This window comes from Pseudarthrobacter sp. RHLT1-30-1 (assembly GCF_059383415.1).
Genome location: NZ_JBWZCG010000020.1, coordinates 1 through 84,739, shown reverse-complemented (window position 1 = coordinate 84,739; position 84,739 = coordinate 1). Strand labels below are relative to the sequence as shown.

Sequence of the window (84,739 nt, the reverse complement as noted above, 5' to 3'; positions counted from 1 at the left end):
GCTACATCGAGAACTACAACCAGGACGCCAAACCATTCACCTGGACCAAGTCAGCGGAGTACCTCCTGGGCAAGATGAAACGCAAACAAACCATTAACACGGAGCACTAGGCGCGGCTGGCCGGCGTGCGGTATCCCAGAAATCTGGTGGTGGCAGCCGGCGCAGCGGGGCAACGCGGCCGGCATCGCACGCTGCAACGCGGCCGGCTGCAGCAGCGTGTTCCACGGGCGGATTCAGTCGGTGCGGACTCGGGGGCATACTGGATTTATGACCACCAGCTGGGCGCTGAGCCGGAGCCTGGAACGCATCGGGGAACTCTGCCGGGACGTGCTTGACGACAAGGAGCTGCGCCGGGGAGTGCTAGCTGAACTTGCCCGGATGGTGCCGTTCAGCGCCTATGCCTGGCCGCTCTCGGACCCCGAGTCCGCCACCGGCATCGCGCCAATGGCCAGAATCCCCTGCCCGGACGAACTGCCGGAGCTGATCCGGCTCAAATACCTGACGCCCGACTGCCGCTGGACCGCGCTCATCGGCCTGCGCCGGCCGGCCACAACCCTGCTGATGGAGACCGGCGGACACCCGGCGCGCAGTCCGCTGTGGAACGGGCTGCTGGTCCGCTATCGGGTGACAGATGTGCTCTCGACTGTCTTTGCCGACAAGCATGGCTGCTGGGGCTGGCTGGACCTGTGGCGTGCCGGGGATGAAGGCACATTCTCCGAGCCGGAGACCGATTACCTCGCCACGGCCGCGCCGCTGGTGGCTGCCGGCCTGCGGCGCAGCCGGGCGTCCCAGTGCCGGCGGGACGCGGAAGGGCGCGGCGCCGCGTGGCCTGCCGCCCGGAAACCGCTGCCGCCGCAGGCGGTGCTGACCCTGGACGAGCGGCTGGCCGTAGTGGGACAGACGGCCTCGGCCGGTGACTGGCTGGGACTGCTGCAGCGCGGGCCCCGGCCGTATGAGGGTATTCCCGCAGAGGTTGAATGTTGCCGCCCAGCTGCTGGCCCGCGAAGCCGGGGTGGACCCCCACCCGGCCCTATCCCGCGTCCCCGTTGGCCTCGGGGCCTGGGCGCTGCTGCGCTCTACCCGGATGGACGCCGCTCACCCGGGGGCCACGCCGCCGCTCGCCGTGACCATCCAGGAATGTCCGGCGGCGGAACGGCTCGAGGTCTTCGCCCGCTGTTTCGCCCTTACCCCGCAGCAGCACCGGCTGCTGGGACTCACCGCCGGCGGACTCAACACGGCGGAGCTGGCAGCGGCGCTGCGGATCAGCCCCTACACCGTGCAGGACCAGTTCAAGGCTGTCTTCGCTGCCTGCGGCGTTCGAAGCCGGAGTGCGTTGCTGGGGTTGGCGCTTGGCACCGCGACGGGGCCGGCCGGGGCTGGCCCGGGAACTGCCCGGCGCCGGACCCGCCATGAGGAGCCCGGCAACCGTTTTGACTAGTCCGAAGCCCGGAAACCCCTTGGTCTAGTCCACGGTTGTCTAGCCGCCGGCGAAGGGCGGCAGGACGTCCACGACGTCGTCCGGCTGCAGCACCGCGGCACGGTTCCGGACCGCGATCTCGTTGAGCAGGAAGCTGCTGCGTGCGAGGAGTCGGGGCAGCGGCGGGGTTCCGGTGGGGGGTTCGGGGCGTTCGATGGCGAGGATGGCCGCGAGCAGCGTGGCGACGGTGGCGTCCTCGGGGAGGTCATAGCGTTCCTCGTCGACGCCGGCCGCGGCGCGCGCGGCAGCGAAGTAGCGTACGTTCACAGGGTGTTCAGCCTCCGATGGCGCTCATGCTGCGGTCCGGCTGGACGAAGTCCGGGGCGTCCAGTCCGGTGTGGTCCATGCCGTGGGCCTTCGGCTTGATCCACATGGCGTCCTGCCAGCGTTCGGCGAGTTGTTCGTCGCTGGCGCCCTCCCGGAGCAGCCCGAGCAGGTCCACTTCCTGCCGGGAGAACAGGCAGCTCATGATCTTGCCCTCCGCGGTGATGCGGGTGCGGCGGCAGTCGGCGCAGAACGGCTCGGTCACCGAGGCGATGATGCCCACGGTTCCCAGCACGTCGCCGGTGGCCTCGCCGGTGCCGGGCACCCGGGCCCGGACCTCGAAGCGTTCGGCCGGGGCGCCGTCGCGGTCCCGCGGATCAGCGCTGAGCACGTAGTCGACGGAGAGCAGCTCACGGATCTCCGCGGCGGTGATCATGTTCCGGCGGGTCCAGCCGTGGTCGGCGTCGAGCGGCATCTGCTCGATGAAGCGCAGTTCGTAGCCGCGGTCCAGGGCCCAGGCCAGCAGTGCGGGGGATTCGGCGTCGTTAATGCCGCGCATCAGGACGGCGTTGAGTTTGACGGGGCCAAGCCCTGCGGCCCAGGCGGCGTCCACACCGGCCAGCACCTTGGTCAGGAAGGGCCGGCGGGTCAGCTGGGTGAAGGTTTCCTCATGGAGGGAGTCCAGCGAGACGTTGATCCGGGACAGTCCGGCGGCCTTGAGTCCGGCGGCTTTTTTGTCCAGTCCGACGGCGTTGGTGGTCATGGAGATCGGCAGGTCGGGGTGGGCCTTCCGGAGCGCGGCGATGATGTCCAGCAGGTCGGCCCGGACCAGGGGTTCGCCGCCGGTGAGCCGCAGTTCGCGCACGCCGAGGGTGTCGACGCCGATCCGCACGATCCGGACGATTTCCTCTGCTGACATCACGGCCTGCTTCGACAGCCACTCCAGGCCCTCGGCCGGCATGCAGTAGGTGCAGCGCAGGTTGCATTTGTCCGTCAGCGAGAGCCGCATGTCGGTCGCGCGGCGGCCGTAGCGGTCGAGGAGCCCGGCGGGCATTCCGGCCGGGCGTCCGGGCAGCTGCGCACCGGAAGCGCCCGCGCCGGAGCCGTCCTCCGCGCGGGGCTGGGGCATACCAAGCTGAACACTCATACCGTCAGGCTACGCCACCCCGGCCCCGGGATCACAGCCGTCAAGGCCCGGCTCTCCGATGACGGAAGCACACCGGGGACTTGCCCGTTCGGTTATCGGGGGCTTGCCCGCTCGGTTATGTTGCCGGGGCGGGCGCAAACCTATGCTGGAGGAGTGAACACCACCCCGAGTCCCCGAGGTCCGGAGCGGCAGGCGACCCGTTGGGCAGCTGCGGCCGGCGTAGTGGCCGTCGGAACCGGGCTTGCGCTCGGGGAGCTCGCGGCGGGACTCGTGAGCCCCTCGCTTTCCCCGGTGACCGCAGTCGGGGGCGCCGTGATCGATGTGGTCCCGCCGGGCGTCAAGGACTGGGCCGTCGCGCTGTTCGGCACGGCGGACAAGATTGCCCTGCTCGGTGGCATGGGGCTCCTGATCGCCGCCCTGGCGGCCCTGTCCGGAAGCGTGGAGCTGCGGCGCCGTTTTGCCGGAGCCGCCATCATCGCCGTCTTCGGCGTGGTGGGGCTGGTGGCCGTGCTGGGCCGGACCGAACTGACCATGAACGCGGTGCCGATCCCGCTGCTCGCCGCCGTCGTGGGCATGATCCTGCTGCGCTGGCTGATCCGCCGGCTGCAGGAGTGGCGGACCGCCGCCGGAGCGCCGCCCGCAGCTGCGGGCCAGGATGAGGGTGCCCCCGCAAGCCCCGGACCGGGAAGCGCTGCGCCAGGAGGTAGTGCCCAGCCGGGTTCTGCCCCGCGGTCGCCGCCGACTTCCCGGCGCCGCTTCGTCCAGGCGCTCGGCGGAACGGCCGCCGCCGGAGTGGTTGCAGGCGTGCTCGCCGCGACGATCCGCGGGGCCGCCGCCGTCGTGAGTGAGCTGCGCAGCAAGCTGGCGCTCCCCGCGCCGGAGTCACCGGCTCCGCCGATCCCGGCCGGAGCCGAGGTCCGGCTGGAGGGCGTGGGCCCGCTGCTGACTCCCAACAAGGACTTTTACCGGATCGACACCGCGCTGCGCGTCCCGGTGGTGGATCCGGAGCAGTGGTCCCTGAAAGTCACTGGCCTGGTGGAGCGCGAGATCTCGCTGGACTTCGCCGCGCTGCTGGCCAAACCCCTGATCGAACGGCACATCACGATAGCCTGCGTCTCCAACGAGGTGGGCGGGGATCTGATCGGCAACGCGCGCTGGCTCGGCTGGCCGGTCCGGGACCTGCTGGCCCTGGCCGGCCCGAAGGGCGGGGCGGACATGGTCCTGTCCCGCAGCACGGACGGCTGGACCGCGGGCACCCCGTTGGAGGTGCTGACCGACAGCCGGGACGCGCTCCTGGCCGTCGGGATGAACGGTGAACCGTTGCCGCTGGAGCACGGCTTCCCGGTGCGGCTGGTCGTCCCCGGACTCTACGGTTACGTCTCGGCGACCAAGTGGGTCACCGGGCTCAAGCTGACGCGCTTCGCGGACGACGTCGGATACTGGACGCCCCGCGGCTGGAGCGAGCGGGGACCGATCAAAACCTCCTCCCGCATCGACGTGCCCCGGAACGGCCGCTCCGTGGACGCCGGAACGGTCGCCTTCGGCGGCGTCGCCTGGGCCCAGCACACCGGAATCGGGCGGGTGGAACTCAGGGTCAACCGCGGGGCGTGGCAGCAGGCCGAACTGGCACCCGGGATCTCGAAGGACACCTGGTACCAGTGGAAACTGGAACTGCCGCTGACCCCCGGCAGCTATGAGGTCCAGGTCCGCGCCACGGATCTCAACGGCGTCGCGCAGGTGGAGGACCGCGCGCCGGTGGCGCCCAGCGGGGCCACCGGGTTCCACACGGTTAGAGTTGACGTGAAATCCTAACGGGCCGGCCACCACGCCGGGCCCGGCAGCCGGGCCAGCGAGCCGTGCCGGCGAATCCAGCCCATGGCTCACGACGAGGGGTCACTAACGCATGCACCGCAGCCAGGCACGGCACGTCACCGTCGAAGCGCACCGCGAGTCGGTCCGGCAGTTGCTGGCCCCGCTCCGCAGCCCCGACCGGATTGAACGGCTCCCGCTCCTCGCCGCGCTGGGCCGCGGACTCGCGTCGGACATCGTGGCGCCGCTGGACCTGCCCCCGTTCGCGAATTCGCAGATGGACGGCTTCGCCATCCGCAGCGCCGAGGTGCCCGACGGCGGCGCCGACCTTCGCGTGGCGGCCCCGGTTCCGGCCGGCGCCGCCCCGGCCGGGCTGGCCGCCGGGACTGCCACCCCGATCATGACCGGCGCCATGATGCCGCCGGGGGCGGACGCCGTCGTGCCGATCGAACAGGCCCTACCCGCAGTCTTCCCCGCGCCCGGTGTGCCGGCCACGGTCCGGCTGCCCGCCGCTCCGGCCGGAACCTTTGTCCGCGACGCGGGCAGCGATATCCGCACCGGCGAGCTGGCCCTCGCGGCCGGAACCTGCCTGGGTCCCGGCCAGCTGGGACTGCTGGCCGCGCTGGGACTCACCGAAGTCCCCGTCTACCGGGCACTGCGGATCCTGCTGGTCACCACCGGGGACGAGGTCGTGGAGCCCGGCGCCAGCCTGGCCCCCGGCAGGATTTATGACTCCAACGCCACCCTGCTGGAGTCCTCGATGCGCCAGGCCGGTCTCGACGTCACCCGGAGCGGAATCTCCACGGACCGCCCGGAGGAACTCGCCGGTCTGCTGCGCGGACACACCGCGGACGTGGACCTGATCGTCACGACGGGAGGAGTCAGCCAGGGCGCCTACGAGGTGGTCCGGCAGGCGATGGTTGGCCACGACGTCGACTTCTTCGGCGTCGCCATGCAGCCCGGCGGCCCGCAGGGCATCGGAACGTTCGACGGCGTCCCGGTCGTCTGCTTCCCGGGCAACCCGGTGAGCTGCCTCGTCTCGTTCGAAATGTTCCTCCGGCCCGCGCTCGGCGACCTCTTCGGCTCGCCCGCCCCGCGTCCGGTGGGCAGGGCACGGCTGGCCGGGGCGCTGGCCTCCCCGGCCGGCAAGCACCAGGTCCGGCGCGGCACGGTCCTCCCGGACGGCACAGTCCGGCTGGAAGGCGGTCCCGGCTCGCACCTGGTCAGCGCCCTGGCACACTCCAACGCCCTGATCCAGGTGCCGGAAGGAATTTCCGCGCTCGCCTGCGGCGCGGAGGTGGAAGTATGGATGCTGTGAAAGAAGAAGACCCCACAACGGGAAACCACCGCCTGACCCACCTCCGGCAGGACGGCACGGCCCAGATGGTGGACGTGTCGAACAAAGCCGAAAGCACCCGCGAGGCCACGGCCACCGCCACCGTCCGCAGCACGGCCGAGGTCCTGGCCCTGCTCGGTGCCGGAGACCTGCCCAAGGGCGACGCCCTGGCCGTCGCCCGGGTCGCCGGCATTATGGCCGCCAAGAAGACCGCGGACCTGATCCCGCTCTGCCACCCGCTGCCGATCGCCAAAGTCACCGTGGACTTCGAACTCGACACCGAATCGGTCACCGTGTTCGCAACGGTCAAGACCCTCGGCGTCACCGGCGTCGAAATGGAAGCGCTGACCGCAGCCGCGGTGGCTGCGCTCAGCGTGTACGACATGATCAAGGCCGTGGACAAACACGCGGTGCTGACCGATATCAAAGTGCTGGCCAAAAGCGGCGGCAAGAGCGGGGACTGGACACTATGACCCTTTCAGGAATGAACCAGCCCGAACCACACCGGCACGGTGAAGCCACCGGGCGGAAGGCCGGCGTCGTGATTGCCTCGACCCGGGCCGCGTCGGGAGTCTACGAGGACCTGACCGGACCCGTCATTATCGATTGGCTCACCGAACACGGGTTCGAGCCCTATCCGGCCCTCGTGGTCCCGGACGGCGAAGCCGTGGGAGCGGCCCTGCGCGCGCTCCTGACCCAGGCTCCGGCCGTCATCATCACCAGCGGCGGCACCGGCCTCAGCCCCACCGACGTCACGCCGGAACAGACCCGTCCGCTGTTGGACCGCGAGATCCCCGGCATCATGGAGGGCATCCGCGGCGCCGGCATCGCCAAGACCCCGACGGCGATGCTCAGCCGGGGCCATGCCGGTGCTGCGGGCCAGACCTTCATCGTTAATCTCCCCGGATCCCCGAAAGGTGTGATGGACGGGCTCAGCGTGCTGGACCCCATTCTCGGACATCTCTGCGACCAACTGGAGGGCACCCATGGCCACTGACTCAGCCTTCGACGTGGTGACCGCGGTGCTGAGCGCCGAGCCCATCTCGGTGCAGCAGGCCATCGCCGCGGTCGATTCGGACACCGCGGGAGCGGTGGTCAGCTTTAGCGGCGTGGTCCGGAACCACGACGCCGGCAAAGCCGTGCAGCGGCTCAGCTACAGCGTGCACCCGTCGGCGCACCAGGTAATGGCCGACGTCGTCGCGCAGCTCGTCGCCGAACAGGCTGACGCGGGAGCTGCGCGCGGGACCGCCAGTGGAACCGCCGGCGGGGCAGTTGGCGAAGCCCCTGGGGAATTCGGCACAGCGGGCCAGCCGGTGCGGATCTGGGTGGCACACCGGATCGGAATGCTGGAGATCGGCGACCCGGCGCTGGTCTGCGCCGTCTCCGCCGCGCACCGGGGCCAGGCCTTCGAGGTCTGCTCGGAGCTCGTCGACCGGATCAAGGCCCAGGTTCCGATCTGGAAAGAACAGTTCTTCACCGACGGCACCGTCGAATGGGTCGGCGCGGGGGCGTAGTCCGGGCCGGCGCCTCCGGGGGGATCGCCGGTTAGCTGTCCCGTCATGCGGGGCCGCCGGTTCAGGCGCGCGGCAGCCCCGACGGTAGGGTTGATCGCATGACCGAACAACTCGCAGTCGCCGTGCTGGGCGCGAACGGGCGCATGGGCGCCGAGGCGGTGAAGGCCGTTGAGGCTGCCGCCGACCTGAAACTTGTCGCCGCGCTGGGCCGGAACAATTCCCTGGACGCCCTCGTCGACGCCGGAGCCCGGATCGTGGTCGATCTGACCGTCCCCGAGAGCACCGAAGCGAACGTCCGCTTCGCCGTCGAACACGGCATGCACGCCGTCGTCGGCACGACCGGCTGGGACGCGGAACGGCTGGGCCGGCTGCAGGAGCTCCTCGCCGGCCGGTCCGGCGTCGGCGTCCTGATCGCGCCGAACTTCGCCCTCGGATCGGTCCTCGCCTCCGCCTTCGCCGCGAAGGCCTCGCGCTACTTCGAATCGGTCGAAATCGTCGAACTTCACCACCCGGAAAAGGTGGATGCCCCGTCCGGAACCGCCGTTCGCACCGCGCAGCTGGTCTCCGCCGCGCGCGAAGCCGCGGGCCTGCCCGCCAGCCCCGACGCCACCACGAGTGAGCTTCCCGGCGCACGCGGCTGCGACGTCGACGGCGTCCGCATCCACAGCGTCAGGCTCCGCGGCCTGGTGGCGCACCAGGAAGTCCTGCTGGGCGGACCGGGGGAGCAGCTGACGATCCGGCACGACTCCTTTGACCGGGCCTCGTTTATGCCCGGGGTACTGCTGGGCGTGCGCAACATCGCGTCGCACCCGGGCCTCACCGTGGGCCTGGACGGCTACCTGGACCTGGGGCTCTGAGCGGCGTGGCTAACGTCCTGACCGCCTTCAAAGCCAACCGCACGAAGATCTGGGTCGGCGCCGTCACGCTGCTGCTGGTCTTTTATCTGGTGGTGTCGTTCCAGCGCTCGGTGCTGCTGATGATGGACGCCAACCCGGTGGCCAAAGCCATCGGCGTGGCCTACCTCCTGCTGCCCGTGATCGGCGCCTGGGCACTCGTCCGCGAGCTGCTGTTCGGCGCCCGGACCGAGCGGCTGGCGAAAATCCTCGAAGCCGAAGGCGGCTTGCCGGAGGACAATCTGCCGCGCACCCCCGCCGGCCGCATCATCCGCGAGGCCGCGGACCGTGAATTTGAGAAGTACCGTGCCGAGACGGAAGCCGCGCCGGAAGACTGGCGCTCCTGGTTCCGCCTCAGCTGTGCCTACGACGCCGCGGGCGACCGCAAGCGGGCGCGCGCCTCGATGCGCGACGCCGTTCGGCTCTACCGGACGGGATCCCGCGAAGCCTGAGGTGCGCCCGGCTGCGGCGCGGGTCAGCAGACGCTTGCTCCGCTGAGGTGCCCTCAGCTGACGCGGGCGGGCCGGTAGCGGCCCAGTTGGTTTGCGGCATGCCCCAGCAACTCCAGCGGCCCCCGCCACGCCAGGGCCGCGATCATGGCTCCCAGGACCAGGATCGTCACCGCCTGCACCCAATAGACGCCCTCCACCGTCCACCCGGACGGCAACGGCTGGCCATACAACGAAGCCATCACGCACAGATGGGCCGTGTAGAAACTGAGCGTCATGGCACCGGCACCGCGCAGCGGCAGCAGCAGGTCCCGCCCGGTCCGCTGGACCAGCCGGCCCAGCAGCAGGCAGACACCGACGACGGCGGCCGCCACCCCCGACGTGTGCAGCAGATCCAGCGTGCTGCCCGAATGCGGGGCGCTGGTGGCGAGCCACCAGGCGGAGCCGGTCTGGTCGATGCCGGCCAGGTTGACCTGCAGGAGGCTCTCCAGCGGATAGGACGGATCGAGCAGGGACGCCTGCAGTGCCGCCCGGCCGCCCAGGTCCTCCATCAGCACCACGCTGAGCCATTTGGCCAGCACCGCCACCACCGTGCCCACGGCCAGCAGCAGGACCGGGACGGCCGCCTTCGTGAGGGCCAGCCTGCCGATCGCGAGCCCGATCAGCAGGTAGGCGATCCACTGAAAAACCGGGTAGTAACCGGTCAGGAAGAGATCCCCGAGCAGCACGCCGGGGGCCGACAGGTCCTCCCACTTTGGATTGTGGCCCAGTTGCAGGGTCGGCTCGGCGGCGAGGAGCCAGGGCCGCAGCAGGAACGCCAGTGCCGGGGTCACCAGCACCCAGCCGACGGCCAGGACCAGCAGGCGTTTGATGTCCAGTCCGAGGAACGGCAGCACGCACAGGAACAGCACGGCGTAGTGGACCAGGATGATGGCGATGTTCACTTCCAGCCCGCCGATGGAGAGCCCGACGGCGCCCACCACCAGGGCCCGGAGGGCGATTCCCCGTCGGGCGGCCGACAGCTGCGGTCCCTGGAGCGGCTGCTGTTTGCCGGTTGAGAGTGCCAGCCCGATTCCGGCAAGAACAGCGAACAGGGCCGAGGCGCGTCCCGAAAAAACCAGCCCCACCCAGGTGGGGGTGAGCTGGGCATCGGACTCGAAAGTGGGGAAGATATGGGTAGCCATCATGCCAAGGAGCGCCAGGCCGCGGGCGGCATCAATGCCGGACAGCCGAGCCCCGGCCACCTTGCCGCCGGCGGTCCGGGAGGGGGAGGCGGTTCCGCGCGGCGTCATCTTTCGATCGTCTCATGACCGGCACCGGTGATTCCGGGCCAACGGGTGTTTCGGGCAAGTTCACAGAAGCTGCACAGGCCCTTGTATTCGAATATATGTTCGAATACGATGGGGGCATGAACAATCCATCAGATCCCAATATCCGGTTGGGCGCCGCCCGGCGGAACTCGGCTCGGCGTCACTCGGCGCGGCAGGAGACTGTTCGCCCGGACGCGGTGCCCGGTGTGCTGAAGGCCATGAGTCCCGGCGTTGTGGACTTCCTGTTCCGGCAACTCGTTGCCGGCGAACCGGCGGAGGACGTCCAGTGGCAGCGGGAGGGTGCCGCGCTGTCGGCGCAGCCGCCCGGTGCCGAACTTGCCCGCCGGCTCGCCGAGACCGATCTTGAAGCGCTCACGCCCGGCGAATTGTTCCATTACGTGCGGGCGGCCCAGCGGCTCGCGGCGTGGGCGGAGGGCATCCGGGAGGCCGCCGTCAGCCGCTACTGCGCCACACCGTCCGGCGGGGCTGCCCCGGCCGGGTGAGCGGTGCCTAGGATGGCAGGGTGACCACCGCACTGACGCTGTCCGCCATTCAGTACACGGCGCTCGACGGCGGACTCGCCGCCAATGTCCCGGAGCACATCCGGCTGATCGAAGACGCGGACAGCCACGGAGCCCGGCTGGTTATCTTCCCCGTGGTGTCCCTCACCGGTTACGGGCCGGGGAGGCTGGCTGATCCGGAGAGCTGGGTGACCGCCGGCGACGTTCGTCTGGACGGCCTGCGCGAAATCTGCCGGCGGACCGGAATCACTGCGGTCGTCGGTGCCCCGGTCAGGGAAGCGGACGGCACGCCGCGCCTGGCCACGCTCGCCGTCCACCCCAACGGCGGGCTGGATACCGGGTTCAGGGCGTGGCACGACGGCCCGGAGCCGCAGTTCCTCAGCGCCGGTGACCGGCCGGTCAGGCTGGACCTCGACGGCTGGACGATCGCCGTGGGTGGTTGCTCGGACAGCACCGACAGGCCGGCGAGGGCCCGCGGGGCGGCGGAGACCGGCGCTGACATCTATGCAGTCCCGGCGCTCTGCACCGCCGGTGCGGACCACGGGCCGGCCGCCGACCCGGCCAGGCGCCCGGCCGTGCATCCCGGCGCGCTGGCCAAGGACAACCGGATCTTCAGCCTGCTGGCCAACCTCGGCGGGACCACGGACCTTGGGCCCTCGGTGGGCGGCAGCGGCTTCTGGGGACCGGACGGTCTGGTGATCCGGCAGGCCGTCGGAACGGGCACTGAGGTGCTCACCGTGACCCTGCAGCATGCCGTTTTGGACCAACTCGACCGGGATCGCGCGGCCCCGGAAGCACCTCGCCGCGGAGTCCGTTCGGCCGGCCCGGCTGGGCCCCCGGACCGGGATTGATCTTCATCACGTCGCCGTCATTGTTCGATCACGCCGGGGACAGGGTAACGTTTTTCATATGGCTGCCTCTGTTACTCGCTCTTATACGTTCGGAACCCTTGTGACCGCCATGGTCACACCTTTCACAACCGACGGTGAGGTCGACTACCAGCAGAACGCCGAGCTGGCCAACAAGCTCGTCGACGACGGCAACGATGCCCTCGTTATTTCCGGTACCACGGGGGAGACCTCCACGCTGGAAGACGACGAGAAGGAAAAGCTCTTCCGGGTGATCGTGGAGGCCGTGGGGGACCGCGCCAAGGTTATCGCCGGGACCGGCACCAACCACACCTCGCACTCGATCGAGATGGCCAAGCGAGCCGCCAAAGCCGGCGCGCACGGCCAGCTGATCGTCACCCCGTACTACAACAAGCCCAGCCAGGCCGGTATCCAGGCCCACATTGAGGCCGTCGCCGACGCCGCGGATCTGCCCGTCATGGTCTACGACATCCCGGGCCGGTCCTGCGTGCCGATCCTGCCCGAAACCATGATCCGGCTGGCGGACCACCCGAACATCGTTGCGCTCAAGGACGCCAAGGCCGACTTCGCCGCCGTCACCCGCGTCCTCGCCAACACCGACCTCGACGTCTACTCGGGCGACGACGGCCTGACCCTGCCGTGGATGTCAGCCGGCGCCGTCGGGCTGGTCAGCGTCGCCGCCCACGTCGCAACACCACGATTCCGCGCGCTGATTGATGCCGCACTTGCGGGCGACTTCGCCACCGCCCGCTCCATACATTTCGAACTGGACCCCGTGGTCCGTGCAGTGATGACCCACATTCAGGGTGCTGTTGCTGCGAAGCAAGTTCTTAAGTGGCAGGGAGTCCTGCCCAACTCGGTTGTCCGTTTGCCCCTCGTGGAGCCGGACCAGGCCGAGATCGAAACCATCCGCGAGGACTTGGCGGAAGCCGGAATGGTCTTTTCCTGATCAGGTGTTCCAACTGACGAGAAAAGACCAGGCCGGTACCCGCCTGGAAAGTAGTGCATTATGACCCAGACCGCCCTTCCCGGCCTTGTCACGCCGCCGAAACTGCTCAAGGACACCCTGCGGATCGTTCCGCTTGGTGGACTGGGGGAGATCGGCCGCAACATGACCGTCTTCGAAATCGACGGCAAGCTGCTCATCGTCGACTGCGGCGTCCTCTTCCCCGAGGAAACCCAGCCCGGCGTCGACCTGATCCTGCCCGATTTCTCCTACATCAAGAACCGCCTCGATGACATCGTCGCCGTCGTATTGACCCACGGCCACGAGGACCACATCGGCGCCGTTCCGTACCTGCTGCGGCTGCGCGCCGACATCCCCCTGATCGGCTCCCGGCTGACGCTGGCCCTCATCGAGGCGAAGCTGCTGGAACACCGGATCAAGCCGGTCACCCAGACCGTCACCGAGGGACAGGTGCAGAAGTTCGGCCCGTTCGAGTGCGAATTCGTCGCGGTCAACCACTCCATCCCCGACGCCCTCGCCGTGTTCCTCCGCACCGCCGGCGGCTCCGTGCTGCACACCGGCGACTTCAAGATGGACCAGCTGCCCCTGGACGGCCGGATCACCGACCTCCGCCACTTCGCCAAGCTCGGCGAAGAAGGCGTGGACCTGTTTATGTCGGACTCCACGAACGCCGACGTGCCGGGCTTCACCACCGCCGAGAAGGAAATCGGCCCCACCCTGGACCGGCTCTTCGGCCAGGCCTCCAAGCGCCTGATCGTCGCGTCCTTCTCCTCACACGTGCACCGCGTCCAGCAGGTCCTCGACGCCGCCGCCAACCACAACCGCAAGGTTGCCTTTGTCGGCCGCTCGATGGTCCGCAACATGGCCATCGCCGAGAAGCTCGGCTACCTCGACGTGCCCCCGGGCATCCTGGTCGACATCAAGAACATCGACAACCTGCCGGACAACCGCGTGGTGCTGATGTCCACCGGTTCCCAGGGCGAGCCGATGGCCGCCCTGTCCCGGATGGCCAACGGCGACCACCGCGTCGTCGTCGGCCAGGGTGACACCGTCATCCTCGCCTCCAGCCTGATCCCGGGCAACGAGAACGCCGTCTTCCGCATCATCAACGGCCTGCTCAAGCTCGGCGCCGACGTCATCCACAAGGGCAACGCCAAGGTGCACGTCTCCGGCCACGCCGCCGCCGGCGAGCTGCTGTACTGCTACAACATCCTCGAGCCGCTCAACGCGATGCCGGTGCACGGTGAAACCCGCCACCTGATCGCCAACGGCAAAATCGCCCTGGACTCCGGGGTCCCCGAAGAAAGCATCCTCCTCGCGGACAACGGCACCGTCATCGACCTCCGCGACCACCAGGCCGACATCGTCGGCCAGGTCGAAGTCGGTTTCGTCTACGTCGACGGCTCCAGCGTTGGCGAAGTCACCGAAGCTGACCTGAAGGACCGCCAGACGCTCGGCGATGAAGGCTTCATTTCCATCATCACCGTGATCCACCGCGCCACCGGCAAGGTCGTCTCCGGCCCGGAGATCCACGCCCGCGGCGTGGCCGAGGACGACTCGGTCTTCGACGAGATCATCCCCAAGATCAACGCCGCACTGGAGGAAGCCGTGCTCAACCGCACGGACCACACCACGCACCAGCTGCAGCAGGTTGTCCGCCGCGTCGTCGGCACCTGGGTCAACCGCAAGCTGCGCCGCAAGCCCCTGATCATCCCGGTGGTGCTGGAGGCCTAAGCGCCTTTCCCCACCACGACGGCCTTCCCGGCCTGCCGCAGGCTCCCGCGTGCTGCGGACCGGGAGGGCCGTTTTTGCGTCCCGCGGCCGGCAACATGGTCCCCGCAGGGGCCCGGAAATCCGCGGTTTTCGGCCCGGCGTCGGGTACCGTTGCCGGTATGGCGACACGTACTTCCTCCGCGCCTAGAGGAAACCCCAGCGGTAAATCAGGCAGCCCTTCGACCCGCGGTTCCGGCCCGGCTGCGTCCAAAACCAGCAAGCCTTCCGGAACGACGGGCACCGCGCGCACCCGCCAACTGGCCGCCGTCGAACCCAAACAGCCCTGGCTGGTCCGGGTTGTCGCCGGGGCCTGGCTGGGCGTCGCCCACGTCGTCGGGGCGGGAATCCGCCGGATCGGCTCCGACGTCAGCGACCTCGCCCCCGAGGACCGCCGCGACGGCGCAGCCCTGTTCAACCTCGCCCTCGCAGTCTTTGTCGCCACCTTCGCCTGGTGGGGCTTCCAGGGCTGGTTCCCGGACACCGTCTACGGAATCGTCAACGGCACCTTCGGCTGGATGGCGCTGCTGCTGCCGCTGATGCTGTTTGTCTGCGCCTTCCGGCTGTTCCGCCAGCCCGACGACGGCCGCGGCAACAACCGGATCGGGATCGGCTTCCTGATCATGACCTTCGCCGGCTCCGGCCTGGCCCACATCATTGGCGGGGAACCGACCGTCGCCGACGGATTTGACGGCCTGCGCCACGCCGGCGGCATGCTCGGCTACCTCGCCGCAGCCCCGCTGGCCGCCCTGCACAGCGCTGTCCCGGTCGTGCTGTACAGCCTGCTCGCCTTCACCTCGCTGCTGATCGTCACCGCCACCCCGTTCGGCGCCATCCCCGGCCGGCTGCGCGGCGCCTACGAGCACCTGATGGGCATCGACCTGCAGGACGACGACGGCGACAGCCACGACCGCAGCTACCTCGACGAACGCAGCACCCCGGCCCCGGCAAAGAAAAAGCGCCGCCGCCTCTTCGGCAAGGACTCCGACGAGGACGCCGGACTCGACGGCTACGTCGGCGACGAGGCCTTCGAGCGGGCCCTGATCGCCGACGAGGAAGCAGAAGCCGCCCGCGCCGCCGGTGGCGCCAAAACCGGCTCCAAATCCGTCGCGCCCGGGGTCCGGCGTCCCACCCAGGCCGAGCTGGCCGTCGAAAAGATCAAGGCAGCCCAGGGCCTGGGCAGCACTGCGGGCAGTGCCGGCGCGCCGGCGGGGGAGAACGCCACGGAGGCGATCCCGCTCGTCACCCCGGGCATGATCGCCGCCGGTTCGCTGAACGCGGCCCCGCCGGCACCCGGAGCCGCAGCCGTGGCCGCCGCCGCGAAGGTCCCCGCCAATCCCGTCGCCGCGGCACCCCTGCCCACCCCGATCCCGCAGCGCACCGAACAGCTGTCCCTGGCCGGCGACGTGACGTACACGCTGCCGCCGTCGGACGTCCTGACCCCGGGATCCATCCCCAAGGAACGCACCGAAGCCAACGACGCGATTGTCGCCTCGCTGACCGAGACCCTGAACCAGTTCAACGTCGAGGCACAGGTCACCGGCTTCAGCCGCGGCCCCACCGTGACCCGCTACGAGATCGAACTCTCCCCGGGCACCAAGGTCGAACGCGTCACCGCGCTGTCCAAGAACATCTCCTACGCCGTCGCCAGCTCGGACGTGCGCATCCTCAGCCCCATCCCCGGCCGGTCCGCGATCGGCATCGAGATCCCCAACACGGACCGCGAGACCGTGTCCCTCGGCGATGTGCTCCGCAGCCAGAACGCCCGGCGGACGGAGCACCCCATGGTGATCGGCGTCGGCAAGGACGTCGAAGGCGGCTACGTCGTCGCGAACCTCGCCAAAATGCCGCACCTTCTCGTGGCGGGCGCCACCGGTGCCGGCAAGTCGGCCTTCGTGAACGCCATGATCACGTCCATCCTGATGCGCGCCACCCCCGACGAGGTCCGGATGGTCATGGTTGACCCCAAGCGGGTGGAACTTACCGCCTACGAAGGCGTCCCGCACCTCATCACGCCGATCATCACCAACCCCAAGAAGGCTGCCGAGGCCCTGCAGTGGGTGGTCCGCGAAATGGACGCCCGCTACGACGACCTCGCCAACTACGGCTTCAAGCACATCGACGACTTCAACAAGGCCGTCCGCGCGGGCAAGGTCATCCCGCCCGAGGGTTCCAAGCGGGTCATCCGGCCCTACCCGTACCTGCTGGTGATCGTCGATGAACTCGCCGACCTGATGATGGTCGCCCCGCGTGACGTCGAAGACTCGATCGTGCGGATCACCCAGCTGGCCCGTGCGGCCGGCATCCACCTCGTGCTCGCCACCCAGCGGCCCTCCGTCGACGTCGTCACCGGCCTGATCAAGGCCAACGTGCCCTCGAGGATGGCGTTCGCCACCTCCTCGGTCACCGACTCCCGCGTGGTCCTGGACCAGCCCGGTGCCGAGAAGCTGATCGGCCAGGGCGATGCGCTGTTCCTGCCGATGGGTGCCTCCAAGGCCATGCGCGTCCAGGGTGCCTGGGTCACCGAATCCGAAATCCACCGGGTGGTCGAGCACGTCAAGGGCCAGCTCAAGGCTGTGTACCGCGACGATGTCGCCCCCGAGGCGCCGAAGAAGCAGATCGACGACGACATCGGCGACGACCTCGAGGTGCTGCTGCAGGCCACCGAGCTCGTGGTCACGACCCAGTTCGGTTCCACCTCGATGCTGCAGCGCAAGCTGCGCGTCGGCTTCGCGAAGGCCGGACGGCTGATGGACCTGCTTGAATCCCGCGGCGTGGTGGGCCCCTCCGAAGGCTCCAAGGCCCGCGACGTGCTGGTTAAACCGGATGACCTGGCAACCGTCCTCGCCGCCATGAAGGGCATGGAGGTGCCCGCGATCGCTGATTCCCAGACCGCGGCGCTGAGCGATAACGCCAACGCCAACATCGCCCAGGGCGGTTACGCGGAGGATCTCGTCGCCTCCGATCTGGACCGGCGGGGTCAGAACACCCAGTATTACGACGGCGCTGATGGCGCCGACGGCGGCGCCGGCGGTGGCCCGGGCGAGGACGACGAGGGCTCCGAGGACGCCTGGTCGCTCACCGGACGGTAGCCTAGGAAGGTGACTAGCGCCGAAGCAAACAAGGCCGGATCCGCTCCCCGGATCTGGAACCTGCCGAACATCCTGACGATGGTGCGGATTGTGATGGTGCCGTTCTTCGTCTGGTTCCTCCTGCTCGACGCACCCGGCCTGACCGCCGAAAACGGGGTCTGGCGCTGGATCGCCGCGGTGACCTTCGCCGTCGCCATCTACACCGACAAGCTCGACGGCGACATCGCCCGCAGCCGCGGCCTGATCACCGACTTCGGCAAGATCGCCGACCCGATCGCGGACAAGCTGCTGATCGGCTCCGCCCTCGTGATGCTCTCACTGCTGCACGAGCTGCCCTGGTGGGTCACCGTCCTGATCCTGCTCCGCGAATGGGGCGTCACCGCCCTGCGCTTCTTCGTCATCCGCTACGGCGTGATCCCGGCCTCGCGCGGCGGGAAACTCAAGACCGTCATCCAGACCGTGGCCATCTTCCTGTACATCCTGCCGCTGGCCGCGATCGCGCCGTGGCTCGGCGTCGTCGCCTTCGCGGTGATGATGGTGGCCCTGGCAATCACGGTCTGGACCGGCGGCGAATACGTCATCGAGGCCCTCAAGCTGCGCGCCAGCGGCATTCGGGCACGGCAACAGCAGAACCAGGAGGGCAAGCCATGACCAATCCCCACCACCCGATCAACCTGCATCACCTGGCCGAACAGGCCGTCACGGGGGCGATCGGCCGGGGCCTGACCGTCGCCACCGCTGAATCCCTCACCGCCGGCATGGTCGCCGCCGTGCTGGCCGACACCCCCGGCGCGTCCGGGATGCTGCAGGGCGGCGTTGTCTCCTACCAGAACGCCGTCAAGGCTGAGGTGCTGGGCGTGCCGCGGGACCTGCTGGACAGCGCCGGAGCCGTCGACGGGCGCGTCGCCGAGGCCATGGCAGAGGGCACCCGCAGGCTCTGCCGCGCTGACATCGGCGTCTCCACCACCGGTGTCGCCGGGCCCGAGCCGCACGCCGGCAAGGACGTGGGATCCGTCTACATCGGCGTCGCCACCGCGGAGGGGTCGGCGTCGTACGCGTACAGCTTCGAGGGCAACCGGCCGGAAATCCGGGGCCAGGCCTGCGCCGCGGCGCTGGAGCGCCTGCTGGAAGCTCTGGCGCCCGCAAGCTACCGGGCGTAAAGTTGCCGGGAACAAAACTTGATTCCGAATAGTTGTTACATTGTGTCGCTTCCGAATAAGGGAGGCGCCTAGGATGAAAGCATCATCAGTGTCCGCCGTCACCGGCGGGCTCGACCTAAAGAGGGAGCAAGGCGATACAGATGGTAAAGCAGCCCGTATCCGTTAACGGCGTTGTCCGCTGGAAGGATGTGGGCCTCGCCGATCAGGCCAAGAGCGAACATAAGGAGCGCAAGATGGTTGTACTTCGTCACGAAATCGGTGATGTACTGCGCGATGTCCGCCAACGCCAAGGCCGTACCCTCCGCGAAGTCTCGCACAGTGCCCGCGTTTCGCTGGGCTACCTGAGTGAAGTGGAACGCGGCCAGAAGGAAGCCTCCTCGGAGCTGCTGTCCTCGATCTGCTCGGCCCTGGATGTTCCGCTCTCCATCATGCTCCGCGAGGTCAGCGACCGCGTCGCCGTCGCCGAGGGTGTTGCTGTTCCGGACACCGTCCCGCAGGAGTTTGCGCAGCGCTACGGCCGTGACCTGGACCGTGAGCTCAACTCCGACCTTAACGACGAGTTGGCCAAGGGCCTTCTTTCCGGGGCGCGCTAGCCCCGACACCCACTACTCGACAAAAGGCCCCGGCGGTGTGCCGGGGTCTTTTGCGTGCCCGGACGCACTGCAGTGCCGGGGAATCGTCCGCACTACTCCGGGTCGTCCCGGGGAAAGCCGTCGCGCTCGTAGGTGGCGTTGAGTTTGGCGATGTAGCGGGACAGGGTCTGCAGGTCCTCCGGCGGCCACTCGCCCAGCCGCTCGCGGAACACCTGGCGCCGGGCGTCCTGCACCTCGTGCATTTTCGCCTCGCCCGCGGGGGTCAGCCGGATCATCTGCGCGCGTCCATCGAGCGGATCGGCTTCCTTGGCCACCAGGCCAAGACGTTCCAGGAAGGCGATCTGCCGGCTCACCGAGGGTTTCCCGACCCCGACGCTGGAGGCCAGCTCGGTCAGCCGCATCGAGCCCTCCTTGCGGATCACCGAAAGCAGGCCGTAGGCGGCCGGTTCCATGTCCGGGTGGACCTGGCGGGAGAGGCGGTGGGAGATGGAGCGCGCGCGGCGCCAGAGCAGGCTTAACTGGTGTTCGACGGCGGCCAGCGCGGCGTCGGAGGAATCGTCAGTGCCGCCGGGGATGCCAGGGCCAACGGCGGAGTTGCTCATGGCAACCATTCTAGAGTCCTCCTGCGCCGTGAGAGACTCGATGGGTGAGAATCAGTGACTTTTGGCGCCTTATGGACGACGAATTCGGGGCCGGGTACTCCCGGGTCCTCAGCAGCACGCTGGTCCTGGCCGGAGTCGGCGGCCGGACCGCCGACGAGGCCTTGGGCGCCGGTGTAACGCCCCGGCAGGTGTGGCTGGCCATGTGCGAGGTCCAGGACGTGCCGCCGGAACGGCGGCTGGGCCGCGACGTCAAACCGCGCTGACGCCGGCGGCTGCCGCTGACACGCCGCAGCGATTGTTCGAATATCTGTTCGGGTAGGACTATGCTTTTTTTCAGAGTGTTTTCCACATACGCGGGGCCGGCAGGCAACTCTGTCGGTGGGTGCCAGTAGCTTCAGTAATGAACTGATCACCAACCTGATCAAGAACACTAAACACAGGGCCGGAACGGCCCTTCCACAGCGAAAGTAACAGAGGTGTGAACCATGGCCGCAGCCCCGGATCGCCAGAAAGCGCTCGACGCAGCGCTTGCCCAGATTGACAAGCAGTTCGGCAAAGGCTCCGTCATGCGCCTTGGCGACGAAGTCCGTGCGCCTATCGAGGTTATTCCGACCGGTTCCATCGCCTTGGACATTGCTTTGGGAATTGGCGGCCTGCCCCGTGGCCGGGTTGTGGAAATCTACGGTCCGGAATCCTCCGGTAAAACCACGGTGGCCCTGCACGCGGTCGCGAGTGCCCAGCGCCTGGGCGGCATCGCTGCGTTCATCGACGCCGAGCACGCCCTTGATCCGGAATACGCCGCCAGGCTCGGCGTCGACACGGATGCCCTCCTGGTCTCCCAGCCCGACACCGGCGAGCAGGCCCTGGAGATCATGGACATGCTGATTGGCTCGGGCTCCCTCGACGTCATTGTCATCGACTCCGTTGCCGCCCTGGTTCCCCGCGCGGAAATCGAAGGCGACATGGGTGACAGCCACGTTGGCCTGCAGGCGCGCCTGATGAGCCAGGCCCTCCGTAAGATCACCGGGCGCCTGAGCCAGACGAAGACCACGGCAATTTTCATCAACCAGCTGCGCGAGAAGATCGGTGTCTTCTTCGGCTCCCCGGAAACCACCACCGGTGGCAAGGCCCTGAAGTTCTACGCCTCGATCCGCATCGACGTCCGCAGGATCCAGACCCTCAAGGAGGGCGCGGACTCCGTCGGCAACCGCACCAAGGCCAAAATCGTCAAGAACAAGATGGCGCCGCCCTTCAAGATCGCCGAGTTCGACATCATTTACGGCCAGGGCATCTCCCGCGAGGGCGGCATCATCGACATGGGTGTCGAGCACGGCATCATCAAGAAGTCCGGCTCCTGGTTCACGTACGACGGTGACCAGCTGGGCCAGGGCATGGAAAACTCCCGCCGCTTCCTGCGCGACAACCCGGAACTGGCAGCCGAGCTGGAGCGCCTCATCAAGGAAAAGCTCGGCGTCGGTGTGAAGGCCCCGGCCGAGACCGAGGCGGAACCGAAGCTGAAGGCCGTTGACGGGTTCTAACGCCCGACGGCGCCACGGGGCAGGATTCCCGGCCGGGAATCCTGCCCCTGGCATGGACGACATTGACGAGGGGGACCGGTCGGGAACTTGGTCCCCGGATCGGCCCGGGGCCCGGCCCGGGGAACCATCCGGAGACCGGCCCGCGGGCCGGTCCCGCCGGGCGGGGGCTGCCGCCGAACTTGACCCGAACGCCGACCCGGCGGCGGTCGCGCGTGCCATTGTCCTGCGGCAGCTGACGAACTCGCCCAAAAGCCGGCTGCAGCTCGCCCGCAAACTGGCCGAGCGCAACGTCCCGGACGACGTCGCGGAAGCCGTGCTGGACCGCTTCGAGGAAGTGAAGCTCGTTGACGACGCGGACTTCGCCGACATGTGGGTGCGGTCCCGCGCCCAGAGCCGCAAACTCGCCAAGGGCGCGCTCCGGCGGGAACTCGCGGAGAAGGGCATCGACGCCGAAACCGCTGCCGGCGCCCTGGAACAGCTCAGCGACGAGGACGAGGAATCCGCGGCCCGCGAACTCGTCCAGCGCAAACTCAGGGGCGCCACCGGTTTCGGGGACCGCGCCGAGCGGGACAAGACCACCCGCCGGCTGGCCTCCATGCTCGCCCGCAAGGGATACCAGCCCTCGCAGGCCTTCCGGATCGTGGGCGAAGTCCTCGACGCCGCGGCGGCCGGTGCCGACCCCGGGGACGGACCGGATCTCGGGTAACCCCGCGATCCACCCGAGCCGGTACCCTTAGCAGGTGAGTTTGACCATTCCCTCCCCAGCAGCCGGCACCACCCCTTCCACTGGCGTCCCGCCGATCTCCGGCGTCTCGCCGACGTCTGGCGGGTCGCAGACGGCCGCGGCGCAGCCCCGCACCTACCAGGTGCGGACCTTCGGCTGCCAGATGAATGTGCACGACTCCGAGCGGATGTCCGGGATGCTCGAAGCCGCGGGTTACGTCCCCGCCGCCGGGGAACAGGCCGACGTCGTGGTCTTCAACACCTGCGCGGTACGGGAAAACGCCGACAACAAGCTCTACGGGAATCTCGGCATGCTGGCGCCGGTCAAGGCCGCCAACCCGGGAATGCAGATCGCTGTCGGCGGCTGCCTGGCGCAGAAGGACCGCGACACCATCCTGAAGAAGGCCCCCTGGGTGGACGCCGTCTTCGGCACACACAACGTCGGAGCCCTGCCTGCCCTGCTGGAACGGGCCCGCCACAACAACGAGGCACAGCTTGAAATCCTCGAGTCGCTCGATGTCTTCCCCTCCACCCTGCCCACCAAGCGGGACTCGGTCTACGCCGGCTGGGTGTCGATCTCCGTCGGCTGCAACAACACTTGCACCTTCTGCATCGTCCCGGCCCTGCGTGGCAAGGAAAAGGACCGCCGTCCCGGCGACATCCTGGCCGAGATCCAGGCCCTCGTCGACGACGGCGCAATCGAAGTAACCCTGCTGGGCCAGAACGTAAACTCCTACGGCGTGGAGTTCGGCGACCGCCAGGCCTTCTCCAAGCTGCTGCGCGCCTGCGGTGACATCCCCGGGCTGGAACGTGTCCGCTTCACCAGCCCGCACCCCGCAGCGTTCACCGATGACGTCATCGACGCCATGGCAGAGACCCCCAACGTGATGCCGCAGCTGCACATGCCCCTGCAGTCCGGCTCCGACAAGGTCCTGCGGGACATGAAACGGTCCTACCGCTCGACCAAATTCCTGGGCATCCTGGACAAGGTCCGCGAAAAAATCCCGCACGCCGCGATCTCCACGGACATCATCGTGGGGTTCCCCGGTGAGACCGAGGAGGACTTCCAGGCCACGCTCGACATCGTGGAAAAATCCCGCTTCGCCACCGCCTTCACCTTCCAGTACTCCAAGCGGCCCGGCACGCCCGCCGCCGAGCTCCCGGACCAGCTCCCCAAGGCAGTAGTCCAGGAGCGCTTCGAACGCCTCACCGCCCTGCAGGACCGGATCGCCGCCGAGGAGAACGCCCGCCAGCTCGGCCGGCGCGTGGAACTGATGGTCACGGCCCAGTCCGGGCGCAAGTCCGAGGAAACCCACCGGCTGTCCGGGCGGGCCCGGGACCAGCGCCTGGTGCACTTCTCCGTGCCCGCCGGCGCCGGAACGCCCCGCCCCGGCGACCTCGTCACCGTGACCATCACCGGGGCTGCGGCGTTCCACCTCGTCGCCGACCCGGCAACGGCGGACGACTACATCCTCCGCCGCTCCCGCGCCGGCGACGCCTGGGACAGGTCCCAGGCCGACTCCTGCGGGGCCCCCGCGCCGGGGTCTGCGTCCGGCGGAACCGGTGTGTCCCTGGGCATGCCCTCCCTTCCCGTCCGCGGACGCTAGCCCGTGGCAGGTCCGCAGGCCGCGGCGGGTGCCACCGCGGGTGACGGCCCGGCCGGCACACCGCCGGAGGATGCCAGTCCCGCCCTGCCCGTGATCGCCGTCGTCGGGCCGACCGGGTCCGGAAAGTCCGATCTCGCTGTTTCACTGGCACTGGAGCTCGACGGCGAAGTCATCAACGCCGATTCCATGCAGTTTTACCGCGGCATGGACATCGGCACCGCCAAAATCACCGAGGACGAACGCAGGGGAGTGCCACACCACCTCCTGGACATCCTGGACGTGACCGAGGAAGCGAGCGTCTCGGACTTCCAGCAGCAGGCCCGTGCGCTTATTGCCGACATCCACGGCCGCGGCAAACGCGCCGTCCTGGCCGGCGGCTCCGGGCTCTATGTCCGTGCCGCCCTGGACGTGCTGGAATTCCCGGGCACGGATCCTGCCATCCGGCGCCGGCTTGAGGCGGAACTGGAAACCGCCGGTCCGGCGCCACTGCGGGCACGGCTGGAACGCGTGGACCCGGTCTCAGCGGGCCGTCTCGGGGACGCACGCAGGATTGTCCGCGCCCTCGAAGTGTTCGAACTCACCGGACGGCCCTTCAGCTCGTTTATGCCCACCCGAGAGTACGTCCGGCCCGCCGTGCAGATCGGGCTGGAAGTGGACCGCGAACAGCTCCGGGAACGGCTGGCCCGCCGGGTCCACACCATGGTCGAGCGCGGCCTGCTCGACGAGGTACGGGAGCTCGACGCCGCCGGACTCCGACTGGGGCGGACCGCGCCGCGCGCCCTCGGCTACGCCCAGTTCCTCCGGGTCCTCGACGGCGAATCGGACGTGGCGCAGGCGACGGAGGAAACCATCGTCGCGACCCGGCAGTTCGCCCGCCGCCAGCTCACCTGGTTCCGGGCCGACCCCCGAATCAACTGGCTCGACTGGCAGGACCCGGACCTCGTTGCCAAGGCCGCCGCGCTTTGCGGACCCGGCCTTCCAGGCCCGGCCGCGGAATAGGCCCGGTGCGCCGGCCCGCGGCCCGCGGGCCGGTGGCCCGGTGCGCTGGCCCGCGGGCCGGTGGCCCGGTGCGCTGGCCCGCGCCGCGGACACGGAATTGGCCCGGGGCACTGGAACGGTAACCTTGAAACATGGATGAAACCCTTGCCGTGGCCGCTGACCGCAACCCCGCCGGTAACACGGCAGCCCTGAGCGGACTCAACTTTTCCAAAGGCCACGGCACCGGCAACGACTTTGTGCTCCTCGCCGACCCCAACGGCACTCTCGCAGTGACCCCTGAGCAGGTCGCAGCACTCTGTGACCGGCACCGCGGAATCGGCGGCGACGGACTGATCCGCGCCGTCCCGTCGCGGCTGCTCGCCGAGGGCCAGGAACTGCTGACACGGAATCCGGACGCCGAGTGGTTCATGGACTACCGCAACGGCGACGGCTCGCTGTCCGAGATGTGCGGCAACGGCGTCCGCGTCTTTGTGCACTTCCTGATCACCGAAGGCCTGGTCGAGCTCCCTGCCGGCGAGTCCCTGACCATCGGCACCCGGGCCGGCGCGAAAACGATCGTCCGCACCGCCGCCGGCTACGCCGTCGATATGGGCCCCTGGGAGTTCATCTTTCCGGGCGAGGCCACCGCGCGGGCCATGGATTCCCTGGTCAGCGCGGCGGGGCTGGAGGTCGCCAGGCCTGCCCTGTCCGTGAGCATGGGCAATCCGCATACGGTGGTGGCGCTGGCCGAACTGGCTGAACTGGATGCGACCCAGCTTCATACCGCACCCCACGTGGATCCGGCGCCGCCGCACGGCACCAACGTCGAATTTGTGGTGCCCTCCGAGCCGTTGGTCCATGACGGCGTCGGTACCATCACGATGCGCGTCCATGAGCGGGGTGTCGGGGAAACCCAGTCCTGCGGCACCGGTGCCTGTGCCGCAGCCGTCGCGATCCGCCACTGGGCCGGCCAGGGGGCGCCGGACGTCTGGAATGTCCACGTCCCGGGCGGCGTCGTCGGCGTGAAGTTCTTCGTCGGCGCGGAGGGCCACGAGCACGTCGAGCTCAGCGGCCCCGCGGTGATTGTGGCTAGCGGGACGCTTTCCTGACCCGCAGGATGCGGAACGACTTTGAGGTGCTCTCCCGGGTTACCGTGAAGCTGCTGTCGAGCTCGTCCGCCAGCCAGCGCTGCAGGGAATCAGACCCCAGGTTCTTCTGCACCACGAGCCAGGCCGAGCCGCCCGGAGCCAGCCGGGGCAGCCACAGCAGCAGCAGGGCGTGGAGTTCGTCCTTGCCGACCCGGATGGGCGGGTTGGACCAGATGGTGTCGAAGCGAAGCCCGGGGTCGACGGCGTCGGGCGTGCTGGCCGTGACATTGCCCAGTCCCAGCAGCGCCGCGTTTTCGTTGGTGAGGGTCACGCAGCGTTCGTTGACGTCCACGGCGTAGACCTGCGAGTGCGGTGCCCGCAGGGCCATGGTCAGCGCGATCGGACCCCAGCCGCAGCCGATATCCAGCAGCGTCCCCTGCGGTGCCGGGGCGGGAGCCTCCGCAAGCAGGACAGCTGTGCCCTTGTCGATCCCGTCGGGGCTGAAGATGCCCGACGACGTTTGCAGGCGCCGGGTCTCACCGGCAAGCTCCACAGTCAGGGGCTTGCGGGTGAACGGCCCGGCCGGCTGGGGGCTGAAATAGTGTGCGGACTCCATAACTGGCCAGATTAGTTGTCCGTCGGCAGGTATGGGAAACCGGGGAGGCCTGCCCCGCGTCCCGGCTCCACCTGCCGCGGCGCGCGGCCATGGCCCCGGGCCGGAGGCAACCGCGCGGTCTGTTAGGCTTAAAAGCATGTTCTCGAACTTCAAGTAGCCGGCACGGGTTAACTCCCGTCCCCGCAGCGACGCAGGTAGTTACCTTCCGCTCAGTGCGCCACCCCCACGAATGATCCCGGCACGGGATACCGATGGGCGGCGCCCGATCACCTTGGAGTCTGGCAGCGCTCACTGGAGCCTGGCCGAGCGGACAGCTTCTTCCTCTTCCTGGCTATACCTTGCCAGTCCCTCCCTCATCCCACCGCTCCTTGTGGAGCCCGCCCGCCCCCGGCACCGTTGCCGCAGGCATTCCTGGAGGCCCCGTTTTGACCAATAGTCGTCAGCCCAGCGCGAATACCGCCCCACCCAGCACCGATCCGCACTATTCTGAAACTGCCAAACCTCTAAAGGAGACCATGACCAGTCAGCCCAACCCCGGACCCGATTCAGCAGCCCAGGACATGAGTCCTGCGGAAATCCAGGCTGTCATCGACCGGATCCTCTCCAAGGACACCCCGGCCCGGAAAGCCGTCCCCGCTGCCGGTGAGCCCACGTCCGTGCTCGGCAAGGCGCAGGCGATCTCCCGGCAGGACGAGGAACACAGCAGCTACGACGGCGACCAGCAGGACCTCGAGGAACGCCACGCCCTGCGTCGTACCGCCGGGCTGTCCACCGAGCTCGAAGACGTCACCGAAGTCGAATACCGGCAGCTGCGCCTCGAGCGTGTTGTGCTGGCCGGCCTCTGGACCGAAGGCACCCTCGCCGACGCCGAGAACTCGCTCCGCGAACTCGCCGCCCTCGCCGAGACCGCCGGCTCGGAGGTCCTCGACGGGATCGTCCAGCGCCGCCAGAAACCCGATCCGGGCACGTTCCTCGGCTCCGGCAAGGCCCAGGAGCTCAAGGACATCGTGATGTCCACCGGTGCGGACACCGTCGTTGTCGACGCCGAACTGGCCCCCTCCCAGCGCCGCAGCCTGGAGGACATCGTCAAGGTCAAGGTGATCGACCGTACGGCCCTGATCCTGGACATCTTTGCCCAGCACGCCAAGAGCCGTGAAGGCAAGGCGCAGGTGGAGCTGGCCCAGCTCGAATACCTGCTCCCGCGCCTGCGCGGCTGGGGTGATTCGATGTCCCGCCAGGCCGGTGGCCAGGTCGGCGGTGCCGGTGCCGGCATGGGTTCGCGTGGTCCCGGTGAAACCAAGATTGAACTTGACCGCCGCAGGATCCGCACCCGGATGGCAAAGCTGCGCCGCGAAATCGCCGCGATGAAGCCGGCCCGGGAAACGAAACGGGCCAACCGCCGTCGTAATGCCGTGCCGTCCGTCGCGATCGCGGGGTACACCAACGCCGGCAAGTCCTCGCTGCTGAACCGGCTGACCGATGCCGGTGTCCTGGTGGAGAACGCCCTGTTCGCCACCCTGGACCCGACCGTCCGGAAAGCCGAAACCGCTGACGGGCTGGGCTACACCCTCGCCGACACCGTGGGATTTGTCCGTTCGCTGCCCACCCAGCTCGTGGAGGCGTTCCGCTCCACCCTGGAAGAGGTTGCCGACGCAGACCTGATCCTGCACGTCGTGGACGTCTCGCACCCGGATCCCGAAGGCCAGATCGCCGCCGTCCGCCAGGTGTTCAGCGAGGTCGATGCACGCAAGGTGCCGGAAATCATCGTCCTGAACAAGGCCGACGCCGCGGACCCCTTCGTGATCGAACGGCTCAAGCAGCGTGAACCGCGCCATGTGGTGGTCTCGGCCCGCACCGGCGAAGGCATCCCGGAACTGCTCAAGGCGATCAGTGAGGGCATCCCGCGGCCCAGCGTGAAGCTGGAACTGATGATCCCGTACAACCGCGGGGACCTGCTCAGCAAGCTGCACGAAACCGACGCCGAGATCCTCAGCCTCGACCACGAGGAAGCGGGCACCCGTGCCGTCGTGATGGTGCGCGAAGGATTCGCCGCTGAACTGGATTCGTTCATCAGCAATGACTGACGCAGCGGGGACCGGGGCGGACACCGGCGGCCCGGCAGGGGAGGATCCGGGAGCGGTAGACATGGCAGCGGAGGGCCCGGCAGCGGTGGACATTGCAGCCGCTGAACCCGCCGGCACCGGTCGGGCCGGGACCGACAACGCGGGATCCAATGACGCAGGATCCAAGGACGCGGGGACAAAACCCGCCGTCAGGCGTTCAGCAAAGAAAGGCGGCCCGGCCGGCGAGGAGTTCGTCATTGAACTCCTCGACCGCGCCGTGTCCGGCATGGGCGGCCAGAGCCGCGACGGCCAGCACGAGATGGCCCGGCAGGTGGCGCACGCGATCGACAGCGGCGACCACCTGCTGGTCCAGGCCGGCACCGGAACCGGCAAGTCCCTTGCCTACCTGATCCCGCTGATCGCCCATTCACTCGTCAGTGACAAGCCCACCCTGGTCTCCACCGCCACCCTGGCCCTGCAGACCCAGATCGTCGGCCGTGACCTGCCCCGGCTGCTGAAGACCATCACCCCGGCGCTTGACCGGCCGGTCAAGGTCGCCCTCGTCAAGGGCCGCTCCAACTACGTGTGCCGCCACAAGCTCGACGGCGGTTTCCCCTCCGAAGAACCGTCCGAAGGCCAGCTCTTCTCGCTCGGCGAGGACACCTCCGTGCCGCATTTCGCCGCGGCCATGGGCGGCCCGTCGTCGCAGCTCGGCAAGGAAGTCGTCCGGTTGCGTGAATGGGCCGAGGACACCCGGACGGGGGACCGGGACGAGCTCCTTCCCGGGGTCACGGACCGTGCCTGGCGGCAGGTCTCGGTGACCTCGATGGAGTGCCTGGGCGCGCAGAAGTGCCCGCTGGCGGCCGAATGCTTCAGCGAACTGGCCCGGGCGAACGCCGCGGACGCCGACGTCGTTGTCACCAACCACGCGATGCTGGCCGTCAGCGCCTTCGAGGGCCTCGCCGTGCTGCCGGACTACGACGTTGTGGTGGTCGATGAAGCCCATGAACTGCAGGACCGGGTGACCGGTGCCGTGTCCGGCCAGCTCTCCGTCGCGATGGTCCACGCCGCCGCGTCCGGGGCCCGGAAGAACACCGGCATCACCGTGGACGCCCTGAACAACGCCGCCTCCCACCTCGAACTTGCCATTGAGGGGGTACCCAGCGGCCTCATGCCCAACGGCCTCAACACCGAACAACTGGACTGTGTGGACCAGCTGCGGGACGCCTGCCGCGCCGCGCTCTCGGATTCCAAGGGGGACAGTGCCAATACCGCCGACGGCGGCCGCCAGCTCGCGCGCTCCCGCCTCATGGTGATCCTGGAACTCTGCGAACGGCTGCTCGCCGCCCGCGAGAACCGCGAAGTGGTCTGGTTTTCCCGCAACAGCACGTTTGACCCGCAGCAGGGCTACGCCCAGCCCGACGAGTCCGCGCCGGCACTGATCAACATCGCCCCGCTCAGCGTCGCAGGCCGGCTCCGCGAAGGACTGTTCGCGGACCACACCGTCATCCTGACCTCGGCGACCCTGGCGATCGGGTCCGCTTTCGAACCGGCCGCGGGCGGCCTTGGCCTGGTCGGGCCGGGTGCACCCAGCTGGACCGGTGTCGACGTCGGCTCGCCCTTCGAATACCCGAAACAGGGCATTCTGTATGTTGCCAGGCACCTGCCCAAGCCCGGGCGCGGTGTGTCCCCGGAAGCCCTCGACGAGCTGGAGAAGCTGATCCGGGCCTCCGACGGGGGAGCCCTGTGTCTGTTCTCCTCGCGGCGCGCGGCCGAGGAGGCCGCCGAGGCCATGCGGCCCCGGCTGGACATGAGCATCCTCTGCCAGGGCGATTCGACCATGACGGCGCTGGTGAAGCAGTTCGCCGACGAACCCGACACCTGCCTGTTCGGCACCATGTCCCTGTGGCAGGGTGTCGACGTGCCCGGGGACTCCTGCCGCCTCGTGGTAATCGACCGGATTCCCTTCCCGCGGCCAGATGATCCCCTCATGACCGCCCGGTCCCGCGCGGTGGCCCAGGCCGGCGGCAACGGCTTCATGAGCGTTTCGGCGACCCATGCAGCCATCCGCCTGGCGCAGGGCGCCGGCCGGCTGATCCGCACGACGACGGACCGGGGAGTGGTGGCCGTGCTGGACTCGCGGCTTTCCACCGAGCGCTACGGGGGATTCCTCCGCGCAGCCCTGCCGCCGTTCTGGCCGACGACAGATCCGGCGGTCGCCGTCGCGGCCCTGGAGCGGCTTGCCAAGGAAGCAGGACAGCCGGCCGCCTAGCCACCGCCGGGAAGGAACGCGAAGGGCCCCGTCCGATGCCGGCGGGGCCCATTTTTCTGGCGCCGACGCGCGGTTCCGTGCTGCCGCGGACCCGCCAGTCGTTCCAGCCGCGGACGAGCAGGTCCGTGCCGCCTAAAGGGAGCGCAGGACCGAGACGACCTTGCCCATGATGACGGCGTGATCGCCGAGGATGGGCTCGTACTGCGTGTTCTGGGGCAGCAGCCAGGTATGGCCGTCGCGCTGGCGGAACGTCTTGACGGTTGCCTCGTCGTCCAGCAGTGCTGCAACAATGTCACCGTTGAGGGCGTCGCCCTGCCGGCGGACAACGACCCAGTCGCCGTCGCAGATGGCCGCATCGATCATCGAGTCACCCGCGACTTTGAGCATAAAGAGCTCGCCGTGGCCCACGAGCTGGCGCGGCAGCGGCATGATGTCCTCGACGACCTGGTCGGCCAGGATCGGACCGCCGGCGGCGATCCGGCCGACCAGCGGCACCATGGCCGTGTCGGTGGCACTGGCCAGCTCGGAAACCGACAAGCCGCCGACCGTGCGCAGGCCACTGGACTTCTCGATCCCGGAAACCTTGGAGGTGCCCTCATCGAGCGTCAGGGGCATCAGGACTTCCATGGCCCGGGGACGCTTGGGATCCCGGCGCAGGTAACCGAGCTTCTCCAGCTGTGAGAGCTGGTGGGTGACGCTGGACAGGCTGGCGAGGCCGACGGTGTCACCGATCTCCCGCATGGACGGCGGGTATCCGTTGTCCGTTACGGACCGCTGGATGGTCTCCAGGATCTTCTTCTGCCGGACGGTGAGGCTCTTGGGTGGCCGGGCTGCCTGCGGGCTCCGCTGGGTGGCCCTGCCGCCTGTGGCTTGTGCTGCCATGTTCGCCAACGCCTTTCCGTTCCGCCCGGCCGCCGTGGCTGCGGCTGCCGGGAACTTCCGGCCTGAGATGAAATGTCAGACCCTGCTGATCAACTGCAGAAGTGGTTGTTCTTTGACTCAAACGTAGGCCAGCCACACAGCTTTTTCAAACATTTGTTCTAGCGAGTCTCGACAATGTTCGTTAATAAGTGCTAAAACAGAGCAGGCACGATTCGAATATGTGTTCTAGTTGGACACCGTTCGGACTCAGCACAACGTTCGGTTCTTTGTTCGAAGGTTAGGCCGGTTGGCGGCGCGTATGTGGAGTACGCCGGGCGGCACAGTATGGTCCAGGAGGGCTCAGTTCATGTCAGCATCAAGCGCATTTCACGACACTTTCGGCCGCGACGCGTTCGGCAACTACGGCCGCCCCGACGGCGGTGCATCGGAGGGCCAGCGGCGTTCCCTGGCCCAGCTCCCTTCCGCCGGCGGTCAGGCCTCCGACGGCCGGCCCGGCTTGGCCGGCCGCGGCGCGCGGGCCAAGCAGGCGCCGCTGCGCCTCACCCGGCGGGGACGCATCGTCTTCATCGGAGTGCCACTGATCATACTGGCCGCGCTCATCCTGTCCCTCAGTGGCTTCCTCAACGCCCCGGCCAAGGCCGCGGAGTCGGCCGCCGATCTGTCACTGACGCCCACCGTGTCCGTGACGGTTCAGCCCGGCGAGTCACTGTGGGCCATCGCCGAGGCCGTCGCGCCGGAGCGGGATCCGCGCGATGTGGTCGCCGACATCGTCCAGCTGAACAACCTGGACGCCGCCCGGGTCGTGCCGGGCCAGGCGCTTTTCATTCCGTCCAGCTAGCTCCGGGAATCCGTCACAGTTTCAGCGCCCGCAGCGATCTCACTTAAACTAGGAAAGTGACTGACCAGTTAGAGCGCCTGAACCGACTTCCCCTCCGGACGAATCTGCGGGGCCTGACGCCGTATGGCGCCCCGCAGCTGGACGTCCCCATTTTGCTCAACGTGAATGAGAACACCCATGGTGTCCCGGCCGATGTGCGTGCCGCCATTACCGAAGCCGTCACGATTGCCGCGGTCGGCCTGAACCGCTATCCGGACCGCGAGTTCACGGAACTCCGCACAGCCCTGGCCGAATACCTCGGGCACGGACTGGGCGCAGAGAATATCTGGGCCGCGAACGGCTCCAACGAGGTTCTCCAGCAGATCCTCCAGGCGTTCGGCGGACCGGGCCGGACCGTCATGGGCTTCCCTCCCACCTACTCGATGTACCCGCTGCTCGCGGCCGGCACGGACACCGGGTACCTCGCCGGGACCCGCACCGCGGACTACGGGCTGAGCGCGGCGTCTGCCGCCCGCCAGGTCCGCGACGCCGGACCGAACATCGTTTTCCTCTGCTCCCCGAACAACCCCACCGGCACCGGGCTTGGCCTGGACGTTGTGGAGGCTGTCTACGAGGCAGGCGAAGCCAGCCGGACCATCGTGATCGTCGACGAGGCGTACCACGAGTTCGCCCACGACGGCACGCCCAGCGCCCTGTCCCTGCTGCCCGGCCGGGAACGCCTGATCGTCTCGCGCACCATGAGCAAGGCCTTCGCCCTCGCCGGCGCCCGGGTGGGCTACATGGCGGCAGCGCCCGAAGTGACGGATGCCCTGCGCCTGGTCCGGCTCCCGTACCACCTCTCCGCCATCACCCAGGCGACCGCCCTGGCCGCCCTGCACCACCGGGTCGCGCTGATGGCCGACGTCGAGGACATCAAACGCCAGCGCGACAGGATTGTCTCCGAACTCCAGCGGATGGGCCTCAAACCGGCGGCGTCCGACTCCAACTACGTCTTCTTCGGCGGCCTGGACAATCCGCACGAGGTCTGGCAGGGCCTGCTCGACGCTGGCGTGCTGATCCGGGACGTCGGCATTCCGGGGCACTTGCGCGTTACCGCCGGGACTGAGACGGAAACCACAGCCTTCCTCGAAGCCCTCGAGCAGATCCTGGCCGGCCGCGCCGTACAGCCCGCCTAGACTTAACCCCAGGACATCCACCCTGCCTGCACGGCGGGCACCGTCGTCATCCAAAGGACACGCACATGAGCAACACCGGATCAACCGCTGCCGAGGGCCGGACCGCACGCATGGAACGGACCACCAGCGAGTCATCGGTGCTGGTTGAGATCAACCTGGACGGCACCGGCGTCTCGGACATCAGCACCTCGGTGCCCTTCTACGACCACATGCTGACCGCACTGAGCAAGCACTCCCTGATCGACATGACGGTCAAGGCCACCGGCGACACGCACATTGACGTCCACCACACGGTCGAGGACGTTGCCATCACCTTCGGCGAGGTTCTGCGCACCGCGCTCGGGAACAAGGCGGGTATCCGGCGGTTCGGCGAAGCCACCGTTCCGCTTGACGAGGCCCTCGCGCACGCCGTCGTCGACGTCTCCGGCCGCCCGTACCTCGTGCACGGCGGCGAGCCGGCCGGCCAGGAGTACCACCTGATCGGCGGACACTTCACCGGTTCGCTGACCCGCCACGTTTTCGAGGCGATCACGTTGCACGCCGGAATCTGCCTGCACATGAACGTGACCGCCGGCCGGGATCCGCACCACATCGTCGAGGCCCAGTTCAAGGCGTTCGCCCGCGCCCTGCGCGCCGCGGTCGAACCGGACCCCCGCGTCAAGGGCATTCCGTCGACCAAGGGTGCGCTGTGACCGGCAAGGTGCTGAAGGACGGCGCGATCATCGACCCCGACGCTGGCCGGAAGCTGGCATCGCCCGAAGGCAAACCCACCGTCACGGTCCTGGACTACGGCTCCGGCAACATCCGCTCCGCCGTCCGCGCCCTGGAACGCGCCGGCGCCGAAGTGATCCTCAGCTCCAAGCCGGAGGACGTGCTGAACGCCGACGGCCTGGTGGTCCCCGGGGTCGGTGCATTCGAAACCGTGATGCGTGAACTCAAAGCAGTCGACGCGGTCCGCATGATCGGCCGCCGCGTCGCCGGGGGCCGTCCCGTCCTGGCCATTTGCGTGGGACTGCAGGTCCTGTTCGAAGCCGGCGTCGAACACGGCACCGAATCCGAAGGGATGGGGGAGTGGCCCGGCAAGGTGGAACTCCTCCCGGCTGACGTCGTACCGCACATGGGCTGGAACACGGTGTCCGCTCCGGAAGGTTCCAGGCTCTTCGCCGGTGTCGAGGACGAGCGCTTCTACTTCGTCCACTCCTACGGTGTCCAGAAGTGGGACTTCGACGTGATCCAGCCGCGGATGACCGCACCGCTTGTCACCTGGTCGGAGCACGGCGCCCCGTTCATCGCGGCCGTGGAAAACGGCCCGTTGTCCGCCACGCAATTCCACCCCGAGAAGTCCGGCGACGCCGGCGCACGGCTGCTGCGAAACTGGGTCGACGGCCTGCGCAGCCGAGCCGGGACCGCCTGAATGTGGTCCATAGTGCTGATGGGCCTGGCCGGCCTGCTGGTCGGCGGCGGGCTGTCCTTCCGCCAGCAGAAGAGCCCGCGCTGGATCCAGGTTGTGTTCTACGTCCTCGCCGGCATGGCGCTGCTCGCGGCCTACCTCCTGACACTGCCCGCCGCCTGACGCATTGCACCGCCGCACTGCAGCGCCACCACCGCCGCAACCCCCTGCCGTCCCCAAAAGAGCCGTCCCTAAGAGCTGAGGATCCACGATGACCACCGAAACCCCGCTGCCCGTGCTGGAGCTGCTGCCCGCCGTCGACGTCGTCAACGGCCAGGCCGTCCGTCTCGTCCAGGGTGAGGCCGGCAGCGAGACCAGCTACGGCACTCCCCTCGAAGCGGCGCTCAACTGGCAGCAACAGGGGGCCGAATGGGTCCACCTCGTCGACCTCGACGCCGCCTTCGGCCGGGGCTCCAACGCTGACCTGCTCCGCGAAGTGGTCGGCCGGCTCGACATCAAGGTGGAGCTCTCCGGCGGCCTGCGTGACGACGAGTCGCTCGAGAAGGCCCTCGACCTGGGCGTGGCCCGCGTGAACCTGGGCACGGCAGCCCTGGAGAACCCGGAATGGACCGCACGAGTGATCGAGCGGTTCGGCGACAAAATCGCCGTCGGGCTGGACGTCCGCGGCACCACCCTCGCCGGCCGCGGCTGGACCAAGGAAGGCGGGGACCTCTGGGACGTCCTCGCACGCCTCGAAGAGGCCGGCTGCTCCCGCTATGTCGTCACGGACGTCACCAAGGACGGCACGCTCCAGGGACCCAACGTGGAACTGCTGCGCCAGATGGTGGAGAAGACCGGCAAGCCGGTCGTCGCCTCCGGCGGGATTTCCAGCCTCGACGACCTCAAGGTCCTGCGCTCCCTCGTGCCGCTCGGCGTCGAGGGCGCCATCGTCGGCAAGGCCCTCTACAACGGCAACTTCACCCTGCCCGAGGCCCTCGACGTCGCCGGCCGCCGCTAGCCGGTCCACAGCATGGAACCCCAGCCGGCCGGCAACAGCGCCGCCGACAGCCCAGCCCCGCAGCGCCAGCTGCCCGGCCATATCGCCGCTGCCCTCGCCGGCGCCGGGGGAGCAGCCGACTCGGCGGGCCAGCCCTGGGCCGGGCGCAGCCTCACCGGCGACGACGCCAGGATCCACAACTTCGAGGACGACGACGGCGCTGCCGACGGCGGCTACCTCGCCGCCCTGGCTGCCCTCGCGTCCGGGACCGGCGACGAGGCCGCGGTGGTGGCAGCGCTGGCCACGGCACGGGTTTTTGTGCCAATCCTCGCCACCCTCGCCGAGGAAGCCGAAGGCGCCGGCGGGCTGCAGGCCGACAAACAGGCCGACATGGCCCTGGTGACGCTCAAGGCCCCGGACGGCCGGACAGCCATGCCCGTGTTCACCTCGGCCGCCGCGCTCGAAGCCTGGCACCCCGCGGCCCGCCCGGTGGCTGTCTACGCTGCCCGAGCGGCCCTCTCCGCGGTCGCTGAGGGCGCGGAACTGCTCGTGCTCGACCCCGGCTCCCCGGTGACCTTTGTTGTGCGCCGCCCCGCGGTGTGGGCCCTGGCGCAGCAGCGGGACTGGACGCCGTCATATGCTGATCCCGAGCTCGCCGGGAGCCTCGGCGGGGCCGCCGCTGGCTTTCCCGCGGTCCGGCGTGTAGAAATTCATCCAGGCGGTGGAGTCGCCTCGCTGGCAGCCGATGGAACGCCGCTGCCGGGCGGAGGCGCCGGCCCGGAACTCCGGGTACTGCTCTACCTTGAAGACGGGCTCGACGCCGCCGGCGTCCAGTCCATCGTGTCCGGCCTCAACGATGCCTGGGCGCGGAATGAAGTATTTGCTGAGCGGGTTGACTCGATCGAGGTCAAATTGCAGCGCGCAGCACAGTAGCTGACGGCCCGCGGGGGGAGATCCCGGTGCTGCCGCCGGCAAGTACCAGAGGGATGTAGTCCGTGAACTTCGCGCTGTACCGGGAGCTGCTGGCCGTTCGGCCAATCAGGCGGCTCCTGCTCATCGGCATGGTTGCCCGCATACCGCACTCCGCGGCGGGGGTCCTGCTGACCCTGCACATAGTGCTGACGCTCGGCCAGGGCTACGCGGCCGCGGGTGCCGCTGCCGCCGTGATGACCATTGGCATTGCCGTCGGTGCGCCCTGGCGCGGCCGACGGGTCGATACGGTGGGCCTGCGGCGTGCCCTCATCCCGTCGGTCATCTCAGAGACGGTCATCTGGTCGGTTGTGCCGCATGTGTCCTACGAACTGCTGCTGCCGCTGGTGTTCGTCGGCGGACTGCTGACGCTGCCGATCTTCAGTGTGGTGCGCCAATCCCTCGGCATCCTCGCCACGCGGGAGCAGCGCCGGACAGCCTTTGCCCTTGACGCCATCTCCACGGAGCTGGTCTTTATGATGGGCCCCGCCGCCGGCGCCCTGGTCGCGACCGCCGGATACTCGGTCCTGGGGCTGACCGTCGTCGGCATCGCCACCTCGGTGTCAGGGCTCTTCCTGATGTGGTTCAACCCGCCGACCCGCAGCGCCGAGTCTGGCCTTGAGTCCGATGCAGTGTCCGAGGCAGAGTTTGAGGCAAGCCAGCAGGAAGCCGCCGAGGTCGCCGTCGTCGCCGCTGCGCCGGCGCACCTGCAGGAAGCCGCTGCCGAGTTCGCCCCGCTCGCTGCGTCGGGTGAACGCCGCCGTGTGGCGGCCGGGCTGCGGCACCGGGTGATCCACAACTTCAGATGGTTCACCCCGGCCGTGGCTGCCGTCTTCGCTGTCGCTGCCGGGGCCGGCATGATCCTCAGTGGCAGCGACGTCGGGATCGTCGCGTCGCTCGAAACCGGCGGCCACCAGGCCGAGATCGGACTGGTGTTCATTTTCTGGTGCGGGGCCTCGGTCGTCGGTGGACTGATCTACGGCGCCATGCACCGGCCGATTTCGCCGATCCTGCTGCTCCTGGGCATGTCGGCCCTGACCATTCCGATGGCTTTCGCGCAGGACACGTGGACTCTCAGCCTGCTCTCGCTGCTGCCGGGCCTGTTGTGTGCCCCGGTGCTGTCCGCGGCCTCCGAGAAGGTCGCCGAACTTGTGGACGAGAGACGCCGCGGTGAAGCGATTGGCTGGTATGGCTCGGCGCTCACCGGCGGCGTCGCCTTCGGCGCGCCGCTCGCCGGGGTCTTCATCGACAGCATCGGTGCCTCGTCCGGATTTGTGGCCGTGGGAGTGGGCGGGGTGCTGCTGTGCCTCGTCGGACTCCTGCTGCAGCACCGCCGCCGGCGGCGCCTCGCTGCTGCCTGACGGGCGCCGCAGCCCCAGCGGTTTGCGGGCGTTAACGACGGCGGCGGGCGGACCAATGTGGACCGCCCGCCGCAGCGTTGTTCGGAATACCCGGGGTGCTTTTAGTTGACCGCTCCGGTGTACTTCTCGCCCGGACCCTTGCCCGGCGCGTCCGGAATAATGGATTCCTCGCGGAAGGCCAGCTGCAGGGACCGCAGGCCGTCGCGCAACGGTCCGGCGTGCTGGGAACCAATTTCGGGCGCTGCGGCGGTGACCAGTCCGGCGAGGGCGGTGATCAGCTTGCGGGCTTCGTCGAGGTCCTTGAGTTCTTCGGCGTTGTCCTCGGCGGCGAGGCCAAGCTTCACGGCGGCGGCGCTCATGAGGTGCACGGCTGCGGTGGTGATGACCTCGATTGCGGGCACCTCGGAAATGTCGCGGATCTGCTGTGAGACGTCACCCTGGGCGCTGGCGGGCTCGTAAACGTGTGAATTACTATCTGAAGTGCTCATGCTGGTAAGCTTGACACAGACCGACTGAATGTCGTTATTTCACAGTAGTCACGTATTCACAGTTGTTATCCACCTGTTTTTATGTCACCGCAGATCTATCGCGGCGGAATAGCGGCCGGAACCCGTCAGCAACCAACATGCCCGACATGGAGGTGCGCCGGACGGGATTTCTTCTGTAGAATCGACTTTCAGTTAGCAAGCGGAGTTCTCTCCCACCCGCGTCAGCCGCTCTCCTTCGGGAAGCTTCGCAAGAAGCAAGGTTGCCGGGTACCTGGTCGGGCATTCCTCCCGGGCGTCAGCCTGGCGGGATGCATGCCGCCTCACATGAGGCAGGCAGCACCGATCTTCGAGGCCTTCGATTGCTCCGGCAATTGGGGGCCTTCTCTTTTTGCCGGTGGAATACCCCTCACGAACACAGGAGCCTTAACATTAGCGAGCCAAGAATCAATGAGCGTATCCGCGTCCCCGAGGTGCGGCTGGTCGGCCCTGCAGGCGAGCAAGTAGGGGTTGTCCGTATTGAGGATGCCCTGCGTTTGGCTGCCGAGTCCGATCTTGATCTCGTTGAGGTTGCACCGCAGGCCAAGCCTCCGGTGTGCAAACTGATGGACTTCGGCAAGTACAAGTACGAAGCCGCCGTCAAGGCACGCGAAGCCCGGAAGAACCAGACCAACACGGTTCTGAAGGAAATCCGCTTCCGCCTCAAGATCGACACCCACGACTACGAGACGAAGCGCGGCCACGCGCTCCGCTTCCTTGGCGCCGGTGACAAGGTCAAGGCCATGATCCAGTTCCGCGGCCGTGAGCAGCAGCGCCCCGAGATGGGCATCCGTCTGCTCCAGCGCTTCGCTGACGATGTCGCCGAAGTCGGCGTCGTTGAGTCCAGCCCGCGGATCGATGGCCGCAACATGGTCATGGTGGTCGGTCCCCTGAAGAACAAGGCAGAAGCCAAGGCAGAGGCCCGCCGCGCATCGCAGCGTGCGGACGCCAAAGCCGAGAACGAAGCCAAGGCTTCGGGCACGAGCCGCGTTGACACGTCCGGCGCGATGGATGCACCCCTGACCCAGTCGCTCGCCGATCTTCTCCCGGAGGGCTACCAGGTCCGCACCGAACCCGAGGCTGAAGTAACCGAAGCTGAAGTTACCGCAACGGAGACTCCGGCAACGGAGGCCCCCGCCGCGGAGGCTGCTCCCGAGGCCCCGGCCGAGAAGACCGCAGAAGCCGTGGTTGCGGCCCCGGCCGCCGAGGCCAAGGCCGAGGAAGCCCCGGCTGCCAAGGTTCCCGCCACGGAAACGCCGAAGCAGGAGGCCCCCAAGGCTGCCCCGAAGCGTGAAGCCCCGAAGACTGAGGCTCCGAAGGCCGCAGCCCGGCCGGCAGTAGCCAAGGCGCCCGCAGCGCCCAAGGCTGCCGCCAAGGCTCCGGAACCGGCGCCGGTTCCGGAGGGTGAAAAGTCCGCTCCGGCGGCTGCACCGAAGCCGGTTGCCGCACCGAAGCCGATCCCGCGGCCGTCGGCGCCGAAGCCTGCTGCACGGCCGGCGGCCCCGAAGGCCGCCGCCAAGCCGGCAAGCAAGAAGACCAACTAGTTCAGGCTGCCGGACAGCAATGTCCGGCAGTAAGCAACCAGCACGCCGCCCGCAGGGACGGCTGCACGAAAGACTGCAGACCTTGTCTGCGGATACGTAAGGAGATCGGTTCCCATGCCGAAGATGAAGACCCACAGTGGTGCTAAGAAGCGCTTCAAGCTGACCGGCAGCGGCAAGCTGCGCCGCCAGCAGGCCAACCGCCGCCACTACCTCGAGCACAAGTCCTCCAGGCTGACCCGCCGCCTTGCCGGCGACAAGATCGTCTTCAAGGGCGACGCTAAGGTCATCCGGAAGATGCTCGGCATCTAAGTTCCAAGTTCTCTGACTGTTGCCACCTGGCACCAGTCAACTACCAAAAAGGCTTCTCAGGCCAGCCGGTTGTTCCGGCAGTAGATGCTTGGGATCAGATTTTCTAAGGAGTACGCACGTGGCACGTGTGAAGAGGGCGGTCAACGCCCACAAGAAGCGCCGGGTTATTCTTGAGCGCGCCAAGGGCTACCGTGGACAGCGTTCACGCCTGTACCGCAAGGCCAAAGAGCAGCTGCTGCACTCGTTTGTGTACAGCTACGGTGACCGCAAGAAGAAGAAGGGCGACTTCCGCCGCCTGTGGATCCAGCGCATCAACGCTGCCTCCCGCGCCAACGGCCTGACCTACAACCGTCTGATCCAGGGCCTCAAGGCCGCTGAGGTCGAGGTTGACCGCCGGATGCTGGCCGAGCTTGCCGTTTCTGACGCCAACGCCTTCGCCGCGCTGGTCAAGATCGCCAAGGACTCGCTGCCCGCCGACACGTCCGCTCCGGCCGTCCAGGCCGAGGCTGCCCCGGCCGCCAAGAAGCCGGCTGCCAAGAAGGCTCCCGCCAAGAAGCCGGCTGCCAAGAAGCCTGCCGCTGCTGAGGCTGCTGAGTAGTACTCCCGTAGTTCGCACGAACTGCCTCGTTCAAGAACCGGCTGGAAAAGCCACTAAGGTTCTTATATGAACGAAACCGGGCGCCCGCAAGATGTAGAACTTTCCAATCCCCGAGCTGATCGGGTGAGGAAGGTGGCACAACTTGCCGGGCGCCCGGCCCGTTTAAAACGCCGCGAGTTCCTGGCGGAGGGACCGCAGGCGGTCCGGGAAGCACTGGCCCTGCACCAGAAGAGGATTGCCGCGGGGGAGCCCGGCATCGTCTATGAGGTCTACGCGAGCGAGTCCTGCCTGGACCGGCACCCGGACCTGGAGACACTCGCGGAGGGCACCACCGCCTACCTGGCCACCGACGAGGTGCTTGCCGCGATGGCGGACACCGTCACCCCGCAGGGCATTCTCGCCGTCTGCGGTTTCCTGGACGTCAGCCTGGAGCAGGTGCTCGACGCCGGTCCGCGGCTGCTTGCCGTGCTGTGCGAGGTCCGCGACCCCGGCAACGCCGGCACCGTGCTGCGTGCCGCCGACGCGGCCGGCGCGGACGCCATCGTCCTGACTGCGTCCAGCGTGGACATCTACAACCCCAAGGCCGTGCGCTCGACGGCGGGATCCCTCTTCCACCTGCCTGTTGTGCTCGGCGCCGAGGTCGAGGAACTGGTGGCCCGCTGCAAGGAACGCGGCATCGGAGTCCTCGCGGCGGACGGCCGCGGCCAGTTGGACCTGGACCGGCTGCAGGACCAGAACGCGGCCCGGCGGCTCGGCGCACCCGCCCTGGACTCCGAGTATGCGCTGGAAAACCCCACGGCGTGGCTCTTCGGCAACGAAGCGCAGGGCCTGTCGGAGGAAGAACTTGCCCTCGCGGACCACCGCGTGGCGGTTCCGGTCTACGGTGCCGCAGAGAGCCTTAATCTCGGCACCGCGGCCACCGTCTGCCTTTACGCCAGTGCCCGCTCGCAGCAGGACAGCGGAAGCCCGCGCCGATAATCGGTCCCGGTCCGCGGGGAGGGCCGGCAAGGGAGCCCGAAAGAGGGCCCGGCAAGGGAGCCCGAACGAGCGCCTGGCAAGAGGGCAAAGAAATCGGCGGGGGTCCACCAGATGGTGGGCTCCCGCCGTCGTTGCCCACCGTCCAGCACCCCGGGTGCCGGGCGGTGGCGTGTGCAGTTATGTGGTCTTGTTGCGTCCCGTGATGGCGCCGTAAATGCCGGCAACCACCAGGCCGCCGACAATGGCGAGGATCCAGGAACCGAGGTTCCAGAATTCCATCTTGCCGCCGCCGAACAGCAGGTCGCCGATCCACCCGCCGACAACCGCGCCGACAACGCCGAGCACGAGGCTGGTGACCCAGCCGCCGCCGACCCTGCCAGGCATGACTGCCTTGACGATTGCACCTACTATGAGTCCGAGAATGATCCAGCCTAGAAAGCCCATTACTCCTCCTACATATTCGTCGGCATCCAAAGAGTGAATCCCGATTATGGCTTCAAGCTAACATAGGCCGGTTTGCTTGTCAGCAGGATCACACCCAATCGTTATCTGCCCCGTGACCTGCGCCGTTCCGGGTCCACCGGGGCCTGCGTCCAAGGGTGAGCCGCTGGTCCGGGCGGTGCTGCGATCCGGCGATAACGGGTACGGTATTCCTTGTGGGTGCAGGCATCGGCCCGAGTCCACGACCTGGTCGAACCCCTAAGGAGAAGCTCTCTTGGCTGCAAATGGCGGTACCAAGGCGATTGTTGCGGCCCTTGCTGCGAACCTGACCATCGCCGTCCTTAAATTCGTCGCGTATTTCCTGACGTTTTCCTCGTCGATGCTGGCCGAAGCGATCCACTCACTCGCTGACTCCGGCAACCAGCTCCTGCTGCTGGTGGGCGGCAAAAAGGCCAAACGGGCCGCGAGCCCGGAGCATCCCTTCGGCTACGGGCGCGAACGTTACATTTACGCGTTCATTGTCTCGATCGTGCTGTTCAGCGTGGGTGGCCTCTTCGCCCTGTACGAAGCGTGGGGGAAGATCCAACACCCGCATGCCATCGAGGGCGCGTTCTGGTGGGTTCCGCTCGCCGTGCTCATCGGTGCCATCATCGCAGAATCCTTCTCCTTCCGGACCGCGATCATCGAATCCAACCACATCCGCGGCAAGCAGAGCTGGGTCAAATTCGTCCGCAGCGCCAAGCAGCCGGAACTGCCCGTCATCCTGCTCGAAGACCTCGGCGCACTTGTGGGACTGGTCTTCGCCCTCCTCGGCGTGGGCCTGACGCTGATCACCGGCAACGGCATCTGGGACGCCCTGGGCACGGCGATGATCGGCTTCCTGCTCGTGGCCATCGCCGCAGTGCTGGCCATCGAGACCAAGTCGCTCCTGCTCGGCGAATCGGCCACCAGGGACGACGTTGCCAAGATCAGGACGGCCATCGAGTCCGATGGCACTTCGATCATCCACCTCAAGACCCTGCACCTGGGCCCGGAGGAACTGCTGGTGGCCGCCAAGATCAGCATCGGCCACTCCGATTCGGGCCAGGACATCGCCCAGGCGATCGACGACGCCGAAATCCGGATCCGCGAGGCCGTGCCGATCGCCCGGGTCATCTACCTCGAACCGGACATCCAGCGGGTCACCACTCCCTAGCAGTAACAGGAGCGGGCGCGTGCCGGAGATCCGGCAGAGTCTGGGGCCGCTGGTCCGGTAGCCGCAGTGCGGGCTACCGGACCAGCGGCCTCTTGCGTTCCACCAGCCCGCTGATCAGGGCGACGCCGAGGCCCAGAACGGCCAGCCCGGCCCCGACGAGGGCCGGTGCAACATAGCCCCAGCCCCAGGCGATCACGAGGCCGCCGAGGAAGGCGCCCAGGGCGTTGGCGACGTTGAGCGCCGCGTGGTTGAGCGAGGACGCCAGCGAGGGCGCATCCGGGGACGCATCGAGCAGCCGGGTCTGCAGCGCCGGGACCAGCAGCGAACCGGCGCCGCCGACGACGAAGACCATCACGTAGGCGGACCACGGCCAGTGCACCGCCACGGCATAGACCACGAGGGCCACGGCTATGCCCGGCAGCACCCAGTAGATCGTCCCCATCACGGACTTGTCCGCGATCCGGCCGCCGACGATGTTGCCGGCCACCATGCCCAGCCCGTAGAGCGCGACCACCAGCGGCAGCCAGGCCGCGGGAATGCCCGCCACGGAGGTCATGGTGTGGGCGATGTAGGTGTAGGTGGCGAAGAAGCCGCCAAAACCGACGATGCCGATCAGGATCGCCAGCCAGACCTGGAGCCGCTTGAGTGCACCCAGTTCGCGGCGGAAGCTCGCGTCAGCGTGCGGCTTCTGGAACGGCAGGAACTTCCAGAGCATCGCCAGCGTGAGGATGCCGATGATGCCCACCAGCAGGAACAGCAGCCGCCAGCCATAGGTCTGGCCCAGCCAGGTGCCGAACGGAACGCCGATGACATTGGAGACGGTCAGGCCGGCCATGACCATCGAAATGGCCCAGCCGCGCTTGGTCGGCGCGACCAGTGACGCCGCGATCACGGCCGCGACGCCGAAGAAGGCCCCGTGCGGCAGGCCGGCGGCAAAGCGGGACACCAGCATGGTGCCGTAGTCGGGGGCGATAAAGGAGGTGAGGTTTGCGATGCTGAAGAACAGCATGAGTGCCAGGGCGAGGTATTTCCGCGGCATCTTGGCGCCGACGGCGGCCAGCAACGGGGCTCCGACCACCACGCCGAGGGCATAGGCAGAGATCAGGTGGCCTGCCTCCGGGGTGCTGATGCCGAGTCCCTGCTCCACCTCCTTGAGCAGGCCCATCATGGTGAACTCCGTGGTTCCGATGCCGAATCCGCCCATGGCCAGGGAAACGATGGCGAGGGCAACATGGCGGGTGCCGGTTTTGGGCGTCGCCGGGGCTTTTGTGGTGGTAGTCATTCGTCTGCTTTTCGGTGACGTCCCCGGCGCATGGCAGGAGAATGCGGCAAAATAAGTCTGATGTATGGGTTGGTATGTGTAACGGGGCCGGCCCGCCCGGTATTCCGGGTACTCGCCGCTGGCGGCCCTTCTATTCTCCCCTAAGCCGGCTGCGCACCTAGACTTGGGGCGTGACTGAACTGATCAGCGTCGTAGGCGGCGCGGTACTGGACTCCCTGGCCGCACCCGGGCGGCTGCTCGCGGCGCGGCGGACGGCGCCCCCGCAATTCGCCGGCATGTGGGAGTTTCCCGGCGGCAAGGTCGAGTCCGGCGAGTCAGCCGAGCAGGCCCTGCACCGTGAGCTGCTCGAAGAACTTGGCGTGACCATCCGGCTCGGCGCCGAGCTGGACGGCGGATCCGCCGACGGCTGGCCGCTCAACGAGCGCGCGGCGATGCGGGTGTGGTTCGCGGAACTGGTCGACGGCGTTCCCCACCCCCTCCAGGACCACGATGAGCTGCGCTGGATCGACCTCCGGGACCGCGACGAAGTGCTCGGCCTGGAGTGGATCCCGGCTGACCTGCCCATCGTCGAGGCGTTGCTGGACAAGCTGCGGGTTTCGGATCCGTCGGCCGTTTCCGCGAACTGAGCAAAGCCCGCAGGCCGCCGCGGCCCCACCTCTCGCCAAAGCGTGAAGCATGGAACTACGCTGAAGCGAATCGAGAGGAGCAACCCGTGCAGGTGGGTGTCAAACGGGAGCAGCGGGCAGGGGAGCGCAGGGTTGCTGCCACCCCGGAGACGGTGCAACAACTCAGGGCCCTCGGCCTTGACGTGGCTGTGGAGGCCGATGCGGGCGCCGGGGCCGGGTATGCGGACGCCGCGTTCGCCGCGGCCGGAGCATCGATCGTTCCTGAGCTGACCGCCGAATCCCTGGATGTCCTGCTGCACGTCCGGCCGCTCGAACCGGAGACCGCCGCGCGGCTCCGCCCCGGCACCATCACCATCGGCTTCGCCTCCCCGGGGTCGGAACTGCCCGGTGTGCGCTGCCTCGCCGCCGCAGGGGTCACCGCCTTTGCGCTGGAGCTCGTGCCGCGCATTTCCCGGGCCCAGTCAATGGACGCGCTCAGTTCCCAGGCGCTCGTCGCCGGCTACCGCGCCGTGCTGGAGGCAGCCCTGCGCTATCCCCGGTTCTTCCCGCTCTACATGACGGCCGCAGGAACGATCCCGCCCGCCCGGGTGCTCGTCCTGGGGGCCGGCGTCGCCGGACTGCAGGCGATCGGCACCGCGAAACGTTTGGGGGCGCGGGTCTCCGCCAACGACATCCGCGCCGCGTCCGCCGACGAGGTCGCTTCGATGGGCGGCACGTTTATTCACCTTGATCTCGACGCTGCCGCGGAGGGCAGCGGCGGTTACGCCCGTGAGCTGGGCGAGGACCGGGCAACACGCCAGCGGGCCCTGCTCGCCCCGCACGTGGCAGCGGCGGATGTCCTGATCACGACGGCGGCCATTCCCGGCCGCGCGGCCCCCCTGCTGGTGACAACGCAGATGGTCGCCGGCATGCGGGCCGGTTCGGTCGTCGTCGACCTGGCCGCGGAATCCGGCGGAAACGTCGAAGGAGTCATCGCGGGCCGGGACCTCCAGATCCCGGTGGATGGCGGTTCTGTGACCCTGGTGGGACTGCAGGACGCCGCCTCGGCAATGCCCTCCGACGCTTCCCGGCTGTTCGCCAAAAACATCGCAAACCTGCTGGCCCTGATGACCGACGACGGCAAGGTTGTACCGGACTTCGACGACGAGGTCATCGCCGGCGCCTGCCTCACCCACGGCGGCACGGTCAGGCACGCCGCCACCGCCGATGCACTGGAGGCCCTCAAATGATGGATCCGATCACGCTGTTGACCGTGGTGGTGCTCGCCGTTTTTGTGGGATTCGAGGTCGTCTCCAAGGTGACCAGCAAGCTGCACACTCCGCTGATGTCCGGCGCCAACGCCATCCACGGCATCATCCTGGTCGGCGCCATTATCGTGGCCGGACAGGCCAGTGACCCATGGCTGCTGACGGTGGCCCTGACCGCCGTCGTGCTGGCGACCGCCAACCTGGTCGGTGGATTCGTCGTCACGGACCGGATGCTGGAGATGTTCGGCAGCCGGAAGCCTTCCCGGCCCCGTGCCGGCACCGGGAAGGACGTCACATGAGCATCCTCGGCCCCGGATGGACCGCGCTGTTCTACCTGGCGGCCGCTGTCTGCTTCATCCTCGCGCTGAAAGGCCTGAGCTCGCCACGGACCGCGCGGAGGGGCAACGCCATCGGGGCGGCCGGCGCCCTCGTGGCCGTGGTCACGGTGTTCCTTTCCGCGAAACTGGAGAACATCCCGCTGATCATCGCCGCCATCGCAGTCGGTTCCGCCGTGGCCGTCCCGGTTGCCCGGCGGGTGCAGATGACCCAGATGCCGCAACTGGTAGCCCTGTTCAACGGGGTCGGCGGCGGCGCCGCAGCGCTGGTCGCGGTGCTGGAACTGGGCCACAGCGGGGACCCCTGGGTGCGGCTGGCCGTCGTGTTCACGATGCTGGTCGGCGCGGTCTCCTTTGCCGGCTCGGCCGTGACGGTGGGCAAGCTGCAGGAGCTGATCAGCACCCGCCCCCTGCTGTTCCCCGGAATGCCGGTGGTAATGGGCGTTGTGGTGCTGGGGGCCGTCGCCGCCGGAGGCCTCGTTGTCGGCACCGGTTCCGCCGGCTGGGCGGTGGCGCTGCTGGTGTTGGGCCTGGTGGCAGGACTTCTGCTGGTCCTTCCCGTCGGCGGGGCGGACGTGCCGATCGTGATTTCCCTGCTCAACGCCTTCACAGGCCTCGCGGTCGCCGCGTCCGGCATTGTGCTGGGCAATGTGCTCCTGCTGGTCGCCGGAACGCTGGTCGGGGCCAGCGGTACCATCCTGACCAAGGTGATGGCGTCCGCCATGGGCCGTGGAGTCACGGGAATTATGTTCGGCGCTTTCCGCGGCGGCTCGACGGCGGGATCCACCGTGCAGAGCGACCGGCCCGTACGCTCCTGCTCGCCGGAGGACGTCGCCGTCCAGCTCGGCTATGCGCAGCGCGTGGTGATCGTCCCCGGCTACGGGCTCGCCGTGGCCCAGGGCCAGCACACCATCGCGGAGCTCGCTATTGCCTTGGCGGCCCGCGGCGTCGAGGTGGTCTTTGCCATCCACCCGGTGGCCGGCCGGATGCCAGGCCACATGAACGTACTCCTCGCGGAAGCGAACGTTCCTTATGAGGCGTTGAAGGAGCTCGAGGAAGCCAACCCGGAGTTCCCCAACACCGACGTGGCGCTCATCGTGGGCGCCAATGACGTGGTTAATCCCGCCGCCAAGTCCACGCCGGGGGCGCCGATCTACGGGATGCCGATCCTTGAAGTGGCCCAGGCCGGGCAGGTGGTGTTCCTCAAACGCTCCATGCGGCCCGGTTTCGCCGGGATCGAGAACGAACTGCTGTTTGACCCGAAGACCACACTGCTCTTTGGCGACGCCAAGGATTCGCTCACCCGCGTCCTGGGCGCCGTGAAGGCGCTCTAGCTAGAACAGCATGGGCTGCGCCGTCTCGGTTATGGTCCGCGCGCCGGACGCGGGTGCCGCCGCGCCGGGGATGCTGCCGGCCGGGTACTGCGCTTCCTCATCCCGCGGATCAGTGCTGCCGGGATCGTCGTTGAGGTCGCGGTGGCTGAAGCCTTGGGATCCGGAGAAGCCGTGGCGGGCCTTGAAGTACCGGATGCGTCCGGAGAGCCAGGTCCGGTACTCCTCGGAGGCGTAGGAACCGGTGCCGTACAGCCGCCGGTACTTTCCGGCGAGCTGGGGATGCTCGCGGGCGATCCACTGCATGAACCATTCCCGGGTTCCAGGTTTGAGATAGAGGGCTCCGGCGGTGACGCCGGTGGCGCCCGCCGCAGCCAGGGAGCCGAACAGGGAATCCAGCGCCTCGTCGCTGTCCGAGAGCCAGGGAAGGATGGGCATGGCCATCACCCCGCACGGCAACCCCGCCTCCCGAAGCCGGGTGATCAACTTCAGGCGCGCCCGGGGACCGGGCGTCCCCGGCTCGACGGCCTCGGAGAGGTGCTCGTCCGTCATCGCCAGCGAGATGCCCACGCCCACGGGCACCTGGGCCGCGGCATGCTTCAGGAGCGGGATATCCCGGGCCAGCAGCGTGCCCTTGGTCAGGATCGACAGGGGAGTGCCGGAATCCGCCAGGGCCCCGATGATGCCAGGCATGAGCTGGTAGCGGCCCTCCGCCCGCTGGTAAGGATCCGTGTTGGTGCCCAGGGCCACGTGCTGCCGCGCCCAGGAGGGCTTGGCAAGCTCCCGGCGCAGGACCTCGGCGGCGTTGATCTTGACCACCACCTGGCTGTCAAAATCCAGCCCGGCGTCGAAATCGAGGTAGGTGTGGCTCTTCCGGGCGAAACAGTAGACGCACGCGTGGCTGCAGCCGCGATAGGGATTGATGGTCCATTCAAAAGGCATCCGCGAACCGGCGACCACTTTGTTGAGCACCGATTTGGCGGTGACCTCATGGAAAGTGACCCCGGCGAACTCGGGCGTGGTCACCGAACGCACCAGACCGATCAGGGGAAGCAGGGGATCGGTCGTCGGAACCGCCGGGAATGCGCTCCCCGCCCGGCCGGTACCAGTGGCAAGTGGTGTGCCACCCGAGGCGGCGTGCCCGCTGGCCGTGTCCCCAAGGGCCGTGTCTCCGGGCACCGGTTTCAGTGCTTGTGCGTCCCATCTCATAGGTCAATTCGAATATATGTTCTAGTTTAAGTCAAGAACCCTGAGGGCAAGTCGCTGGAAGTGCCTCCCCGGAAGGACGGTGCCCCAGAGGCAGGAGGAAGCCCCGGCATCACGCCCCGCTCAGGGTGACCAGCCACAGGCACCACATCCAGGTGCGCCAGCCGTGAACTGCCCGCACGCCCCTCAGGGCCGTCCTTTCACATCAATTTCAGCTAGATGCCCTTCGGCCGATGCCGGAAGAGGCTTTTTGGACTGCGCTGACGTGAACGGAACAGGGCGCCGGCCGAGACCCGTCCGTCTCTCCCCGGCTCAGCCGAAGTCATCCCTGATCGCGCACACGCTGACGGAGATACCGTGACTAATCACCCGCCAACTCCACGATGCCCAGGCACTGGATCAGTACATGTTCGGGCTGCCGTGGATCATCACCCCAAATCCGGACCGGTAGTTCCCCGGTGAGCGTCCTGATGCCGGTGATGCGGTCCCGGTACACGGAACGGATCTCAACGAGACGTCGCTCAGTGGCGAGCGTGCCCTCGAAGAGCAGCACAAAGTCCGGACCTGGGGCGTCGAAGGCGATCTTGATTTCAACGTCACCTTCGGCGTCGTGTTGAACGGCAAGGGCCAGGATGCTCGTGGACTGCCAAACATTGGCCACCCCGTCGAGGTCAGGGACTTCCGGGTTGTCTTCGGTTTCCAGGAGCATCAGGGCATTCGGAAACCAGGCGCTGGTTTTGAAGAGATGGCTCATGCGCAACTCGTTGGGAACATGGGGGCCGCGCCCGATTGCCGCGCTGACGCCAGTATCTCCGGGAGTCTTCCCCCAAGGCTGGATTCGGCCGCCGTTTTTGCAGTCTCAGTCACCGCCGGCCGGCCGTACGGCGGGCCGGCTTGTAGGCTGGGGCGATGATTCTCCTGACAGGTTTCGAGCCCTTCGGCGGCGAAAGCATCAACCCGTCGTGGTCGGCAGCGCGGGAAGCCGCGGCCCGGCTCCGGGCCGAGGGAATCGACGCACGGGCCGTGGAGCTGCCCTGCGTCTTCGGGGCAGCGATTCGCGTGCTGGAAGCGGCGCTGGAGCAGCACGGCCCGGAGCTGGTGGTCTGCGCCGGCCAGGCCGGCGGACGTTCCCGGGTATCGCTGGAACGGATCGCGATCAACTGCGACGACGCGCGGATCCCGGATAATGCCGGCAGCGCCCCCGTGGACCAGCCGGTGGTCACCGGGGGGCCAGCCGCATACTTCAGCACTCTTCCGGTGAAAGCCGCGCTCGCGGACCTCCTGGCGGCGGGGATCCCCGCCGAGGTATCCCAGACCGCAGGCACGTACGTCTGCAACCACGTCTTCTACGGTCTGATGCACGCCCTGCGGCTTAGGCCCGGAACGCGGGGCGGGTTTGTCCACGTTCCGTACGTGCCGGCCCAGCTGCCGCCGGGGAGTACGGATCCGGCGCTGCCGCCGGAACAGCTGGCGGAGGCGCTCGCCGTCGTCGTCCGGAGCGCCCTGGCGACGACGGCGGACCGGAAGATCGCCGCCGGCGCCACGCACTAGCCGGCGCCACATATGAGCCGGACCCGGATCCGGCCGGCCCGGCACCTGCCCGCGCCAATTCCTGGTGGCTACGGCGCCTCAGCCGAGCAGTTCCCACACCACGTTGACCGTGGCGCTGACGCTGGATTCGCCGGCCTCCACGGTGAGCGACTCCACCGCGGCGGCCCGCTGCATTTTCGCCACCGGGATCGGCGCCGGGTACCCGGTCTGCTGCGCGAGGGAAACAACCTTGCCCAGTGACGCACCGGCGAGGGACGCGAAGTGCCCGGCCGTTGTGAGGGCGTCCTGCCAGGCGGCCTCGCGGGCACCCGCCGTAACGGCAGCGGAATCGGCGAAACCCAGTTCCAGCCCGTTCAGCCGGACAGCGTTGCCGCCGGCTGCGACCGCGGCGGCGATGACCTCCGAGGATTTGCCCAGTTCCCTGAGCCGGACGCTCAGCACGCTCGACGCCAGGTAGCCCGAGACAACCTGGCCACGGCCCTCCTGCCAGTTCACCTCGGCGCGGACGTTGAGTCCCGACGTCGTGATGTCCGGATTCGCGACGCCGTAATGGCGGAGTTCCGACGTGATGGCCGCGGAGACACGGCCCGCCTCCCCGTAGGCAGCACCGACGTCCTCCTGGCGGCACTCGACGCCGATCGAGAGGGTCAACAGGTCCGGTGCAGCTTCCGCGCTGCCGGATCCGGTGACTGAAATTGTCCTGGGGCTGTCGGTCATTCTTACGCCTCGTTCCGTTCTTGGGTCGTCGGGGCCGTCCGGTGTCCGGATCCGGGCTTTCCGGATCCGGCAGGGAAATCCGCTGTTGGAATCCGGGGCTTGGGTGCCCGCTTCAGCTCCGGGTAGCCGCCCGCGCGCAGGCCGGCCTGACGTTCGAAGACATTGCGCGAGCCTGGGTTGCCGGTCCGGGCCAGCGACCAGCCTGCCGCGAGGAAATACAGCGGCAAGAACGGCAGGCCCAGGCACCAGGCGTACTGGGTGCTGTGGCGCTCCTCGTGCCGCAGCAGCACCGGGTTGGCCAGGGCTTCCTCGGGAGCGGCGCGGAACAGCACCACATTGCCGACCGTAAAAGCGCCGGCGAAAGGAAGCCGCCAGCGGTAGCCGGTGGCGATCAGCAGGCCCCGGGGCCCGCGGCGGACAGGCGTGCGGGCGCAACCGGCCAGCAACAACCCCAAAGGAGTGGTCGCATTCAGTACGTTGGCGAGCTGCCGCAGCCTTTGTCCCGGCGTCATAACGCCATGCTAGCCGGGCGCCCCGCCATCCGGGATAGGCAACCGGGGATACGTGGCAGGGCCCGTTGGGGCACCGTCACGTTCAGTCACCTGGGCGGGTTCAACTAGACTGAAGGGGAGTGCCCGCCGGAGCGTTATTTGGCGAGCCCTGCCCTTTGTCAACGCGCGGGTCCCTGCACCTGTTGGTCCTGTGCCCGTTGGCATAAACCGACTCGTAGCTAAGAACAGTAGATGACTGAAACTTTGCCGGGCGCCGGCGTCCCGAATCCCACGGATGAAGCCGCCATCACCGCCGCCGTAGACCAGGCCGTTGCCGCCATTGCCGCCGCCTCCACGCTAGATGAACTCAAAGCCGCACGCCTCGCGCACACCGGCGAGAAGTCCGCGCTGAGCCTCGCCAACCGTGAAATCGGCGGGCTGCCAAAGGACCAGAAGGCCGCCGCCGGCAAGCTCATGGGCTCCTCCCGCGGACGCGTCAACAAGGCGCTCGCGGACCGTACGGCCGAGCTTGAAGCCGAGAACGACGCCCGTATCCTGGTCGAGGAGACCGTCGACGTGACGGCCGCCCCGCGCCGCCGTCGCGCCGGTGCACGCCACCCCCTCTCCACGCTGCAGGACCGTGTCGCGGACATCTTCGTCGGCATGGGCTGGGAAATCGCCGAAGGCCCCGAGGTCGAATCCGAGTGGTTCAACTTCGACGCGCTGAACTTCAAGCCGGACCACCCGGCCCGCGAAATGCAGGACACCTTCTTCGTGGAGCCGCCCGAGGCCCACCTCGTGATGCGCACCCACACCTCGCCGGTGCAGGTCCGCTCCATGCTGGAACGCGAACTGCCCATCTACGTGCTGTGCCCCGGCAAGGTGTTCCGCACCGATGAACTGGATGCGACGCACACCCCGGTGTTCCACCAGTTCGAGGGCCTGGCCATCGACAGGAAGCTCAGCATGGCCGACCTCCTGGGCACCCTGGAGCACTTCACCCGGCAGATGTTCGGCGACGAGGCGTCCGTGCGGCTGCGTCCGAACTATTTCCCGTTCACCGAGCCCTCCGCGGAGCTGGACATCTGGCACCCGGGCGCCAAGGGCGGCCCGCGCTGGATCGAATGGGGCGGCTGCGGAATGATCAACCCGAACGTGCTCCGCGCCGCGGGCATCGATCCGGACATCTATTCAGGTTTTGCCTTCGGCATGGGCATCGAGCGTGCGCTCATGTTCCGCAACGAGGTCGGCGACATGCGCGACATGATCGAAGGCGATGTACGTTTCAGCGAGCACTTCGGGATGGAGATCTAACCGTGCGTATCCCACTTTCCTGGCTGCGTGAATTCGCGCAGGTACCGGCCGGAGCAACGGCCGAAGACGTGATGGCCGACCTGGTCAAGGTCGGTTTTGAAGAAGAAGCCGTGCACCGGCCGACCGACACCCTGCAGGGCCCCATCGTGGTGGGCCAGGTCCTGAGCATCGTCAAGGAACCCCAGACCAACGGCAAAACCATCAACTGGTGCCAGGTCCGGGTTGTCCCCGAAGGCCAGCAGCAGAGCCTCACCGGCGAGGGCATCGACCCCTCCGGAGTGCAGGGCATCATCTGCGGTGCCCACAACTTCGTGGCAGGCGACAAAGTGGTGGTCACCCTTCCGGGCGCCGTGCTGCCCGGCGACTTCCACATCTCCGCGCGGAAGACCTACGGCCACCTGTCCGCCGGGATGATCGCCTCCGTGCGTGAGCTCGGCATCGGCGAGGACCACGACGGCATCCTGGTGCTGTCCCGGATCGGGCTCGACCCGGAAATCGGCACCGACGCCATGGAACTGCTGGGCCTCTACGACCAGGCCGCCGAAATCAACGTCACCCCGGACCGCGGCTATGCCTTCTCGATCCGCGGTGTGGCCCGTGAATACGCCCACGCCACCGGCACGTCCTTCACCGACCCTGCCTCCAGGGTCCAGGCGCCCGCGGCACTGTCCGGCGGCCACGGCGTCAAACTCAACGACGACGCCCCGATCTACGGCAAACCCGGCTGCGACCGCTTCGTGGCCCGCACCGTCCGCGGCGTCGACGCCACGATGCCGGCACCGCAGTGGATGACCGCCCGGCTGCGGCTCGCCGGCATCCGCTCGATCTCGCTGCCGGTCGACATTTCGAACTACGTCATGCTTGAACTCGGCCAGCCCACGCACTGCTACGACCTGGACAGACTGTCCGGCGACATCGTGGTCCGCCGTGCGGTGGCCGGGGAAAAGATCACCACCTTGGACGCCAGGGAACGCGCGCTCGACGTCGAGGACCTTCTCATCACCGACGGGTCCGGCGCGATCGGCATCGCCGGCGTGATGGGCGGGGCCGCCACCGAGGTGTCCTCCTCCACCACGAACGTCCTCGTGGAGGCGGCGCACTTCGACGAGGTGTCCATCGGACGCTCCCGCCGGCGCCACAAGCTGCCGTCCGAGGCCTCCAAACGCTTTGAACGCGGCGTCGACTGGCAGGTGGCCGGCGTCGCCGCCCAGCGCGTCGTTGACCTCCTGGTCGAACTCGCCGGGGGCACCGCCGATGAGGCGGGCACCGACGTCGGGACCGCACCCGACGCCGTCACCGTCGAGCTGCCCGCGGCGTTTGCCGCGGCCCGGATCGGTATCGACTTCACCGAAGAACAGATCGTCACCTCGCTCGAGGACCTGGGCGCCGTTGTGGTGAAGCACGACGGCGGGTACACCGTGACCGCCCCGAGCTGGCGGAACGACCTGGAAACCAAAGAGGACCTCACCGAGGAAATCGCGCGGCTGGTCGGCTATGACAAGATCCCCGCGACCCTGCCGGTGGCGCCTCCGGGCCGCGGGCTGACCCGCGTGCAGCAGCAGCGCCGGCGCCTCGTCCAGGCGCTGGCCGCCTCCGGCCTGACGGAGGTCCTGGCCTATCCGTTCGTCTCCAAGGCCGCCAACGACACCTTCGGTGTGCCCGCAGAGGGATCGCCGCGCAAGGCCCTCAAGCTGGCCAACCCGATCAGCGAGGAACAGGGCTACCTGCGCACCTCGATCCTGCCGGGCCTGATCGAGGTCGCCAAGCGCAACCACTCCCGCGGCTTCCGCGACCTCGCCCTGTTCGAGGCCGGGCTCGTGTTCCTGCCGGGCGACACACTCGGCACCGCGTCGATCCCGCCGCTCGGCGCGAAGCCCAGCGAGGAGGTTCTCGACGGCCTGTATGACGGCGTCCCGGACCAGCCGCTGCACCTCGCCGCCGTGCTGACCGGGCATGACTCACCGACGGCCGCCGGCCACACGCCCCGGGCGTGGGACTGGGCCGACGCCCTGGACATCGCCCGGATCGCCGGTGACGTCCTCGGCGTCGACGTCGTGGTCAGCCAGGGTCGGCACCAGGCCTTCCACCCCGGCCGGACCGCGCAGTTGGCGCTCCGCACCGGCGAAGTCGTCGGATACGCCGGCGAGCTGCACCCGAAGCTGCTGGCCGCGCACGACATGCCGGCCCGGTCCGTGGCACTGGAATTCAACGCGGACGCCCTCTTCGAGGCCGCGGCGGACGTCATTGTGGCCCGGCACATCTCCACTTATCCGGTGGCCAGCCAGGACGTTGCCCTGGTGGTTCCGCAGGAGGTCCCGGCGGAGGATGTGCTGGCTGCCCTGCGCGAAGGAGCCGGCGGGCTGCTTGAGGACGTCGCACTCTTCGACGTCTACGCGGGCAAGGGCATCGAGGAGGGCAGGAAGTCGCTGGCCTTCAGCCTGCGCTTCCGTGCCGCCGACCGCACGCTCACCGCGGACGAAGCATCCGCGGCCCGCGAGTCTGCCGTCGCCGTCGCCCACGAGCGCTTCGGAGCAGTCCAACGCTAGAAATCGGCGGAACCCTCGCCGTTTCCGGCACCACCGTCCGGTCCGTCCGTCTTGCCGACGTCGGACCGGACGCTGAGGCGTTCCTCGATCCCGCCGAGCGGACGCGTGCCGCCGGCATCAAGGATCCGAAAACCCGGCGGGACTTTGTGGCCGGACGGATCGCGCTGCGCAGTTTCGCCGCGGAGCTCCTCGGCGTACGCTCCGGTGAGCTGACCACCTACTATTCCTGCCCGGACTGCGGCTCCGGTCCGGGGCTGGACCACGGCCGGCCGGGTTACCGGCTGCGCGGAGAGGTTGGTGGGCCGGGTACCGGCAGCAGACTCAGCATCAGCCCTTCCCGCGGCCGCAGCCCTTCCCGCGGCCGCCTCAGCCTGAGCCTTTCCCGCAGCCGCGGCTGGGCCCTGCTGGCCGCCGGCGCCCGTGGATCGGAGGTGACCGTTGGCATTGACCTGGAGCACAGGTCCGGTGTCGGGTTTCCCGGCTTCGACGACGTCGTTCTCACCCCAGCGGAACGGCAGCTACTCTCCGCGCTGCCACCGGACCGGGCGGATGGCTGGCGGACAGCCGTGTGGGCGCGCAAGGAGGCTCTGCTCAAGGCCCGGGGCACCGGACTGCGGGTGGATCCGAGCTCGATCGGGGCCTTCCCAGAGTCCGCCGATGGCACCGTCCTAATTGAACTGGACACCGCTGACCTCGGCCTGCCCGAAGGCTTCGCCGCGGCACTGGCCGTCCTGGACGGGAAGTAGCGGACGCAATCAGGCTGGGAGCGTTCGCTGCCGGGAGCTCCCCGTCACTGTCCCGGAGCCGCCTGCACGGAACCTCCCAAGGTGAACGCTGGAGCCGCGCCGGGCTGACCTTCCCGTTCCTGGTTTTCGACGTCCTGGACGGATCGGGACAGCAGGCAGAACTCGTTGCCCTCGGGATCAGCCAGTACCACCCAGCTGACGTCCGGCCCCTGCCCCACGTCGGTTCGCCGCGCGCCGAGGGCGAGCAGGCGCTCAAGCTCCACGGACGTGGATACGCCGTCGGCCCGGAGGTCAAAGTGCAGCCGGTTCTTGACGGTCTTGCCCTCGGGCACCGCGATCACGTCGATGGACGGCCAGGTCCGGTCCTGCGGCGCGATGCTGATGATCTCGTTGTCCTCTTCGATGACTTGCCAGCCGAGGACGGCGCACCAGAAACCGGCCACCACCTGTGGCCGGACCGCGTCGATGGCAATGACGGCTAATTTGCTGGGCATGGCACCACGATAGCCCGGGAGATGGAGCCGTGGGGCGGTTCTGGCTGCCCGGGACCCTAAGAAGGTCGTTCGGATGACCTGCTTAGCTGCCGGACGGCAGCGGCGGCAGGGCCTCCTCGTACAGCCACGGGTGCAGCAGAGCTTCGGAGTCGAGGCCTGTTGCGTGGTCTGCGGCGAGGATGAACTGCGGCGTGGACACGGAGCCGTGGCGGTTCTGGCCCGCCCATTCGTGCAGCAGTGAGAAGAACGCCAGGTCCCCGCAACGCAGGCGCAGGGCATGAAGTGCCAGTGCGCCGCGCTTGTAGACCCGGTCATCGAACATCAGTTCCGGCCCGGGGTCGCCGATCAGCAGATCCTGCTTGCCGGTATCGAGTTTCCGCCAGGCGGCGGCGGCCCGGCGGGCCACGGGCATCACACCGGCCTCTTCGGACCAGATCCATTCGGCGTAGCAGGCAAACCCCTCGTGCAGCCAGATGTCTTTCCAGGAGGCCGCCGTGAGCGAGTTCCCGAACCACTGGTGCGACAATTCGTGGGCGATCAGCCGCTGGGACTCCCAGTCCTGCTCCAAGTGGTTGGGGCCGAAGATCGACAGGCTCTGCGCCTCCAATGGAATCTCCAGTTCGTCCTCCGCCACGACGACGGTGTACTCGGCGAACGGATACGGGCCGAAGCAATCGATGAAGGTGCGCATCATCTCGGGCTGCCGCGCCAGTCCCTCGCGGGCCTTGTCCGCCAGCGCGGCCGGCACGGCTGCGTGCTGGGGGACCTGCGCGGCCGGGCGGACCGGGTTGAGGGCCAGGAGCTCGTAGCGGCCAATCTGGACCGTGGCCAGGTACGGAGCCATCGGCTCTGACTGCTCGTAGACCCAGGTCTCGCGGCTGGACCGGCTGGTGCGCCCGACCAGGATTCCGTTGCACACGGCCCGGTAATTGGCATCCGTGGTCACGGAGATCCGGTAGCTGGCCTTGTCCCGCGAGTGGTCGTTGCAGGGGAACCAGGACGGTGCGCCGTTTGGCTGGCCCGCGACGAGCACGCCGTCGGTGAGTTCCTCCCAGCCCACTTCGCCCCACAGCCCGCGGCGGGGAGAGGGGTTGCCCTCGTAGCGGATGTCCAGGGTGAATTCCTCCTCCGGCAGCAGCGCAGCGTCAGGGACGATGACGAGCTGGTCGGCCCGCTGGCTGAACTTGCGCACCCTTTTCCAGTTGAGCTGGACCTTGGTGGCCCGGAGTCCGGTCAAGTCCAGGACCAGGGCCGACGTCGGCCGTTGCGTGACGGCGTGCACCACGGCCCGCCCGGTCAGCCGGTTGCTGCTGAGTTTGTAATCCAGCTCGAGTTCATAGCGGGTGACCCGGTAGGCATCCGTGCCGTGACCCGGCAGGTACGGATCGGGGGAGCCGGCCGCTTCGTCCGCGGGCAGGCCGCTTCCGGGGCCGGATGCGGCGGTGGACGTGAGGGGGCTGGAACTCATCAACGGGGCCTTCGGGATTGCGGGTGCGGTCGGGCAGGGGCTACTTCAGTTTGGCGGCAGGCACCGCAGGCCCGCCCCAGGGGCTCACCGGATTGCCCATCCAGTAGGTCGCGGCCGGCACCGTTTCACCGCGCATCACCAGGGATGCCGGGCCGACCGTGCCGCCCGTGCCGATCCGGGCCTGCGGGAGGATGACTCCGTGCGGTCCCATCGTTGCCCCGTCATCGAGCGTAACAGTGTCGATGCTCATGACGCGGTCGTGGAAGAGATGGGTCTGCACCACGCAGCCGCGGTTGACCGTGGCATTCCGGCCCAGGGTCACGAGGTCCGCTTCGGGCAGCCAGTAGCTTTCGCACCAGGTGCCGGCCCCGATCGTGGCGCCCAGGGCCCGGAGCCACCAAACCAGGGCAGGGGTCCCGGTGGCCGCACGCGCGAACCAGGGGGCGCTGACCATTTCAATGAAGGTATCCACGACCTCGTTGCGCCAGATGAACGAGCTCCAGAGCGGATGCTCGCCCGGGCGGATGCGCCCCACCAAAAGCCATTTCGCCACGACGGCGCTGCCTGCTGCCACGGCGCCGGCGAGCAGGATCACCACTCCGCCGAGGACGGCGGCGATGCCGTAATTGAAGACACTGGCGAGCCAGTCGAAGGCGAGGAAGACACCGGCGGCGATGGCGACCGTCGCCACGACGGGGACAAAGCGGCACAGCTCCCACAGGGCGCGGGCGATCCTGAGCTTCAGCGGTGGCTCGTACGTCCTGGTGTCGTCGGAGGCGATGGCGGTGCGCCGGAGCCGGACCGGCGGGCTGCCGAGCCAGGACGTCCCGGCCTTCGCCTTCGCCGGAGTGGCCGAAAGCACCGCCACGAGGGAGTTCTTGGGCACGTTCCGGCCGGCCGCTGTCATCCCGGAGTTTCCCAGGAAGGAGCGTTTGCCGATCTTGGCGGGGGCGATCCGCAACCAGCCGCCGTCGAGTTCGTAGGATGCCACCATCGTGTCATCGGCGAGGAAAGCACCTTCCCCCACCGTGGTCATCTTGGGGATCAGCAGGACCGTCGAGGCCTCCACGTTCTTGCCGATCCTGGCTCCGAGCAGGCGTAGCCAGACGGGTGTGAAAAGGCTGGCGTAGATCGGGAAGAGCAGGTCGCGGGCCAGGTCCAGGATCCGTTCGGTGGCCCAGACCTGCCAGCCGATCCTGCTGCGCACCCGGTAATACCCTTCGGCCAGCCCCACGCCGAGGAGGCGGGTGGTCAGCAGGATCAGCACGAGGTTGGAGAGGAACCAGACCAGGGCGGCCGGCGGAAGGGACAGCAGAAGCTGCGGCAGCGCCGCGCCCAGCGATGAGTTGCCCCGGATGAAGCCAAAGACGACGAGGGCCGCGGCGACGGCGGAGAGATAGGGAATCAGGGCCAGGACGGCCGAGGCGGCGGCGAAGCCGGCAAACCAGAGCCGGCCGATCAGCGGATGCTCCGGGGGAGTGTCCGGCCAGGAGTGTTTGGCCTTGCCCCGCCGCTCAGCGGGGGACCCGGCGACGAGTTGCCCGGACTTGACCTTGCCCAGCACGGCCGAGCCCGGTTCCACCCGGGCTCCGGCGCCGATCGTGGCGCCGGGCATCAGGGTGCTGCGGGCACCGACCGTAGCGCCGGGCCCGATCCGGATGGCACCGATATGGACGATGTCGCCGTCGATCCACCAGCCGGACAGATCGACCTCGGGTTCGACGTTGCAGCCGCTGCCAAGCGAGAGCAGGCCGGTGACGGGCGGCAGCGAGTGGAGCTGGACGCCGGTGCCGATCTTGACCCCAAGGGCCCGCGCGTAATACGGGACCCAGGGGGCACTGGCCAGGCTGACGGCGCCGGCGAGGTCCTGGATCTGCTCCGCCAGCCACAGGCGCAGGTGCACCCGGCCGGACCGCGGGTACGTGCCCGGCGCCACCTTGCGGAGCAGGATCCTGGCCGCGGCAATGGAGATCAGCATCCGGCCCGCCGGACTGACGAAAACAAGCCAGGAGACACCAACCCACCACCAGGACACGGTGGGCGCCGCGGTGAAGCCGGCGAAGGAGGAGAGCAGATTGTTCGCCGCCATCAGGTACGTCAGCCAGCGCATGCCGACCAGGAGGTGCAGCGGAACGCCCATCAGGGTCTGGAAGACCTGCGATTTGCGTGCCGTGCGCCGGACCGTGCGCTCCGGCGCCGGCCCGGCGCCGCCCTCGGGCAGCGACTGGCGGGCAGTGTCGATGAGCGCGCCGATCCGGGGCGTGGCGTAGATGTCCGCCACCGTGATGGTGGGGTAGCGCACCCGCAGCGCGGAGACGAGCTGCGCAGCGGCGAGCGAGCCGCCCCCGTAGGCGAAGAAGTCGGCGTCGAGGCCGGACACTGCGCTGCCGAGCACCGCACTCCACTGCTCGACGATCCAGGCTGCGTCGTCCGGGAGGTTCAGCGGGGCCGCTTCGGTGTCGGCAGCCCCGGCCCCGGCCAGCGGCCAGGGCAGCGCGTGCCGGTCCACTTTGCCGCTGGTCTTGGTGGGCAGCGACTCGACCAGGGTCAGCAGCGGGATCAGCGGGGCCGGGAGGCTTGCGCCGAGCAGTTCCCGTGCGGCCGCCAGGTCGATCTCCCGGCCGCCGGCCGGGGCGAGATAGCCGACCAGGATCTGGTTGCCGGCCGCCGTCGTCTGCACCGTCGCGGCCGCGCCGGCGACATCCGGAAGGGCCTGCAGGGCGGCGTCGATCTCGCCGAGCTCAATCCGCCGGCCGCCGAGCTTGACCTGTTCGTCGGCGCGGCCCTGGAAGATCAGTCCCTCGGCTTCGTAGCGGACCAGGTCCCCGGAGCGGTAGGCGCGTGTCCAGCCCAGCGACGGCATGGGGGCATATTTCTCGGCGTCCTTGGCCGGGTCCAGGTAGCGGGCCAGGCCGACACCGCCGATGATCAGTTCGCCGACTTCCCCTTCCCCGACGGGCAGGGAGTTGGCGTCCACGACGGCGAGGTCCCAGCCGTCCAGCGGCAGGCCGATCCGGATCGGACCGGGACCGCCGAGTGGAGCCGCGCAGGCGACGACCGTGGCCTCGGTGGGCCCGTAGGTGTTCCAGACCTCGCGGCCTTCGACGGCGAGCCGTTCGGTGAGCTCCGGCGGACACGCTTCGCCGCCGAAGATCAGCAGGCGGACGCTCTCCAGGGATTCGACCGGCCAAAGCGCCGCAAGCGTGGGGACCGTGGACACGACCGTGATGCCGTGGCTGATCAGCCACGGGCCGAGGTCCATGCCGGTCCGGACCAGGGCCCGGGGCGCCGGGACGAGGCAGGCGCCGTGCCGCCAGGCCAGCCACATTTCCTCGCAGGAGGCATCGAAAGCCACCGAGAGACCGGCCAGCACGCGGTCCTGCGGACCGATCGGATCGCCCTGCAGGAAGATCCGGGCCTCGGCGTCGACGAAGGCGGCCGCGGAGCGGTGCTGCACCGCGACGCCTTTGGGGGTCCCGGTGGAGCCGGACGTGAAGATGACCCAGGCGTCGTCGTCGAGGCCGGCCGGCCGCGGGTCAGGGAATGGGCGGGCACGCCCGCGCTCGGTCACAATTTCCCCGGTTCCACTCAATATCCCGGCAACCCGGGCCTCGCCGAAGACGAGCCGGGCCCGCTCTTCCGGGTCGTCCGCGTCCACCGGGACGTACGCCGCGCCGACCATCAGGATGGCCAGGATCGAGACATAGAGCAGGTTGGTGCCGGAGGGTATCCGCACCCCGATGTTGTCCCCGGCTCCCATACCGGCCCGGTGCAGCTCCAGCGCGCGGGCCCGGACAGCGGTGATGAGCTGGGCGTAACTGAGTGACTCGTGGCCGTCGTCGAGGGCTGAGGCATCCGGAAAACGCTCCGCGGTTTCCTGCAGGATCTCAACCAGGGTCCGCTCCGGCGGTGCCGCCAGCGAACCCGGAAGCTGCGCCCCGAAAACAGGGCTGACGGTGGCGGTTCCCTGCGGGAGGTCGGCTTCTTGCGGTTGCTGCGGTTGCTCAGTCACTGTGGCATCTTCCCGGGCGTAGATGAACGGAAGGTGTCCGGGGTCGTCTGGCGTTCACTTTCAGCTGCCGTCCGGCCGCTCCCGTAGTGTATCCCCGGCGTGCCGGGAAGGTTATGGGACCAGGATCACCTTGCCGGTCGTGCGCCGCTGCTCCAGGTCATCGTGGGCCTGGGCCGCTTCCGCCAGGTCGTAGCGGGCGCCAATCCGGACCTTCAGGGTTCCAGCGGACACCGCGGCGAAGAGCTCGTCCGAGCGCCAGCGGCGTTCCCGGGCGTCGCGCAGGAAGTGGACGATCGTCGGGCGGGTCAGGTACAGCGAGCCGCCCGCGTTGAGCCGCTGCGGATCGACCGGCGGGACCGCTCCGGAGGCGGCGCCGAAGAGCACCAGCGTCCCGCGGATGCGCAGGGCAGCGAGCGAACCGTCGAAGGTGTCCTTCCCGACGCCGTCGTACACCACGTCCGCGCCGGTCCCGTCGGTCAGCTCCCGCACCTTGGCGGCGAAGCCGTCGTAGGGGAGCACGTGGTCGGCGCCGGCCTCGCGGGCCAGCTGCTCCTTGTCCCCGGTAGAGACGGTGGTGATGACGCGGGCGCCCTTTGCCTTGAGCAGCTGGATCAGCAGCAGGCCGACGCCGCCGGCCCCGGCGTGCAGCAGGACGGTGTGGCCGGACTCCACCTTGAACGAGGAATTGATCAGGTAGTGCGCCGTGATGCCCTGCAGCGGCAGGGCGGCGGCCGTGAAGTCGTCCACGCCGCGGGGGACCGGCAGTGCCTTGTCCTCATCGATCAGGGCGTAGCCGGCGTAGCAGTTGATGCCTTCGGCGGTGGCCACCCGGTCGCCCGGCGAGAACCCGGTCACGCCGTCGCCCAGTTCCTCCACGGTGCCGGAGGCCTCGGAGCCGGGTGTAAACGGGTAATGCACCTTGTAGCTGCCGCTGCGCTTGTAGGTGTCGATGAAGTTCACGCCGACGGCGGCGACCTTGACCAGCAGCTGGCCCGGCCCCGGCACCGGGCGTTCCACCTCAGCCAGGGTGAGGACTTCCGGGCCCCCGGACTCGCGGGCGACGATTGCATGCATCATGTGGCTCCTTGCGTGGTCTGACGTGCGTGGGTCTGAGTTGCGGCTTCTGAATTGCCTGGCCTGCCCGGGCTGAAACGTCCCGGCCCTGATCCTGCACCCATCCTAGGGACACCCGGCGGCGACGACGAAGTGACGGCCGGTATCCGGCCGTCACTTCGGGTCAAACAGCGATTTATCGAGCCGCCGCTCAGTAGCGGCGGGTCACCGTGGCCATCGGGCACTCGAAGTGGCGTCCGGCGGAGAGGCCGACGTCGTTGAGGTAGCGGACGATGATGCCGTAGGACTGCAGCAGCGTGGTCTCCGTGTAGGGGACCTGGTGCTTCGCGCAGAACTCGCGGACGATCACGGCGGCCTTGTCGAGCTGCGGGCGGGCCATGTCCGGGAACAGGTGGTGCTCGGCCTGGCGGTTGAGGCCACCGAGCAGGATGTCCATGAAGCGGCCGCCGGAGATGTTCCGGGACGTCAGGACCTGGCGGCTGAAGAAGTCCACGCGGCTGTCGGCCGGCAGGACCGGCATGCCCTTGTGGTTCGGGGCGAAGGAGGCTCCCATGTAGAAACCGAACACGGCGAGCTGGACGGCGATGAACGCCAGCGCCATGCCCCAGGGCAGGAAGGTGAAGGCGAGCACCGGGAGCACGCTGAGGCGGGCCACGAGGATCGGGATTTCAACCCAGCGGTGCGTGACCTTGGCGCGCTGGAAGATGAATTTGATCGAATCGATCTGCAGGCCCAGGCCCACAAGGAACAGCAGCGGGAAGAAGAGCCAGCCCTGTTTGCGGGTCAGGTAGGAAAAGCGTCCCTGCCGGGTGGCTGCCGCTTCGGGGTAGAACGCGATGGCGCCGGTGGCGATGTCGGGGTCCTTGGAAATGACGTTCGGGTGGTTGTGGTGCGCACCGTGCTTCTGCTCCCACCAGGAGTAGCTGATCCCGGCGACCGAGGTGGCAAGGAGCCGGGCCGCCCAGTCATTGGCACGGCGGGAGGCGAAGATCTGCCGGTGCCCGGCCTCGTGGGCCAGGAAGCTCAGCTGGGTGCACAGGATGCCGATGGCCGCCGCGATGAGAAGCTGGAACCAGCTGTCACCGATCAGCGCGAAACCGAACCAGGTGGCGGTCATCAGCAGGACCAGAACGGAAAACACGGTGACGTAGAAGCCCACGCGCCGTTCGAGCAGGCCCGCGGCCTTGACGGTCTTCAGGAGTTCCGAGTAGCTCAGGACGACGGCGTTGGGCTGGCGGACTCGCGATTTCGGTCGCTCCGGCGTGGCGGTGGTCAGGGTCATGGAGCGCGTGCCTCGAGACTGTTGTGGGCAACGCTGCACCCGACACTCGGACTGCACGGTCTGGATCACCCTCAACCAAGCATACGCCCCGCAGCATTCCGCCAGCCTCCCCACCGGGCCGCCCGGGTTCCTGACTGGGAGCGTGAAATCCGGCCCTCACCGGACGGTGCAAAAGTCAGTTGTTCCTGCCCAGCGGAACTATCTGACGTTGTTTAAGGGGCGCAGGTACAGTCTCAATTCCCAATTCTGTATTTTCACGATTCGGACAGTTGCCTTGTAGCCGCCAACCAGCCCCTCTGCCACACAGGACGGGTACTGTCCATTCTTAGGGTCGCGCAGGTCGCATTCGCCTGTTTGCACTTTTACCTCCGACCAGCCGCTGGCATCCAGTACGCCCTGCAGATTGGCCACAGTGAACCCGTTATCCGCCGGTGCATCCCAGGTGCGTCTGATATGCGGGCATCCGTCGCCCATGAAGTTGACACACGGCACGAATCCAGGGGCCGCCGAAAAACTGTCGCCGTTGGTGCCGACTTCGCGGGTCAGCCCCGGAGGCACTGTGAAGGTGCCGGCTGCGGCAACGATCGGCCTGGTGTTGCTGGTCTCGAAGGCTGCGGCCGTACCCACAAAAAGGACCAGCGCAGCCAAAGATAAACCCATCAAACGGGCCGCGACTTTCCGGGATCCGAACCATCGGAGAAACAGTGAAATAGTCACCACGGCAATGAGCGGGATGAAAGTTATCAGCGTGGCTTCGGTGCGCATGTAGAAGATGTCACGGTCCAGTCCCCAGCTGTAAACGAAGGCGCTGACCGCGGCAACCGCCGCAATCACTGCAATGGGCAGTGTCAGCACCGCCAGGACCCGCGATGTGACCAGCGCCCAGAGTGGCAATCTGTCGAAAAATGCCTTTATCATTACGTCCCCCCGGCCGTACGGTACCGCGGCCGTTGCCGCAGGGAGCGGGCACGCGGCAATGGATGCATAAATATCGGTATCTATGCATACTCTTGCTGTATAGTCCTAGCTATGACTATTTCTGTTGCCGTCTCCGGCGCGAGCGGTTATGCCGGCGGCGAGGTGCTGCGGCTCCTCGCCGGCCACCCCGACGTCACGATCGGCGCCATCACGGCGCACAGCAACGCCGGTTCCAGACTAGGGGAACTGCAGCCGCATCTCCATGGTCTGGCCAGCCGCATTCTCGAAGACACCACGGTGGAGAACCTGTCCGGGCACGACGTGGTGTTCCTTGCCCTGCCGCATGGTGCCTCCGCGGCGATCGCCGCGCAGCTGCCGGCCGGCACCCTGGTGATCGACGCCGGCGCCGACCACCGCCTGGCGGACGCCGCCGCCTGGGAGAAGTTCTACGGGTCCCCGCACGCCGGCACCTGGCCCTACGGACTCCCGGAGCTTCCCGGCCAGCGCGAGGCGCTCCGCGGCGCCAAACGGATTGCCGTCCCGGGCTGCTACCCGACGTCGGCCCTGCTGGCCCTCACTCCCGGCTTCAGCAACCACCTGCTGCAGGCGGACGACGTCGTCATCGTCTCCGCCTCCGGCACCTCCGGGGCCGGCAAGGCCGCCAAGGTCAACCTGATCGGCGCCGAGGTGATGGGATCGATGAGCCCGTACGGTGTGGGCGGCGGACACCGGCACACGCCGGAAATCGAACAGGGACTCTCCAAGGCCCTGAACGCTCCGGTCACCGTGTCCTTCACGCCCACGCTGGCCCCCATGAGCCGGGGCATCCTCACCACCGCCACGGCCAAGGTGCGGCCCGGAGTCACCGGGGAGGAGCTCCGCCACGCCTGGACCGAGGCCTACGACGACGAGCCCTTCGTGCACCTGCTGCCGGAAGGCCGCTGGCCCTCCACCAAGTCCGTGCAGGGGTCCAACCACGCCGTGATGCAGCTCGCGCTCGACGCCCACACCGGCCGCGTGATCGTCACCTGTGCCATCGACAACCTGACCAAGGGGACCGCCGGCGGGGCCGTGCAGTCCATGAACATTGCCCTCGGCCTGGCGGAAACCGCCGGCCTCGAACTGCAGGGAGTCGCACCATGAGCATCACCGCCCCCCAGGGATTCCGCGCCGCCGGCGTCACGGCCGGCCTGAAGACCTCCGGCAACCCGGACCTTGCCCTCGTCGTCAACGACGGACCCGCCAAGGCCGCCGCGGCCGTGTTCACCTCCAACCGGGTCGCCGCAGCACCCGTCCACTGGTCCCGCGAGGTCGTCAAGGACGGCCGCGCCGACGCCGTGATCCTCAACTCCGGCGGAGCCAACGCCTGCACCGGCCCGCAGGGTTTCCAGAACACGCACAGCACCGCCGAGAAGACCGCCGCGGCGCTGGGCGTCTCCGCCACCGACGTCGTCGTCTGCTCCACCGGCCTGATCGGCGAGCAGCTCCCGATGGACAAGATCCTCGCCGGGATCGGAGCCGCCACGGCCGCGCTCAGCGCCGACGGCGGAGCCGATGCCGCGACCGCGATCATGACCACGGATTCGGTGTCCAAGCAGGCGGTCTTCACCGGCGCGGACGCCGCCGGCAAGGAATTCACCATCGGCGGCATGGCCAAGGGTGCCGGCATGCTCGCCCCCGGGCTAGCCACCATGCTGGTGGTCCTGACCACGGACGCGGACGTCCAGCCGGAGATGCTCGACGTCGTGCTCCGCGACGCCACCCGGGTCACCTTTGACCGGGCAGACTCGGACGGCTGCATGTCCACCAACGACACCGTGGTGCTGCTGGCGTCCGCAGCGTCCGGCGCGGTGCCCTCCGCCGTCGAGTTCGGCCGGGGCCTGACCCAGGTCTGTGCGGAACTCGCCCGCAAGTTGATCGGCGACGCCGAAGGCGCCAGCCACGACATCGCCATCCGCACCTTCAACGCCGCCAGCGAAAAGGACGCCGAAGTCGTCAGCCGGGCCGTCGCCCGCTCCAACCTCTTCAAGACCGCGATTTTCGGCAAGGACCCCAACTGGGGCCGCGTGCTCTCCGCCGTCGGCACCACCGACGCGGTCTTTGAGCCCGACCAGCTCAACGTGTCCATGAACGGCGTGCAGATCTGCCGCGACGGCAGCATCGGCGATGACCGCAGCCTTGTGGACCTGGAACCCCGGGAAGTCCTGGTCGAGATCGACCTCCGGGCCGGCGAGGCCGAGGCCACCATCCTGACCAACGACCTCACCCACGACTACGTCCACGAAAACAGCGCCTACTCCAGCTAGGCAGTTCCCGGAGGGACGAACAGCATGAACACCCAGACGCGCGAGACCACCTCCACGGCCGATGCCCAGGGCAAGGCGGGCACCCTGATCGAGGCACTGCCGTGGATCCAGCGCTTCGCCGGCACCACGATGGTGATCAAGTACGGCGGCAACGCCATGGTCAACGACGAGCTCCGCCGCGCCTTCGCCGAGGACGTCGTCTTCCTGCACCACGTCGGCATCCACCCCGTCGTGGTGCACGGCGGCGGCCCGCAGATCAATGCGATGCTCAGCCGGCTGGGCATCGAATCTGAATTCAAGGGCGGGCTGCGGGTCACCACGCCGGAGGCCATGGATGTGGTCCGGATGGTCCTTACCGGCCAGGTCGGCCGCGAGCTCGTCGGCCTGATCAACTCGCACGGCCCGTACGCCGTCGGGATGTCCGGCGAGGACGGCGGCCTGCTCCGCGCGGTCCGCACCGGCACCGTCGTGGACGGCGAAGAGGTCGACCTGGGCCTGGTCGGGGAAGTGATCGGCGTGAACCCGGAGGGAATCCTGGACATCGTCGCCGCCGGACGGATCCCGGTGATTTCCACCGTGGCGCCGGAGATCTTTGACGACGGCAGCGGTGACCCGGGCTCCAGGCAGGCGCAGACCACCGGCCAGGTGCTCAACGTCAACGCTGACACAGCCGCCGCGGCCCTGGCCGAAGCCCTCGGGGCCTCCAAACTGGTGATCCTCACCGACGTCGAGGGGCTCTTCGCCAACTGGCCGGACCGCTCCTCACTGATTTCCTCGCTCACCGTGTCGGAACTGCGTGAACTGCTGCCGCGCCTGGAGTCAGGCATGATCCCGAAGATGGAAGCCTGCCTCAAGGCCGTCGAGGGCGGCGTCGAACGCGCGCACATCGTGGACGGCAGGCTGCCGCACTCGATGCTGCTGGAAACCTTCACGACGGCGGGCATCGGCACCCAGGTTGTCCCGGACGAGGAAAGCAAATGAACCAGATCGAAACACCCACAGACCTTGAGCACTCCGCCGTCGGGGAGCTCGTCCATTCCCATGCCTCCGGCGCGCAGTGGCTGTCCCGCTACTCGTCCTCGCTGCTGGGCGTCTTCGGCACCCCGCAGAGGGTCCTGGTCCGCGGCTCCGGCTGCCTCGTCTGGGACGCCGACGGCCAGGAATACCTGGACCTGCTGGGCGGAATCGCCGTCAACGCCCTCGGCCACGCGCACCCCTTTGTCACCTCGGTGATTTCCAGCCAGCTCGCCACCCTGGGGCACGTCTCCAACTTCTTCACCAGCCCCACCCAGATCGCGCTCGCCGAAAAACTGCTGGACATCACCCGTGCCCCGGCCGGTTCCAAGGTGTTCTTCGCCAACTCCGGCACGGAAGCCGTCGAGGCCGCCTTCAAGCTGGCGCGGCGCAACACCGCCGGCGCCCCGGACAGCCCCGCCCCGGACGCCGGCGCCCCGGACAGCGCAAAGAAGCCCCGCACCAGGATCATCGCGCTCGAGGGTGCCTTCCACGGCCGCACCATGGGCGCCTTGGCGCTCACCGCGAAGGAGGCCTACCGGGCACCCTTCGCCCCGCTGCCCGGCGGCGTCGAACATATCCCTTTTGGCGACGTTGACGCGCTCCGCGCCGCGGTGGACGAGACGGTTTCCGCCGTCTTCCTCGAGCCGATCCAGGGCGAGGCCGGCGTCCGCCCGCTGCCCGCGGGTTACCTCAAGGCCGCCCGGGAGGCCACCAGCGCCGCCGGCGCGCTGCTGATCCTGGACGAGGTGCAGACCGGGATCGGCCGCACCGGCAAGTGGCTCGCCAGTGAGGACGCTGGAATCGTGCCCGACGCCGTCACCCTCGCCAAGGGCCTGGGCGGCGGATTCCCGATCGGCGCGCTCGTCACCTTCGGCCCGGACACGTCCGCCCTGCTGACCGCCGGCCAGCACGGGACGACGTTCGGCGGAAACCCGGTCGCCACCGCCGCAGCCCTGGCCACCCTGCACGTCCTCGAGACCCAGCAGCTGCTGGACCACGTCCGGACGGTGGGGGAGCACCTGCGGGCCGGCCTCGCCACCATTGATGGCATCACCGAAGTCCGCGGCGAGGGCCTCCTGATCGGCTTCGACCTCGACGCCGACGTCGCCCCCGCCGTCGTGACCGCAGGCCTTGACGCGGGCTTCATCGTCAACAGCCCCGGACCGCACACGATCCGGCTCGCGCCGCCGCTGATCCTCAGCACCGACCAGGCTGACCGCTTCCTCGCGGCACTGCCCGCCCTCCTCCAGACCGCAAAGGACGCCCAGTGACCGCGACTGAAATTTCGACGAGCAAAACCCGCCACTTCCTCAAGGACACGGACCTCAGCCCGGCCGAGCAGGCCGAGGTCCTGGACCTCGCCATCCGGATGAAGGCCGCCCCCTACAGCGTGCAGCCCTTCGCCGCGGACGGCAGCGGGCGCAAGACCGTCGCGGTGATCTTCGACAAGACCTCCACCCGGACCCGGGTTTCCTTCGCCACCGGCGTGGCCGACATGGGCGGCAACGCACTCATCATCAATCCCGGCGAGGCGCAGATCGGCCACAAGGAATCCGTCGAGGACACCGCCAAGGTCCTCGAACGGATGGTGTCCACCATCGTGTGGCGCACCGGTGCCCACTCCGGGCTCGTCGCCATGGCCGACAACTCCCGCGTGCCGGTCATCAACGCCCTGTGCGACGACTACCACCCCTGCCAGCTCCTCGCCGACCTGCTCACCATCAAGGAGCACAAGGGCGACCTGGCGGGCCTCACCATGGCCTACCTCGGCGACTCCGCCAACAACATGGCCAACTCCTACCTGCTGGCCGGCGTCACCGCAGGCATGCATGTCCGCATCGCCGGCCCCGAAGGCTACCTGCCGTCCGCCGCCATCGTCGCAGCGGCCGAAGACCGCGCGGCGGAGACCGGCGGCTCCGTGCTCGTCACGGTCGACCCGGCCGAAGCGCTGCTCGGAGCCGACGTCGTCGCCACCGACACGTGGGTGTCCATGGGGCAGGAAGACGAGAAGGAAGCCCGGCTGCAGCTGTTCCGCAACTACGCCGTCAACGAAGCGGCGATGACGCTCGCGGCGCCGGACGCCGTCGTGCTGCACTGCCTGCCGGCCTACCGCGGCTACGAGGTCGCCGCGGCCGTGATCGACGGCCCGCAGTCCATCGTCTGGGACGAGGCCGAAAACCGGCTGCACGCCCAGAAAGCCCTGATGGCCTGGCTCATGCACCGCTCCGGCTTGGCCGTTGTCGAAGGGCTGGCGCCGAATCGGACGCGGACACCGAAGGCACTCGGATAGTGTCCGTCCAGCCCGCCTTCCCGGGGGCCAGCCCGGCGACCAAGAGGGCCCGGCAGGCGCGGATCACCGCGATCCTGACCGGCGAATCGGTCCGCTCGCAGGCGGAACTCGCGGCGCTGCTCGCGGACGACGGCGTCCAGGTAACCCAGGCCACGCTGTCCCGGGACCTGGTGGAACTGGGCGCGGTGCGGGTGCGTGGCAGGGAAGGCGTCCTCGTCTACGCGGTACCGGGGGAGGGCGGGGAACGCGCGGCCAAAAGTGGCGTCACCCAGGAGATCCTCGACGCGCGGCTGGCCCGGCTCTGCGCGGAACTGCTGGTCACCGCCGAAGCGTCCGCGAACATCGTGGTGCTGCGGACGCCGCCGGGCGCGGCCAACTTCCTGGCCCTGGCGATCGACCACTCGGTGATGCCCTCGATCTTGGGCAGCATCGCCGGGGACGACACCGTGCTGCTGGTCACCCGCGACCCGCTCGGCGGCGCGGACGTGGCCGCCCGCTTCCTGCAGTTCGCCGAGGAAGCCGGCACTGGCTGACACCGGCAGGATTTTTGAAAAATTGGGCCTGCCACAGGGATGTGACAGGCTTTCACTAGACAAGCTTGACCCCAATATTTCCCCAACAACTAAGGAGCATTTCCGTGACTGAGCGTATTGTGCTGGCCTACTCCGGTGGCCTGGATACTTCCGTAGCCATCGGCTGGATCGGTGAAGCGACCGGCGCCGAGGTCATCGCCGTGGCGGTCGACGTCGGGCAGGGCGGCGAGTCGCTGGAGACCATCCGCCAGCGCGCCCTGGGCTGCGGCGCCGTCGAGGCCTACGTGGCCGACGCGAGCGACGAGTTCGCCAACGAGTACTGCATGCCCACGCTGAAGGCTAACGCCCTCTACCAGGGCCACTACCCGCTGGTTTCCGCCATCTCCCGCCCGGTGATCGTCAAGCACCTGGTCAAGGCCGCCCGCGAATTCGGCGCCACCACCGTCGCCCACGGCTGCACCGGCAAGGGCAACGACCAGGTCCGCTTCGAAGTCGGCATCCAGACCCTCGGCCCGGACCTGAAATGCATCGCACCGGTCCGCGACCTCGCCCTGACCCGCGACAAGGCCATCGCCTTCGCCGAGGAAAAGGGACTGCCGATCGAGACCACCAAGAAGAACCCGTACTCGATCGACCAGAACGTCTGGGGCCGCGCCGTTGAAACCGGCTACCTCGAGGACATCTGGAACGCCCCCACCAAGGACATCTACGACTACACCGCGACCCCGGAATTCCCGCCGGCCCCCGACGAGGTCACCATCTCCTTCGAAGCCGGGATCCCGGTCGCCATCGACGGCGTCAAGGTCACCCCGCTGCAGGCCATCAAGGAGCTCAACCGCCGCGCCGGCGCCCAGGGCGTCGGCCGGATCGACGTCGTCGAGGACCGTCTGGTCGGCATCAAGTCCCGCGAGATCTACGAGGCACCGGGCGCGATGGCGCTGATCACGGCGCACAAGCACCTCGAGGACATCACGGTCGAACGCGAGCAGGCCCGCTTCAAGGCCACGGTCGGCCAGCGCTGGTCCGAACTGGTCTATGACGGCCAGTGGTTCTCCCCGCTCAAGCGCTCCCTCGACGCCTTCATCGAGGACACCCAGCGCTACGTCACCGGCGACATCCGCATGACCCTGCACGGCGGCCAGGCGATCGTCAACGGCCGCCGCTCGGACACCTCGCTGTACGACTTCGACCTCGCCACCTACGACACCGGCGACACGTTCGACCAGTCGATGGCCCGCGGTTTCATCGAGCTGTGGGGCATGTCCGCCAAGGTTGCCTCCGGCCGCGACATCCGCGTCGCGGGACAGTAGACCGGTGGCTGAGTCCACGACGCCGGAGGCGCGCCCGGCAACCAACACGGGCGCGCTCTGGGGCGGCCGGTTCGCCGGCGGCCCCGCCGACGCCCTCGCCGCGCTGAGCAAGTCCACGCACTTTGACTGGCGGCTGGCCCGCTACGACATCGCCGGATCCCAGGCGCACGCACGCGTGCTGCACAAGGCCGGGCTGCTGGACGACGCCGAACTCGAGGGCATGCTGGCCGCCCTGGCCCGGCTGGACGAGGACGTTGCCTCCGGCGCGTACCTGCCCGCGGAGTCCGATGAGGACGTGCACGGGTCGCTGGAGCGCGGACTGATCGAGCGCGCCGGCACCCAGCTCGGCGGCAAGCTCCGCGCCGGCCGGTCCCGCAACGACCAGGTGGCCACGCTGGGACGGATGTTCCTGCGCGACCACGCCCGGATCATCGCCCGCGGCGTGCTCGCCACGATCGATGCGCTCGTGGAGCAGGCCAAGGCCCACCAGGGCGTGGCCATGCCCGGCCGCACGCACCTCCAGCACGCCCAGCCGGTGCTGCTCAGCCACCACCTGCTGGCCCACGCCTGGGCGCTGCTGCGCGATGTGCAGCGTTTCCGGGACTGGGACAAGCGCGCCGGCGTCTCACCCTACGGCTCCGGCGCCCTCGCCGGCTCCTCGCTGGGCCTGGACCCGGAGGCCGTGGCCGCGGACCTGGGCTTCTTCTCCGCCACGCACAACTCGATCGACGGCACCGCCTCGCGCGACGTCTTCGCCGAGTTCGCGTGGATCACGGCCATGATCGGCGTGGACCTGTCCCGGGTTTCCGAGGAGGTCATCCTGTGGGCCACCAAGGAGTTCTCCTTCGTGACCCTGCACGATTCCTACTCCACCGGCTCCTCGATCATGCCGCAGAAGAAAAACCCCGATGTGGCCGAACTGGCACGCGGCAAGGCCGGCCGGCTGATCGGCAACCTGACCGGGCTGCTGGCCACCCTGAAGGGCCTGCCGCTCGCGTACAACCGCGACCTGCAGGAGGACAAGGAACCGGTCTTCGATGCCGCCGACACGCTGGAAGTCCTGCTCCCGGCAGTCTCCGGCATGATCGCGACCCTGACGTTCAACACCGAACGGATGGAATCGCTCGCCCCGCAGGGCTTCGCGCTGGCCACGGACATCGCCGAATGGCTGGTCCGCCAGGGCGTTCCGTTCCGCGAGGCGCATGAGCTCTCCGGTGCCGCCGTCAAGCAGGCCGAAAGCCGTGGCGTGGAACTCTGGGACCTCACGGACGAGGAATACGCCGCCATCTCGGAGCACCTCACGCCTGAGGTCCGCACCGTCCTGTCCACCGAGGGCTCGCTGAACAGCCGGAACTCCCAGGGCGGCACGGCACCGGCCGCCGTCGAGCGCCAGCTGCTGGCCCTCGAGGGGGAGCTCGCCGCCGTCCGCGGGTACGCCGGGCAGTAAGTCCCGGCGGACGTCCCGGCCGTTCCGACCAATGTGTTCGGGACGGCCGGGACTTTCTTCGTTAAGCTGGGCGGATGAGCGAATCCTTCCGCGACGTGCTGCGTGCCCTGCCGGACTTCCCCGGGGTGCTCCCGGAGTTCGACCGGGCCGGTGCCCCCGCGGACCCGGCGGAACTGTTCCGGCAGTGGCTCCAGGAGGCGCTGGCCGCCGGGGTGCCGCAGCCTAACGCGTGCAGCCTGGCGACGGCGGACGGGCTCGGCCGCCCTTCGTCCCGGATGCTGATCCTGAAGGACATCGACGAGGACGGCTGGCACTTCGCCACGTCCCGCGCCTCGCGGAAGGGCCGGGAACTCGCCACGAATCCGCAGGCTGCCCTGAACTTCTACTGGCAGCAGCAGGGCCGGCAGGTCCGTGTCGCCGGCGGCGTGGTTGAGCTGTCCGCTGCGGCGTCCGCGTCCGACTGGCACGCCCGGCCCGGCGCCGACGGCAGCGACAACCCGGACTGGCAGCTCTACGCCCTCCGGCCCCGCGAGATCGAATTCTGGCAGGCCCGGCACGACCGCCGGCACATCCGTCACCGCTACGGCCAGCAGTAAACCGGCCGGCCCGGCCCAACATCCCCGCCAACACATCCCACCGCGTTCCCGCCAACACATCCCGCCGATTCCCCGCCGAGGTCAGACTTCGCGCCCATGTTGTGAGGAAACATGGGCGCGAAGTCTGACCTCGGCGTTCACTGGGGCCCGGCCAGCTGGCGCTCCCGGTCGAGCAGGCTTTCCTTGATGGCGAGGCCCCAGCGGAAACCGCCCAGGCTGCCGTCGGTACGGATCACCCGGTGGCAGGGGACGAACAGCGCAGCCGCATTGAATGCGCAGGCGCTGGCCGCGGCACGCACGGCCCGGACATTTCCGGCGAGCTCCGCGTACTCGGTGTAGGTCACAGGGTGTCCCGGTGCAACAGTCCGGAGCATGTCCCAGGCATGGCCGCGGAACGGACCGGATTTCTGCAGCACCGGCACCGCCATGGCCGCCTCCGGATGGCCGGAGTAAAACTCCTCCACGGCATCGGAAATGGCGCCCAGCCCGCTGACGGTCTCGAAGCCGCCCGGCAGCAGGTCCGCGTGAATCTGCCCGGTCAGCTCCCCGGGAAGGGCGGTCCAGCCGGATGACAGCACTGCGCCGTCGCGGGCAATGATAGTGAACGGACCGTCCGGGGTGGACATGGTCAACAACTGGGCTTTCATGGGTTCGCTTTCTTCGGAGCAGGCGGTGTCTTCGGGGCGGGCGGTCGAGTCAGTGTTGGGACTGGAGCCACCGTTGGAACCGGAACCGGAACCGGAACCGGAGCCGGAGCCGGAGCCGGAGCAGGAGGTGGAGTCAGTGTTGGGACTGGAGCCACCGTTGGGGCCGGAGTCGGAGTCGGGGACGGTTTGCGCGCCGCGGCCTGGGCGGCCGCTGCCGCGCGCCATAGGTGCATGGTGGCGTACGAGCGCCAGGGACTGAGCTCCCGGAAGTCAGGACTCAGGTGGGTTACCGGACTCAGCTGGGTTTTCGGGAACCCTGCGGTGCCTGCGTTGGCCGCAGCGAGCGAGCGGATGCCGTTCCGCACAGCCGCGTCGTTGGCCAGGAAGACATCCGGCGCACCGATCACCCGCATCGCGACGTATCCCACCGTCCACGGCCCGACCCCGTAAAGGGGCAAGAGTTTGGACTCCAGTCCCGGCAGGTCGTCGCCATAGCCGAAATCGAGTTTGCCGGCGGCCATCGCGGCGGCAGCACCCCGGACCGAGTCGATGCGGCGCTGCGGACCGCGAAGCAGTCCGAAACCGCTGTCCGCGATCTGCGCCGCGGTGGGGAACAGCCGGTCCAGCCCGTCGGCCGGAACCAGGCTCGCACTCCCGGCCGCGGACAGTTGGATCAGGGCGCTCCGGGCCGCGGCGACGGTGATCTGCTGGCCGATCATCGCCCGGATCAGCAGCTCCTGCGGATCCACCGCCCCGGGCATCCTGATACCGGGTGTGGCGGCGATGCTGGCGGACAGCCGCGGATCGCAAGCCAGGGCACCGTCGATGGCGACCGGGTCGGCGTCGAGATCCAACAGCCGGCGGACCCGGCTTAGCAGGGACGGCAGGTCCCGCAGGTCGACGGCGCCGATGGTCAGCACCAGCGGACGGCCCGGGGCTCCGGCGGCGTAGTCCACCCGGAAGCGGGCGTCGCCATGGGCCAGGCGAAGGGTCCGGGCGTAGGAGGTGGACGAGCCTTCCTCGATGCCGGGGATGGCGCGGACTGCGAGGAAACCAAACACCCCCGGATCGAACGGCTCGCGGTAGGGCAGGTTGAGGGTCAGCGCCGTGGACGACACCGCGGTCGAAGCGGGCGACCTGGGGTGCCGGGCGGTGGCCCGCAGCGCCGAGGGTGTCATCGCGAAGACCTCGCCGATGGTCTCGTTGAACTGGCGCACGCTGCTGAAGCCGGCGGCGAAGGCAATGTCGGCCACCTTCATCGTGGTGGAGACGAGTAGCGTGCGGGCCGTCTGGGCGCGGCTGGCCCGCGCCAGTGACAGCGGCCCGGCGCCGAGTTCGTGGCTCAGGATCCGGTTCAGCTGACGCGAGGAGTAGCCCAGCCGGGCTGCGAGCCCCTCCACCCCGTCGCGGTTGATGACACCGTCGTTGATGAGCCGCATCGCCCGGCCGGCGATGTCGGAGCGCAGGTTCCAGGCCGGGGTGCCGGGGACGGCCTCCGGCAGGCAGCGTTTGCAGGCCCGGTAGCCCGCGTCGTGGGCGGCGGCCGAGGTCTCGTAGAAGGTGACGTTCCCCGCTTTCGGGGTCCGGGCCGGGCAGGAAGGCCGGCAGTAAATGCCCGTGGTGCGGACAGCAGTGTAGAACTGCCCGTCGAAACGGGTGTCCCGGGCGTCGATTGCCCGGTAGCGCTGCCAGAAGTCCATGGGTTCATCCTGCCAGCTTCCCGGGGCTGCTGCTAGCGGAAATCGGACACGGCCGTAGCGGGGATTGGTCGGTTCATTTGTTAAAATCGGAGCATGGGTTTGATGCCTCCAGTCTCTGCGCCCGGCCGTGGGCTTCCCGATGACGGGCACCCCGCCGCCGATCCGCCCGCCGCCGGACCGCCCGCCGGCGATCCGCCCGCCGGCGATCCGCCCGCCGGCGATCCGCCCGCCGGCGGACTGCGGGAGCTGCTGTCCGCCGACGCGCGGCGGGTGGCGCCGCTGCTGCTCGGGGCGGTGCTGACGCATGAGGGGCCCGACGGCCTCGTGTCGGTGCGGATCACCGAGGTGGAAGCGTACCTCGGCCCGCACGACTCCGTGCACCCGGATCCCGGCTCGCACACTTTCCGCGGCGCCACCGCGCGCAACGCCCCGATGTTCGGCCCGGCCGGCCATCTGTACGTCTACTTCACCTACGGGCTGCACCACTGCGCCAACATTGTGTGCGGCCCGGAAGGTACCGCCTCGGCCGTGCTGCTGCGGGCCGGCGAAATCGTGGCCGGGGAGGAGATGGCACTACGCCGCCGGCCGACGTCGAAATCCCCTAGGGACCTGGCGAGCGGCCCGGCGCGGCTCGCGACAGCGCTTGGGATCACGACGGCGGACAGCGGCCGGGACGCCCTGGGGGCCCCGTTCCGGTTGGACCTGCCTGCCGCACCGGCGGTCGAAGTCAGCTCCGGACCACGTGTCGGGGTTTCCGGCGCCGGGGGCACCCACGACTACCCCTGGCGCTTCTGGCTCAGCGACGACCCGACAGTGTCACGCTATAAATCGGCCAAACGGCGCCCGGCCTGACAGGCCAGGCGTGGGGAGGTGCTGACCGGGTCCCCGGGGGAGGTGCGGACGGGGTTCAGCGGGACAGCGGTGTAACGGGGGACGGGGGACGGAGGACGGAGGACGAACCATGGGGGAGGGCAAACGTGGGAAACCACGCAGCGAGCTTGAAAGGCTCGAGATCTTTGAGAACCTGGCCGCCGACTACTTCCGTATGGTCGAGCTGTTCGCCGCTGAGGACTGTCCGGTCCCGACGGATTCCCTCGAGCGGGAGCGCCTGCATTGGGTTGAGCTCTACCGCGCCGCGCTGCTGCGCAAGTTCATCGTCCGGGACGAACATGTGTCCCTCAAGCTCGTGGTGCGGGCCCTCCGCGCCTGCAATTACACGGCGGACCGCAAGCTCGCCGACGGGACGGATGACGTGGCTGCCCTGTTCACCGCCGAGATGGTGCAGGGTCGGCGGCATCCGGATCCGGGCCCCGCGCCGGATGACGGGCGTGACCAGTTCGAGGACGTTCTCTACGGACGGCTCCTGCACGGCGACGCCGACAGGTTCCATCGTTCCGCCTGGGCGAAGGACCACGACCGCGTGAGCGCGGCTGCGGCGCAGAGGTTCGAGGCGGAGCGGGCGCTGCGCAAGGCGCTCGACGTCGTCCAGTACGGTTTCGCGAATGACCTCCTGCGGTCTCCGCCGGCCCCGCCCGGCGGTCCCAGTAAGGTTGACGGGTGAAACAAAGCGAGCAGCACCAGACCACGACGACCAAGACCGAGACCGCCATGCCGGTGGATGGGCTGATCACCAGCCTGTGCGCCACCATCCCCGACTACCCCAAGCCCGGCATCGTCTTCAAGGACCTGACCCCCGTTTTCGCCGACGGCGCGGCCCTGAAGGCTGTTGTGGATGCCCTGGTGGAGCCGTTCCAGGGCCAGTTCGACGCCGTCGCCGGCGTGGAAGCCCGAGGATTCCTGCTGGCCGCAGCCGCGGCGTACGCCACCGGCACCGGCGTCATCACCGTCCGCAAGGCCGGCAAGCTGCCGCGTGAAGTGGTCGCTGAGGACTACGCCCTCGAGTACGGCAACGCCACGCTGGAACTGCACACCACCGACCTCGCGCCCGGCAGCCGGGTCCTGATCCTGGACGACGTCCTCGCCACGGGCGGCACACTCGGCGCAGCTGTGCGGCTGTTCGAGCGCTGTGGCGTGGCGGTGGCCGGGGTGGGGGTGGTCCTGGAACTCGGCGACCTTGATGGCCGCTCGGCGCTGGAGGGTCACCGGGTCCGCTCGCTGCTGCGCCTGTAACCCCGGCTCCAGCCCCGGACGCGTAGCCCCGACAGGCGCCGGGATGCGGGCGGGGGGCCACAGGGCACTGTGGACGATTCCGCGCCCGTCGGTAGAATGCCTGCAAAAAACAGACATGTGCGGACGGGAAGACGGGAATGGCTGTAGAATGGTTGGTCTGTCTTTTTCGATAGGGGAACGCTCAATGCACCACGCTGATTTGGCCCATGAACGCGATTATGTGGCCGGACTTTACGCCCGGCTGGATGAGCTGCGGGCGGAAAAGCGCGCCCAGCTGGCCCAGGTACGGCGTGCCGGTGCGGTGGGCACAATGCAGAACGTCTCCGAGCGGGACGCCTTCGCGGCGCTGTATGAGGACCGCCTGGCGCAGCTCGACGCCGTCGACGACCGGCTTGTGTTCGGCCGCCTTGACCTCGACTCCGGGGAAGCCCAGTACATCGGCCGCATCGGCCTGACCACTGACGACCTCCAGCGGCTCATGCTGGACTGGCGCGCGCCCGAAGCCGGCCACTTCTACCAGGCCACCGCGTTCGACCGGCAGGGTGTGCGCCGCCGCCGCCATCTGATTCTGCAGGGCCGCGAGGTCAAGGCGATCGAGGATGACGTGCTCGACGCCGACCTGCTCGCCGACAGCGACTCCCTCCAGGGCGAGGGCGCCCTGCTGGCCGCCCTGAATTCCAAGCGCACCGGCCGGATGTCCGACATCGTCGGGACCATCCAGTCCGAGCAGGACCGGATCATCCGCTCCTCGATCTCGGGTGCCCTCGTGGTCCAGGGCGGTCCGGGTACCGGCAAAACCGCCGTCGCGCTGCACCGCGCCGCCTACCTGCTCTACACCCACCGCGACCGGCTCAAGACCGCCGGCGTCCTGCTGGTGGGACCGTCGTCGTCGTTCATGAAGTACATCGAGCGTGTCCTGCCGTCGCTCGGCGAAACCGGCGTTGTGATGGCGAGCGTTGGCCGCCTGATGCCGGGCATCCACGCGGTCGCGGAGCCCGAATCCGAAGTTGCGGCCATCAAGGGCCGGCTGGATATGGCTGAGGTCGTGGCGAACGCCGTGGCCAACCGTCAGCGCATTCCGGCGGAAAACCGCATCCTCGAAGTCGACGGGCGCAAACTGCTGCTCACTCCCCGGCAGGTCCGCCGCGCCAGGGACCGGGCCCGTTCCACCGGCAAGCCGCACAACGAGGCCCGGGTCTCGTTCGTGAAGATGCTGCTGCGCGAACTGACCGAGCAGATGACCGAACTTGTCGAAGCCGGCAGCCTCGGCAACAACGCCGACCGCTCCTACCTGGCCGAGGACGTCCGCTCCGCCCGCGATGTCCGCATCGCCCTGAACCTGTGCTGGATGCCGATGACGCCGGAAAAGCTCATCGGTGAACTCCTCAGCAAGCCGGCGATCCTGGCAGCCTGCACCCCGGGACTCACGCCGGCCGAACGGGAACTGCTGCTCCGTCCTGCCGACGCTCCGTGGACCGAAGCGGACGTGCCGCTGCTGGACGAGGCCGCCGAGCTCCTCGGCGAACTTGACGCGGCGGCCGGCCGGGGACTGGCCCAGCAGGAGCATGACCGGGCCCGCGATCTTGCCAACGCCAAGCAGACGCTGGTCAACATGGAAACCGCCGGCGTGGACGTCCTGATCTCCGCCGAAGAACTCGTGGACCAGAACCAGGAGCGCGAATCCAGGCTGACCGCTGCCGAGCGCGCCACCACCGACCGGAGCTGGGCGTTCGGGCACATCGTGGTGGACGAGGCCCAGGAGCTGTCGCCGATGCAGTGGCGGCTGCTGGTCCGCCGCTGCCCGCTGAAGTCGTTTACCATCGTGGGCGACATTGCCCAGACAAGCTCCGTGGCAGGCGCCAATTCCTGGCAGGGCGCCCTGGCGCCCATGTTCGGCGACCGCTGGCAGCTTGAAGAACTCACCGTCAACTACCGGACTCCCTCGCAGATCGCCGAAGCTGCCGCGCGGATGGCCAACGCGGCGGGGCTGGTCGTCTCGGCGCCGAAGGCGGTCCGCGAGGGGCGCTGGTCGCCGGTGATCGACCGTGTCGAGCCGGGCCAGATCATCAGCAAGCTCGTGGAGGTCCTGCCGGAGGAGCTCGGCGCGCTGGAGGGCGGCCTGCTCGCTGTCATCGCCGACGGCGAGCTCCTTCCGCAGGCGACTGCCGCGCTGCGCGCCGTCTATGGCCGCCGGGTTGGCACGGATGCCGGCAGCTACGTGCAGGACATCGTGGTGATCAGTCCCCGCGAGGCCAAGGGGCTGGAGTTCGACGGCGTTGTGGTGCTGGAGCCGTCCGCGATGCTGAACCACGAACACGGCCGCGTCGGCGACCTGTATGTGGCCATGACCCGTCCCACCCAGCGGCTCCGGCTCATCGCTGCAGCCGCTGTGCCGGCCGGGATCGAAGAGTAACTCGCGTCGTTCGGCGGCAGCCCGGCTGACGGTCACACACGCTGGAGGCGCACTGATCCTGCTACCTTAGATTTCGTGTCCCAGCTAAATGATCTTCGTTCCCAGCACAATGACCCGAGCTTCGCCAACGTCTGGCAGGAGTTGAAATGGCGCGGCCTGGTCCACGTCTCAACGGATGAGGCGGAGCTTGAAAAACTTCTCGCCGGCGATCCCGCCACCTACTATTGCGGCTTCGATCCGACCGCCCCGAGCCTGCATCTGGGAAACCTGGTCCAGTTGCTGCTCATGCGCCGGATCCAGTTGGCGGGGCACAAGCCCCTCGGCCTCGTCGGCGGCTCCACGGGCCTGATCGGTGATCCGCGGCAGACCGCCGAGCGGGTGCTGAACACTCCTGAGACCGTCGCCGAATGGGTCGGTAAACTCCAGGATCAGGTCCAGCGTTTCCTCAGCTTTGAGGGTGAGAACGCAGCCCGGATGGTCAACAACCTGGACTGGACGGCGCCGCTGAGTGCCATTGATTTCCTGCGCGGGATCGGCAAGCACTTCAGGGTCGGCACCATGATCAAGAAGGACATTGTTGCCAACCGCCTCAATTCCGATGAGGGGATCAGCTACACGGAGTTCAGCTACCAGATCCTTCAGGGCATGGACTACCTTCAGCTGTTCCGGGATTACGGCTGTGTCCTGCAGACCGGCGGTTCGGACCAGTGGGGCAATCTCACCAGCGGCACCGATCTCATCCGCAAGGTCGAAGGCGGGCATGTCCACGCACTTGGGACACCCCTGATCACCAACTCCGACGGCACCAAGTTCGGTAAGAGCGAGGGAAACGCAATCTGGCTTGATCCGGAGATGTGCAGCCCGTTCGCTTTCTACCAGTTCTGGCTCAACACGGCGGACAGTGACGTTGCTGCCCGCCTGAAGGTGTTCACCTTCCTGAGCCGCGCTGAGATCGAGGCCCTGGAAACAGCTGTTGCCGAGCGGCCCTATGCCCGGGAGGGCCAGCGGAAGCTGGCCCACGAAGTCACCTCCCTCGTCCACGGCGTGGAGGCCACGGAGAAAGTCATCGCAGCGTCGGCCGCAGTGTTCGGCAACGGTGACCTCGGTGCCCTGGACGAGGCCACGCTCCGGGCGGCCACCGCGGAACTGCCGTCCGCCACGGTCGACGCCGCCGGCCTGGGCATCGTGGACCTGCTGGTGGCAACCGGTCTGTCGGACAGCAAGTCAGCCGCCCGCCGCACCGTGGGGGAGGGCGGGGCCTACGTCAACAACGCCAAGGTGGCGGATCCGGATGCTGTTATCGAGCCGGCCCAGCTCCTGCACGGACGCTACCTGCTGTTGCGCCGGGGCAAGAAGAACCTGGCAACCGTGGAAGTCTCCGCGCCCTAGCCCGGCCGCCGACCGCACTCGTGTGTCATCCGCACGCTCCACCCCGATCCACTTGCAAGGTCGGGGGGGAGCGTGTATTATTTTTTGAGTCGCCACCAATGAGTGGCGGCCACCCCAACAAAAATACGAGAAGCAATTCTTCTAGCGCTTTCGGCTCCCCTGGAGCCACGGTGCAGAAATGAAAAATTTGCTTCACATTTTGCTGGGTTCATTCGATCCACTGAATGAAATTTGGATGAAAATCCGGATTTGCAAAGTGGATATGAATGAAATAAGCTTGAAATATCGCAGCGAAGAAAAGCCGAAACAAAGAATTCAATTACCTTGAATTGTTTCTGTGAATACTTCGAATGTGTCTGTTGTTTGAGAACTCAATAGTGTGCCAAGTTTGTTGATACCAATTTATTGTATTGAATTGGTTGAATTGACTGGATCCGCCACCCCGTGGTGTGGTCTGGTTTT

80 protein-coding genes are annotated in these 84,739 nt (G+C 68.4%); 59 read left to right on the top strand and 21 right to left on the bottom strand.

Annotation, left to right across the window (positions count from 1 at the left end; genetic code table 11):
- Positions 1 to 973 precede the first annotated feature (973 nt).
- On the top strand, positions 974 to 1,438 hold the full coding sequence (locus tag AC50YM_RS14680) for a helix-turn-helix transcriptional regulator (RefSeq protein WP_494957688.1): 465 nt from the start codon (positions 974 to 976) through the stop codon (positions 1,436 to 1,438).
- 39 nt (positions 1,439 to 1,477) lie between these two features.
- Here the strand turns inward: AC50YM_RS14680 and AC50YM_RS14675 are convergent, their stop codons facing one another.
- Both AC50YM_RS14675 and moaA read right to left on the bottom strand, forming a co-directional pair.
- Complete coding sequence (locus tag AC50YM_RS14675; protein ID WP_494957687.1) at positions 1,478 to 1,744, bottom strand: MoaD/ThiS family protein; 267 nt, start codon at positions 1,742 to 1,744, stop codon at positions 1,478 to 1,480.
- Between the two features lie 7 nt (positions 1,745 to 1,751).
- Complete coding sequence (gene moaA, locus AC50YM_RS14670; RefSeq protein ID WP_494957686.1) at positions 1,752 to 2,888, bottom strand: GTP 3',8-cyclase MoaA; 1,137 nt, start codon at positions 2,886 to 2,888, stop codon at positions 1,752 to 1,754.
- A 117-nt stretch (positions 2,889 to 3,005) separates the two neighbouring features.
- Between moaA and AC50YM_RS14665 the strand changes: the two genes are divergently transcribed.
- From AC50YM_RS14665 to AC50YM_RS14635, 7 genes are all read left to right on the top strand, one after another.
- A complete protein-coding gene (locus AC50YM_RS14665; RefSeq protein WP_494957685.1) occupies positions 3,006 to 4,700 on the top strand; it encodes a molybdopterin-dependent oxidoreductase in 1,695 nt (564 codons plus the stop codon).
- A gap of 91 nt (positions 4,701 to 4,791) precedes the next feature.
- Positions 4,792 to 6,015, top strand: coding sequence for a molybdopterin molybdotransferase MoeA (locus tag AC50YM_RS14660; RefSeq protein WP_494957684.1), 1,224 nt, complete (start codon positions 4,792 to 4,794; stop codon positions 6,013 to 6,015).
- Positions 6,003 to 6,506 carry a cyclic pyranopterin monophosphate synthase MoaC gene (gene moaC / locus AC50YM_RS14655; RefSeq protein ID WP_494957683.1) on the top strand — a complete coding sequence of 168 codons (504 nt, stop codon included), beginning with the start codon at positions 6,003 to 6,005 and terminating at the stop codon, positions 6,504 to 6,506. Before AC50YM_RS14660 ends, moaC begins: the two co-directional genes overlap by 13 nt.
- Positions 6,503 to 7,030 (top strand): MogA/MoaB family molybdenum cofactor biosynthesis protein, encoded by a 528-nt coding sequence (locus tag AC50YM_RS14650; RefSeq protein ID WP_494957682.1) that lies wholly within the window; start codon positions 6,503 to 6,505, stop codon positions 7,028 to 7,030. The genes moaC and AC50YM_RS14650 overlap by 4 nt, the downstream gene beginning before the upstream one ends.
- Positions 7,020 to 7,547 (top strand): molybdenum cofactor biosynthesis protein MoaE, encoded by a 528-nt coding sequence (locus AC50YM_RS14645; protein ID WP_494957681.1) that lies wholly within the window; start codon positions 7,020 to 7,022, stop codon positions 7,545 to 7,547. Before AC50YM_RS14650 ends, AC50YM_RS14645 begins: the two co-directional genes overlap by 11 nt.
- Positions 7,548 to 7,645: 98 nt before the next feature.
- Positions 7,646 to 8,404 carry a 4-hydroxy-tetrahydrodipicolinate reductase gene (gene dapB / locus AC50YM_RS14640; protein WP_494957680.1) on the top strand — a complete coding sequence of 253 codons (759 nt, stop codon included), beginning with the start codon at positions 7,646 to 7,648 and terminating at the stop codon, positions 8,402 to 8,404.
- 5 nt (positions 8,405 to 8,409) lie between these two features.
- Positions 8,410 to 8,892 (top strand): hypothetical protein, encoded by a 483-nt coding sequence (locus AC50YM_RS14635; RefSeq protein WP_494957679.1) that lies wholly within the window; start codon positions 8,410 to 8,412, stop codon positions 8,890 to 8,892.
- Between the two features lie 53 nt (positions 8,893 to 8,945).
- Here the strand turns inward: AC50YM_RS14635 and AC50YM_RS14630 are convergent, their stop codons facing one another.
- On the bottom strand, positions 8,946 to 10,181 hold the full coding sequence (locus tag AC50YM_RS14630) for a heparan-alpha-glucosaminide N-acetyltransferase domain-containing protein (RefSeq protein WP_494957678.1): 1,236 nt from the start codon (positions 10,179 to 10,181) through the stop codon (positions 8,946 to 8,948).
- A 116-nt stretch (positions 10,182 to 10,297) separates the two neighbouring features.
- On the opposite strand from AC50YM_RS14630, the gene AC50YM_RS14625 reads away from it, so the two are divergent.
- From AC50YM_RS14625 to AC50YM_RS14590, 8 genes are all read left to right on the top strand, one after another.
- Complete coding sequence (locus AC50YM_RS14625; RefSeq protein WP_494957677.1) at positions 10,298 to 10,702, top strand: hypothetical protein; 405 nt, start codon at positions 10,298 to 10,300, stop codon at positions 10,700 to 10,702.
- Between the two features lie 20 nt (positions 10,703 to 10,722).
- A complete protein-coding gene (locus tag AC50YM_RS14620) occupies positions 10,723 to 11,571 on the top strand; it encodes a carbon-nitrogen hydrolase family protein (protein ID WP_494957676.1) in 849 nt (282 codons plus the stop codon).
- 58 nt (positions 11,572 to 11,629) lie between these two features.
- Entirely contained in the window at positions 11,630 to 12,538 is a 909-nt protein-coding gene (dapA, locus tag AC50YM_RS14615) for a 4-hydroxy-tetrahydrodipicolinate synthase (RefSeq protein ID WP_494957675.1), read from the top strand.
- A gap of 60 nt (positions 12,539 to 12,598) precedes the next feature.
- Complete coding sequence (locus AC50YM_RS14610; RefSeq protein WP_494957674.1) at positions 12,599 to 14,290, top strand: ribonuclease J; 1,692 nt, start codon at positions 12,599 to 12,601, stop codon at positions 14,288 to 14,290.
- Positions 14,291 to 14,448: 158 nt separating this feature from the next.
- The gene (locus tag AC50YM_RS14605) at positions 14,449 to 17,418 is read left to right on the top strand and encodes an FtsK/SpoIIIE family DNA translocase (protein WP_494957673.1); all 2,970 of its coding nucleotides are present in this window, start codon (positions 14,449 to 14,451) and stop codon (positions 17,416 to 17,418) included.
- A gap of 9 nt (positions 17,419 to 17,427) precedes the next feature.
- The gene (pgsA, locus tag AC50YM_RS14600; RefSeq protein ID WP_494957672.1) at positions 17,428 to 18,069 is read left to right on the top strand and encodes a CDP-diacylglycerol--glycerol-3-phosphate 3-phosphatidyltransferase; all 642 of its coding nucleotides are present in this window, start codon (positions 17,428 to 17,430) and stop codon (positions 18,067 to 18,069) included.
- Positions 18,066 to 18,578 carry a CinA family protein gene (locus tag AC50YM_RS14595; protein WP_494957671.1) on the top strand — a complete coding sequence of 171 codons (513 nt, stop codon included), beginning with the start codon at positions 18,066 to 18,068 and terminating at the stop codon, positions 18,576 to 18,578. Before pgsA ends, AC50YM_RS14595 begins: the two co-directional genes overlap by 4 nt.
- A gap of 140 nt (positions 18,579 to 18,718) precedes the next feature.
- Complete coding sequence (locus tag AC50YM_RS14590) at positions 18,719 to 19,171, top strand: helix-turn-helix domain-containing protein (protein WP_494957670.1); 453 nt, start codon at positions 18,719 to 18,721, stop codon at positions 19,169 to 19,171.
- Between the two features lie 92 nt (positions 19,172 to 19,263).
- On the opposite strand, the gene AC50YM_RS14585 is transcribed toward AC50YM_RS14590, so the two are convergent.
- On the bottom strand, positions 19,264 to 19,773 hold the full coding sequence (locus AC50YM_RS14585) for a MarR family winged helix-turn-helix transcriptional regulator (protein ID WP_494957669.1): 510 nt from the start codon (positions 19,771 to 19,773) through the stop codon (positions 19,264 to 19,266).
- A gap of 44 nt (positions 19,774 to 19,817) precedes the next feature.
- Between AC50YM_RS14585 and AC50YM_RS14580 the strand changes: the two genes are divergently transcribed.
- From AC50YM_RS14580 to dapF, 6 genes are all read left to right on the top strand, one after another.
- A complete protein-coding gene (locus AC50YM_RS14580) occupies positions 19,818 to 20,036 on the top strand; it encodes a DUF3046 domain-containing protein (protein WP_494957668.1) in 219 nt (72 codons plus the stop codon).
- A 222-nt stretch (positions 20,037 to 20,258) separates the two neighbouring features.
- A complete protein-coding gene (recA, locus tag AC50YM_RS14575; protein WP_307458471.1) occupies positions 20,259 to 21,311 on the top strand; it encodes a recombinase RecA in 1,053 nt (350 codons plus the stop codon).
- Positions 21,312 to 21,363: 52 nt separating this feature from the next.
- Complete coding sequence (locus AC50YM_RS14570) at positions 21,364 to 22,017, top strand: regulatory protein RecX (RefSeq protein ID WP_494957667.1); 654 nt, start codon at positions 21,364 to 21,366, stop codon at positions 22,015 to 22,017.
- 34 nt (positions 22,018 to 22,051) lie between these two features.
- The gene (miaB, locus tag AC50YM_RS14565) at positions 22,052 to 23,641 is read left to right on the top strand and encodes a tRNA (N6-isopentenyl adenosine(37)-C2)-methylthiotransferase MiaB (RefSeq protein ID WP_494957666.1); all 1,590 of its coding nucleotides are present in this window, start codon (positions 22,052 to 22,054) and stop codon (positions 23,639 to 23,641) included.
- Between the two features lie 84 nt (positions 23,642 to 23,725).
- The gene (gene miaA / locus AC50YM_RS14560; RefSeq protein ID WP_494957692.1) at positions 23,726 to 24,640 is read left to right on the top strand and encodes a tRNA (adenosine(37)-N6)-dimethylallyltransferase MiaA; all 915 of its coding nucleotides are present in this window, start codon (positions 23,726 to 23,728) and stop codon (positions 24,638 to 24,640) included.
- Between the two features lie 131 nt (positions 24,641 to 24,771).
- On the top strand, positions 24,772 to 25,728 hold the full coding sequence (gene dapF, locus AC50YM_RS14555; RefSeq protein WP_494957665.1) for a diaminopimelate epimerase: 957 nt from the start codon (positions 24,772 to 24,774) through the stop codon (positions 25,726 to 25,728).
- On the opposite strand, the gene AC50YM_RS14550 is transcribed toward dapF, so the two are convergent.
- Positions 25,709 to 26,323 carry a class I SAM-dependent methyltransferase gene (locus AC50YM_RS14550; RefSeq protein ID WP_494957664.1) on the bottom strand — a complete coding sequence of 205 codons (615 nt, stop codon included), beginning with the start codon at positions 26,321 to 26,323 and terminating at the stop codon, positions 25,709 to 25,711. The two genes, dapF and AC50YM_RS14550, sit on opposite strands and share 20 nt — an antisense overlap.
- Before the next feature lie 515 nt (positions 26,324 to 26,838).
- Between AC50YM_RS14550 and hflX the strand changes: the two genes are divergently transcribed.
- Positions 26,839 to 28,407 (top strand): GTPase HflX, encoded by a 1,569-nt coding sequence (gene hflX / locus AC50YM_RS14545; RefSeq protein ID WP_494957663.1) that lies wholly within the window; start codon positions 26,839 to 26,841, stop codon positions 28,405 to 28,407.
- Positions 28,400 to 30,658, top strand: a complete 2,259-nt coding sequence (locus AC50YM_RS14540; RefSeq protein ID WP_494957662.1) for an ATP-dependent DNA helicase — start codon at positions 28,400 to 28,402, stop codon at positions 30,656 to 30,658. Before hflX ends, AC50YM_RS14540 begins: the two co-directional genes overlap by 8 nt.
- 132 nt (positions 30,659 to 30,790) lie before the next feature.
- Here AC50YM_RS14540 and lexA read toward each other — a convergent pair whose 3' ends face one another.
- Positions 30,791 to 31,540, bottom strand: coding sequence for a transcriptional repressor LexA (lexA, locus tag AC50YM_RS14535; protein WP_494957661.1), 750 nt, complete (start codon positions 31,538 to 31,540; stop codon positions 30,791 to 30,793).
- Between the two features lie 346 nt (positions 31,541 to 31,886).
- Between lexA and AC50YM_RS14530 the strand changes: the two genes are divergently transcribed.
- The 8 genes from AC50YM_RS14530 (at position 31,887) to AC50YM_RS14495 (ending at position 38,270) form a co-directional block, all read left to right on the top strand.
- On the top strand, positions 31,887 to 32,378 hold the full coding sequence (locus AC50YM_RS14530) for a LysM peptidoglycan-binding domain-containing protein (protein WP_494957660.1): 492 nt from the start codon (positions 31,887 to 31,889) through the stop codon (positions 32,376 to 32,378).
- Between the two features lie 56 nt (positions 32,379 to 32,434).
- Complete coding sequence (locus tag AC50YM_RS14525) at positions 32,435 to 33,553, top strand: histidinol-phosphate transaminase (protein ID WP_494957659.1); 1,119 nt, start codon at positions 32,435 to 32,437, stop codon at positions 33,551 to 33,553.
- 65 nt (positions 33,554 to 33,618) lie between these two features.
- A complete protein-coding gene (gene hisB, locus AC50YM_RS14520) occupies positions 33,619 to 34,245 on the top strand; it encodes an imidazoleglycerol-phosphate dehydratase HisB (RefSeq protein WP_024366742.1) in 627 nt (208 codons plus the stop codon).
- Positions 34,242 to 34,967, top strand: a complete 726-nt coding sequence (hisH, locus tag AC50YM_RS14515; protein ID WP_494957658.1) for an imidazole glycerol phosphate synthase subunit HisH — start codon at positions 34,242 to 34,244, stop codon at positions 34,965 to 34,967. The genes hisB and hisH overlap by 4 nt, the downstream gene beginning before the upstream one ends.
- Positions 34,968 to 35,126, top strand: a complete 159-nt coding sequence (locus tag AC50YM_RS14510; protein WP_494894525.1) for a hypothetical protein — start codon at positions 34,968 to 34,970, stop codon at positions 35,124 to 35,126.
- 88 nt (positions 35,127 to 35,214) lie between these two features.
- A complete protein-coding gene (gene priA, locus AC50YM_RS14505; RefSeq protein WP_494894526.1) occupies positions 35,215 to 35,961 on the top strand; it encodes a bifunctional 1-(5-phosphoribosyl)-5-((5-phosphoribosylamino)methylideneamino)imidazole-4-carboxamide isomerase/phosphoribosylanthranilate isomerase PriA in 747 nt (248 codons plus the stop codon).
- A 12-nt stretch (positions 35,962 to 35,973) separates the two neighbouring features.
- Positions 35,974 to 36,873: an SseB family protein gene (locus AC50YM_RS14500; RefSeq protein ID WP_494957657.1), complete on the top strand. Its 900-nt coding sequence runs from the start codon at positions 35,974 to 35,976 to the stop codon at positions 36,871 to 36,873.
- A gap of 62 nt (positions 36,874 to 36,935) precedes the next feature.
- Complete coding sequence (locus AC50YM_RS14495) at positions 36,936 to 38,270, top strand: MFS transporter (protein WP_494957656.1); 1,335 nt, start codon at positions 36,936 to 36,938, stop codon at positions 38,268 to 38,270.
- 101 nt (positions 38,271 to 38,371) lie between these two features.
- Here the strand turns inward: AC50YM_RS14495 and AC50YM_RS14490 are convergent, their stop codons facing one another.
- Positions 38,372 to 38,758 carry a DUF1844 domain-containing protein gene (locus tag AC50YM_RS14490; protein WP_494957655.1) on the bottom strand — a complete coding sequence of 129 codons (387 nt, stop codon included), beginning with the start codon at positions 38,756 to 38,758 and terminating at the stop codon, positions 38,372 to 38,374.
- A gap of 470 nt (positions 38,759 to 39,228) precedes the next feature.
- Between AC50YM_RS14490 and infC the strand changes: the two genes are divergently transcribed.
- From infC to AC50YM_RS14470, 4 genes are all read left to right on the top strand, one after another.
- Positions 39,229 to 40,338 (top strand): translation initiation factor IF-3, encoded by a 1,110-nt coding sequence (infC, locus tag AC50YM_RS14485; RefSeq protein ID WP_494957654.1) that lies wholly within the window; start codon positions 39,229 to 39,231, stop codon positions 40,336 to 40,338.
- 114 nt (positions 40,339 to 40,452) lie between these two features.
- Positions 40,453 to 40,647 carry a 50S ribosomal protein L35 gene (gene rpmI / locus AC50YM_RS14480; RefSeq protein ID WP_009358635.1) on the top strand — a complete coding sequence of 65 codons (195 nt, stop codon included), beginning with the start codon at positions 40,453 to 40,455 and terminating at the stop codon, positions 40,645 to 40,647.
- A gap of 118 nt (positions 40,648 to 40,765) precedes the next feature.
- Positions 40,766 to 41,245 (top strand): 50S ribosomal protein L20, encoded by a 480-nt coding sequence (gene rplT, locus AC50YM_RS14475; RefSeq protein WP_494957653.1) that lies wholly within the window; start codon positions 40,766 to 40,768, stop codon positions 41,243 to 41,245.
- A 66-nt stretch (positions 41,246 to 41,311) separates the two neighbouring features.
- Positions 41,312 to 42,223, top strand: coding sequence for a TrmH family RNA methyltransferase (locus AC50YM_RS14470; protein WP_494957652.1), 912 nt, complete (start codon positions 41,312 to 41,314; stop codon positions 42,221 to 42,223).
- Positions 42,224 to 42,400: 177 nt separating this feature from the next.
- Here AC50YM_RS14470 and AC50YM_RS14465 read toward each other — a convergent pair whose 3' ends face one another.
- Complete coding sequence (locus AC50YM_RS14465) at positions 42,401 to 42,667, bottom strand: GlsB/YeaQ/YmgE family stress response membrane protein (protein ID WP_494957651.1); 267 nt, start codon at positions 42,665 to 42,667, stop codon at positions 42,401 to 42,403.
- Between the two features lie 271 nt (positions 42,668 to 42,938).
- Between AC50YM_RS14465 and AC50YM_RS14460 the strand changes: the two genes are divergently transcribed.
- Positions 42,939 to 43,859 carry a cation diffusion facilitator family transporter gene (locus AC50YM_RS14460; RefSeq protein ID WP_494957650.1) on the top strand — a complete coding sequence of 307 codons (921 nt, stop codon included), beginning with the start codon at positions 42,939 to 42,941 and terminating at the stop codon, positions 43,857 to 43,859.
- A 73-nt stretch (positions 43,860 to 43,932) separates the two neighbouring features.
- Here AC50YM_RS14460 and AC50YM_RS14455 read toward each other — a convergent pair whose 3' ends face one another.
- Entirely contained in the window at positions 43,933 to 45,141 is a 1,209-nt protein-coding gene (locus AC50YM_RS14455) for an MFS transporter (RefSeq protein WP_494957649.1), read from the bottom strand.
- Between the two features lie 170 nt (positions 45,142 to 45,311).
- Between AC50YM_RS14455 and AC50YM_RS14450 the strand changes: the two genes are divergently transcribed.
- The 4 genes from AC50YM_RS14450 (at position 45,312) to AC50YM_RS14435 (ending at position 48,683) form a co-directional block, all read left to right on the top strand.
- A complete protein-coding gene (locus AC50YM_RS14450; protein ID WP_494957648.1) occupies positions 45,312 to 45,767 on the top strand; it encodes a (deoxy)nucleoside triphosphate pyrophosphohydrolase in 456 nt (151 codons plus the stop codon).
- Positions 45,768 to 45,853: 86 nt separating this feature from the next.
- Positions 45,854 to 46,996 carry a Re/Si-specific NAD(P)(+) transhydrogenase subunit alpha gene (locus AC50YM_RS14445; RefSeq protein ID WP_494957647.1) on the top strand — a complete coding sequence of 381 codons (1,143 nt, stop codon included), beginning with the start codon at positions 45,854 to 45,856 and terminating at the stop codon, positions 46,994 to 46,996.
- A complete protein-coding gene (locus AC50YM_RS14440; protein ID WP_494957691.1) occupies positions 46,996 to 47,313 on the top strand; it encodes an NAD(P) transhydrogenase subunit alpha part 2 in 318 nt (105 codons plus the stop codon). The genes AC50YM_RS14445 and AC50YM_RS14440 overlap by 1 nt, the downstream gene beginning before the upstream one ends.
- A complete protein-coding gene (locus AC50YM_RS14435; RefSeq protein WP_494957646.1) occupies positions 47,310 to 48,683 on the top strand; it encodes an NAD(P)(+) transhydrogenase (Re/Si-specific) subunit beta in 1,374 nt (457 codons plus the stop codon). Before AC50YM_RS14440 ends, AC50YM_RS14435 begins: the two co-directional genes overlap by 4 nt.
- Here AC50YM_RS14435 and AC50YM_RS14430 read toward each other — a convergent pair whose 3' ends face one another.
- Entirely contained in the window at positions 48,684 to 49,889 is a 1,206-nt protein-coding gene (locus AC50YM_RS14430) for an Rv2578c family radical SAM protein (protein WP_494957645.1), read from the bottom strand.
- A gap of 358 nt (positions 49,890 to 50,247) precedes the next feature.
- A complete protein-coding gene (locus AC50YM_RS14425; protein WP_494957644.1) occupies positions 50,248 to 50,640 on the bottom strand; it encodes a hypothetical protein in 393 nt (130 codons plus the stop codon).
- Positions 50,641 to 50,795: 155 nt separating this feature from the next.
- Here AC50YM_RS14425 and pcp point away from each other — a divergent pair, with 155 nt between their 5' ends.
- The gene (gene pcp / locus AC50YM_RS14420; protein WP_494957643.1) at positions 50,796 to 51,437 is read left to right on the top strand and encodes a pyroglutamyl-peptidase I; all 642 of its coding nucleotides are present in this window, start codon (positions 50,796 to 50,798) and stop codon (positions 51,435 to 51,437) included.
- Between the two features lie 78 nt (positions 51,438 to 51,515).
- On the opposite strand, the gene AC50YM_RS14415 is transcribed toward pcp, so the two are convergent.
- Together AC50YM_RS14415 and AC50YM_RS14410 are read right to left on the bottom strand one after the other, a co-directional pair.
- On the bottom strand, positions 51,516 to 52,154 hold the full coding sequence (locus AC50YM_RS14415; RefSeq protein ID WP_494957642.1) for an SIMPL domain-containing protein: 639 nt from the start codon (positions 52,152 to 52,154) through the stop codon (positions 51,516 to 51,518).
- A 2-nt stretch (positions 52,155 to 52,156) separates the two neighbouring features.
- The gene (locus tag AC50YM_RS14410; protein ID WP_494957641.1) at positions 52,157 to 52,666 is read right to left on the bottom strand and encodes a hypothetical protein; all 510 of its coding nucleotides are present in this window, start codon (positions 52,664 to 52,666) and stop codon (positions 52,157 to 52,159) included.
- 231 nt (positions 52,667 to 52,897) lie between these two features.
- On the opposite strand from AC50YM_RS14410, the gene pheS reads away from it, so the two are divergent.
- From pheS to AC50YM_RS14395, 3 genes are all read left to right on the top strand, one after another.
- Positions 52,898 to 53,959, top strand: coding sequence for a phenylalanine--tRNA ligase subunit alpha (pheS, locus tag AC50YM_RS14405; RefSeq protein WP_494957640.1), 1,062 nt, complete (start codon positions 52,898 to 52,900; stop codon positions 53,957 to 53,959).
- A 2-nt stretch (positions 53,960 to 53,961) separates the two neighbouring features.
- The gene (pheT, locus tag AC50YM_RS14400) at positions 53,962 to 56,505 is read left to right on the top strand and encodes a phenylalanine--tRNA ligase subunit beta (protein ID WP_494957639.1); all 2,544 of its coding nucleotides are present in this window, start codon (positions 53,962 to 53,964) and stop codon (positions 56,503 to 56,505) included.
- A 146-nt stretch (positions 56,506 to 56,651) separates the two neighbouring features.
- Positions 56,652 to 57,251 (top strand): 4'-phosphopantetheinyl transferase family protein, encoded by a 600-nt coding sequence (locus tag AC50YM_RS14395; RefSeq protein WP_494957638.1) that lies wholly within the window; start codon positions 56,652 to 56,654, stop codon positions 57,249 to 57,251.
- A 44-nt stretch (positions 57,252 to 57,295) separates the two neighbouring features.
- Here AC50YM_RS14395 and AC50YM_RS14390 read toward each other — a convergent pair whose 3' ends face one another.
- The 6 genes from AC50YM_RS14390 to AC50YM_RS14365 all read right to left on the bottom strand — a co-directional run bounded on the left by AC50YM_RS14390 (position 57,296) and on the right by AC50YM_RS14365 (position 66,499).
- Positions 57,296 to 57,745: a VOC family protein gene (locus tag AC50YM_RS14390; protein WP_494957637.1), complete on the bottom strand. Its 450-nt coding sequence runs from the start codon at positions 57,743 to 57,745 to the stop codon at positions 57,296 to 57,298.
- Between the two features lie 82 nt (positions 57,746 to 57,827).
- Complete coding sequence (locus tag AC50YM_RS14385; RefSeq protein WP_494957636.1) at positions 57,828 to 59,213, bottom strand: M1 family metallopeptidase; 1,386 nt, start codon at positions 59,211 to 59,213, stop codon at positions 57,828 to 57,830.
- Between the two features lie 40 nt (positions 59,214 to 59,253).
- Entirely contained in the window at positions 59,254 to 63,132 is a 3,879-nt protein-coding gene (locus AC50YM_RS14380) for a Pls/PosA family non-ribosomal peptide synthetase (protein WP_494957690.1), read from the bottom strand.
- A 204-nt stretch (positions 63,133 to 63,336) separates the two neighbouring features.
- Positions 63,337 to 64,302, bottom strand: a complete 966-nt coding sequence (locus AC50YM_RS14375) for a quinone oxidoreductase family protein (protein WP_494957635.1) — start codon at positions 64,300 to 64,302, stop codon at positions 63,337 to 63,339.
- A gap of 187 nt (positions 64,303 to 64,489) precedes the next feature.
- On the bottom strand, positions 64,490 to 65,581 hold the full coding sequence (locus tag AC50YM_RS14370; protein WP_494894550.1) for a fatty acid desaturase family protein: 1,092 nt from the start codon (positions 65,579 to 65,581) through the stop codon (positions 64,490 to 64,492).
- Between the two features lie 198 nt (positions 65,582 to 65,779).
- Positions 65,780 to 66,499, bottom strand: a complete 720-nt coding sequence (locus AC50YM_RS14365; protein WP_494957634.1) for a hypothetical protein — start codon at positions 66,497 to 66,499, stop codon at positions 65,780 to 65,782.
- 111 nt (positions 66,500 to 66,610) lie between these two features.
- On the opposite strand from AC50YM_RS14365, the gene argC reads away from it, so the two are divergent.
- The 9 genes from argC (at position 66,611) to AC50YM_RS14320 (ending at position 75,998) form a co-directional block, all read left to right on the top strand.
- Positions 66,611 to 67,642 carry an N-acetyl-gamma-glutamyl-phosphate reductase gene (argC, locus tag AC50YM_RS14360; RefSeq protein WP_494957633.1) on the top strand — a complete coding sequence of 344 codons (1,032 nt, stop codon included), beginning with the start codon at positions 66,611 to 66,613 and terminating at the stop codon, positions 67,640 to 67,642.
- Positions 67,639 to 68,805 carry a bifunctional glutamate N-acetyltransferase/amino-acid acetyltransferase ArgJ gene (gene argJ / locus AC50YM_RS14355; protein WP_494957632.1) on the top strand — a complete coding sequence of 389 codons (1,167 nt, stop codon included), beginning with the start codon at positions 67,639 to 67,641 and terminating at the stop codon, positions 68,803 to 68,805. Before argC ends, argJ begins: the two co-directional genes overlap by 4 nt.
- A gap of 24 nt (positions 68,806 to 68,829) precedes the next feature.
- Positions 68,830 to 69,786, top strand: a complete 957-nt coding sequence (gene argB, locus AC50YM_RS14350) for an acetylglutamate kinase (RefSeq protein ID WP_494957631.1) — start codon at positions 68,830 to 68,832, stop codon at positions 69,784 to 69,786.
- Positions 69,783 to 71,093 carry an acetylornithine transaminase gene (locus AC50YM_RS14345; RefSeq protein WP_494957630.1) on the top strand — a complete coding sequence of 437 codons (1,311 nt, stop codon included), beginning with the start codon at positions 69,783 to 69,785 and terminating at the stop codon, positions 71,091 to 71,093. The genes argB and AC50YM_RS14345 overlap by 4 nt, the downstream gene beginning before the upstream one ends.
- Positions 71,090 to 72,112 carry an ornithine carbamoyltransferase gene (argF, locus tag AC50YM_RS14340; RefSeq protein ID WP_494957629.1) on the top strand — a complete coding sequence of 341 codons (1,023 nt, stop codon included), beginning with the start codon at positions 71,090 to 71,092 and terminating at the stop codon, positions 72,110 to 72,112. Before AC50YM_RS14345 ends, argF begins: the two co-directional genes overlap by 4 nt.
- Positions 72,112 to 72,645, top strand: coding sequence for an arginine repressor (locus AC50YM_RS14335; RefSeq protein ID WP_494957628.1), 534 nt, complete (start codon positions 72,112 to 72,114; stop codon positions 72,643 to 72,645). Before argF ends, AC50YM_RS14335 begins: the two co-directional genes overlap by 1 nt.
- A gap of 104 nt (positions 72,646 to 72,749) precedes the next feature.
- Positions 72,750 to 73,955, top strand: coding sequence for an argininosuccinate synthase (locus AC50YM_RS14330; protein ID WP_494957627.1), 1,206 nt, complete (start codon positions 72,750 to 72,752; stop codon positions 73,953 to 73,955).
- A 4-nt stretch (positions 73,956 to 73,959) separates the two neighbouring features.
- Positions 73,960 to 75,402: an argininosuccinate lyase gene (gene argH / locus AC50YM_RS14325; protein WP_494957626.1), complete on the top strand. Its 1,443-nt coding sequence runs from the start codon at positions 73,960 to 73,962 to the stop codon at positions 75,400 to 75,402.
- A gap of 74 nt (positions 75,403 to 75,476) precedes the next feature.
- Positions 75,477 to 75,998 (top strand): pyridoxine/pyridoxamine 5'-phosphate oxidase, encoded by a 522-nt coding sequence (locus tag AC50YM_RS14320; RefSeq protein WP_494957625.1) that lies wholly within the window; start codon positions 75,477 to 75,479, stop codon positions 75,996 to 75,998.
- A 137-nt stretch (positions 75,999 to 76,135) separates the two neighbouring features.
- Here AC50YM_RS14320 and AC50YM_RS14315 read toward each other — a convergent pair whose 3' ends face one another.
- Together AC50YM_RS14315 and AC50YM_RS14310 are read right to left on the bottom strand one after the other, a co-directional pair.
- Positions 76,136 to 76,645, bottom strand: coding sequence for a methylated-DNA--[protein]-cysteine S-methyltransferase (locus AC50YM_RS14315; protein WP_494957624.1), 510 nt, complete (start codon positions 76,643 to 76,645; stop codon positions 76,136 to 76,138).
- Positions 76,642 to 78,345 (bottom strand): DNA-3-methyladenine glycosylase 2 family protein, encoded by a 1,704-nt coding sequence (locus AC50YM_RS14310; RefSeq protein WP_494957623.1) that lies wholly within the window; start codon positions 78,343 to 78,345, stop codon positions 76,642 to 76,644. Before AC50YM_RS14310 ends, AC50YM_RS14315 begins: the two co-directional genes overlap by 4 nt.
- 93 nt (positions 78,346 to 78,438) lie before the next feature.
- Here AC50YM_RS14310 and AC50YM_RS14305 point away from each other — a divergent pair, with 93 nt between their 5' ends.
- From AC50YM_RS14305 to tyrS, 5 genes are all read left to right on the top strand, one after another.
- On the top strand, positions 78,439 to 79,197 hold the full coding sequence (locus AC50YM_RS14305) for a DNA-3-methyladenine glycosylase (RefSeq protein ID WP_494957622.1): 759 nt from the start codon (positions 78,439 to 78,441) through the stop codon (positions 79,195 to 79,197).
- Positions 79,198 to 79,306: 109 nt separating this feature from the next.
- Complete coding sequence (locus tag AC50YM_RS14300; RefSeq protein WP_494957621.1) at positions 79,307 to 79,906, top strand: hypothetical protein; 600 nt, start codon at positions 79,307 to 79,309, stop codon at positions 79,904 to 79,906.
- A gap of 47 nt (positions 79,907 to 79,953) precedes the next feature.
- Positions 79,954 to 80,475 (top strand): adenine phosphoribosyltransferase, encoded by a 522-nt coding sequence (locus tag AC50YM_RS14295; protein WP_494957689.1) that lies wholly within the window; start codon positions 79,954 to 79,956, stop codon positions 80,473 to 80,475.
- 184 nt (positions 80,476 to 80,659) lie between these two features.
- Positions 80,660 to 82,888 (top strand): HelD family protein, encoded by a 2,229-nt coding sequence (locus AC50YM_RS14290; protein ID WP_494957620.1) that lies wholly within the window; start codon positions 80,660 to 80,662, stop codon positions 82,886 to 82,888.
- Positions 82,889 to 82,963: 75 nt separating this feature from the next.
- Complete coding sequence (gene tyrS, locus AC50YM_RS14285; RefSeq protein WP_494957619.1) at positions 82,964 to 84,277, top strand: tyrosine--tRNA ligase; 1,314 nt, start codon at positions 82,964 to 82,966, stop codon at positions 84,275 to 84,277.
- The last annotated feature ends 462 nt before the right edge of the window (positions 84,278 to 84,739 follow it).

Excerpts from the sequence above, each read along its gene's own strand:
- moaA (WP_494957686.1), bottom strand. The coding sequence starts at position 2,888 with ATGAGTGTTCAGCTTGGTATGCCCCAGCCCCGCGCGGAGGACGGCTCC.
- AC50YM_RS14665 (WP_494957685.1), top strand. The coding sequence starts at position 3,006 with ATGTTGCCGGGGCGGGCGCAAACCTATGCTGGAGGAGTGAACACCACC.
- AC50YM_RS14660 (WP_494957684.1), top strand. The coding sequence starts at position 4,792 with ATGCACCGCAGCCAGGCACGGCACGTCACCGTCGAAGCGCACCGCGAG.
- moaC (WP_494957683.1), top strand. The coding sequence starts at position 6,003 with ATGGATGCTGTGAAAGAAGAAGACCCCACAACGGGAAACCACCGCCTG.
- AC50YM_RS14650 (WP_494957682.1), top strand. The coding sequence starts at position 6,503 with ATGACCCTTTCAGGAATGAACCAGCCCGAACCACACCGGCACGGTGAA.
- AC50YM_RS14645 (WP_494957681.1), top strand. The coding sequence starts at position 7,020 with ATGGCCACTGACTCAGCCTTCGACGTGGTGACCGCGGTGCTGAGCGCC.
- dapB (WP_494957680.1), top strand. The coding sequence starts at position 7,646 with ATGACCGAACAACTCGCAGTCGCCGTGCTGGGCGCGAACGGGCGCATG.
- AC50YM_RS14630 (WP_494957678.1), bottom strand. The coding sequence starts at position 10,181 with ATGACGCCGCGCGGAACCGCCTCCCCCTCCCGGACCGCCGGCGGCAAG.
- AC50YM_RS14625 (WP_494957677.1), top strand. The coding sequence starts at position 10,298 with ATGAACAATCCATCAGATCCCAATATCCGGTTGGGCGCCGCCCGGCGG.
- dapA (WP_494957675.1), top strand. The coding sequence starts at position 11,630 with ATGGCTGCCTCTGTTACTCGCTCTTATACGTTCGGAACCCTTGTGACC.
- AC50YM_RS14610 (WP_494957674.1), top strand. The coding sequence starts at position 12,599 with ATGACCCAGACCGCCCTTCCCGGCCTTGTCACGCCGCCGAAACTGCTC.
- AC50YM_RS14605 (WP_494957673.1), top strand. The coding sequence starts at position 14,449 with ATGGCGACACGTACTTCCTCCGCGCCTAGAGGAAACCCCAGCGGTAAA.
- AC50YM_RS14595 (WP_494957671.1), top strand. The coding sequence starts at position 18,066 with ATGACCAATCCCCACCACCCGATCAACCTGCATCACCTGGCCGAACAG.
- AC50YM_RS14590 (WP_494957670.1), top strand. The coding sequence starts at position 18,719 with ATGGTAAAGCAGCCCGTATCCGTTAACGGCGTTGTCCGCTGGAAGGAT.
- AC50YM_RS14585 (WP_494957669.1), bottom strand. The coding sequence starts at position 19,773 with ATGAGCAACTCCGCCGTTGGCCCTGGCATCCCCGGCGGCACTGACGAT.
- recA (WP_307458471.1), top strand. The coding sequence starts at position 20,259 with ATGGCCGCAGCCCCGGATCGCCAGAAAGCGCTCGACGCAGCGCTTGCC.
- AC50YM_RS14570 (WP_494957667.1), top strand. The coding sequence starts at position 21,364 with ATGGACGACATTGACGAGGGGGACCGGTCGGGAACTTGGTCCCCGGAT.
- dapF (WP_494957665.1), top strand. The coding sequence starts at position 24,772 with ATGGATGAAACCCTTGCCGTGGCCGCTGACCGCAACCCCGCCGGTAAC.
- AC50YM_RS14550 (WP_494957664.1), bottom strand. The coding sequence starts at position 26,323 with ATGGAGTCCGCACACTATTTCAGCCCCCAGCCGGCCGGGCCGTTCACC.
- hflX (WP_494957663.1), top strand. The coding sequence starts at position 26,839 with ATGACCAGTCAGCCCAACCCCGGACCCGATTCAGCAGCCCAGGACATG.
- AC50YM_RS14540 (WP_494957662.1), top strand. The coding sequence starts at position 28,400 with ATGACTGACGCAGCGGGGACCGGGGCGGACACCGGCGGCCCGGCAGGG.
- lexA (WP_494957661.1), bottom strand. The coding sequence starts at position 31,540 with ATGGCAGCACAAGCCACAGGCGGCAGGGCCACCCAGCGGAGCCCGCAG.
- AC50YM_RS14530 (WP_494957660.1), top strand. The coding sequence starts at position 31,887 with ATGTCAGCATCAAGCGCATTTCACGACACTTTCGGCCGCGACGCGTTC.
- hisB (WP_024366742.1), top strand. The coding sequence starts at position 33,619 with ATGAGCAACACCGGATCAACCGCTGCCGAGGGCCGGACCGCACGCATG.
- AC50YM_RS14510 (WP_494894525.1), top strand. The coding sequence starts at position 34,968 with ATGTGGTCCATAGTGCTGATGGGCCTGGCCGGCCTGCTGGTCGGCGGC.
- priA (WP_494894526.1), top strand. The coding sequence starts at position 35,215 with ATGACCACCGAAACCCCGCTGCCCGTGCTGGAGCTGCTGCCCGCCGTC.
- AC50YM_RS14500 (WP_494957657.1), top strand. The coding sequence starts at position 35,974 with ATGGAACCCCAGCCGGCCGGCAACAGCGCCGCCGACAGCCCAGCCCCG.
- AC50YM_RS14490 (WP_494957655.1), bottom strand. The coding sequence starts at position 38,758 with ATGAGCACTTCAGATAGTAATTCACACGTTTACGAGCCCGCCAGCGCC.
- rpmI (WP_009358635.1), top strand. The coding sequence starts at position 40,453 with ATGCCGAAGATGAAGACCCACAGTGGTGCTAAGAAGCGCTTCAAGCTG.
- AC50YM_RS14470 (WP_494957652.1), top strand. The coding sequence starts at position 41,312 with ATGAACGAAACCGGGCGCCCGCAAGATGTAGAACTTTCCAATCCCCGA.
- AC50YM_RS14465 (WP_494957651.1), bottom strand. The coding sequence starts at position 42,667 with ATGGGCTTTCTAGGCTGGATCATTCTCGGACTCATAGTAGGTGCAATC.
- AC50YM_RS14455 (WP_494957649.1), bottom strand. The coding sequence starts at position 45,141 with ATGACTACCACCACAAAAGCCCCGGCGACGCCCAAAACCGGCACCCGC.
- AC50YM_RS14440 (WP_494957691.1), top strand. The coding sequence starts at position 46,996 with ATGGATCCGATCACGCTGTTGACCGTGGTGGTGCTCGCCGTTTTTGTG.
- AC50YM_RS14435 (WP_494957646.1), top strand. The coding sequence starts at position 47,310 with ATGAGCATCCTCGGCCCCGGATGGACCGCGCTGTTCTACCTGGCGGCC.
- AC50YM_RS14430 (WP_494957645.1), bottom strand. The coding sequence starts at position 49,889 with ATGAGATGGGACGCACAAGCACTGAAACCGGTGCCCGGAGACACGGCC.
- AC50YM_RS14425 (WP_494957644.1), bottom strand. The coding sequence starts at position 50,640 with ATGAGCCATCTCTTCAAAACCAGCGCCTGGTTTCCGAATGCCCTGATG.
- pcp (WP_494957643.1), top strand. The coding sequence starts at position 50,796 with ATGATTCTCCTGACAGGTTTCGAGCCCTTCGGCGGCGAAAGCATCAAC.
- AC50YM_RS14415 (WP_494957642.1), bottom strand. The coding sequence starts at position 52,154 with ATGACCGACAGCCCCAGGACAATTTCAGTCACCGGATCCGGCAGCGCG.
- AC50YM_RS14410 (WP_494957641.1), bottom strand. The coding sequence starts at position 52,666 with ATGACGCCGGGACAAAGGCTGCGGCAGCTCGCCAACGTACTGAATGCG.
- pheS (WP_494957640.1), top strand. The coding sequence starts at position 52,898 with ATGACTGAAACTTTGCCGGGCGCCGGCGTCCCGAATCCCACGGATGAA.
- AC50YM_RS14390 (WP_494957637.1), bottom strand. The coding sequence starts at position 57,745 with ATGCCCAGCAAATTAGCCGTCATTGCCATCGACGCGGTCCGGCCACAG.
- AC50YM_RS14385 (WP_494957636.1), bottom strand. The coding sequence starts at position 59,213 with ATGAGTTCCAGCCCCCTCACGTCCACCGCCGCATCCGGCCCCGGAAGC.
- AC50YM_RS14375 (WP_494957635.1), bottom strand. The coding sequence starts at position 64,302 with ATGATGCATGCAATCGTCGCCCGCGAGTCCGGGGGCCCGGAAGTCCTC.
- AC50YM_RS14370 (WP_494894550.1), bottom strand. The coding sequence starts at position 65,581 with ATGACCCTGACCACCGCCACGCCGGAGCGACCGAAATCGCGAGTCCGC.
- AC50YM_RS14365 (WP_494957634.1), bottom strand. The coding sequence starts at position 66,499 with ATGATAAAGGCATTTTTCGACAGATTGCCACTCTGGGCGCTGGTCACA.
- argC (WP_494957633.1), top strand. The coding sequence starts at position 66,611 with ATGACTATTTCTGTTGCCGTCTCCGGCGCGAGCGGTTATGCCGGCGGC.
- argJ (WP_494957632.1), top strand. The coding sequence starts at position 67,639 with ATGAGCATCACCGCCCCCCAGGGATTCCGCGCCGCCGGCGTCACGGCC.
- argB (WP_494957631.1), top strand. The coding sequence starts at position 68,830 with ATGAACACCCAGACGCGCGAGACCACCTCCACGGCCGATGCCCAGGGC.
- AC50YM_RS14345 (WP_494957630.1), top strand. The coding sequence starts at position 69,783 with ATGAACCAGATCGAAACACCCACAGACCTTGAGCACTCCGCCGTCGGG.
- AC50YM_RS14320 (WP_494957625.1), top strand. The coding sequence starts at position 75,477 with ATGAGCGAATCCTTCCGCGACGTGCTGCGTGCCCTGCCGGACTTCCCC.
- AC50YM_RS14315 (WP_494957624.1), bottom strand. The coding sequence starts at position 76,645 with ATGAAAGCCCAGTTGTTGACCATGTCCACCCCGGACGGTCCGTTCACT.
- AC50YM_RS14310 (WP_494957623.1), bottom strand. The coding sequence starts at position 78,345 with ATGGACTTCTGGCAGCGCTACCGGGCAATCGACGCCCGGGACACCCGT.
- AC50YM_RS14305 (WP_494957622.1), top strand. The coding sequence starts at position 78,439 with ATGGGTTTGATGCCTCCAGTCTCTGCGCCCGGCCGTGGGCTTCCCGAT.
- AC50YM_RS14300 (WP_494957621.1), top strand. The coding sequence starts at position 79,307 with ATGGGGGAGGGCAAACGTGGGAAACCACGCAGCGAGCTTGAAAGGCTC.
- AC50YM_RS14295 (WP_494957689.1), top strand. The coding sequence starts at position 79,954 with ATGCCGGTGGATGGGCTGATCACCAGCCTGTGCGCCACCATCCCCGAC.
- AC50YM_RS14290 (WP_494957620.1), top strand. The coding sequence starts at position 80,660 with ATGCACCACGCTGATTTGGCCCATGAACGCGATTATGTGGCCGGACTT.